The following is a 113,530-nucleotide window of genomic DNA, read 5'->3' as shown; positions in this document are numbered from 1 at the left end:
GGACCAAGTACCAGGTCATCGCCTTCCTCGTCCGCGAGGAACGCGCCAGGGTCAAGGCCGACACGACGTACAGTGACGCCACGCGGGCCGAGCTCCTGAAGCGCCTCGACGGTGTGGCGACCATCCTCGCCAAGACGGCGGCGCGCGACACCTCGCTCATCCAGCTCCTCGAGGCCGATGCGGCGACGAGCCCCGTCGCGCAGCGGCTCCGGCGCGACTGGCTCCTCGAGTCGGGCGCCGAACTCAGCGCCGACGAACTCATCATCACCGTCGAGAAGCCCGTCGTGGAGTCCGTCGTCCCGGCCGAGCTCGCCGAGAAGCAGGTCATCCCGCAGTCGGTCAAGGCACGTCAGTTGGCCAATCCGTTCCTCGCCCCGGACTTCAGCCAGGCGGCACCGCAGCCGACCGTGCGTCGACGACTCGACAGCTGGGAGCTCATGGGCCCCCTCTACAAGGCGTTCGAGCTCGGTTCCGGCGGGGGAGCGGCCTCGATGAACCTGCCAGAGGCCCCGAAGCTCGACCGGCTCTCGCCGCGCGGCCTCGAGATCATGAAGCACCAGGCGCGCTTCGTCGAGAGCGTCCGTGAAGGACACCGTTCGTTCCTGCTCGCCGACGAGCCTGGCCTCGGCAAGACCGCACAGTCGGTCCTCGCCGCCTCGGTCGCCGAGGCGTACCCGCTCCTCGTCATCGTCCCGAACGTCGTCAAGATGAACTGGGCGCGCGAGGTCGAGCGCTGGACGCCGCACCGACGCGCCACGGTCATCCACGGCGACGGCCAGGCGCTGGACGCCTTCGCCGACGTCATCATCGTGAACTACGAGGTCCTCGACCGCCACCTCGCCTGGCTCGGGACGCTCGGCTTCCGCGGCATGGTGGTCGACGAGGCGCACTTCATCAAGAACCTCCACTCCCAGCGTTCGCAGCACGTGCTGTCACTCGCGAACCGGATCCGGAAGGCGACGCCCGGCCAGGATCCGCTGCTGCTCGCGCTGACGGGTACGCCGCTGATCAACGACGTCGAGGACTTCAACGCCATCTGGCAGTTCCTCGGCTGGATCAAGGACGGCAAGCCGACCGCCGAACTCATGGAGCGGCTCGAGGACACCGGCCTGACCCCGGCCGAGCACGCCTTCTACGCCGCCGCGCGGTCCGCCGTCATCGACATGGGCATCGTGCGCCGCAAGAAGCTCGACGTCGCCAAGGACCTGCCCGCCAAGCGCGTCGCCGACCTCCCGGTCGAGCTCGACGACGAGGCGATCCGGTCCATCCGCGACGCCGAGGCCGAGCTCGGGCAACGGCTCAAGTCCCGCTACGTGCGGGTCCTGGAGTCGCGTGGTGAGCGCGTCGACGCGCTGCACGAGCCGAACACCGACCTCATGCGCATGGTCGCCCAGGCCGAGCTCGACGAGTCCAAGGCCGCCGGTGGCACGGAGAACGTGTTCACCATGATCCGCAAGATCGGTCAGGCCAAGGCCGTCCTCGCCGCCGACTACACGGCGCAGCTCGCGAGGTCCGTGGGCAAGGTCGTGTTCTTCGCGAAGCACATCGACGTCATGAACGCGGCCGAGCAGCTGTTCGCGGGTCGCGGCTTGAAGACGGTGTCGCTCCGCGGCGACCAGACCGCGCAGGCGCGTCAGACCGCGATCGACGCGTTCAACACCGATCCGGAGGTCGCGGTCGCGGTCTGTTCGCTCACCGCCGCGGGCGTCGGCGTCAACCTGCAGGCCGCGTCGAACGTCGTGCTCGCAGAGTTGTCCTGGACGGCCGCCGAGCAGACCCAGGCGATCGACCGCGTGCACCGCATCGGTCAGGAGGAGCCGGTCACCGCCTGGCGGATCATCGCCGCGCACACGATCGACGCGAAGGTCGCGGAACTCATCGACAGCAAGCAGGGCCTGGCCGCTCGCGCGCTCGACGGCAGCGACCAGGACGTCGCATCGGTCGACTCGGTGCAGCTGAACGCCCTCGTCCACCTGCTCCGCGAGGCGCTTGGGGCCTGACGACCGATACGTCCGGCCGGATGACCACGGGTCGCCCGGCCGGACGTCGTCGGCGGGTCAGACGCCGAGAGCCGCCTTCACCTGCGCGAGCGACGGGTTCGTCGCGGTCGAGCGGTCGGGGAAGATCACCGTCGGGACCGTCTGGTTGCCGCCGTTCAGCGAGGCGACGAGGTCGGCGGTGCCCGGGACCTGCTCGATGTCGACCTCGGTGAACGGGATGCCGGCTGCGGACAGCTGGTGCTTCAGTCGGGCGCAGTACCCGCACCAGGTCGTGGAGAACATCGTGATGCCGCCATCGGCGGGCAGGTAGTCGTCGGCACTCATCCCAGCAGCCTAACCCCGGTGGACGAGGCACCGACCCCCTGGGCCGGAGGACCACCGGCGCCGGATGAAGCACCGTCGGCGAGACGGTATTGTCGGGGATGACTCCCGGCACCTGAGGTGCCCCGATCCCCATGAGGACTGTTGATATGAGAATTGGTGTGCTCACGAGCGGCGGCGACTGCCCCGGCCTGAACGCGGTCATCCGAGGAGCGGTCCTCAAGGGGACGAAGATCCACAACCAGGAGTTCATCGGCATCCGCGACGGGTGGCGAGGTGTCGTCGAGGGCCTGACGATGCCGCTCGACCGCCACAGTGTGCGCGGTCTCGCCAAGCAGGGTGGCACCATCCTCGGCACGAGCCGGACCAACCCGTTCGAAGGACCCCACGGCGGCCCGGAGAACGTCCAGCACACCATGGACCGGCTCGGCATCGACGCGCTCATCGCCATCGGCGGCGAGGGCACGCTCGCCGCGGCGAAGCGTCTGACCGACGCCGGCCTCAAGATCGTCGGCGTCCCCAAGACGATCGACAACGACCTCGACGCCACCGACTACTCCTTCGGCTTCGACACCGCCGTCGAGATCGCGACCGAGGCCATCGACCGCCTTCGGACGACCGGCGAGTCGCACAAGCGGTGCATGGTCATCGAGGTCATGGGCCGGCACGTCGGCTGGATCGCTCTGCACGCCGGTATGGCGGCGGGTGCCCACGCCATCCTCATCCCGGAACAGCCGCAGTCGATCGAGCAGATCTGCGAGTGGGCGGACAGCGTCTACCAGCGCGGTCGCGCCCCGATCATCGTCGTGTCCGAGGGCTTCACGCTCGACACCATGGAGACCGCGCACTCCGAGAAGGGACTCGACGCGTTCAACCGTCCCCGTCTCGGCGGCATCGCCGACGTGCTGGCACCCGAGATCGAGCGCCGCACGGGCATCGAGTCGCGCGCGACCGTGCTCGGCCACCTGCAGCGCGGTGGCGTCCCGAGCGCCTACGACCGCGTGCTCGCCACCCGCCTCGGCATGGCCGCCATCGACTCCGTCATGGCCGGCGATTGGGGCACGATGATCGCCCTCCGAGGCACCGAACTCGTCAACTGCCGCTTCGAAGAGGCGCTCGGCAAGCTGAAGACCGTGCCGCAGGAGCGCTACGACGAAGCGGCGATCCTCTTCGGCTAGACACCCGCCGCACCGACGACGCCCCTGCTCCCGACGGAGCAGGGGCGTCGTCGCTTCGGATCAGGCCGGATCGGTGTCCGTGAGTCCGAGCACGTCGAGCAGCCAGGCGAGCTCCTCGGCGCGCTCGCGCCACGCGTTGTACCGACCGCTCACCCCACCGTGCCCGGCGCTCATCTCGATCTTCATCAGTGCCGGCGCTCCGGCGTCCCGCAGGCGGGCCACCCACTTCGCGGGTTCCACGTACAGGACGCGGGTGTCGTTGAGACTCGTCGTCGCGAGGATGCGCGGGTAGCGCTTCTCCGGGTCGACGTTCTCGTAGGGACTGTAGGCCTTCATGTACGCGTAGACCTCGGGGTCGTGGAGCGGATCGCCCCACTCGTCCCATTCGATGACCGTCAGGGGGAGCGACGGGTCGAGGATACTCGTCAGCGCGTCGACGAACGGGACGCCGGCGAGGATGCCCGCGAAGCGGTCGGGAGCACGGTTCGCCACGGCGCCCATGAGGAGGCCGCCGGCGCTGCCGCCCTCGGCGACGAGGCGGGCAGGCGTCGTCCAGCCCTCGCGGATGAGGTGGTCGGCCACGTCGACGAAGTCGCTGAAGCTGTTCTGCTTGTGGAGCTTCTTGCCGTCCTCGTACCAGTGGCGCCCGAGTTCACCGCCGCCGCGCACATGGGCGATCGCGAAGGTCACGCCGCGGTCGAGCATCGACAGTCTCGCGATCGAGAAGGACGGGTCCATGCTGGCCTCGTACGAGCCGTACCCGTAGAGGTGGAGCGGCCCGGGCCCCTCGACACCGACCCGGCGCACGATGGAGATCGGTACCCGGGTCCCGTCCACGGCCGTCGCCCACTCCCGGAACTGCTCGTAATCCGCCGGGTCGTAGTCGCCGAGGACCGGCTGCTGCTTGCGCACGAAGCGTTCGCCGGACCGGAGGTCGAGTTCGAGCACGGTGGACGGCGTCACGAGGGACCCGTATCCGAACCGGAGCATCGGTTGAGCCCATTCACCGTTGCCGTGCCAGCCGACGGTGGACAGCGGTTCGTCGAAGGCGATCTCGTCGATGTCGCCACTCGTCGGGTCGAGCAGGCCGATGCGGGTCAGGCCGTCGCGCCGGTAGGAGACGGTGGTCACGGCCTCGAACGCCTCGACGTCCTCGAGCCGGCGCTCGCTGCTGCGCGCGACGACGACCCGCGCCGTGCCGAGCGGATCCGACAGCGGCACCTCCACGAGCTCGAAGTCCGGCGCGTCCCGGTTGTGCAGGATGAGCAACCGGTCTGCGCCGTCGGCCACCCGGTGTTCGACGCTGTACTCGACGCCGTCGGTCCGCGGCCAGACGATCCGCGCCTCCTCGGACAGTGCGTCGGCGGGGACGAGTCGGGTCTCGCTCGTGACCGAGGAGCCTGCCTCGATCAGGAGCAGCGCGCGGCTGCGGGTGAATCCGGCGCCGACCCAGAACCGCTCGTCGGGCTCGTGGAAGAGGACCGTGTCGTCGTCCTGGGATGTCCCCACCCGGTGCAGGTGCACGGTGTCGGGGCGCCAGCTCTCGTCGACCGTCGTGTAGACGATGGCGGTGCCGTCGGGGGAGAACTCCGCCCCGCCCGCGGTCCCGAGGAGCTCGTCGTCGAGGTCGACGCCACTCGCGAGGTCCCGGACACGGACGGTGTACCGCTCGTCGCCTTCGACGTCGACGCCGTAGAGCAGTCGCGTGCCGTCGTCCGACACGTCGAAGCTGCCGAGGGAGAAGAACTCGTGGCCCTCCGCCTCGACGTTGGCGTCGAGGATGATCTCCTCGCCGGGGGCCGCGCCGCCCTCGGGCAGGGTCGGCGGCGTCCAGTCCTCCGGGTCGGCGACCGGGATGCGGCACTGGATGCCGTACTGGCGGCCTTCGACACTGCGGCCGTAGTACCACCATGCACCGGACCGGGTCGGGACCGAGAGGTCGGTCTCTAGCGTGCGACGCTTGATCTCCTGGAAGATGCGCTCGCGCAGTCCGGCCAGATGCGCCGTCTCCTGTTCGGTGTAGGCGTTCTCCGCCTCCAGGTGCGCGATCACCTCAGGCGACTCCTTCTCGCGGAGCCACTCGTACGGGTCGACCACGGTGTCGCCGTGGTGGGTGCGTTCGGTCGGTCGGGTCTGGGCACGGGGGGCAGAGAGCTTCGCCATGGTCCAACGCTAGTCGAGGCGCGCCCTCCCAGCCCGCTCGGAGCCATCCGAGGGCCGCCGGGTCTAGCGTGGGGTGATGACGACCATCCCAACATTCGCGCTCAACGACGGTTCGAGCGTCCCCGCGATCGGTTTCGGCACGTACCCCCTGCGGGGCCGCGAGGGCACCGACGCCACGCTGTCCGCCATCGATGCGGGCTATCGACTGATCGACACCGCCGTCAACTACCGCAACGAGGACGCCGTCGGCGCAGCGGTCCGCGAGACCGACGTGTCCCGCGACGAACTCGTCGTCGCGACGAAGCTGCCCGGCCGCGACCACGGTTTCGAGGAGACCATCACCTCGTGCCGCGGATCCCTGGCCTCGCTCGGCCTCGACCACATCGACCTGTACCTCATCCACTGGCCGAACCCCTCCGTCGGCCGCTTCGTCGAGTCGTGGAAGGCCATGATCCAGCTGCAGCGCGAGGGCCTCGTCCGCAGCATCGGCGTCTCGAACTTCACCGAGGAGTTCCTGACCCGCCTCGCCGACGAGACGGGTGTGCTGCCGGCCGTCAACCAGGTCGAGTTGCACCCGTACTTCCCCCAGGAGGAACTCCTCGCGTTCCACCGCGAACACGGTGTCCTGACCGAGGCCTGGAGCCCGCTCGGCAAGGCGCAGGCACCGTTCGCCGAGGAGCCCGTCGCAGCGGCCGCCGCGGCGCACGACGTCTCGCCGGCGCAGGTCGTCCTCCGCTGGCACCACCAGCGCGGCGTGCTCCCCATCCCGAAGTCCGCGTCCCCGGAACGCCAGCGCACGAACATCGACGTCTTCGACTTCGCACTCAGCGACACCGAGGTGCAGGCGATCACCGCACTCGGGCGGACCGACGGCAGGCTCTTCGACGGAGACCCCAACACCCACGAGGAGATGTGAGTCCCGGCGGGCGCGTCCGCGCGCCCGCCGGCACCCCTCCTAGACTTGGCCGGGTGAAGCCCAGACGTCGTCGCCTGTCCCCGGTCCGTGCCCACGCGTCGCGGGTGCTCCTCGTCGCCCTCGCCCTGGCGGTGGGTGCACCGCTCGTCGCGACCCTCGCGAGCACGCCGCCCGCCGCGGCCGACGCTCGGACCGACGTGTCCGACTTCACCTTCTCGTCCTTCGACGGCGACTACACCCTGAGCCGTGGCGGCGACGGTCAGGCCGAGCTGCGCGCGGTCGAGACCTTCGTCGCGGAGTTCCCCGAGTCCGACCAGAACAAGGGCATCATCCGAGCGATCCCCGACGAGTTCGACCGGGCACCACTGCACACGGAGATCGTCTCGGTGACCGACGCCGACGGTGCGCCCGTGGAGTGGGAGACCGACCGCGACGGCGACTTCCTCGAGCTGTCGCTCGGAACGGACGACTACGTGCGCGGCACGCAGAGCTACGTGATCACCTACACGCAGCGCGGCGTCGTCGGCGCCTATCGCGACACACGCTCCGACGAGTTCTACTGGGACGCGCCAGGGACCGGTTGGGACCAGCCGTTCGCCGACGCCAGCATGACGGTGCGGGTCGCCCCCGACATCGCTGACGCGCTCACCGGTGACGGCGCCTGCTACCGCGGGGATCCGGACGACAGCTCGCCGTGCGACCTCTCCCAGGCGGAGGACGCCGATGGCGACGTCTTCACGACCGCCTCCGTCCCGCTGCAGGCCCGCCAGACGCTGACGGTCGCGATCGGGTTCGAACCGGGCACCTTCGTCCAACCGCCCCGCCCCGGCGAGGCACCGGTCTTCTCCATCGTCCCGATCGTCCTCGGCGCGCTGTCGGCCGCGGGGCTCGGAGCACTCCTGTGGATCCGACTGCGCTTCTGGCGTGACCACCCCGGTCGTGGCGTCATCGTGCCGCAGTACTCCGTCCCGAAGCAGATGAACCTCCTGCTGGCGGGCGACCTCGCCGGACGCGCCTCCTCGTCGATGGCAGCCGAGATCGTCAGCCTCGCCGTCCGCGGCAAGCTCCGGATCGTGGACGGACCGGGCAAGAAGGACTACTCCCTGCAGTACCTCGACGACAGCGCGACGGATGAGCAGGAGCGGCGCGTGCTCGCCGCGCTCTTCCCCGACCGGAACCGACCGCGGGAGATGAAGCAGGTCGACCCGGCGCTCGGCAAGGCGGTCACCGCGGAACTCGCGGCCGCCAAGCGGAACGCCCTCGACCTCGGCCTCCGACGCTCGGTCTCCTCCGGGCGGGCGTGGATCATCGTGGGGGCGCTCGCCGTCCTCGGCGTCGCCGGGATCGTCTTCTTCGGGGTCGCCTACTCCCAGCGAGCGGACAACGGCTGGTCGGTCACCGCGCTCTTCGTGACCGGGATCGCGCTGCTCGCCGGGATCGTGTTGGCCATCGCGCCGAAACCGCTCACCGCCACCGGTGCCGATGCGCGGGACGAGTTGCTCGGCCTCCGCGACTACCTCGCGCTGGCGGAGCAGGACCGCTTCCGCATGTTGCAGAGCCCCGACGGTGCCGAACGGGTGGACCTCGGCGACCCCGGCCAGCTCGTCCGGGTCACCGAACGGCTCCTGCCCTTCGCCGTGCTCTGGGGCGTGGAGCGCGAGTGGGCGAAGGAGCTGGGCATCCGCTACGAGCAGGCCGGGAGCGCGCCGTCGTGGTACGCCTCGAACACCCCGTTCCAGGCGGCGATGTTCGCGAACGCGTTCTCCGGCTTCTCCGGATCGGCCTCGAGTACGTCGGCGTCCTGGTCCACCAGCGGGGGAGCGAGCTCGTCCGGCGGCTCGACGGGCGGCGGCTTCGCGGGCGGCGGCGGAGGCGGCGGAGGCGGCGGCGGGCGCTGATCGGCGTCGAGTTGACCTCGACCGGGCAGGGTGTAAGGATCGTGTACGGCGGGTGAACCGCCCGTATCCAGCACGTGAATTCCCCCCAAACACCTCGTCGGGGAGCACTGTGTCCGTATTCGCTCCGCCTCGAGAAAGACACCAGTGGAACTCGTTACCCTGACTGTCGTGCTGGTCATCGCACTGGCCCTGTTCTTCGACTTCACGAACGGGTTCCACGACACGGCGAACGCCATGGCGACCCCGATCGCCACGGGCGCCCTCAAGCCGAAGACCGCCGTCCTGCTCGCCGCGATCCTCAACCTCGTCGGTGCGTTCCTGTCCACGGAGGTCGCGAAGACCATCTCGGGCGGGCTCATCCGGGAGGGCGAGGGCGGCATCCGGATCGGACCGGAGCTGATCTTCGCCGGACTCATCGGCGCGATCGTCTGGAACATGCTGACCTGGCTCCTCGGTCTGCCGTCGTCCTCCAGCCACGCCCTGTTCGGCGGCCTCATCGGCGCGGCGATCGTCGGCGCCGGCTTCGGCTCGATCGACTTCGGTGTGGTCCTCTCCAAGGTCATCCTCCCGGCGTTGATCGCCCCCGTCACGGCGGGCGTGGTCGCCTATTCGGCGACGAAGCTCGCCTACCGGATCACGCGGCGCTACGACGGTAAACCCGACGGCCGCGACGGGTTCCGGTACGCGCAGATCTTCTCCTCGTCCCTCGTCGCCCTCGCGCACGGTACGAACGACGCACAGAAGACCATGGGCGTCATCACCCTCACCTTCATCGCGGTCGGCGTGCAGGCGGTCGGCACCGGCCCCGAGCTCTGGGTCATCGTCGTCTGCGCCCTCGCCATCGCGCTCGGCACCTACATGGGCGGCTGGCGGATCATCAAGACCATCGGCACCGGGCTCACCGACGTCAAGCCGGCACAGGGCTTCGCGGCCGAGACGAGCACCGCCGCCACGATCCTCGCGTCGAGCCACCTCGGCTTCGCCCTCTCCACCACGCAGGTCGCCTCCGGGTCCGTCATCGGCTCCGGCCTCGGGCGACGCGGATCGAAGGTCCGCTGGGGGACCGCCGGGCGGATCGCCCTCGGTTGGTTGATGACCCTTCCCGCGGCCGGCATCGTCGGAGCACTCGCCGCCGCCGTCGCCCACCTCGGTCTCGTCGGCATCATCATCGACGCCGTGGTGGGGGTCGGCGTCATCCTCACCATCTTCCTCATCTCGCGCCGGAACCAGGTCGACCACAGCAACGTCGTCAGTGAGGTCGCCGACTCCGGTCGCGCGGTCAAGATCAAGCGCAACCCCAAGCCCAAGAAGGTGAAGAAGTGATCGACTGGGCAGCATTCCTGATCGTCTTCGCGACGTCGCTCGTCGGCGCGACCGCGATCGTCAGCCTGTACTCCCTCGGGCTCCGGCTCCTGACCACCGCCGGGCGCGTGCCCGTGGTGGCGCCGGCCGAGTTCACCGACGCGATCACGGTCATCACGCCGGAGGAGGCCGCGAAGGCCGCGAAGCGCGCTGCGAAGGCCGCTCGGAAGAACCCGTTGACCCCAGCCCAGCAGAACCTGGCCCGCGCCGGTGCCTACGCCTGCTTCGCCCTGTGTGCGGGGGCGGTCCTCTTCGGCATCTACCTGATCGTGCCCTTCTTCCACCAGGGCTGACCCCGCGGATTCGCCAGCGCACCGCGCTGACGCGAGCGCGGGCCACCGGTCCGGGCCCGATGCGTGTGGGTGCGCCGGCGCGGTGCGCTGGCGTGAAACGCATCTACCCGGCGTGACCGCTGGTCACACACGTGAGCGCGGGGCTCCAGAGACCCGCGCTCACGCGTACGACCCGCGCTGGCGCCAGCGCACCGCGCTGACGCCCCGCACCGGACGGGTCAGGCGGTCTTCCGCCAGCGACCGATGGTCGTCATCACGTGGTAGATGACGATCGCGGCGATCGTGCCGAGCGCGATCCCGTTGAAGCTGACGTCACCACCCGCCACCCAGGTGAAGTCGGCGATGCCGATGATGAGGGCCGTCGCCGCGGTGAACTGGTTGACGGGCTTCGAGAAGTCGACCTTGTTGTCGAGCCAGATCTTCACGCCGATGATGCCGATGAGTCCGTACAGGGCCGTCGTGACGCCGCCGAGGACGCCCGCCGGGATGGTGTTGATGACCGCACCGACCTTGGGGGAGAGGCCGAGGAGGACCGCGAACAGACCGGCGACCCAGTAGGCCGCCGTGGAGTAGACCCGTGTCGCCGCCATGACGCCGATGTTCTCGCCGTAGGTCGTCGTGCCCGAACCGCCGCCGAAGCCGGCCAGCATCGTCGCCAGGCCGTCGGACAGGAGTGCGCGACCGGTCTGCTTGTTCACGGAGGCGTCGGTCATCTGTGCGACACCCCGGATGTGGCCGACGTTCTCGGCGATGAGGACGAGCACGACGGGGAGGAACGCCGGGAGGACCGCCCAGACCGCCGGGTTCGAGATCGGGTTGTCCGCGAGGTGGAACTCGGGGAGGCCGACCCATGCGGCGTCCGCGATCTTCGAGAAGTCGATCTCCTGGCGGATCGCCGCGACGATGTACCCGACCACGACACCGATGACGATCGACAGACGGCCGAGGATCCCTCGGAACACCACGGTCGACAGGATGACGGCCGCGAGCGTCACGAGGGCGGTGATCGGAGCCGCCACGAAGTTGTTCTTCGCGGCGGGGGCGAGGTTGAACCCGATGAGCGCGACGATGGCACCGGCGACGACCGGCGGCATGAGCGCATCGATCCACCCGGTTCCCGTGACCTGCACGACGACGCCGACGAGCGCCAGGAGGAGGCCCACCGCGAGGATGCCGAAGAGGGCGCTGCCCATGCCCTGGCTTGCGACCGCGGCGGAGATGGGGGCGATGAAGGCGAACGACGAGCCCAGGTAGCTCGGCACGCGGTTCTTGGTGATGACGAGGAACAGGAGGGTGCCGACGCCCGAGAAGAACAGCGTCGTGGTGGGCGGGAACCCGGTCAGCACCGGGACGAGGAACGTGGCACCGAACATCGCGACGACGTGCTGCATGCCGAGGCCGATGGTCCGCGGCCAGGTGAGCCGTTCACCGGGGCCGACGATCGCGTGGGTCGGGACGTGCTTGCCGTCGCCGTGCAGAGTCCAGGGCAGCGCCATGTGAGCTCGATTCCGTGAGGAGGGTGCTGGTTAAGGGGTCCAGCCGATCGTAGCGGCACCCTCGCATCCCGGTCGTCGCGGGGCGGTCCGCCGTGCCGGTACGCTGGTTGCTTCGATGCAGACCCAGGAGGTCCAGTGACCACGACGCCCACCGCTCCGCGCTCGTTCCGAGAGCGTCTCGACGGTTTCTTCGAGATCAGCAAGCGCGGCTCGACCGTCGGAGGCGAGGTGCGCGGCGGGCTCGTGACCTTCGTCGCGATGGCCTACATCGTCATCCTCAACCCGATCATCCTGAGCGGCTCGGCCGACGTCACCGGTGGCGAACTCGGCTTCGCCCAGGTCGCGGCCGTGACCGCGCTGACCGCCGGTGTCATGACGATCCTCTTCGGACTCGTCGCACGCCTGCCGTTCGCCTTCGCGGCGGGTCTCGGCATCAACTCCTTCCTCGCCGTGAGCGTCGTCGGTCAGGTCACCTGGGCCGAGGCGATGGGGCTCGTCGTCATCAACGGTCTGATCATCGTCCTCCTCGCGGCGACCGGCCTCCGCGCCATGATCTTCAACGCGGTGCCCATCCAGCTGAAGATCGCGATCACCGTGGGCATCGGTCTCTTCATCGCGTTCATCGGCTTCGTCGACGCCGGTTTCGTCCGGTCGACGGGCGCCGGTTCGCCGCCGGTCGGGCTCGGGATCGAGGGCTCGGTCGCCACGGTGCCGACCGCCGTCTTCGTGATCTCCCTGCTGCTCACGGGCGTGCTCGTCGCGCGCAAGATCAAGGGTGCCCTGCTCATCGGCATCGTCGCCTCCACGATCATCGCCATCATCGCCGAGGCGATCTTCAAGGTCGGTGCCTCGAACGGCGGGGAGAACGCCGGTGGCTGGAACCTGAGCGTCCCGACCCTGCCCACCCAGGTCGTCGGGGTCCCGGACCTCAGCCTGCTCGGCCAGGTGAGCTTCGGCGGCTTCGAGCGCATCGGCGTCCTCGCCGCGCTCATGCTCGTGTTCACCCTCGTGTTCACGAACTTCTTCGACGCCATGGGCACGATGACCGGGCTCTCGAAGGAGGCAGGTGTGGCGGACGCCAAGGGCGACTTCCCGCGACTCCGCTCGGCGCTCATCGTCGAGGGTGTCGGCGCGGTCGCCGGTGGCGCGACCTCGTCCTCTTCCTCGACCGTCTTCATCGAATCCGGCGCGGGCATCGGCGAAGGGGCACGGACCGGCCTCGCGAACCTCGTGACCGGCGCGCTGTTCCTGCTCGCCATGTTCTTCACGCCGCTCACGCAGATCGTGCCCTCCGAGGTCGCGGCCGCCGCGCTCGTCATCGTCGGGACGCTCATGATGTCGCAGATCAAGGACATCGTCTGGACCGAGTTCTCGGTCGCGCTCCCGGTGTTCCTGACGGTCGTCGTCATGCCGCTGACGTACTCGATCGCCAACGGCATCGGCGCCGGCTTCATCGCCTGGGTCGTGCTCCGCTCCCTGTCCGGGAAGGCGCGCGAGATCAGCCCGCTGCTGTGGGTCGTCGCAGCCGGGTTCCTCGTCTTCTTCGCCCGCGGACCCATCGAGCAGCTCCTCGGCGTCGCGTCCTGACCGGACCGTCGGCCGTCCGCGGACGGCCGACGGCTCCGTCGGGGGTGCGTCCTAGACTCGTGCCATGACTTCCGACGTCCGATTCGGTCAGTACCCGGCACCCGGCCGGGTCATCGTCCACCTCAGCGATCCGCACCTCCTGGCCGACGGCCGACGCCTCTACGACGCGGTCGACGTGCAGGCCAACCTGGAGCAGGCCCTCCGCCAGATCGAGCGCATGCAGCTCCGGCCCGACGCGATGGTGTTCACGGGCGACCTGGCCGACCTCGGCGAGGCCGACGCGTACCGTCGCCTGCGCGAGCGCGTCGAGCCCGTCGCCGAGCGCCTCGGTACCACGATCGTCTGGCTCATGGGCAATCACGACGAGCGCTCGGTCATGCGGACGGAGCTGCTCGACCTCCCGGCGGGGGAGCAGCCGCTCGACGCCGTCTGGGACTTCGGCGGACTGCGCGTCATCGGTCTCGACTCGACCGTCCCGGGCTGGCATCACGGCGAGCTGGAGGACAGCCAGCTGGAGTGGCTGCAGACGGTCCTGGCCACCCCGGCGCCCCTCGGCAGCATCCTGGCCATGCACCACCCGCCGGTGCCCTCGAGCATCCCGTTCTTCGACATCCTCGAACTCCGCGATCAGCACCGGCTCGAGGCCGTGCTGCGGGGGAGCGACGTGCGCGCCATCCTGGGCGGCCACTTGCACTACTCCACCTCGAGCACCTTCGCGGGCATCCCCGTCCAGGTCGCGAGCGCGAGCTGCTACTCGATGAACCTCTCGCTGCCGTCCGTGGAGGTGAACGGGATGTTCGGCGGTCAGTCGTTCAACCTCGTCCACGTGTACGACGACCGCATCACCCACTCCACGGTGCCGCTCGGTGACTACACCACCGCGGGCACCTTCAGCGCGGCGTTCGTCGACCGCATGGCCGCCCTGAGCCCGGCCGAGCGGCTCGAGGCGTTCTCGCGCAAGCGGTGACCCACGGGAGCTGAACCGCAGGCACGGAACCGTCTCGTGTCCGAGACACCGCAGCGGCATCGGGGATCGCGCCCGGCTACGCTGGAGGGGACATCCACCCACCAGGCAACGGAGCCACGAGTGACGATCAGCACCACCAGCAGCAGCATCCCCACCACCCTTGGAGCAGACGACGACATGGCGGACAGGACGAACAGCGACGAGACTCGGACGGAGTCGGATTCCCTCGGTTCGATGGAGATCCCGGCCGACGCGTACTGGGGCATCCACACGGCACGCGCGCTCGAGAACTTCCCCATCACGAAGCGTCCGATCTCCGTCTACCCCGACCTCGTCGTCGCCATCGCGAGCGTCAAGCAGGCCGCCGCCCGCGCGAACGCCGAGATCGGGGTCCTCGACCCGGCGAAGGCGAACCTCATCGACCGCGCGTGCCAGATCATCATCGACGGTGACTTCCACGAGGAGTTCCTCGTCGGCGTGATCCAAGGCGGTGCGGGCACGTCGACGAACATGAACGCGAACGAGGTGATCACGAACATCGCGCTCGAGCTCGCCGGCCACGCCAAGGGCGAATACCAGTACCTGCACCCGCTCGACGACACCAACCGGTCGCAGTCCACCAACGACGTCTACCCGACCTCGATCAAGATCGCGCTCGCGTTCTCGCTGCAGTTCCTCCTGACGGAGCTCGGCCTGCTGCGCGACTCGTGCAGCGCCAAGTCCGCCGAGTTTTCCCACGTCCTCAAGGTCGGACGCACGCAGCTCCAGGACGCCGTCCCGATGACCCTCGGACAGGAGTTCCACGGCTTCGCGACGACGCTCACCGAGGACTACGACCGTCTGCACGAGACCCTCTGGCTGCTCGCCGAGGTCAACCTCGGCGCCACCGCGATCGGGACGGGGATTACCGCCGACCCGCGCTACGCGGAAGCCGTCGTCCGTCACCTCAACCAGATCACGGGCCTCACGCTCACGACGGCTCCCGACCTCATCGAATCGACGAGCGACGCCGGCGGGTTCATGTCGTTCAGCGGCATCCTGAAGCGGAGCGCCATCAAGCTCTCCAAGATCTGCAACGACCTCCGTCTGCTGTCGAGCGGTCCGCAGGCCGGGCTCGGCGAGATCAACCTGCCGCCACGGCAGGCCGGATCGAGCATCATGCCGGGCAAGGTCAACCCGGTCATCCCGGAGGTCGTGAACCAGGTGGCGTTCAGCGTCGTCGGCGCAGACATGACGGTCACGATGGCGGCCGAGGCCGGGCAGTTGCAGCTCAACGCCTTCGAGCCGGTCATCGCCCACTCGCTGCTGCAGAGCATCGTCTGGATGGCGCAGGCGTGCAAGACGCTGCGGGTGAACTGCATCGACGGCATCACGGCGAACGAGGAACGACTCGAGGTGATGGTCGGCGCGTCCGTCGGTGTCATCACCGCCCTGACCCCGTTCATCGGGTACCAGTCGGCTGCGGCGCTCGCGAAGACTGCGCTGCTCACGGGCCGCAATGTCGCGGACCTCGTGGTCGAGGCCAACCTCATGACGCGCGACGAGGTGACGAAGCAGCTCTCGCCTGCGCGACTCTCGGGGATCGAGGCCGTCACCTCCGCCATCCCGATCATCGACCTGCCGATCCCGGGCGCGGACTCCGACCCGAGTCGCTGACCGACGCGGTGGCAGACAGCGAAGCCGTCCGGACCAGGGTCCGGACGGCTTCGTCGTGTGCTGTGAGGGACTGACTACCCGGCGGTGACCGCGCAGTGCGTCGTGAGCGATCCGACGCCTTCGACGGACACGGTCACCGTCGCGCCGTCGGTCAGGAAGACCTGCGGGTCGCGCGAGTATCCCGCGCCGCCCGGGCTGCCCGTCGAGATGAGTGTTCCGGGCAGGAGGGTCGCGGAGCCCGACAAGTGTTCGATGAGCGTCGCGACACTGCGGACCATGTGGCTGGTGGAGGAGTCCTGGAGCGTCACGCCGTCGAGGACGGTCGAGATGTGGAGGTCCTGCGGGTCGGGGATCTCGTCCGCGGTCACGACCACCGGGCCGGTCGGGGTGAACCCGTCGAAGGACTTGCAGCGCGACCACTGCGCCTCGGAGTACTGGATGTTGCGGGCGGTGATGTCGTTGACGACGGTGTACCCGAACACGTAGCCGAGCGCATCGGCCGCATCGACGTCGCGAGCGGCCCGGCCGATGACGACACCGAGCTCCGCCTCGTAGTCCACCTGCTCGCTGATCGCCGCGGGCCAGCTCGTGGTGCCCTCGTGCCCGGTGAGCGAGTTCGCCCATAAGCCGAAGATGGTGGGGGCGTTGTCGGTCTTGAGGTTGAGCTCCTGCGAGTGCGCCGAGTAGTTGAGCCCGACCGCGAGGATCGTCGGCGGACGGAGGACCGCGGACGCGTGGACGAGCCCGTCGAGGGGTTCTCCGCTGACACCGTGGGCGAGCGACGTCTCGACGAAGCTCCGTACACGGTCCAGCTCGGCCGGGCCGCGCTCGATGAGTTCCTGGAGGTCGCGCGGGGCGTCCTCGAGGATCTCGTCGAGGAACACCGCCCCGGTGTCGCTGATGACGGCGAGTCGGACCCGCGGCTCTGCGGGGGTACTCGGCTGGTGGTCTGTGGCGACGAAATGGGCGAACTTCACCCGTCTACGGTATCGCAGGCGCGTCGGGCGCGGGCGTTGTGGACATACCGGTCCGAGCTGCGGGTGCCCGGACACGACGGAACGGGATGCGAGGCGGATCCTCGGGCGACCGCCCCGGACAGACTCATCGCCCGGTGCTGCGGCACTGCCTGCGAGTCGCCCGGGCGATGAGTTGGTCTGTCCCTCCAGCATGCACCCGGGTGCCACGGCCCGCAACCCCCAAGTACCGGGTGTGACGCGACGACCACACCACCCGGTGTCGGCCCGGGGCGTCACGCGCTCAGCGAAATCCGCGTGAACCGATCGGGCGGAACTGCTTGGATGGAGTCATGACCGATTCAGCACGCACCAAGCCCGAGGTCGACGCCCCCACGGGCCCGGCCCCCACCGAACTCGTCATCGAGGACATCTTCCTCGGCGAGGGCGACGAGGCCCAGGCCTCCTCGACCGTCGACGTCCACTACCTCGGCGTCGGCTACGACTCCGGCGAGGAGTTCGACTCCTCCTGGAGCCGCGGGCAGTCCATCAACTTCCCGCTGCGCAACCTCATCCAGGGCTGGCAGCACGGCATCCCCGGCATGAAGGTCGGCGGCCGTCGCAAGCTCACGGTCCCACCGGAGCTCGCCTACGGCCCGGCCGGCAGTGGCCACCAGCTCTCGGGCCAGACGCTCGTCTTCGTGATCGACCTCCTGGGCGTCAAGTAATCATCCGCAGGTCACCCCTCGTCTCCCTCGACCGACGCGTCGCGGAGGCGAGGGGTGTCGCATGTCTCCCAGACCGAACGAGGACCGCATGACCACCGCAACCCAGTACGTCGACCGCTTGACGGCGACCATTCCAGATTTCCCGACGCCCGGCATCCTGTTCCGCGACCTCACGCCGGTCTTCGCCGACGCCGACGCCTTCCGCGCGATCATCGACGAGCTGGCGTCGCGCTTCGAGGGGCGCTTCGACGCCGTCGCCGGTGTCGAAGCCCGTGGGTTCCTGCTGGCCGCGGCGGTCGCGTACGCGACCCACACGCGACTCGTCCCCATCCGTAAGGCGGGCAAGCTGCCCGGTGAGGTGCTCCGCGAGGACTACGGCCTGGAGTACGGCGCCGCCGCCCTGGAGCTGCGCACCGAGCAGCTGCCGGCCGGGACGCGCGTGCTCATCCTCGACGACGTGCTCGCGACGGGCGGCAGCTGCGGTGCGGCGATCAACCTCATCGAGCGCGCCGGGTACGAGGTGGCAGGGCTCGGACTGGTGCTCGAGCTCGAGGGACTGCCCGGCCGAGCCTCGCTCAGCGGTCGCGACGTCTTCTCGATCGCCACGGCCCCCGCCTAGGCGCTACGGGGTCGGCGTCCGCGCGTCGTAGCGGCGGAAGGCCCCCTGGACGCGGACGAGGGTCCAGACGAGCACGACGACCAGGAGTCCGCCGGCGAGCGCCGGTACCCAGAGCGCGAAGGCCGAAGCCGCGAGACCGATGTAGAGGTCGCCGACGCGGGGTCCGCCGGTCACGACGACGGTGAAGACGCCCTGCAACCGGCCTCGGACGGCATCGGGCACGGCCGCCTGGAGGATCGTCATCCGGAAGATCGAGCTGATGTTGTCGGCTGCTCCGGCGACGGCGAGTGCGATCGCCGCGATCACGATGGCGGGCAGGTTCGCGTCGGCGGCATCGTGCGTCGCCGTTCCGGAGAACGTGACCCACGCGAGGACCGCGCCGAAGGAGGCGATGGCGAGCCCGTAGACGATGATGGCCCGCTCGATGGCGCGGCCCTGACGGTCGATCCGGCCGAGTCGTCCGGAGACGAGGCTCGACAGCAGGGTGCCGACCGCGCCGGCCGCGGTCAGGACCCCGACGGTGATCGCCCCGCCGCCGAGCAACAGGGTGCCGACGGCAGGGTAGAGCACCCGCGGGTTGCCGAACGTCATCGCGACGATGTCGACGATGAACGTCATCCGGACGTTGGGGGCCGTCCGGAGGAAGGTCCAGCCGTCGACCAGGCTCGCGAGGCCCGGAAGTCGACTGACGCCGCCTTCGGGCAGGATCTTCGGCAGCGACGCGATTCCGAGGAAGGCGGCGACGAACAGCACGACGTCGATCGTGTAGGTCCAGCGGAATCCGACGCCGGCCACGAGGACGCCTGCGAGTGCTGGTCCGACCGTCACCATGACCCCCGCGGCGATGCCGGACAACGCCGCGGCGGACGGTAGGAGGCGGGCCGGCAGCAGCCGGGGGAGGATCGCCTGCCGCGTCGTCCCGACGATGGTCGTCGACACGGCGTTGATCGTCGTGAGGAGGTACAGCGGCCAGACCACCTCAGAGCCGCTCCAGGCGAGCACCGCGATGATCGCCGTGGACACCCACGTGACCACGGCGGCCGTCAGGGCGACCGTGCGTCGGTCGAACGCGTCTGCGAGCATGCCGCCGTAGAGCCCGAAGCAGATCATCGGGATGAGGGCGATGACGCCCACGAGCGAGACGGCGAACGTCGACGCGGTGAGGTCGTAGACCTGGAGGCCGACGGCGACGATGGTCATCTGGCCGCCGATCCCGGTGATCGCCCCGCCGATCCACAGGCGGGCGAAGGCGGGACTCTCCCGGAGCGGACTCAGATCGACGAGGAGCCCGCGACGGCCGGATCCGGGTGCAGCGCTCACCGGGGCATCGGGCGACGGGATGTGGCGCGCTCAGACATGCACCTCAGCCTACGCGCGTCGCGGCAGGGCTCCACGGCGAGGGTCATGCGCTCCGGCGAGGGGCAGGGGCTGCCCGGAGTCGGTTGTCAGCGACCTCGGGCAGGATGGAGACATGCGTCTCTGGTCGATCCATCCCCGGTACTTCGACGCCCAGGCGCTGACGTCGTCCTGGCGTGAAGGGCTGATCGCCCAGCGGGTCCTGCAGGAGCCAGGATCGAGCCTCCGTGCACACCCGCAGCTCCAGCGCTTCCTCGAGGGCGACGAACCGTTGGAGGCGATCGCGGCCTATCTCAACGGTGTCGCCGACGAGGCGCAGGAGCGCGACATCGTCTTCGACCGCGCGCGGGTCGTCGCCTCCGGCGTCCTCCGGGACCCCCTCGTCGTGACCGACGGTCAGCTCGACTACGAATGGGGCAACCTGCGGCGGCACCTGCTCGGACGCAGCCCGGACGTCGCGTCCCGGTGGGCGAAGGTCTGGCGACCGCAGCCGCACCCGGTGTTCGTCGTCGTCGGCGGTGGCGTCGCCTCGTGGGAACTCGCCTGATCGCCTGAAGGCTCAGGGGCCGGCCGAGATCGGTCAGGACCGAGCTGCTCGACGGCTGCCGCCCGACCCACTACCGTTGCCGCATGGGCAGACACGCTGATGTGGGAGCCGCGCCGCTCTCGGCGACCGGCACGGTGGTGCGGCTGCGGCCGGACCTCGAGGAGGCGATCGACGACGCCGGTCGATTGTCGTTCTTCCGCGGCCTGCCGAACAGCGCACAGCGGGAACTCGCGACGTGGGTGGAGCGAGCCGACGACGCGCACCGGGATGCACGGATCGAAGCGGTCATCGAGTTGCTCGCCCAGCGGGCCGTGGAGCTCCGGACGGCCGCTCCGGCGCGAACCGCGGGTGGTCAGCGGCGCTGACGGACGCATGGTGCCGCGACCGGGCGTCGGCAGGGCTCAGAACCCGAAGTCGCCGCCGCCACCGAAGTCGCCGCCGCCTCCGAAGTCCCCGAATCCACCGTCACCCCAGCCACCGCCGTCGGCGGACGTGTCGGCTGCGGAGGCGTCGGTCGTCCCGCCGTCTCCTGCCCCGGCCTCGGCACCACCCTGATCGGCGCCGGCATCGGCTGCTGCATCGGTTCCGACGGTGTCCGGAATGAACGCCTGCGCGATGGCCGAACCGACCACGACCCCGGCGATGGTGCCGAGCATCGAGCTGGCCAGCATCCCCCCGAAGCCCATCCCGCCGCCCTGCGGACCGAGGTTCCGCTCGAGGGTCCCGGGCTGCCGCACTTCGGCCCGGGTGGCCGAACGCGCGAGGGCCTTGGGGGAGTCGTCGGCCGGTGCCTCACCGGTCGGAGCGCCCTCCGACAGCTGTCGGTACAGGATGCCTCGCTGCTCGGGGGTGAGCTTCGTGAAGGCCTCTTCGTGGACCTGTTCGATGGTCTCCGGCGGCGCGGTCCGCAGGAGGTAGCGGTACCGTTCGACGGCGATCTCGTCCTCCGTCCGCGCACTGGTCGGGGCCGGGCTCCCACCACCCGTCGCCTGGACAGGTCCATCGGACTCGGGGCGTCCGAGCAGTCGATCGAGGAATCCCATGCTGTGCTCCTTCAGGGTCGCGGGCATCCAGCGTACGCGTCAGGTGTGGCATCCGGCTTGGATCGCCCTGGGAATCCACTGCGGTGGCCGAGGCGGAATATGTCGGGCCGTCCGAGCGCTGCACCCTGATGCGTCTGTCGCCGTTCGGCAGCGCGACGAAAGGTGACCATGCGACTCTCGATACTGGATCTCATCCCCGTCCGCACCGACCAGGACACTGCGGCTGCCCTCGCAGCGACGATCGCCCTGGCGAAGCGCGCCGACGAGCTGGGGTACCACCGGTATTGGGTGGCCGAGCACCACAACATGCCGTCCGTCGCATCGACGAACCCCGCGGTCGTCATCGGCATCCTGGCCGCCGCCACGCAGCGGATCCGCGTCGGCTCCGGCGGTGTGATGCTCCCGAACCACGCTCCGCTCGTCGTCGCCGAGCAGTTCGCGCTCCTCGAGGCCTCCGCGCCCGGCCGCATCGACCTCGGCCTCGGCCGGGCACCGGGCAGCGACCCGGTCATCTCCGCCGTGCTCCGCCAGTCTGGCAACACGAGCGACGTCGACCGGTTCCCGAACAACGTGCAGGACATCGTCGCCCTCCTCGGCGTCGACGGTGCGAGCGTGCGGATGACCTCCGGCGAGGAGTACGCCCTGCGGGGGACGCCGAAGGCCGGCAGCGTGCCGGACGTGTGGTTGCTCGGATCGAGCGACTACTCGGCGGCGCTCGCCGCGGCACTCGGGTTGCCCTACGTCTTCGCGCACCACTTCTCCGGCCAGGGGACGGCGCGGGCCCTCGAGCTCTACCGGTCCAGTTTCCAGCCGTCCGCACATCTCGACGCGCCGCGCACCTTCCTGACCGCGAACGCCGTGGTCGCCGACACGGCCGCCGAGGCGGAAGCGTTGGCGCTCCCCAACCTGCAGCAGATGGCGAGACTGCGCTCCGGCAAGCCGCTCGGACCCATCGCGACCGTCGAAGAGGCTGCCGCCACCGAGCAGAGCGATCTCGAGCTCGGCTTCGTCGAGCAGATGCGCGCTGCCTGGATCATCGGCGACGCCGACCAGGCTGCGGCGGAGCTGCAGGGTCTCGCCGACCGCTTCGGTGTCGACGAGGTCATGGTGTCGCCCGTCGGGTCGGCACGGGAGGGCACGCCGTCGAACTCGGCGCCCGCGCGTGAGCGGACGATCGAACTGCTGGCGGAGCGCTTCCCGCAGCACTGACGCCGTCGGGGCCATGCGACCGGCGAGGAATCGTCAGTCCCGTGGTGGCTGGACGGCGCGCACCCGTTCGACGAGTTCCTGCCAGGGACCGGTGAGCTGCTGCTCGCCGAGGGTGGCCTCCTTGGGGGCGCATCTGATGCGGTAGACGTACCGATCCGGGACCGGTGGTCCTTGTGGGGTGTCGTCCCACGGGAGGCGGTCGAGCAGGACAATCCATCGGTCGACGTCGGGCTGCTCGTCGACGACGACCTCCCACCGTCGGGTGAGACCGGCTACACCGCCGCTCCTCGTCACCGTGACCTTCATGCCGCGATGCTACTCCGCGAGCCCGGGCGCTGCCACGACGCTCAGGCGGACGGCTCGATACCGACGAGTGCCCACGCCTGCCCGACCGCGATGTGCTCCTCCGAGTCCACACCGAACCTGGCGGAGGCCGCCGCGATCGTCGCCGCGGCGAAGGTCGCGAAGTCGGCGCGCTCCGACAGACCGCCGACGAGGGTGTCGTACCAGATGAGCCCCGCGCGCTCCCAGGCATTGCCGCCGAGGGCGACGGCGAGCGTTGCGAACGCCCGGTTGGGGATGCCGGAGTTGAGGTGGACGCCTCCGTTGTCGTCGGTCGTCTCGATGTAGTCGTCGAAGTGCGCCGGCTGCGGGTCCTTGCCGAGGACGTCGTCGTCGTAGGCCGTGCCCGGGGCGAGCATGGAACGCAGAGCGTTGCCCTCGACCTCGTCCGTGAAGAGGCCTTCGCCGATGAGCCAGGACGCCGATGCCGCGTCCTCGCCACGCGCGTGTTGTTCGACGAGGGCGCCGAAGACGTCGGACACGTGTTCATTGAGCGCTCCGGGCTGCCCCTCGTAGACGAGGTTCGCCGTGTACTGCGTCACCCCGTGGGCCAGCTCGTGGCCGATGACGCTGAGGGAGCTCGTGAAGCTGCGGAAGACCTCCCCGTCGCCATCGCCGAAGACCATCTGCTCGCCGTTCCAGAACGCGTTGTCGTAGTCGTCGCCGTAGTGCACCGTGGCGAGCAGGGGCAGCCCGCGGCCGTCGATGGAGTCGCGTGCGAAGGCTTCGGCGAAGAGGGCGTGGGTGTCGCCGAGGCCGTCGTAGGCGGCGGAGACCGCAGTGTCGGCGGTGGCGGGCTCGCCTTCCGAGCGGACGAGCGTGCCCGGGAGGGTCTCGGTGCCCTCGGCGTCGTGGATGCTGCGCTCCGGGGTGCCGACCGGACGCTTGCCGGCCGTCGCGCCGCGCACGGAATCGGCGGCCCGCTCCGACCCGGGCTCGGGGAAGCGGTATGGTCGCGTGGCGAGCAGCGAGTACCGCGCGGCACTGGCGGCGCGAGCGAGCTGCGGAGCGTCGAGTCCGGCGATGCGCTCGAGCAACCAGGGCGGGACGATGCCGCACACGTGTCGAGAGGCGGGTGTCGGCGTGCTGGACGAAGGGTTCGGTGAGCCGTTCATGCGGTGATCCTGCCATAGCCCGCCGACACGGCGTCCGGCTCGCGCGGCGCGCTGTGGACAGGATGCCGAACGGGCCGGGAATAGCGCGGGTGTGAACGCCGTTGTCCTTGATATCCATGCAAATGCATGAAAGAACGAGTGGGAGCGCATGATGCAATTCGGAATCTTCACGGTGGGGGATGTCACCACCGACCCGACCACCGGGATCACGCCCACCGAGCACGAGCGCATCGAGGCGATGGTCGCGATCGCCGTGAAGGCGGAGGAGGTCGGTCTCGACGTCTTCGCGACCGGCGAGCACCACAACCCGCCCTTCGTCCCGTCGAGTCCCACGACCATGCTCGGCTACATCGCTGCGAAGACCACGGACCTCATCCTCTCGACGAGCACGACGCTCATCACCACGAACGACCCGGTGAAGATCGCCGAGGACTACGCCATGCTGCAGCACCTGGCCGGCGGCCGGGTCGACCTCATCATGGGCCGTGGCAACACGGGGCCCGTCTACCCCTGGTTCGGCAAGGACATCCGCGAGGGCATCAACCTCGCCATCGAGAACTACGCGTTGCTCCACCGCCTGTGGCGAGAGGACTACGTCGACTGGCAGGGCCAGTTCCGCACTCCGCTGCAGGGCTTCCAGTCCACGCCGCGACCGCTCGACGGTGTGCCGCCCTTCGTGTGGCACGGCTCCATCCGGAGCCCCGAGATCGCCGAGCAGGCGGCCTACTACGGCGACGGCTTCTTCGCGAACAACATCTTCTGGCCGAAGGAGCACTACATGCGCCTCATCCAGCTGTACCGTCAGCGGTTCGAGCACTACGGACACGGCACGGCCGCGCAGGCGATCGTCGGACTCGGCGGCCAGGCGTTCATGGCGAAGAACTCGCAGGACGCCGTCGCCCAGTTCCGGCCGTACTTCGACAACGCCCCCGTGTACGGTCACGGGCCGACGCTCGAGGACTTCACCGAGCAGACGCCGCTCACCGTCGGCAGCCCGCAGCAGGTCATCGACCGGTACGCCGGGATGCGCGAGACCTTCGGCGACTACCAGCGTCAGCTGTTCCTCATGGATCACGCCGGGCTCCCGCTCGCGACGGTGCTCGACCAGCTCGAGATCCTCGGCGGCGAGGTCGTGCCGGTGCTCCGCAAGGAGTTCGCGAAGGACCGTCCGGCCGACGTGCCGGAGGCGCCGACGCACGCGTCGATGGTCGCGGCCGCTGACGCGGAACTCGCTTCGCGCTCCGGTGCGGTCGAGACGAGCCGGGTCGCATCCGGTTCGGCGTTCGGCGCGGCGGCGGTCGGGGCGACCCGATGACCGCCAAGCGCACGCTCGCCGTCGTGTCGGCCGGCCTCAGCCAACCGTCGTCTACACGTCTCCTCGCCGACCGCCTCCGCGACGCCACCGTGGCGCGCCTCGAGCAGGACGGGTACCAGGTCGAGACGACGTCGATCGAGCTGCGCGACCTCGCGCAGGACATCACGAACAACCTGCTGACCGGGTTCCCCAGTCCACGGTTGTCCGAGGCGATCGAAGCCATGACCGCCGCCGACGGCGTGATCGCGGTGACGCCGATCTTCTCCTCCAGCTACTCCGGTTTGTTCAAGTCGTTCTTCGACGTGGTGGAGCCGACCTCCTTGACCGGGGTGCCCGTCGTCCTCGGTGCGACGGGTGGGTCGGCCAGGCATTCGCTCGCCCTCGAATACGCCGTGCGTCCCTTGTTCGCCTACCTGCGGGCGGTGACCGTGCCGACCGCCGTGTTCGCGGCCTCCGAGGACTGGGGGTCGGGCGACGTGCAGGTCGGTGCCCTGCCGGCGCGGATCGACCGTGCGGCCGGCGAGTTGAGCGCACTCGTGGCGGCCTCGGACCGTTCCGGGCGCCTGGACGACCCGTTCGCCCTCGATCGCCCGTTCTCCGAGCTGCTCGGCGGTCTCGGGGCCTGATCGGACGGCTCCGTCCGACCTCCCCGATGCGGGCGGGGACCGCCCGGTGCGGTCCCCGCCTCCGTCGTTCCCAGGCTCGGCGCCCCGGTCTTTGGGATACTGGTGGCGTGCGTCGCCGTCCGGCGTCGCCGGAGGGAGTGGTGGCCAGGTGATCCCCGGAGCGCGTCGACTCGGTTCGCTGCTGCAGCGTGCCGCTCGTACCGCGGCGCTCGCCGTGGTGGCGGTGTCGATCGGTGCAGGATCCGTCGTCCTGCCGCTCGCCGCATCCGCTCCCGCGTCGGCCGCCGGCACTGGGACGATCGAGAGCCCGACCGACGGCGACACCGTCTACCGCGTCGACTACACCCTGGACGGCGAGCAGGTCAGCGGATTCGACGTCACCGGCACCGCCGACCCGGGTGCCGACGTCGTGCTGTCCTACTGGCGCTCGATCGACCTCTACGACTCGGCGAAGGCCTGCTTCAGCAGCTCCACGGCCGATGATGCGTCGTGCGACCTGCAGTCCACCGGCGGGACGGGGGCGACCGAGTTCCGCTTCGACGGGCAGCCGATCGAGATCGGGAGCGACGGCGGATGGTCCACCAGGATCAACATGACCCAGTGGCTTCGCGGAGCGGACGCGGGGGAGTACGACATCACCCTCGCCCTCGTGTCGACGAACGCCGACGGCGGGGCCACGCTCGGCGACCCGGTCCGGCTCGTCTACGACTCCACGACGACCGCCGAGGCGGCGGAGGCGGCCGCTGAACCTGCGCCGAACGCCGGTGCCGGACCGCCGCTCTGGGTCTGGCTGCTCCTCGCCTTCCTGATCCTGGACCTCATCGCGCTCGCCCTCATCCTCGTGCTGCGTCGCCGACGCCGGGTTGCAGCCAGCGAAGCGGAGGAACGGGCGAACGCGAAGCGGCGCTCGACGCACCGCGAACCTCCCACGCTCTGAACCTGCTAGAATCACAAGGTTGCCGTCGAACGGCCGCGGATCAAGAGAGCCCACGCATCAGGCGACGGGCACCGCGCAACGAACAGAGAGGGGATCACCACTATGGCGCTTGAAGGAGACCGTAAGAAGGCGATCATCGAAGAGTACGCAACCCACCCAGGTGACACCGGATCCCCCGAGGTCCAGGTGGCGGTCATGACCCGCCGCATCAAGGACCTCACCGAGCACCTCAAGGAGCACAAGCACGACCACCACTCGCGTCGTGGCCTGCTGCTCCTGGTCGGACAGCGTCGCCGCCTCCTCGGCTACCTCCAGGCCGTCGACATCGAGCGCTACCGCTCGCTGATCGAGCGCCTCGGACTCCGCCGCTAGGCAGCACTCTGAACCCTCCGCCAGCTCACGAGACCCACGGTCCCTGAGCCTGTCGAAGGGCGCTGACACCGCGAGCTTCTTCGTGACGGGCCGTCATCCTCCGGGATGGCGGCCCGTTCGTGTTCGATCAGGAACGCTGCAGCTGGAGAACATCCCGTCTGCGACTCGACCTCGGCCTGCTCATCTGGCAAGGTCGAGAGTCGGCTTCGAGCGAGGCCACGAGGTACCGCACCACGGCAAGGAGCACCATGAGCATCTGGCGGACGAAGAGCATCGAGGACTCCCTCGCGGATTCCAGCGTCGAAGGGCGCAGTCTGAAGCGCACCCTCGGCACCTGGGACCTCATGATCATGGGTGTCGCGGTCGCGGTCGGCGCCGGCATCTTCTCCGTCGGAGCCAAGGCTGCGGGCAACTACGCGGGCCCGTCCGTGTCGCTCGCGTTCATCCTCGCGGCCGTCACCTGTGCCCTCGCCATCATGTGCTACGCGGAGTTCGCCTCCACGGTGCCCGTCGCCGGCTCCGCCTACACCTTCACCTACGCCACCCTCGGTGAGCTCCTCGCGTGGATCATCGGATGGGACCTCATCCTGGAGATGCTCACGGCGGCCGCCGTCATCGCCAAGTACTGGGGCATCTACCTCAGCAACGTCTTCCTGCTCTGGGGCTGGGACGTGCCGAGCGAGCTCGACGTCTTCGGGCTCAAGGTCAGCTGGGGCGCGTTCGTCATCGTCGCGATCTTCACCACCCTGCTCGTCCTCGGGACGAAGCTGTCCTCGCGTGTCGCGAGCGTCTTCACGATCATCAAGGTCGCGATCGTCATCTTCGTCATCGTCGTCGGCGCCTTCTTCGTCAAGGCCGCGAACTACACGCCGTTCATCCCCGACGAGGTCCCGACGAAGGGCGGGGCGTCCGACGCCTGGTCGCAGTCGCTGTTCTCCTTCATGACGGGGGCAGCGCCCGCGCAGTACGGCGTCTTCGGTCTGCTCGCCGGTGCCTCACTCGTCTTCTTCGCCTTCATCGGGTTCGACGTCGTCGCCACGAGCGCGGAAGAGGTCAAGAACCCGCAGCGCAACCTGCCACGCGGCATCTTCGGTGGCCTCGCCATCGTGACCGTCCTCTACGTCGGGGTGAGCCTCGTCCTCACCGGCATGGTGCCGTACACGACGCTCGCCGAGGCTGAGGACCCCTCACTCGCGACGGCGTTCATCGCGGTGGGCGCGGACTGGGCGGCGCAGGTGATCTCGATCGGCATCCTCGCCGGCCTGACGACCGTCATTATGGTGCTCCTGCTCGGCCTCGCCCGCGTGGTCTTCGCCATGAGCCGCGATGGCCTGCTCCCGCGCTCGCTCAGCGTCACCTCCGAGAAGCGCAAGACACCCGTGCGGGTGCAGCTCATCGTCGGCGCGCTCGTCGCGCTGATCGCCGGCCTGACCGACGTGGGCATCCTCGAGGAGATGATCAACATCGGGACGCTCTCCGCGTTCGTGCTCGTCAGCATCGCCGTGATCGTACTGCGGAAGAAGTATCCAAAGCTGCCGCGCGCATTCCGTGTACCGTGGTCGCCGTTCCTCCCGATCCTCTCAGCGGTGCTCTGCGTCTGGCTCATGCTCAACCTGACGACGCTCACCTGGGTGCGGTTCCTCGTCTGGCTGGCGCTCGGCTTCATCATCTACTTCGCCTACAGCCGCCGGCACTCCATCGTCGGCAAGAAGGCGCGGGGCGAGCTCGTCGAGTGAGGCCAGTGGTCGTCGCCGTCGTGCGGCCAGGGCTGCGCTGATGCGGTCGACGGCCACGCCCAGGCCGACGGCGACGACGATCGAGACCGCGGTCGCGAGTACCGGCTGATCCGGGAGGAACCGGCCGACGACGGCTCCGACGCCCACGTTCCACAGTGCCCAGGCGAGCCCTGCGAGGACGGTGATCGGAAGGTACCGACGGGCGCGGAGCCCACTCGCCCCGGCGACGAGGTTGACCGCGATGCGCGCGAACGGGATGTAGCGCGCGGTGAGGATGGCTGCAGCGGCACGGCGCTCGAGGGCGACGCCCGCACGTCCGATCGCGCCCGCGACCCGCGGACGCCGCATCCAGGCGAACCGTGTGGTCCCGATCCTTCGTCCGAGGAGGTAGCAGGACACGTCGCCGGTCACGGCGCCCGCCCAGGCCACGCCGATGAGGAGGGCGAGGCCCGGCGAGCCGCTCGACGCCGAGATCGCTCCGAGCGCCGTCACTGCGGTCTCGCTCGGAAGGACGACCAGGAAGGCGTCGGCGACCGTCAGCAGGTACAGCGCCGGGAACACCCAGCCGGACGCGGCGATCTCGAGCAACCACGCCGTGATCGCCGTCTGCAGCTCATCGACCCATGCCATGCCCGTGATTCTCGCTCGGCCGGGTGAACGGCGCGTGACGTCCCCTGCGGCCGGGGTGGTCCTCGCCTGGGAAGCGTGTGAGCATGGAGGTCGGCGGAAGCCGGCGGAGGAGGCATCATGGCGAGGTTCGTGCGGTTCGACCGGTTCGGTGGCCCCGAGGTGTTCCACCTCGTCGAGGGCGACATCCCGGTGCCCGGCCACGACGAGGTCCGCGTCCGTGTCCTCGTCGCAGGCCTCAACCCCGTCGACCACAAGCTCGCGGCATCACCCGAAGCGCTCGCCTCCTTCGGCCGGGACGTCCCGAGCGGGAACGGCAACGACTTCGCCGGGGTGGTGGACGGCGTGGGGAGCGGCGTCCAGGGATTCGCGACGGGCGACCACGTCTACGGCGGACACCGGTTCCACGCCCAGGCGGACTTCCTCATCGCTCCGGCCGGCATCCTCCATCATGTGCCGGACGGTCTCACCATCGAGCAGGCCGGCGCCCTCGACATCGCGGGACGTGCGGCGATCGCATCGGTGGCCGCCGTCGGCGTCCAGCAGTCGGACACGGTGCTCGTGAGTGCTGCGGCCGGCGGGGTCGGCGTGCTCGCGGCGCAGCTCGCCAGGCGGACGGGCGCGGTCGTGCTCGGCACCGCCGGTGCGGCCAACCAGGAGTTCCTCCGCGGTCTCGGCATCATCCCCGTCCAGTACGGCGACGGCCTGCGCGAGCGTGTCCTCGAGGCGGCCCCCGGCGGGATCACCGCCGTCATCGACACGCACGGCCGGCCGACCCTCGAGCTGGCGCGCGATCTCGGCGTCGCGCCGGAGCGGGTCAACACGATCGCGGACCGCCCGTTCGCCGCCGAGCACGGCTTCCGCGGCGTCGGCGGACAGGACGCGACGCTCGACGAGCTGGCAGCGCTCGGCGAGTCGATCGCGCGGGGTGAGATCGTCCTCCCGATCGACAGCGTGTGGCCCATCGAGCGGGTCGTCGACGCCTACCGCCACCTCATCGACGGTCACGTCCGCGGGAAGGTCGTCCTCGTCACCTCGTGACGTCGCGGCGCGATCCGGTCGGGTCGCTCCGAGGGGGCTCCGGGTCGAAGGCCCGCTTGCGACTGAAGATGAACGCCGCGCGGGGTTCGATGAGCGGTCTCGTGATGCGGCGCACGGGTCCGCTGGAGAGCACGATGACGATCAGGACCGACAGCACCAGCAGGCCGACGAGCACGAGGTCCGGGTTGCCCGTGTCGGTGAGGACGCCCGATTCTCGCAGGGGGTAGAGCACGAAGGAGTGCAGCAGGTAGACGTACATCGTCGACTGTCCGTACCGGGTGATCCAGGACTGGCCGCGGGGGACGAGCACGAAGAACGCCGCGGTGAGGACGACGGCCAGCAGGATGGCCGCGAGTCGCACCAGGCCGCCCGTCCCGTCCTCGTTCCCGAGCGCGGTGTACCCCCGGTCGTAGAAGAACCAGTAGCGCAGGTCGATGCGGCGCCACAGGTCGATCCCGAGGACGAGGACGACCGCCCACGCGATGAGGACGACGGCGGCGGCGATCCGGATCCACCAGGCCCTCGTACGGACGAGACGCCAGCGGTCCACGAGCCGCCACCGGTTGATCTGCCACCCGAGCACGAAGAACGGCAGGATCCCGAGCGCGCGCGAGAGCGAGAACGTGCTGTCGACGTTGTCGAGGTAGCCGACGCCGATCGAGATCACCACGCTCCAGAGCAATGGCCAGCGCAGGAGGGCGAGATAGGGCAGGACGAGGCGGAAGATGCCGAGCGCGAGGAGGAACCAGAGGGTCCACGACGGTTGGGTCGGGTTGAACGCGCGTTTGCCCTCGACGAGGAACTGCACGAGGGACCAGATCCCCTCCATGATCAGGTAGGGCACGAGGATGTCCGTGATCACCCGACGCATCTGTCGTCGTCCGGGAGGGGCCGACTTCGAGAAGTACCCGCTGATGATCGCGAACGCCGGCATGTGGAAGGCGTAGAGGAACAGGTACACGACGAGCGCGGGGTCGGACTCGGAGGTCAGACGCTGGATCGCGTGGCCCATGACCACGAGCGTGATGCACGCGAAACGGGCGTTGTCCCAGAACGGGACGCGCTGCTTCGGGCGAGCGGCTGCCGGCGCGGGATGCGTCAACGTCACCTCCTGGGGTCCGCACCAGCGTAGCCCGGGGCGGCCCGCGCGACGACGGGGCCCGGGCACCCGGCTCAGGATGGCGTAGCGTTGGATGGTTGCACGAGAGCGGAGGACCGGATGGCTGAACGCGGTCTGAAGACCTCGCTGATCAGCTTCGCGCCATCGCCCAAGCGCTGGCCGGCCGCCCTCACTGCCGCGATAGCGATGGCCGTGCCGGTCGCGGTCGCGACGTTCTTCGGACTCACGCCGCTCGGCCTGCTCACCGGCCTCGGGGCGTTCACCGCGCTCTACTGCGCGCCGCTCAGCCGCCGGGACCGTCTGCGGGTGCTGCCGCTCATCGGAGCAGGGCTCGTCACGGCCGCGGCGCTGGGTGTCACGATGTCGGGTTCTCGGCCGCTGACCGCGGCCGGTCTCATCGTCGTCGGGTCGGTGGTGATCTGGCTGGTGCAGGGCATCGTCCTCGGCCCTCCGGGCGCGCTGTTCTTCATCCTCGTGTTCGGCATCGCCGGCCACCTGACCGCGCCCGTCCCGATCGGCGGCGCCGGGCTCGACGGCGGACTGGTCATCCTGCTCGTGGCGGCCGGTTCCGCCTTCGCCTTCCTGGTGGTCGTCGCGCCGTTGCTCGTACCGGCGGTCCGCCGCGGCGCGGGGAAGCCGACGCCGATGCGCGTGCTGTTCCCCGAGTACCGGCTGAGCGCGACCGACCGCCGGATCGCGACACGCCTCACCGTCGCGCTCGCGATCAGCGCGGTCCTCGGAGCGGTCCTCGGCCTCGGTCACGGGTACTGGATCGCCGGGTCCGGCGTCGCGATCCTCAGCGTCGGGCACTCGCGCACCCTGAGCGCGACACGCGGCGTGCACCGCGTGCTCGGGACGGTCGTCGGCGCCGGGATCTTCCTCGCCGTGGCCTCGCTCCAGCCGCACGGCTACGTCCTCGCCCTCGTGCTGGCCGCCCTGCAGTTCACGATCGAGCTCGTCGTCATCCGGCACTACGCGTTGGCGCTCGTCTTCATCACGCCGCTCGTGCTCATCATCAGCACGTCCTCGTCGAAGCAGCCGGTGCTCGCGATCGTGGGGGAGCGTGTGCTCGACACCATCCTCGGAGCGGCCGTCGCGATGCTCCTCCTGCTCGTGTCCTGGGGACGCGATCGCCGCCGCGCGGCGTCTCCGGCCTCTCCCGGCACCCCGCCCATCACCTGAGGATCCGTGTCGTTCCGGGGATCGCCGAACCCCCCTCTGCTAGGCTGGCCGACGGCGGACCGTGATGGTCCGCTCCGCGCACAGCCAGCCGACAGGAAGCTGGTCCTCGGTGGTGTATCCCTCGCGATCCGCGGGTGGTGTTCTACTGGTGGCCAGCCAAGTCCCGGAAGACCGGGCGGCTTGAGCAAGTACTGCGGCTGTGTTGCGCGCTGCATCATGCACGACCGCGCTCGACGGCGCGTCCATTCGGGACGCGCGGCCCGTCACTCGACGGGAGCGCACACGTACGAAGGAGAGACCTGTGGAAGGTCCAGAAATCAAGTTCGCCGAGGCCGTTCTCGACAACGGCAAGTTCGGCAAGCGCACGGTCCGGTTCGAAGCCGGCCGCCTCGCGCAGCAGGCCCAGGGCGCGATCGCCGCGTACCTCGACGAGGAGACCATGCTCCTCTCGGCCACCTCGGCCGGAAAGCACCCGAAAGACAACTTCGACTTCTTCCCCCTCACGGTGGACGTCGAGGAGCGCTCCTACGCCGCCGGCAAGATCCCCGGTTCGTTCTTCCGTCGTGAGGGCCGCCCCTCGACCGAGGCGATCCTCGTCTGCCGCCTCATCGACCGGCCGCTGCGCCCGTCGTTCGTCACCGGCCTCCGCAACGAGGTCCAGATCGTCATCACCGTCCTCTCGATCGCTCCGGGTGAGTTCTACGACGCCCTCGCGATCAACGCGGCGTCGATGTCCACCCAGATCTCGGGTCTGCCGTTCTCCGGTCCGATCGGCGCCGTCCGTCTCGCGCTGATCCCCGGCCAGGCCGGCGAGGCCGACCAGTGGGTCGTCTTCCCGAAGGTCGATCAGCTCGAGGAGGCCGTCTTCGACATCATCGTCGCCGGTCGCATCGTGACCGACGCCAACGGCAACGAAGACGTCGCGATCATGATGGTCGAGGCCGAGGCCACCGAGAACAGCTGGAACCTCATCAAGGGCGGCGCCACGAAGCCCGACGAGGCGGTCGTCGCGGCCGGTCTCGAGGCCTCCAAGCCGTTCCTCAAGCAGCTCGTCAAGGCGCAGAGCGAACTCGCCGCTCAGGCGGCCAAGGAGATCGCGGCCTACCCCGTGTTCCTCCCGTACACGCAGGAGAGCTACGACACCGTCGCCGGTCTCGCGCACGACGAACTGGTGAACGTTTACCAGATCGCCGACAAGATCGAGCGCCAGAACGCCGACGACGCCCTCAAGGACCGCGTCAAGGCGGAGATCACTGAGCGCGTCGAGGCCGGTTCGCTCGACGCCGAGGTGCTCACGCAGTTCTCGGCGGCGTACAAGTCCGTCTCGAAGGTCGTCATGCGCGGCCGTGTCCTCCGCGAGGGCATCCGCATCGACGGCCGTGGCCTGACCGACATCCGTCCGCTCGACGCCGAGGTGCAGGTCATCCCGCGCGTCCACGGTTCCGCGATCTTCCAGCGCGGCGAGACCCAGATCCTGGGTGTCACCACGCTGAACATGCTCAAGATGGAGCAGCAGATCGACTCGCTGTCGCCCGTCACGAAGAAGCGCTACCTGCACCACTACAACTTCCCGCCCTACTCGACCGGCGAGACCGGCCGGGTCGGTTCGCCGAAGCGTCGCGAGATCGGGCACGGCTTCCTCGCCGAGCGCGCCCTCGTGCCGGTGCTGCCGAGCCGTGAGGAGTTCCCCTACGCGATCCGTCAGGTCTCCGAGGCCCTCGGGTCCAACGGTTCGACCTCGATGGGTTCCGTCTGTGCCTCGACCCTGTCGCTGCTGAACGCCGGTGTGCCGCTCCGCGCACCCGTCGCCGGTATCGCCATGGGCCTCATCTCCGACGTCGTCGACGGTGAGACCCGCTACGCGGCGCTCACCGACATCCTCGGCGCCGAAGACGCCCTGGGCGACATGGACTTCAAGGTCGCCGGTACCTCCGAGTTCGTCACGGCAATCCAGCTCGACACGAAGCTCGACGGCATCCCGACCTCGGTCCTGACCGGTGCGCTCCAGCAGGCCAAGGACGCCCGCACGACGATCCTCTCCGTGCTGAACGCGGCGATCGACGCTCCCGACGAGATGGCGCCGACCGCGCCTCGCGTCATCAGCGTCCAGATCCCCGTCGACAAGATCGGCGAGCTGATCGGCCCGAAGGGCAAGACGATCAACTCGATCCAGGACGAGACCGGCGCCGACATCTCCATCGAGGAGGACGGCACCGTCTACATCGGCGCCGTCGACGGCCCGTCGGCCGAGGCCGCTCGTGCCCAGGTCAACGCGATCGCGAACCCCACCAACCCGGAGGTCGGCGAGCAGTTCCTCGGAACCGTCGTCAAGATCGCCGCGTTCGGCGCGTTCGTCTCGCTGCTCCCGGGCAAGGACGGCCTGCTGCACATCTCCGAGGTCCGCAAGCTCGCCGGTGGCAAGCGTGTGGAGAACGTCGAAGACGTGCTCGGCGTCGGCCAGAAGATCCTCGTCGAGATCACGAAGATCGACGACCGCGGCAAGCTCTCGCTCGCTCCGGTCGTCGCCGATGAGGCTGACACGCACGGCAGCGACGCTGCCAGCGAGGGCCCTGAGGCCCCGGCCGAAGGCTAGATCTCGGTCGAACGGTCGTTTGCTCGGGAGGGGACTCCAGAGCAGGCCCCGGCCGAGGGCTAAGCCGCAGGCTGCACCCGAACGCCCGTCCCGCTTCCGCGGGGCGGGCGTTCGCCGTTGCGCGGAGTGTCGACGGTTGAGCGCCAGGGTGATCCGGCGTAGCCTCGGACCACCTCGCGACGACGCGAGGGCACGGCATCGCTCACGAGGCACCGCCGTGAGGTCACCGAACTCAAGGCGGCGTGCATCGTGTCGATGGAGACTCACACCCAATTCCCGCAGGATTCCGACGAGCGGGGCGGTGATGCACGCGAACCGGTCCCGGTCGACCACGGGTGCGTCCAGCTCCTCGATCCGGACGGCGTCCGCCAGGAGGACGCCCTGTACGACCTCTTCGTCGCCGACCTCGGTCACGCCGAGCTGCTCGCGCTCTACGAGGACATGGTCGTCACGCGACGCATCGACACGGAGGCGACCGCCTTGCAACGGCAGGGCGAGATCGGTCTGTGGCCGCCGTCGCTCGGGCAGGAGGCCGCCCAGGTGGGGTCGGCGCGGGTCCTGCGGCGCGGGGACTTCGTCTTCACGAGCTACCGCGAACAGGCCGTGGCGTACTGCCGTGGCGTCGAACTCGACCAGTTGATGGCGATGTGGCGGGGGACCGCGCTGTCGGGCTGGGACCCGTTCGCGGTCGGCATGGCGACGCCGGCGGTCATCATCGGTGCCCAGACGCTCCATGCGACGGGCTACGCGATGGGCTGTCAGCGCGACGGGTCCGACGCGGTGGCCGTGGCCTACTTCGGCGACGGCGCGACGAGTCAGGGCGACGTGAACGAGGCGCTGGTGCTGGCCGCCAGCTTCCAGGCACCCGTGGTCTTCTTCTGCCAGAACAACCAGTACGCGATCTCCGAGCCCGTCGGGCTGCAGGCCCAGCGCCCCATCGCGGACCGGGCGCCGGGCTTCGGGGTGCCGAGCATGCGGGTCGACGGCAACGACGTGCTCGCCGTGACGGCGGCGATGCGGATCGCCGTCGACCGCGCACGTTCCGGTGGTGGGCCGACCTTCATCGAGGCCGTCACCTACCGCATGGGGCCGCACACCACCTCGGACGATCCGACGCGGTACCGGGACGAGAGCGAGGTCGCGTCGTGGCGTGCGAAGGATCCGATCGCCCGGCTCGAGCGTCTGCTGGAGTCCGAGGGGGCCCTCGATGAGACGGCCCGAGCCCACGTCGCGTCCGTCGCCGACGCCGCGGCCGCCCGGGTCCGTGCGGGGTGCCTCGCCTTGCCTGCCCCTGACCCGCTCTCGCTCTTCGACGAGGTCTACGCCACCGCCCACCCCGGGCTCGAACGGCAACGCGAGGAGTACCGCTCGTACCTCGCGATGTTCGACGGTGGTGCCCGATGACCACGCTCACCCTCAGCAAGGCGATCAACGCCGGACTGCACCACGCCCTCGCCGATGACGACCGGGTCCTGTTGCTCGGCGAGGACATCGGCCGACTCGGCGGGGTGTTCAGGGTGACCGACGGTCTGCAGGCGGAGTTCGGTGCCGATCGCGTCGTCGACATGCCGCTGGCGGAGTCCGCGATCATCGGAGCGGCGATCGGTCTGGCGTTCCGAGGCTTCCGCCCGGTGTGTGAGATCCAGTTCGACGGGTTCATCTATCCGGGCTTCGACCAGATCGTCGCGCAGTTGGCAAAGCTGCACTACCGGACGAAGGGTGCCGTGCGGATGCCGGTCACCATCCGCGTGCCGTACGGCGGGGGCATCGGCGCCGTCGAGCACCACTCCGAGTCTCCGGAGGCGTACTTCGCGCACACGGCGGGACTGCGCGTGGTGACGTGCTCCGACCCCCAGGACGCGCACACGATGATCCGTCAGGCGATCGCGTGCGACGACCCGGTGCTGTTCTTCGAACCGAAGCGGCGGTACTGGACGAAGGGCGAGGTCCTCGACGACCTGCCCGCCGATCCGCTCGCGTTCACCCGCGCGCGGACCGTTCGCGCCGGCACGGACGCGACGTTGGTCGCCTACGGTCCGCTCGTCCAGACGGCGCTCGAGGCTGCGGAGGCTGCGGCCGACGAGGGGGTCGACCTGGAGGTGATCGATCTCCGATCCCTCGCACCTCTCGACGTCGACGCGGTCGCCGCCTCGGTCGAGAAGACCGGGCGACTCGTCATCACGCACGAGGCGCAGCGTTCCGGCGGCATCGGCGCCGAGTTGGCGGCCTCGATCACCGAACGCTGCTTCGACCTCCTCGAAGAGGCTCCGGTGCGGGTGACGGGGTTCGACACGCCCTATCCCACGTCGGCGCTCGAGGACCATTTCCTGCCGGACCTCGACCGGATCCTGGACGGGGTGGATAGCGCACTGGGGCGTCGGTCCTCCGCCTCGGCCGCGGGCAGGGCCGAGGCCCGGCCTGTGACCGGTGGGGAGGGACGGCGATGAAGCGGTTCTCCCTACCCGATCTCGGTGAAGGTCTGACCGAGAGCGAACTCGTGTCCTGGCGCGTCGCCGTCGGCGACCACGTCGAGCTCAACCAGGTGATCGCCGAGGTCGAGACCGCGAAGGCGCTCGTCGAACTGCCCGCGCCGACCGCCGGCGTGGTCACGAGGCTCCACGTCGAACCGGGGACGACGGTCCTCGTCGGCGAGGCGCTCGTCGATTTCGCGCCCGATGGTGAGACCGCTCCGCCCCCGTCGGTCCCCGAGGCCGACAGGGCGGAGGTCGACCTCCCGAGTGGGGCGGCGGACCGCGAGCCGGTCCTCGTCGGCTACGGCCCTCGCACGGCGAGCGGTGAACGGCCACGGCGCCGTGCGCGGTCCGTCGACGATGACACACCTGCCCCGGTGCACACCGTACCGGTGCACACCGCCCCGGTGCCGGAGCGTTCCCGGCCTCGCGCGACACCACCGGTCCGGCGACTCGCCCGCGATCTGGGTGTCGACCTCGGAACGCTCGTCGGCACCGGCGTCGGTGGTCGGATCGCGCGTGAGGAGGTCGAGCGCGCTGCGACCGGCCCGAGTGGGCAGCTGCCGGAGCGTGCTCGCGGAGCGGGAGCGGCACCGGCCGGGACCCCAGCGACGCCGGCCTCGGCGGCCGACGGGTCGGTGCGGCGGCCGATCACGGGGGTCAGGCGCCGCACCGCCGAGGCGATGGTGAGCAGCGCGTTCACGGCTCCCCACGTGACGGAGTTCTTGACGGTCGACGTGACGCCGACGATGTCGCTGCTCGATGCACTCGCCCGCTCGCCTCGGACCGGGGACCACCGGGTCAACATCCTGACCGTCCTCGCCAAGGCGGTGTGCATCGCCGTGAGACGCACCCCGGCGGTCAACGCGAGCTGGGACGAGGCTGCCGGGGAGATCGTCGAGTACGGCCATGTCGGACTCGGGATCGCCGCAGCGACGCCGCGGGGACTCCTCGTCCCGAACATCGCTCGGGCGGAGGAGCTCAGCCTGTTCGAACTCGCGGACGCTGTGTCGGACCTCGTCCGCACGGCCCGCGAGGGACGCACCGCTCCGGCGGAACTGCGAGGGGGGACGATCACGATCTCCAACGTCGGCGTCTTCGGCGTCGACGCGGGGACGCCCATCCTCAATCCCGGTGAGGCGGCGATCATCGCGCTCGGTGCCGTCCGTCGCCGGCCGTGGGAGTTCGAGGGGCAGGTCGCGCTGCGACACGTCGTGACGCTGTCGCTGTCGTTCGACCATCGACTCATCGACGGGGAGCAGGGGTCCCGGTTCCTCGTCGACCTCGGGACGATGCTGTCCGATCCGGCGATGGTCCTGACGATGGTGTGATCGTCGAGTCCAGGCCCTCGCGCTCACCCGCCCCGGCGGCCGTTCGGGCCTGGACGCGACGACCGCGACGTGGCATCGTGCATCGTGTACGCATCGGGAATCAGCGAAGGAGCGGCTCATGGTCACGTACACGGATGTCTTCAGCGGGTTCTCGGTCGACGACATCGACGCGGCGAGGACGTTCTACCGGGACGTCCTCGGTCTCACGGTCACCGACAACGCCATGGGATTCCTGGACGTGGCGCTGCCCGCCGGCGGGTCGGTGCTCGTCTACGGCAAGCCGGACCACACGCCGGCCTCGTTCACGGTGCTGAACCTCGTGGTCGACGACATCGACACGGCGGTCGACGAGCTGCAGGCGCGCGGTGTGGTGACGAAGCTCTACCCCGACGACGTCCTGCCGACGGACGCGAAGGGGATCATGCGCGGGAACGGCCCGGACATCGCCTGGTTCACCGATCCAGCGGGGAACGTCCTGTCCGTGCTCGTCGACTGAACCCGTCCCGCGTCCTCACTCGGCGAGCAGGGCGGCCAGTGCCATCCGCTCGAGCGTCGAGCGCACCGCCTCGCGGTCGGGTGTCCCGGCCTCGTTCCTGCCGCGGGAGGTGCTGTGGGACGTGGAGTTGATCAGTCCGAAACCCGCGAGCGCGCGGACCCGCAGTTCCGCCGTGGGGATCGTGGGATGCAGCGTCGTGAGGACGTCCACCCACCGCTCGACGTACCGCCGCTGGAGGGTGCGGACCGCGCGGCGGTCGTCCGGTGCCAGGCTGTCGAGGTCGTGGTCTTGGATGCGGATCACGTCGGGGTCGTCGAGGGCGAAGGCCACGTGGAAGCTGACCAGCGAACGCAGCGCCCGATCGCTGTCCGGAGCCTGCTCGACCTCGCGGGTCCCGCCGTCCAGCAGATCCTGACTGACGCCGACGAGGAGTGCTGCGAGGACGGCCTGCTTGCTCGGGAAGTGGCGGTAGACGGCGGGCCCGCTCATGCCGACGGCCGTTCCGAGGTCCTCCATCGACACCCCGGCGAAGCCGCGCTCGGCGAACAGTCCGGCCGCTGACCGCAGGAGGGCCGAGCGACGTGCCGCTTTCGCCTCCGAGCGCCCGAGGTGCGGTGGGTTCGGGGACGGTGTGTCACGACCGGTCATCGGATCTCCTCGGGGTGGACTTTTTCAGTTAATGAACTGTAACCTTTCTTTCAGTGAGTGGTGAGTAACTGAATGCACTCACGGTCGACGACGACAGGAGCCCGAGTGCCCACCCTCACGAGCGGTGCCGATCCCACCTCAGCCCGATTCCGCGAGCAGGAGGCGGCGCAGCGGGAGCTCGTGACGGTGCTCGAGCAGACGATGGCGACCGCGGCCCTGGGCGGACCGAAGGCGTCGCGGGCGCGGCATGTCGCCCGGGGGAAGCTGCTGCCGCGCGATCGGGTCGACCGTCTGCTGGACGAGGGGAGCCCCTTCCTCGAGATCGCGCCCTTGGCTGCGCACGGCATGTACGACGACGCGACTCCCGGCGCCGGGGTCATCGCTGGGATCGGCCTCGTCCACGGACGACACGTGCTCGTCGTGTCGAACGACGCGACCGCGAAGGGTGGCTCGTACTTCCCGATGACGGTGAAGAAGCACCTCCGGGCCCAGGAGATCGCGGCCGCGAACCGGCTGCCCTGCCTGTACCTCGTCGACTCCGGGGGAGCGAACCTCCCGACGCAGGACGAGGTCTTCCCGGATCGGGACCACTTCGGTCGGATCTTCTTCAATCAGGCCAGGATGTCGGCGGCCGGCATCCCGCAACTCGCCGCCGTACTCGGGTCCTGCACCGCCGGAGGCGCGTACGTCCCCGCCATGAGCGACGAGAACGTGATCGTGCGTGGCCAGGGCACGATCTTCCTGGGTGGTCCACCCCTCGTGAAGGCCGCGATCGGCGAGGTCGTGACGCCGGAGCAACTCGGCGGCGGCGATCTCCACGCCCGGGTGTCGGGGGTCACGGACCACCTCGCCGACGACGACGCGCACGCGCTCGACATCCTCCGGGATGCGGTCGCGACGCTGCCGGCGCCCCACCAGCGCGCGTGGGAGGTGCGTCCGAGCGTGCCGCCGGTCGTCCCGGAGGCGGAACTGTACGGCGTCGTGCCGGCGGAGCTGCAGACGGCCTACGACGTCCGTGAGGTGATCGCGCGGCTCGTCGACGGCAGCGACTTCTCGGAGTTCAAGCGCGAGTACGGCGACACCCTCGTGACCGGGTTCGCGAGGCTGCACGGGCACCCCGTCGGCATCATCGCGAACAACGGCGTCCTCTTCAGCGAGTCGGCCCTGAAGGGCGCCCATTTCATCGAGCTCGCCGACCAGCGCGGCATCCCGTTGCTGTTCCTCCAGAACATCTCGGGCTTCATGGTCGGCAGTGACGCCGAGGCCGGAGGCATCGCCAAGCACGGCGCGAAGATGGTCACCGCGGTCGCGACCACCCGGGTGCCGAAGCTGACGGTCGTGATCGGCGGTTCGTTCGGCGCCGGCAACTACTCCATGTGCGGCCGGGCCTACGATCCCCGGTTCCTCTGGATGTGGCCGGGCGCGCGCATCTCCGTCATGGGGGGACAACAGGCGGCGAGTGTCCTCGCGACCGTCAAGCGCGACCAACTCGAGGCTCGCGGTGAGGCGTGGACCGCCCAGGCGGAGGAGGACTTCCGGGCGCCGATCCTCGCCGACTTCGAGGAGCAGGGCAACCCGTACTACTCGACCGCACGGCTCTGGGACGACGGCATCATCGATCCCGCCCAGACCCGAACGGTCCTCGGACTCGCGCTCGAGGTGTGCTCCCGCGCGCCCCTGCCAGAACCCGGCTTCGGCCTCTTCAGGATGTGACGGCATGACGATCCAGACACCGAACCGGCCGGGCCAGGCATCTACGCGTCCCTTCCGCTCCGTCCTCGTCGCGAACCGCGGCGAGATCGCCTGTCGCGTGATCCGCACGCTCACCGCGATGGACATCGAGAGCATCGCGGTCTTCAGTGACGCTGACCGCGACGCCCCACACGTCCGGCTCGCGGACCGCGCCGTCCGCCTGGGACCCGCGCCCGCCGCGGACAGCTATCTCGACGTCGACGCCGTCGTCCGAGCCGCCGTCACGACCGGGGCCGAGGCGGTGCACCCGGGCTACGGCTTCCTGTCCGAACAACCCGCGCTCGCGAGGGCGGTCGCCGCTGCCGGGATCGTGTTCATCGGACCGGACGAGCGCTCCCTGGTCCTCATGGGCGACAAGATCCGGGCGAAGGACCACGTCGCGGCTCGAGGCGTCCCGATCATCGAGGGCGTCGCCGACGCCTCGCTCGACGACGACGCGCTCGTCCGTGCCGGCGTCGCCATCGGCTTCCCGCTCATCGTCAAGCCGGCGGGCGGTGGCGGCGGCAAGGGGATGCAGGTGGTGGAGCGCGCCGAGGAGCTCCCATCGGCCATCGCCTCCGCGCACCGGGTGGCCGAGGCGGCCTTCGGCGACGCCACGCTCCTCCTCGAGCGGTTCGTCTCGAGACCCCGGCACATCGAGGTACAGGTGCTCGCGGACGCCCACGGTGCGGTCGTGCACCTCGGCGAGCGCGAGTGCTCGCTCCAGCGTCGGCACCAGAAGGTGGTGGAGGAGTCCCCGTCGCCGCTCATCGACGACCGCCAGCGCGCGCGACTCGGCGAGGCGGCCTGCACGGTCGCCCGGAGCGTCGGCTACCGAGGAGTGGGAACCGTCGAGTTCCTCGTCGCCGACGACCGACCCGACGAGTTCGCCTTCCTCGAGATGAACACGCGGTTGCAGGTGGAGCATCCGGTCACCGAGCTCGTCACGGGGCTGGACCTCGTGGAGTGGCAGGTGCGCGTCGCCGCCGGTGAACCGCTGACGATGACGCAGGACGACGTCGTCCTGCGTGGTCACGCGGTGGAAGCACGGCTGTACGCGGAGGACCCGTCGAGCGGCTTCCTGCCCCAGACCGGGGTGCTCGAGCGGGTGCGTCTGCCGCACGGGCCGGGCGTCCGCGTCGACGGCGGCATCGTCGCCGGGCAGTTCGTCGGCCCCTGGTACGACCCCATGCTCGCGAAGATCGTGTGCTGGGCCGAGGATCGCGGGACCGCGCTCCGGCGACTCGACGCCGCGCTCGCGGCGACGGTGGTCTTCGGTGTCCGCACGAACCTCGGCTTCCTCCGGCGGCTCCTCGCCGACGAGGACGTCGTCGCGGGACGACTGCACACCGGTCTCATCGCCGACCTGCTCGACGACAGCCCGTCCGCCGCGACGTCCGAGCGGGTCCTGACCGCAGGGGCGCTCGCCGAAACGGACGACCGGCGATCCGAGGCCGCAGAGCGGACCGCCGGACTCGGGACGCCGTGGTCGGATCCGGGTGGGTGGCGCCTCGGCGCGGCAGCACCGACGCGACAGCATCTGCGTCCTGAGGACGGACGCATCGTCCGCATCGAGGTGCGTGGGTCGAGCGACGATGCGAGCGTCTCCGTCGATGACGCGGCACCGGCCCGGGCCGCGGTCCGCAGCCGGTCGGACGGCACCCTGCGGTTCGAGCACGACGGTGTCAGCACCCCGTTGGAGACCGTCCGCGTGGGGGACGAACGATGGATCGCGCTCGACGGTGCCATCAGTGTGGTCGAGGTGGTCCCGCGTGAGGCGCTCCCAGCCGGCGGGGATCCGACTGCGGCCGGTGCGGTCGATCCGGAGGTGCGGACGCCGATGCCCGGCACCGTCACGGCCGTGCACGTCACGAGCGGCGACGCCGTCACCGCCGGTCAGCCGCTGGTCACCGTCGAAGCGATGAAGATGGAGCACCTCCTCACCGCCACGACCGACGGCACGGTCACCCTCCACGTCGCCACGGGTGGCACGGTCGCCACCCGTCAGTCGGTCGCGACGATCGCCGCAGACCCCGACGCAGCACATCTGAACGCAGCCCCAACCGATGCAGCACCCACGAACGGAGCATCAGCATGAACACCGAGCTCAGCCCCGAGCACCAGCGGATCGTCGACACGGTCAAGGCGTTCGCCGACGAGGTCGTCGCGCCCGCCGCCTATCAGTACGACACGGAACGGCGTCTGCCGTACGACATCATCGCGCAGATGGGGGAGCTGGGACTCTTCGGGCTGCCGTTTGCGAAGGAACTTGGCGGCGGGGGAATGGACTACTTCGCGCTCTGCCTCGCCGTCGAGCAGCTCGGACGCGTCGACCAGAGCATCGGCGTCACCCTCGAGGCCGGCGTCGGCCTCGGAGCCATGCCGATCTACCTGTACGGCACCGACGCCCAGCGCGAGGAATGGATCCCGCAGCTCGCGAGCGGGCAGGCGCTCGCCGCGTTCGGCCTCACCGAGGCGCGTGCCGGCAGTGATGCAGGCGCGACGGAGACCACCGCCGAACTCGTCGACGGTGAGTGGGTGATCAACGGCACGAAGCAGTTCATCACCAACTCCGGGAGTGAGATCACCCGTCTCGTGACGGTCACGGCCGTCACGGGGGAGCGGGTCCGATCCGACGGCCGGGTGACGAAGGAGCTGTCGTCGATCCTCGTGCCGGTCCCGACGCCGGGCTTCACCGCGCTACCGCCCTACGACAAGGTCGGGTGGCACACCTCCGACACCCACCCGCTGCGGTTCGAGGACGTCCGCGTGCCTGAGGGCAACCTGCTCGGCGAACGCGGGCGCGGATACGCCAACTTCCTCACGGCGCTCGACGGTGGACGGATCGCCGTGGCCGCGCTCGCCGTCGGAGCTGCCCAGGGCTGCCTCGAGGAGGCGATCCGCTACGCCAAGGAGCGGGTCGTGTTCGGTCGGGCGATCGGTGACAACCAGTGGATCGCCTTCCGGATCGCGAAGATGCAGGCGCGGGTCCACACCGCCAGGCAGGCCTACTACGACGCCGCGTCGCGCATGCTCCGGGGAGCGCCCTACAAGATGGAGGCCTCCATCGCGAAGATGGTCGCCGGGGAGGCCGCGATGGACAACGCCCGCGACGCGACCCAGATCTTCGGCGGCTACGGGTTCCTCAACGAGAACCCGGTGGCGCGGCACTACCGGGACTCGAAGATCCTCGAGATCGGTGAGGGCACCACCGAGGTGCAGCTCATGATCATCGCCCGCGAACTCGGCTTCGCGTCGTGAGGTCATGATGACCGACTCGTCCGAGACGTCGTCCGGCCCCGTGATCGAGCAGCGAGGTCTGTACTTCGAGGAGTTCGTGGTGGGTGCGACCTACCGCCATCGCCCCGGGCGCACCCTCACGGAAGCCGACAACGTCCTGTTCTCGACCCTCACGATGAACGGGCAATCACTGCACGTGGATGCCGCGTGGTCTGCGACCGGGCCCTTCGGGGAACGGCTCGTGAACTCGATGCTGACCCTCTCGACGCTCGTGGGGCTGTCGGTCGCGCAGCTCACCGAGCAGACGATCGTCGCGAACCTGGGCTTCACCGACATCGCCTTCCCGAACCCGATGCGCCACGGCGACACGCTGTACGCCGAGACGCTCGTGACGGCAAAACGGTTGTCGTCGTCAAGGCCGGGCGAGGGTGTCGTCACCCTGCTCCACACGGGTCGGAACCAGGACGGCGTCGTCGTCGCGACCGCGACCAGGAGCACGCTCGTCCAGTGCTCGGGTGCATCGTGACCGGCGCCGCGGCGTTCGACCTGGGGCCGGCGATCCTCTTCGTCCCAGCGGACCGTCCGGACCGCTTCGCGAAAGCGGCCGAGCGCGCGGATGCCGTCATCCTCGATCTCGAGGACGCCGTGGCCCCGGCCGACAAGCCGGCCGCCCGCCGGGCGATCGTCGACCATCCGCTCGATCCCTCGCACACGGTCGTCCGGGTCGACCCGGCTGGGACCGTCGACTTCGACGACGATGTCGCGGCGCTCGCGGACACCGCCTATCGCACGGTCGTGCTGGCGAAGTCGGAGACGACCGCGGCGCTCGACCGGCTCGTGGACGCGATCCCGGACGTCCGGATCATCGCGCTGTGCGAGACCGCTGCCGGTGTCGTGCAGGCACCCGCGTTGGCCGCTCATCCTGCGGTCGTCGCGCTCATGTGGGGCTCTGAAGACCTCATCGCGTCCCTGGGCGGCACAAGCAGTCGACGGGCCGACGGGCGATACCGGGACGTCGTCAGACAGGCGCGCTCGTCGGTGCTGCTCGCCGCGGGAGCCGCCGGGGTGGCCGCGATCGACGCGGTCCACCTCGACATCGACGATCTCGACGGGCTCGCGCACGAGGCGGCGGACGCGGCCGCCGTCGGCTGCATCGCCTCCGCGTGCATCCACCCGGGACAGGTCCCGACCGTTCGCGCCGCCTACCGCCCGGACCCAAGATCGGTGTCAGCGGCTCGTGCGCTGCTCGACGCCGCAGCGGGAGCCGCAGGCGTGTTCCGGCACGAGGGACGCATGGTCGACGAGCCCCTCCTGCGACACGCGCGACTCGTGCTCGCCCGTGCCGAGGTGTCCGTCGGTCCGAGGTGATCGACCGACTCCCGCAATCGTTACGAATCAGTTGCCACCCGGTCGTGATGTCGTCCGGCCGAAGTCGCCGGTCTCCTCTAGCCTGGTGAGCAAGCACCGGCCCGTCGCTCCACGCACGGATCCCGACGGTGCAGCGCGTCACCGGTCGGCGGACCGAGAGAGGGGCAGGGGATGCCACACCTCTGGCGCTCGTCGAGCACCCGTGGCAGTTCTCTCGTCGGCGGAGCAGCGGACGGCGTCGACGACGACGCCAGTTCGCGTCCCGAGCAGCTCGTCCCGCACCCGTCCTTCCCGACGCCCGTCCAGGACCCCGAGCCCTCTGAGGCACCGAGGCGCACGATCGGCGACTCCGAGTTGTCGGTCTTCCCGGTCGTGCTCGGCGGCAGCGTGTTCGGGTGGACGGTCGACCCCGACACGACGTCGGACATCCTCGACCGGTTCCACGACTCCGGCGGCAACATGGTGGACACCGCCGACAGCTACGCGGGCGGACGCAGCGAGATCCTCATCGGCAACTGGATGCGGAAGCGCCGCAACCGGGACGACATGGTCGTCGCGACGAAGATCGGCCGGCACCCCGACTACCCGGGTCTCGGCTCGGTGAGCATCATCCGCGCGGTCGAGGCGGCGCTCGAACGGTTGCAGACCGACCACATCGACCTGCTGTCCTTCCACGACGACGACCCGAGCATCCCGTTGGCCGACAGCCTCGGGACGGTCGACTGGCTGATCGAGACCGGCAAGGTCCGCTACCTCGGCACCTCGAACACGACCCCCGAGCGGCTGATGGAGGCGCGGATCCTCTCGGCGAGCGGCTTCACCCAGTTCGTCGCGCTCGAGACCCACTACAGCCTCATGCACCGGGAGCCGTACGAGAGCACCCTCGCGCTCGTCGCGACGGCCCAGCACCTCGGTGTCCTGCCCTACTTCGCCCTCGCGAACGGCTTCCTGACGGGCCGCTACCGCACCCGCTCCGACCTCGACCCGAGCACCCGCGGTAGTCGCGCCGCGACCCATCTCCACCGCCGTGGGCTGCGGGTCCTGCATGTCCTCGACGAGATCGCGGAGGAGAACCGTTGCACGGTCGCCTCGGCCGCGCTCGCCTGGGCCATGTCACGTCCCGGCGTCGTCGCGCCCATCGCGAGCGCGTCCCAGCCGGCTCACGTCGACTCGCTCATCGCGGCCGCTGACGTGCGGCTGAGCCGCGGGCAGATCCTCGAGCTCGACCGCGTCTCCGGTCGCTTGCGCTGAGTCGACCGGCGGTCGCCTGCGCACGGTCGCTCGCGCGCGACGCCCGGGAACCTGACGTATGGTTGGGGTGATGAACGCCGCCGTCGACTTTCCGCTCACTCGTCCCGAGCTCGCGTTCACCGCATCCGGGGACGCGCTCGTCCGCCGGACGGTCCTGCCCAACGGGCTGCGCATCCTGAGCGAACACATGCCGGGCAGCCGTAGCGCGACGATCGGCTACTGGGTGGCCGTCGGTTCCCGCGACGAACAACCGGAGACCGCCGATCGACCGGCGACCTTCGGCTCGACGCACTTCCTGGAGCACCTCCTGTTCAAGGGCACGCCGTCGCGTTCCGCCCTCGATATCGCGGTCGCCTTCGACGCCGTCGGCGGCGAGCACAACGCGCTCACGGCCAAGGAGCACACCTGCTACTACGCCAAGGTGCGCGATCGCGACCTGCCGATGGCGGTCGACGTTATCACCGACATGCTCACCTCCTCGCTGCTCGACCCGGAAGAGTTCGAGAACGAACGCGGCGTCATCCTCGAAGAGCTCGCGATGATGGACGACGATCCGGGGGACGTCGCCAACGAACGGTTCTTCGAGCGCGTGCTCGGCGAGCACCCCCTCGGGCGTCCCATCGGCGGTCACCCGCAGTCGATCATCGAGGTCGGCCGGGACGCAGTCGTGGCGCACTACCGAGCCAACTACCGCGCGAACGACGTCATCGTGACGGCGGCCGGCGCGGTCGACCACGACGCCCTCGTCGTCCAGGTGTCCGAGGCGCTCGTGCATGCGGGCTGGCCGGCGGACGCGGTGGCCGCACCGGTCGCGCGTCGGACGCTCGCTCCTGCTGCCATCGTCGGCGGCTCGCCGCTCTCGGTCGTACACCGGCCCACCGAGCAGGTCCACCTGCAGATCGGCGGAGCGGGTCTCATCGCGGGCGATGAGCGACGATTCGCCATGAGCATGCTCAACTCCATCCTCGGCGGCGGCATGTCCAGCCGCCTGTTCCAGGAGATCCGCGAACGGCGCGGGCTCGCCTACTCGGTGTACTCGTTCGCCGGCAGCTACTCGGACGCCGGCGTCTTCGGCCTCGCTGCCGCCTGCTCCACGGCGAAGGCGGCGACCGTGGCCGAGCTCATGCTCGCCGAACTCCACCGGCTCGCCGAGCACGGCGTGACGGACGAGGAGTTGTCGCGGGCGCTCGGCCAGCTGAGCGGCGCATCGGCGCTGGCCCTGGAGGATTCGGACTCCCGGATGAGCCGACTCGGTCGAGCGGAGCTGACCCTCGGCGAGTTCATCGACCTCGACGAGAGCATCCGTCGCCTGCAGTCCGTCGGTCAGGACGACGTCCAGCAGCTCGCGCAGCACCTCGCCGCGCAGCCCATCACGGTGTCGGCGGTCGGAGCCGTCGACGAGGACACCTTCGCTCCGATCATCGCGGGGGTGCGTTGAATGTCCCATTACCTGTATCTCGTCAGACACGGCGAGCAGCAGCACGCTGAGCACGGCTTGCCCGACGGACCACTGTCGGCACGCGGTCGGCGTCAGGCACAGCTGCTCGCGGAGCGCCTCGGCGGTGTGCCCATGACCGCGGCATGGCACTCGCCGTTGCAGCGTGCCGCGGAGACCGCCCAGATCATCGCGGAGCGGATGCCGGCCGTCACACCGGAGCCGTCGTCACTGCTCTTCGACTGCGTCCCGAGCGGACGCACACCGGAGACGCCGTCGGCGTTCGACCCCTTCTTCGGTTCGATCACCGAGGCGGAGATCGAGGCGGGCGAAGCGCAGATGGCCGACGCCGCCGCCGAGTTCCTCTCGCCGAAGCGCGGTGACCATCACGAGCTGCTCATCACGCACAACTTCGTCATCGGGTGGCTCGTCCGCGAGGCGCTCCAGGCGCCCGGATGGCGCTGGGTGAGCATCAACCAGGCCAACGGCGGACTGACGGTGCTGCACCAGCGCGCCGGGCGTCCGTGGAGCCTCATCACCCACAACGACCTCGCGCACCTCCCCATGGAGCTCCGCACGGGTCTTCCCGAGCCGCACATCGTCTAGCCGGGCGGCCCGCCTCCTCCCGGACGGGCAGCACGTAAGCTGAGGGCATGACGACACGAGTGGCGCTGGCCGGCGCGAGCGGCAAGATGGGCCGACTGTTCACCAGCATCATCGGTTCACTCGACGACTTCGAGCTGGTCGCGTCGCTCGGTTCGTCGAGCGAGCTGAGCGAGATGGACGGGGCGGACCTCGTGGTCGACGTCACGGTCCCGGGTGTCAGCCAGCGGATCGTCGACCACGCCGTCGCTCAGGGCATCAACGTGCTCGTCGGGACGAGCGGTTGGTCGGCCGAGCGTATCCAGCGACTCGACCGCCGGCTCGCCGAGCTGCCCGAGCAGGGCGTCGTCATCATCCCCAACTTCTCGCTGGGGTCCGTCCTGTCGACGAGTCTCGCGACCGTAGCTGCGCGCTTCTTCGACTCGATCGAGATCATCGAGTCCCACCGAGACACGAAGGTGGACTCGCCCTCCGGCACCGCCGTGCGCACCGCCGAGCTGATGATGGCCGCTCGTGGCGACCGTGGGCCCGTCGCCGCTCCGCACACCGACCAGCGGGCGAGGGGACAGCAGGTCTCGAGCATCCCGATCCACAGCCTGCGGCTCCAGGGCGTCGTCGCCCGCCAGGAGGTCGTGTTCGGTGGCGTCGACGAACTCGTCACGATCACGCACGACACGATCTCGCCAGCATCCTACGAGCGGGGCATCCGGCTCGCCCTCGTCGCCGCCCGCGACGCCCGGGGGGTCACCGTCGGTCTCGACAGTCTGCTCGACCTCGGACTCGATCGCCCAGGGCCGGCGGGTCGGCGGCCCGCCCAGGGGGCGCCCGAGCACGTCTCCGGCCAGGCCGCGGCGGCCAGCGCCCTGTGAAGACCCGCGTCATGGTCGCGGTCATCGCGGCCCTGCTCGTCCTCTACATCGTCCTCGTCGGGTACCGTGCCGTCGTCCTCCTCGGCACGGGTGAACCTGTCGGCATCGCCATGGGTGCGGCGCTCATCGTCCTGCCGATCCTCGGCGTCTGGGCGCTCTGGCGCGAGATCGCCTTCGGGCTGGGCGCCGAGCGGCTCGGAGTCCGCCTCGAGGCCGAGGGCGGCCTTCCGCCCGAGCAGGTCGAGACCCGCGAGAGCGGCCGGCCGATGCGTGATGCCGCAGACGAGTTGTTCCCGAAGTACCGCGACGCGGCCGAGGCCGCTCCCGATGACTGGCGATCCTGGTACCGCCTCGGACTCGTCTACGACGGTGCCGGAGACCGCCGTCGCGCACGGCAGGCCATCCGACAGGCGATCCGGCTCTCGCGGAGCTGACCGGAGCGGCGGCGTCCCGTCGTTCAGTCGCGGGCGAGTGCTTCGGCCAACGCCTGCTCGACGGTCGGCGTGCTGAACGTGAAGCCGTCGTCCAAGAGCCGACGAGGTTCGACGCGCTGATCGCTCAGCAGCAGTCCGTCGGCGGCGTCGCCGAGGAGCGCCTTCAGGGCGAACGTCGGGACGCGCAGCAGATAGGGCCGGTTCATCCGTTTGGCGAGCTCGAACATGAGGTCGTCGGCGCGGGCGGCCTGCGGACCGCACAGGTTCACCGGTCCGGAGAGCGTCGAGGTCAGCAGGTGGGTGATCGCCCGGACCTCGTCCTGCAGCCCGATCCACGGCCAGAACTGGCGGCCCGAACCGAGCGGACCGGCGACCCCGAACCTGGTGAGCGGTGCCAGCGGCTTGAGCACGCCTGCCAGGTCGACGACGATGCCGTTGCGGAGCAGCACGGTGCGGACGGCGTCGGGCGCCGCGAGCGCCGAGTCCTCCCAGGCGACGACGACGTCGGCGAGGAATCCGGCCCCTCTGGAGGAGTCCTCCGTGAGGGTCTCTCCGGGACGGTCGCCGTAGTACCCGACCGCCGAACCACTGAGGAAGGCGGCCGGTGGCTGCTCCGCCCGGTTCATGGCGTCGACGAGGGTACGGGTGGCGCTGAGTCGTGACCAGAGGATCGTGGATCGGTAGGCCGCCGTCCACGGCAGCTTGCCGAGGGAGGCGCCGGAGAGGTTGATGATCGCGTCGGCGCCGCTCAGGACTCGCGGGTCCAGCGTTCCTGCCAGCGGATCCCACTCCGCTTCTCCGGCACCGCGCGCCGGACGTCGTACGAGCCGGACGACCTCATGGCCGTCGGTCTCGAGGGAGCGCCCGAGCGCCGTTCCGATGAGCCCGGAGGCCCCGCCGATCACGATGCGCATGCGCGTCGCCTTCCTGGTCGTGCTGCTGGACGGTGGTGGTTACGCGAGGCTGGCTTCGAGGGTGATCGGGATGCCGGCGAGCGCCTGCGAGACCGGGCAGCCGTCCTTCGCCGCCGTGGCGATGCGCTCGAAGTCGGCCTCGGAGATGCCGGGCACGACCGCGCTGACGAGCAGGTGGCTGCCGGTGATGCCGGTGCCGGGGGTGAAGGAGACCGCTGCGGTCGCCTGGATGCGCTCCGGCGGGAATCCGGCGCTCGTGAGTTCGTTGGCGAACGCCATCGAGTAGCAGGAGGCGTGCGCAGCCCCGAGCAGTTCCTCCGGGGTCGTCGTCGTGTTGGATCCCTCGGAGCGTGCCTTCCAGTCGACCGCGAACTCGGCCGCCTCGGAGGTGTCGAGGCTCGTGTGCCCCGATCCCTCGAAGAGCGTGCCGTTCCAGACCGTCGTGGCTTCGCTTGTTACCGCCATGGTGCAACCTCCATCGTCGGGCCGTGCAGGAGCGCATCGGCGCTGGTGTTCGTGGGGTCAGCCTAACCGGATCGACCTGGACGGTCACCCCGTCGACAAACGGTGTCGTCAGGTGCTTCGGGCCGCCGTCACGCCTGTCGCCCGATGACACGGGCGCGGAGGAGGAGCACATACACGCGGCAACCGAGGCAGAACCCGAACGCCGCGTTGAGGAAGGCGGCGACGAACGCGGCACCGGCGGAGACGGCGAGCGATCCCGGCACCCCGATGAGGTGCAGCACGAGTCCGATCGCGACCACCACCAGGCCGACGCCCTGGGCGAAGGTCGGTGGTTCAGGTGCCTCGAGTTCGGTGGGCGGGCCGAGCCTCGGGCGGATGAGGCGTCGGAAGACGACGCCGTACGGGTGGCGTCGGATCCCGGCGAACGCGCCCCACGCGAACAGGGCTGCGATGACGACGAGGAGGACGAAGGCCGGTTGGCCGGCCCGCGCGGGCGGCGTGTCGGCGAGCGGCGCCGTCAGCGCGAGGAAGACGGCGACGAGGAGGAGCACGGCGGTCACGGTCGCGCCGAACCGCGGGCTGCGCGGGTCGATGCCGGTCGGCTGTGCTGCTGGAGGGTTCGAGGTCATGCCGGTCTCCCGAGGACGGATCGCAGCTCGCCGGCGAGCACCGCACGGCGTGCGGCCCCGGAGAACCGACCGCGCACGATCCCGGCGCGGTCGAGGAGGAGGACGGTGGGCGTCTGCAGGACGGCGAAGCGGTCCGCGAGGTCGGGACGGTGGGTCAGGTCGACGTCGAGGACGCCCACGCCGGCCTCCCCATCGGCCAGCTCGTGCAGCAGTCGTCTGGTGCCGGGGCACAGGGCACAGAACTCGGTGCTGAACTGCACCAGGGTGGCCGATCGGCCGAGCGGAGTGGTCGTCCCGAGTGCCGCCGGCGAGAGGCGGTCGCCGTCGGTGCGGTGCGTCGCACGCCCGCTCCGTGCACGCACGATCAGACCCACCGCCGTCGTGGACAGGACGAGGACGAGGATCAGCGAGAGGGCGGCCGTCGGGTGCATGGTGTCCGTCAGCATAGGGTCCGGGTACCGGTCCCTGAGCCTCTGTGACGCGAGGTGACGCCTGTGCGGATGGTGACCCGCACGAGGGAAACCCGATAGCCTGAGAGCGTGTCGCGTGCAGAGAACCCCTTCGGTCAAGTCCTCGTCGCGCTGGTGACGCCGTTCACCGCCGACGGCGAGGTCGACTGGAAGGCCGTCGAGCGACACATCGACGACGTCGTGACCGCGGGGGCCGACGGCATCGTCGTCACCGGCACCACGGGTGAGACGTCGACGCTGACGGACCCGGAGAAGGTGAAGCTCGTCGAGGTCGGCAAGGCCGTCGCGGGCGGGCGCGCGAAGATCATCACCGGTGGTGGCTCCAACGAGACGGCCCACGCGATTGAGCTCGCGAAGAAGAGCGAGCAGGCGGGCGCCGACGGCAACATGATCGTCACCCCGTACTACAACAAGCCCACCCAGGCCGGCGTGCTCACCCACTTCCGCATGATCGCCGACTCCACGGATCTGCCCGTCATCCTCTACGACATCCCGGGGCGGACCGGCATCCCCATCACCTACGAGACGATCCTGCGTGCGGCCAAGCACCCGAACATCCTCGCGGTGAAGGACGCCAAGGGCGACCTCAGTGAGGTGAGCCGGGTCATGAACCAGACGGACCTCATGTACTTCGCCGGCGACGACGCCAACGCACTGCCGACGCTCGCCATCGGCGGCACCGGCCTCATCGGCGTCACGGCCAACATCGCGCCGACGCCCTACCGACACATGGTCGACGCGGTGAACTCCGGCGACCTCGTCGCGGCGACCGCCGCGCACCGGCAGCTCGAGCCGCTCGTGCGCGCGGTCATGACCCACGTCCCCGGCACCGTCGCCGCCAAATACATCTTGCACGGCCTCGGCCGGATCCAGAGCCCGCGGGTACGTCTTCCGCTGGTCGGTCCGGAGGAGTGGGAGGCCGCGCAGATCGAGGATGAGATCGACCTGGTGAAGGACATCCCAGGCGTCGACTTCCGCAACTTCCGGCCAGACCGCAACGCCGCCGCCGGTGGCGCGCTGCCCAAGGTCGCCGGTACGACTCGCTAGACAAACCAGAGGGGGGCTACATGCCCAATACCATCATCGATCCGCCAGTCCTCGAACCGGGGACGCTCCGCGTCATCCCCATCGGAGGACTCGGCGAGATCGGCAGGAACATGACCTGCTTCGAGATCGACGGCAAGATCCTGATCGTCGACTGCGGCGTGCTCTTCCCCGAAGAACACCAGCCGGGCGTCGACCTGATCCTTCCCGATTTCACCTCCATCAAGGACCGGCTCGACGACATCGTCGGGGTCGTGCTCACGCACGGTCACGAGGACCACATCGGCGCCGTGCCCTACCTCCTGAAGCTCCGCAAGGACATCCCGCTGATCGGTTCCGGCCTGACGCTCGCGCTCATCGAGGCGAAGCTCAAGGAACACCGCATCGTCCCTTACACCCTGCCGGTGAAGGAGGGTCAGATCGAGGCGCTGGGGCCGTTCGACCTCGAGTTCGTCGCGGTCAACCACTCGATCCCGGACGCGCTCGCGGTGTTCATCGACACCGACGCCGGCACGGTCCTCGTGACCGGTGACTTCAAGATGGACCAGTTGCCGCTGGACGGCCGCCTGACGGACCTCCGCGCCTTCGCCCGCCTCGGTGAAGAAGGCGTCGACCTCTTCCTCGTCGACTCGACGAACGCCGACGTTCCGGGATTCACGCCGCTCGAGCGGTCCATCGGGCCGGTCCTCGACCAGGTCATCGCGAAGTCCGAGCGCCGCGTCATCGTCGCGAGCTTCTCGAGTCACGTGCACCGCGTCCAGCAGGTCCTCGACGCGGCTCACGCCCATGGCCGGCGGGTCGCGTTCCTCGGTCGGTCCATGGTGCGCAACATGGGTATCGCAGCCGACCTCGGGTACCTGAACGTCCCCGAGGGCCTGCTCATCGACTACAAGAAGGCGAAGGACCTCCCCGAGGACAAGATCGTCTACATGTCGACCGGGTCACAGGGCGAGCCGATGGCCGTCCTCAGCCGGATGGCGAACCTCGACCACGCGATCGAACCGGGCCCGGGCGACACCGTCATCCTCGCCTCGAGCCTCATCCCGGGCAACGAGAACGCGGTCTACCGGGTCATCGACGGCCTGACAAAGCTCGGTGCCACCGTCGTCCACAAGGGCAACGCGAAGGTCCACGTCTCCGGTCACGCGGCCGCCGGTGAGCTGCTGTACTGCTACAACATCCTTCAGCCGAAGAACGTGCTCCCGGTCCACGGTGAGTACCGTCACCTCGTCGCGAACCAGAAGCTCGCGATCGACAGCGGAGTCCCGGCGCAGAACACCTTCATCGGCGAGGATGGCATCGTCATCGACTTGAAGGACGGCGTCGCGAAGGTCGTCGGGCAGCTCGACGTCGGGCTCGTCTACGTCGACGGCTCGACCGTCGGCGAGATCACCGACGCCGATCTCAAGGACCGTCGCATCCTGGCGGAGGAGGGCTTCATCTCGGTCATCGTCGTCGTCGACTCGAAGACCGGGCACATCATCTCCGGCCCGGAGGTGCACGCGAAGGGCTTCGCCGAGGACGACAAGGTCTTCGCCGACATCAAGCCGAAGGTCGCCAAGGCACTCGCCGAGGCGGCGGAGAATGGCGTCCGCGACACGCACGCGCTGTCGCAGGTGATCCGTCGGACCGTGGGCCGCTGGGTCAACACGTCCTTCCGTCGCCGCCCGATGATCGTCCCGCTCGTCATCGAGGCCTGATCACCGGACGGGTCAGCTCGGTCCCACCCGCCAGGAGGCGGTCGGACATCATCCGCGAGGGTGATGTCCGACCGCCTTCCGCGTTGCTACCTTGGAAGCTCCTATGGCCGCTCGTCACTCCGACTGCGGTGGATTCCGGAGGTCGGCGTGGGCGTTGTCCGCACCTGGGTGTTCCCCATTCTGAAACTGCTCGTCTTCACCGCGATCGCGGTGGCCCTCGTGAAGGTCGCGTTCTTCCCGGACGCACCGCAGGAGGAGGGGCCGACGCAGCCGACCGGGAGCCTCGTGGAACCACAGGTCCAGGCGGCGCTCGGCACCGTGGTCAACACCGTCTCGGTGGAGGGCCAGGTCGTCGCCGACCCGGCCAGCACGGCGAAGTCGACCGTCGCCGGCACCGTCGACGAGGTGTTCGCCGCCAAGGGGGCCGTCCTCGCGGAGGGTGATCCCATCCTCGACGTCAAGACCATCGACGAGGAGGGCAAGGAGCGGTACGTGCAGGTGACCGCGCCGGTCGCGGGCACTCTCGGCAACGTCAAGCTCATCCACGGGCAGTCGGTCCAGATCGGCGACGCGGTTGCGCAGGTGTCGCCGGCCACGTTCTCCATCACCGGGGCGTTGAGCGCCGACAAGCAGTACCGTCTGCTCACCATCCCCGGCGAGGCGACGGTCACCATCAACGGCGGCCCGGCCCCGTTCGTCTGTCCGGCCGTTCGCGTCACGACGCCGTCGAGCGGCGGCGACGAGGAGGAGCCGACGACGGGCGGTGGATCCGGGCAGACACCCGGTGGCAGCGGAACCTCCGTCACCTGCGCGGTGCCCGGTGATGTCCGGGTGTTCGCCGGACTCGCCGCGACGATCGAACTCGCGGGCGGTGTCGCCGAGAACGTCCTCGTGCTCCCGACGACCGCGGTCAAGGGTTCGGCAGGAACCGGGACCGTCTGGGTCGTCGGCGCCGACGGTGCCCAGGAGGAACGGTCGGTCACGCTGGGACTGAACGACGGGCAGCAGGTGCAGATCGTCGACGGCGTCGCCGAAGGTGACTCGGTGCTCCAGTTCGTCCCCGGAGCCGTCGCGCCCGCGCCCGAGGGATGCACGACGCTTCCGGACGGCAGCATGGCTTGCGACGGGTCGGTCGGGTGACGCTCCTCGAACTCCGCGGCGTCACCAGGGTCGTCCAGATCCCCGATGCGCCGCCGCTGACGATCCTCGACGGCGTCGACCTCGAGGTGCACGAGGGCGATCGCGTCTCCATCGTCGGCCGATCGGGTTCGGGCAAGTCGACGCTCCTGAACCTCCTCGGCCTGCTCGACAAGCCGACCTCCGGGTCGCTCGTCTTCGACGGTCGACCTGCGGAACGCCTCGGCTCCGGTGCGCGCGACCGACTGCGCGGCGCCCAGATCGGATTCGTCTTCCAACAGTTCAACCTCCTGCCCGGCCGGACCGCGCTCGAGAACGTGACGACGCCGCTCCTGTATGCCGGCGGACGCTCGTTCTGGCGCCGTCGGGAGATCGCCGCCGCGATGCTCGAACGCGTCGGACTCGGCGACCGCCTCGACGCGATGCCCACGAAACTGTCCGGCGGCGAACAGCAGCGCGTCGCCATCGCACGGTCACTGGTCCGTGGGCCACGGCTCATCCTCGCGGACGAGCCGACCGGCGCACTCGACGTCGAGACCGGCACCTCCGTCATGTCCCTGCTCGATGAGGTGGCGTCCTCCACGGGGGCCGCCCTCGTGACGATCACCCACGACCGGGCCATCGCCCGACTCGCGACGACCCACCACCGTCTCGATCACGGGGTGCTCACCCCCGATCACGAACTGGAGGCCACGGATGTCTAGGATCCTGACCTCGATCGTCGGAGCGGTCGTCGAGGCCGCCCAGGAGCTGCGGATCCATCGTGGCCGGGTCATCCTCTCGCTCATCGGCGTCGGTGTCGCGGTGTGCGCCCTCACGAGCATGGTCGGCATGTCGTCGCTCGCGGCGCAGGCCCAGACCGAGTCGCAGGAACGCTACGGCGGCCGACCCGCCACGCTCATGGCGTCGGTCTACGGCACGGGAGCGGAGCAGCCCGACCCGGAGCTGTACATCACGGCGGTGCACGACCTCGCCGAGCGGTACGGCATCGGGTACGTCTCGCAATCCGGTAGCACACAGTTGAACGTGCAGTTCGCCGACGGGACCGTGCCGGTACCCGCGACCGTCGTCGACGTCCCCTACGGCGAGATGCACCGCATCAGACTCGACAAGGGCACCTGGTTCCAGGAGGACGACGGCGACCGCCTCGCACCCGCGATCGTCGTGAACCCGGCGTTCTGGCAGCGCCTCGGGTCGCCGCCCATCGAGACGCACCCGACGGTCACCGTCCACGGTGAACATCCGGTCACGGCCGTGGTCGTCGGGGTGTACGCGAGCAACGAGTGGGACACCGAACCGCAGCTGTCGATCCTGCCCGCGGGGACGGCGCTCATCGGTCCGGCGGCCGGCGCCGAGGAGGGCATGGGCCAGCCCGGTCAGCTGCCGCAGTTCGAGTTCTGGGTCCCGAACGCGGACGCCGAGGCCTTCATCCAGCGGATCCAGTCCGACCTGCGTGCCGAACTCGGCGACGCGTACGGCGTCGAGGTGTTCCGCAACGACTTCGGCCAGACGGGAGAGGACCCGCTCCTGTCGTTGAAGCTCGTGGTCGGTGCCGTCGCCGGACTCATCCTCCTGCTCGGAGCCCTCGGGCTGATCAACCTCTCGCTCGTCACCGTCCGCCAGCGCATCCGCGAGATCGGGATCCGACGCAGTTTCGGGGCGACCGCGCCGCGCGTGTTCTTCGCCGTGATGATGGAGAGTGTCGTCGCCACCTTCGTCGCCGGGGTGATCGGTGTCATGCTCGCCGTCGCCGTCGTGAAGAGTCCGATCGTCGAGCAGTTCATCGGTCAAGGGCTCGTGACGGACTTCCCGCCGTTCCCCATCGAGGCGGCGGTCCTCGGGCTGGTCAGCGCGACGGCCGTCGGCGCGATCGCCGGGCTCCTCCCGGCGCTCGTCGCCGTCCGCGTGAAGGTGATCGACGCCATCCGGTACTGAGCGCCGGCGACCCCTCACGCGTCATCTGCTCGAAACACCGTTGGCGTACCATCCGTCCATGGCGGTCTACTCGATCCGCGAAGCCGCGGTGGCTGATGTGCGCGTCCTCACCGACATGATGGTCGAGGCGGCCAACTGGAACGCCGTCGCGCCCCGTCCCCGGTCCGCCGTCCTCGCCGATGCGCAGCACACCCGGTACGTGCACGGGTGGCGTCGCCCCGGCGACGCCGGGGTCGTCGCCGTCGGGCAGGACGGTGCGCCGGTCGGGGCGTGCTGGTATCGACTCTTCCCGTCCGACGCACCCGGGTTCGGGTACGTGGCGGGCGGCGTCCCCGAACTCATCCTGGGGGTGAGTCCGATCCACCGCGCACAGGGCGTCGGACGGCAGTTGCTCCGCGCGACCGTGCAGCTCGCCAGAGCGGCCGGGTACCAGCGCATCAGCCTGAGCGTGGAGCGGGCGAACCACGCCGTCTCGCTGTACCGCACCGAGGGGTTCGCGACCGTGGACCGGCGGGGGAGCCGCGACACGATGGTCCTGAATCTGCGCTGACCGCCCGGCGGATCGCGGATCGTGGACACCCCGCCAGCTTGCCGGGCTGCGTCGGTGGCGACGAGTACCGTGAACGCATGGCCGCACGTTCCAACTCGACCAGCCGTTCGCGCAGCGCTTCCTCGCCGAGCGGCGCTTCGTCGCGCACCACGAGCACGAAGACGAACACCAAAGCCGGCCCCAAGGCGGGCGCGTCGACGACGAAGCAGCAGAAGACCGTCGCCTATCCGGCCGCCGAGGAGCAGCGCAGTGTGCTGACCTCGATGTGGCTCGGTCTCGCGCACGGCGTCGGTGGAGCGGTCCGCGCCCTCGGTCCCGAGCGCATCGCCAAGGAGGACCGTCGCGACGGCTTCCCCTTCCTGCTCTTCCTGCTCGCCGTCGTCGGTGCCGTCGTCGAGTGGTTCGGCGCGGCCGACCCGGTCGCCCAGACCTTCGACGCCTGGTCGTTCGGAGGCCTCTTCGGCCGACTCGCCTTCGTGCTCCCGGTCATCATGATCGTCTTCGCGGTCTGGCTGTTCCGGCACCCGGCCTCGGTCGACGACAACGGCCGCATCAGCATCGGCCTCGGTCTGCTCCTGATCAGCATCTCGGCGCTCTGCCACATCCACGGTGGCCAGCCGAACCCGAGTCAAGGCCTGCCCGCGTTGGCGCAGGCCGGCGGTCTCCTCGGGTGGATCCTCGGCGCTCCGCTCGCCGCGATCATCACCCCGATCGGCGCGACCGTCCTCATCTCGCTCCTGATCCTCCTCAGTCTCTTCATCGTGACGAAGACGCCCCCGAACCGCGTCGGTGCCCGCGTGCGGCAGTTCTCCACCTGGATGTTCGGCGAGCAGCCGGAGGCACCTGAGGGAGAGCCCGCAGAGCCGAAGCGTGCGCGGACGAAGCGACTCGACGACCTCGACGAGGAACCCGACGAGCCGGCGGCCCTGCCGTGGTGGCGTCGCAACACGAGCCGCCGCGAGGACGACCCGACGTTCGAGGACCCGCTCATGGGCGACAACATGACCGAGCTCCTCGGTCTCGAGAAGCCGTCCGGCGGATTCGACTCGCCGCTCGAACCGGTGGCCGCGCCTGCCGCGTCGCCGAAAGCCGCGCCGGTGCACGACGCCTTCGGCTCCGAGCTCCTCGGCGACCTCGAAGCGGCGGAGAGCGCCGTCAAGCGGTTCAACACGGGCGAGATCAAGCCGCAGACGGGTCTGCACGACGACAGCATCCCCGGCGCGACGGAGGTCATCGAAGACCTCGACCCCGCGCTCCTCGGTGCACCCGACCAGATCGACTTCTCGGCGCGCCCGATGGCGCAGCAGGGCCAGGACGACACGCCCTACCGTCTCCCGTCCGCAGGGACGCTGGCTGCGGGGGAGCCCGCGAAGACCCACAGCGCGGCCAACGACGAAGCGGTCGCCGCGATCACGAGCGTCCTCGACCAGTTCGGCGTCGACGCGAAGGTCACCGGCTTCTCCCGCGGCCCGACCGTGACGCAGTACGAGATCGAGCTCGGCCCGGGCGTCAAGGTCGAGCGCGTGACGGCGCTCAGCAAGAACCTCTCCTACGCCGTGGCGTCCAACGAGGTCCGCATCCTCTCGCCCATCCCGGGGAAGAGCGCCATCGGTATCGAGATCCCGAACACCGACCGCGAGATCGTCACCCTCGGCGACATCCTGCGGTCGACGGCGGCCACGAACAGCAACCACCCGATGACGATCGGCGTCGGCAAGGACGTCGGCGGCGGCTACGTCGTCGCGAACCTCGCGAAGATGCCGCACCTCCTGGTCGCCGGGTCGACCGGCTCCGGCAAGTCGGTCTTCGTCAACTCGATGATCACCTCGTTGCTCATGCGCGCCAAGCCGAGTGAGGTGCGCATGGTCCTCATCGACCCCAAGCGCGTCGAGCTCGCGCCGTACGCGGGCGTCCCTCACCTCATCACGCCCATCATCACGAACCCGAAGAAGGCGGCGGAAGCGCTGCAGTGGGTCGTGAAGGAGATGGACATGCGGTACGACGACCTCGCGAGCTTCGGCTACCGGCACATCGACGACTTCAACAAGGCCGTCGTGGCAGGCGAGATCGTCCTCCCCGCGGGAAGCGAACGCGTGCTGAAGCCCTACCCGTACCTGCTGGTCGTCGTCGACGAGCTCGCCGACCTGATGATGGTCGCGCCCCGCGACGTCGAGGACTCGATCGTCCGCATCACGCAGCTGGCCCGTGCGTCCGGTATCCACCTCGTCCTCGCGACGCAGCGTCCGTCGGTCGACGTCGTCACCGGCCTCATCAAGGCGAACGTCCCCTCCCGCCTCGCCTTCGCCGTCACGAGCGTCACCGACTCGCGGGTCATCCTCGACCAGCCGGGCGCCGACAAGCTCATCGGCCAGGGTGACGCCCTGTTCCTGCCGATGGGCGCGAACAAGTCCATCCGCGTGCAGGGTGCCTGGGTCGGCGAGAACGAGATCCAGCGGGTCGTCGAGCATGTCACCAACCAGGCGCGGCCGGAGTACCGAAAGGACGTCCAGGCCGTCGCGGAGCGCAAGGAGATCGACGCGGACATCGGCGACGACCTCGAACTGCTGCTCGCAGCAGCGGAGCTCGTGGTGTCGACGCAGTTCGGATCGACCTCGATGCTGCAGCGGAAGCTCCGGGTCGGTTTCGCGAAGGCCGGCCGGCTCATGGACCTCATGGAGTCCCGCGAGATCGTCGGCCCCTCCGAGGGTTCTAAGGCCCGAGACGTCCTCGTCACCGCCGAGCAGCTGCCGGGGGTCCTGGCCCGTCTGCGCGGCGAGGACGACGGCTCGGGCGCTCCGGCCCCCGCGGCGGCGGCATCGACAGCAGCTGCGGCCGCTCCGGTCGTCGGCGCTGTCGGCGGCGTCGAGCCCGACCCCTACGGCGCGGACCCGGTCGAGGCCCAGTTCCAGGACTATCCTGAGGTCGAGGGCGGTTCTGACGAAGACGCCTGGAGTCTCACCGGTCGGGAGTAGACATGACGGCATCGAACGCGTCGGCTGCTGAGCCGCGCATCTCGAACTGGAACCTCCCGAACGCGATCACCGTGGCGAGGATCGTGCTCGCGCCCGTGTTCATGTGGATGCTACTGGCGGACGACGGTTCCGACGGCGCACTGCGGTGGTGGGCGGCACTGCTCTTCGTCGTCGCGATCGCGAGCGACGGCATCGACGGACACATCGCCCGCAGTCGCAACCTCGTGACGGACCTCGGCAAGATCCTCGATCCGATCGCCGACAAGGTGCTGACGGGTGGAGCGCTCGTCGCGTTGTCGATCCTCGGCGAACTGCCGTGGTGGGTCACGATCGTCGTGCTCGTGCGCGAGATCGGCATCACCGTCCACCGCTTCATCGTGATCTCCGACCATGTCGTCGCCGCCGCGTGGATGGGGAAGCTCAAGACCCTGGCGCAGGCCGTCGCGATCTCGCTCGCCCTCGCGCCGTTCTGGGTGCTCCTCGGTGACTGGGTGCTCTGGGTGAACGCGGTGTTCATGACCATCGCCGTGCTCCTGACCATCGCGAGCGGCATCGACTACGTCGTCACCGCCGTCCGCGGGTCGCGCGCCGACCGGCAGGTCGAGCGATGACGTCCGATGCCGTCGAGTCGGCCGACGCCGGTGCAGCCTCGGCGGTCCACGCCCTCATCGACGCCCGGTTGACGATCGGTGTCGCGGAGTCCCTGACCGGCGGGCTGCTGGCCGCGGCGCTCATCAGCGTCCCCGGCGCGTCCGCGACGGTCCGAGGCGGTGTGGTCGCTTACGACACCCGCCTGAAGCACTCGTTGCTCGGAGTCGACGCCGGCCTCCTCGCGCTCCACGGTGCCGTGCACCCGGAGGTGGCCCTGCAGATGGCCGATGGCGCGCGCCGTGCCCTGGCGATCGACGGGCTTCCAGCCGACGTCGGTATCGCGACGACCGGCGTCGCCGGACCGGACCCGCAGGACGGCCAGGCCGTCGGGACGGTCTTCGTGGGCATCGTGACGCGAGCGGGTGGACGGGTGGTGCCGCTCACCCTCGACGGAGGCCGTCAGGAGATCCGACACCGGACCGTCGAGCTCGCGTTGGAGGCGCTCGTTCGCGAACTCGGCGCACTCGAGTGAACGCCGACTCGGTTCGGCGGAATACCGTCCGTTTCCATCGCGTTACAGATGACGTATTCACAAGAAAAGCCCAGTGATCCTGGTTACTGTTCGGCATACGGTGGTTGTAATGTTGGCCATCCACGAACGAGACGGCGATCAGCTGGGACGACGTGAATCCGCGTTGCAGAAGCAGAGCGCTGTACGACACGAGGTCGTAGAGCACAGAGGGAGGGTCACGTGGTTCTAGTCCGTCAAGAGATCGGCGACGTGCTGAGGGACTTCCGGTTGCAGAAGGGTCGCACGCTGCGCCAGGTGGCGAGTAAGGCGAGCGTCGCACTCGGATACCTGAGCGAGGTCGAACGAGGCCAGAAGGAGGCATCGAGCGAGATCCTCGCCTCGGTGGCCGACGCCCTCGACACCCCCATCTCCGTCATCATGCGAGAGGTCGGCGACCGCCTCGCGGTCATCGAGGGTCTCTCCCCGAACATCCCGGACACCGTTCCGGACGAACTGGTCAACGAGCTGGACGAACTCGTCTCCCGCTGATCGAGCGAGCACGGCAGCAGAACGCCCCGGGATCCCTCTCCCGGGGCGTTTCCGCGTCCGGACGGACGACGGAGGAAGGGACAGGAGCAGGAATGAAGCTGAGTGAGTTCAGGACGGCCGTCGCCGACGAGTTCGGTGTGGCGTACGGAGCGGTGCTCACCGGTGACCTCGGACTCACCGAGTTCGGCTCGAAGACCGCCGAGGAGGCGTTGCGCGCGGGTGTCCCGCCCCGCGACGTCTGGATCGCGCTGTGTACCGCGACCGACGTGCCGGACGAGCGACGCCACGGTGTCGGACGGCTGCAGCCGGGCGCGTGACGCGTCCCGCCTCACGGGCGAAGCGGTCTTCGACACGCCGCCAGATCGGTATCGAACATCCGTTCTAGTGGTGCTAGTGTCCTCCACAGGATCATTCGTGAGTGCGTTCTGCACGGATCGGGTCGTCCACCGGCGCATGTCGGTGGTGGCGCGTACCGTCGGAGACACCAGGAACGACCGACGCCTTGTCGCCCTCGGGCCCCGATCTTCAGCAGAAGCGGGTCCCGGAACACGCGGCGACAGCCTATAGGCACCCGACACCGAGCAGAGAGAAGCACACCATGCCAAGTCCAGCTGAACGCGAGAAGTCCCTCGAAACCGCACTCGCCCAGATCGACCGTCAGTTCGGCAAGGGCTCGGTGATGCGCCTCGGCAGTGACGAGCGTGCACCGGTCGAGGTCGTCTCCACCGGCTCGATCGCCCTCGACGTCGCGCTCGGCATCGGAGGGCTCCCGCGAGGCCGCATCGTCGAGATCTACGGGCCTGAGTCCTCGGGTAAGACGACGCTCACGCTGCACGCCATCGCGAACGCCCAGCGTGCCGGCGGCATCGCCGCCTTCATCGACGCCGAGCACGCGCTCGACCCCGAGTACGCCAAGAAGCTCGGCGTCGACATCGACTCGCTGCTCGTCTCCCAGCCCGACACGGGTGAGCAGGCGCTCGAGATCGCCGACATGCTCGTGCGCTCGGGTTCCATCGACCTCATCGTGATCGACTCCGTCGCCGCGCTCGTACCCCGCGCCGAGATCGAGGGCGACATGGGTGACTCGCACGTCGGTCTGCAGGCCCGCCTCATGTCGCAGGCACTGCGCAAGCTGACCGGTGGCCTGAACCAGACGAACACGACGATGATCTTCATCAACCAGCTGCGCGAGAAGATCGGTGTGATGTTCGGCAGCCCCGAGACGACCGCCGGTGGTAAGGCCCTGAAGTTCTACGCCTCGGTCCGCCTCGACATCCGTCGCATCGAGACGCTGAAGGACGGCACGGAGGCCGTGGGTAACCGTACGCGCGTGAAGGTCGTCAAGAACAAGATGGCTCCGCCCTTCCGGCAGGCCGAGTTCGACATCCTGTACGGCGTGGGCATCTCGCGCGAGGGGTCGTTGATCGACTTCGGTGTCGAGCACGCCATCGTCAAGAAGGCCGGCGCCTGGTACACCTACGAGGGCGATCAGCTCGGTCAGGGCAAGGAGAACGCCCGGAACTTCCTGCTGAAGAACCCGGACATCGCCGCTGAGATCGAGCGCCGGATCCTCGGCAAGCTCGGTGTCGGCGCCGAGGGTGCCGCCACCAAGAAGGCTGCGGATGCCGCCGCAGCCGAGGTCGCTGCTGCCGAGGCCGCCGCGCTCGAGGCGGCGACCGGTGGAGCCCCGCAGCTCGCAGCCGCCGGCGCATCGAAGTCCGCCGCGAAGCGCAGCGCGTAGCGCGCGCCCCGAACAGCGAGGTCACCATGGTCGTCTCCTTCCCTCCCGCCGGTCCGGCCGACGAGTCGTCGGAGCGCTTGGCCCCCGTGACCTCGCTGTTCGGCGGTCGGCGTCAGGCGCCCGATGCAACGGCAGAACCCGACGGCTGGTTCGTCGGGCAGACCGACGAGGCTCCGCTCGTGGCCGCGCCCGTCGCGCGTCCCGTCGCTCCGTTGCGACGGACGTCCACCGAGCGCGTCGAGAGGGAGACCACCCCGCCGGGCGACATGTCGAGCGATGCCCCGGCGGCGACCAGCCCGACGACACCACCCGAGCCCGACCCGCGGACGCTCGCCTGGACCTCGGTCGTCGAGGCGCCGGACGACGCAGACGACCGCGCCGAAGCCGATGAGGTCGAGGCTCCGGTCGATCCGGAGGTTCGGCTGGCCGAACTCGACCTGCTCGCGGTGCGACGACTCGCCCGCCGCGGGTGTTCCGAGTGGGAGATCGCGGAGCTCCTCCGCGGCCACGACGCCGCACCCGACGAGGTCGAGCACGTCCTCGCCGAGCTCCGCCGACGCGGCTATCTCGACGATGCCGAACTCGCACGCCAACTCGTCGAGAGCCTGCACACCCGCAAGGGGCAGTCCCGTGCGGTGATCGGCCGCGAACTCTCCTCGCGACGCATCGACGCCTCGATCGTCTCCGAGGCCCTCGAGGCCATCGACGACGACGACGAGCTCCGACGAGCGCTGGTGGTCGCCGAGAAGCGTGCCGGTCAACTGCGCTCCCTCGATCAGGCGACGGCCGAGCGACGTCTGTCGGCCTATCTCGCGAGACGCGGATACGGCTCGGCGATCATCCGTGAGGCGTGCTCGCGTGCCCTGTCGGGGTCGAAGCGTTCCGGCGTGAGTTTCCGCTGACCGGAGGCGTCTCGGGCCGCGCGTAGACTGCCGGTATGAGCAGCATCGTCGAGACGCCCACGGTCATCAGCGCCTCACCCGCCGCGATCGACGAGTCAGGTCGGCAGCGGAGTTATGAGGTCCGCACCTACGGGTGCCAGATGAACGTGCACGACTCAGAGCGGCTCAGCGGGTCGCTCGAGGCCGCCGGTTACGTCAAGGCGGACGGCGAGCAGGCCGACATCGTGGTCATCAACACCTGCGCGGTCCGCGAGAACGCCGACAACAAGCTGTACGGCAACCTCGGCCACCTGGCATCGATCAAGAAGCAGCGCAGCGGGATGCAGATCGCCGTCGGCGGTTGTCTGGCGCAGAAGGACAAGGAGGTCATCCTCCAGAAGGCCCCGTGGGTGGACGTCGTCTTCGGGACGCACAACATGGGCTCACTGCCGTCGTTGCTGGAGCGGGCCCGGCACAACGACGAGGCCCAGTTGGAGATCCTGGAGGCGCTCGACACCTTCCCCTCCACCCTCCCGACCAAACGCGATTCCAGCTACAGCGGTTGGGTCTCGATCTCCGTCGGGTGCAACAACACGTGCACCTTCTGCATCGTGCCGTCGCTCCGTGGCAAGGAGAAGGACCGTCGCCCGGGCGAGATCCTCGGTGAGCTGCGCGCGCTCGTCGAGGACGGCGCTATCGAGGTGACGCTGCTCGGGCAGAACGTGAACTCCTACGGCGTCGAGTTCGGGGATCGTCAGGCGTTCGGCAAGCTCCTGCGGGCGGCGGGCACGATCGAGGGCTTGGAACGCGTCCGGTTCACCAGCCCGCACCCTGCTGCCTTCACCGACGACGTCATCGACGCGATGGCCGAGACGCCGAATGTGATGCCGCAACTGCACATGCCGCTGCAATCGGGTTCCGACCGCATCCTCAAGGCGATGCGTCGCTCGTACCGGTCCGAGCGCTTCCTCGGGATCCTCGACCGGGTCCGTGCGCGGATTCCCCACGCGGCCATCTCGACCGACATCATCGTCGGGTTCCCCGGCGAGACGGAGGAGGACTTCCAGGAGACCCTCCGCGTGGTCGAGGCCGCACGGTTCGCCAGCGCCTTCACCTTCCAGTACTCGATCCGAGCGGGCACGCCGGCGGCCACGATGCCCGATCAGATTCCGAAGGCCGTCGTGCAGGAGCGGTACGCGCGCCTCATCGCATTGCAGGACCGCATCAGTCTCGAGGAGAACCAGCGTCAGGTGGGCCGGCAGGTCGAGTTGCTCGTCGCGGTCGGGGAGGGGCGCAAGAACGACGCCACGCATCGACTGAGCGGGCGGGCCGAGGACTCGCGTCTTGTCCACTTCGAGGTGCCGGCGGGCTCCGAGGTGCCGCGACCGGGTGACGTCGTGACCGTGACGATCACCGAGGCCGCGTCGTTCCACCTCATCGCCGACACACCCGGCGGTGAACCCCTGCGGGTCCGTCGGACGCGTGCCGGAGACGCCTGGGATCGAGCTCAGGCCGATTCCTGCGGTGTGCCGACGACGGCCGCCGCGGCGGAGCCAGGCCGCGTCTCGCTCGGCTTGCCTGGCCTGCGCATCGGGGCACCGACCGTCGGCGTGACCACCTCTCCCATCTACGACCCGAGCGACGGCGAACGCCGGTGACCGGCTTCCTCGCGGTCGTCGGAGCGACCGGGACGGGGAAGTCCGCACTGTCGCTCGAGCTGGCGACCGCTCTCCGCGAGGCGGGCCGTCCAGCCGAGATCGTCAACGCCGACGCCATGCAGTTCTATCGCGGCATGGACGTCGGGACCGCGAAGCTGCCCATGGAGGAGCGGCGCGGGATCCCGCACCACCTCTTCGACGTCCTGGACGTCACGGAGGAGGCGTCCGTCGCCTGGTACCAGCCGACGGCTCGTGCGGTGATCGACGAGCTCACCGCGCGTGGGGTGACGCCGATCCTCGTCGGCGGTTCCGGGCTGTACGTCTCGAGCGTCATCCATGACTTCCGCTTCCCGCCGAGAGACCGCGCCCTGCGCGAGCGCCTGGAACGGGAACTCGAGGAGGAAGGGCTCCCGTCGCTCATCGAGCGGCTCCGCCTGGCCGATCCCGCGACCGCCGAGCGCATCGATGCGGCGAACGCCCGCCGGGTCGTGCGCGCACTCGAAGTCCACGAGTTGGCCGAGCGCGGCCACGGTGCAGCGCTTCCGGAACGCCCCGTCCCCTGGCGGCCGGTCGAAGTCATCGGGGTCACGACGCCGCGAGAGGTCCTCGTCGAGCGCCTCGACCGGCGCGTCGAGATGATGTGGGACGCAGGACTCGTCGCGGAGACTGCCGAGCTGCTCGAGCACGGCCTCGAGCAGGGTGTCACCGCCGGCCGTGCGATCGGGTACGCCCAAGCGGTGGCGCAACTGCGGTCGGAGCTCACCGAAGCGGAGGCGATCGCCGAGACCCAGCGTCTGACGAGGCGGTACGCGCGCCGTCAGGTCAGCTGGTTCAAGCGCTATCCGGCGATCACCTGGGTGGAGGGCGGCAGCGCCGAGGCGAGTGAGCTGGCCCGCCGGGTGCGCCCGTAGACTGGTCGGATGGCGTCGACACTCTCCTTCACGAAGGGCCACGGCACGGGCAACGACTTCGTGCTCTTCTCCGATCCTGACGGCAAGGAGGCCCTCGATCCGAGCCAGATCGCGGCGCTCTGCGACCGGCATTTCGGGATCGGGGCCGACGGCGTCATCCGCGCCGTCCGGTCCGCGCACCTCGAAGCCGGGGCTGCCGTGCTCGCTGAAGACCCTGCCGCGGAGTGGTTCATGGACTACCACAACGCCGACGGTTCGGTCGCGGAGATGTGCGGCAACGGCATCCGGGTGTTCCTCCACTACCTGCTCGAGAGCGGGCTCGTGGAGCTGGCCCCCGGTGAACAGCTCGCCATCGGAACCCGCGCCGGCGTCCGGATGGTCGGCTCCGACCCGCTCGGCTACGTCGTCGACCTCGGCCGATGGAGCCTCGACGAGCGGGAGACGCTCGTCCGGGTGAAGGGGCTGCCCGTGGCCCGCCCGGGGATCGGGATCGACGTCGGCAACCCGCACATCGTCGTTGCGGTCGCCGACGCCGCCGAACTCGACGGAGCGGAACTGGACTACGTCCCACAGCTCGACCCCGTACCGCCGCATGGTGCCAACGTCGAGTTGGTCGTCCCGGGTGAGCCGCTCATCGCCGACGGTGTGGCCCGGATCCGCATGCGCGTCCACGAGCGCGGGAGCGGCGAGACCCTGAGCTGTGGCACCGGGACGGCTGCCGCGGCGCTCGCGTTCCGCCACTGGGCGGGCGCGGCGGCTCCGAACGACTGGCGCGTCGAGGTGCCCGGCGGGGTGCTCGGGGTGCGCATGGTTCCCGGCGCAGACGGCGAGCACGTGGTGCTGGCCGGTCCGGCGACGCTCGTCTACTCCGGGACGATCACCCTGGCCTGAGCCGGTCAGGCCGAACGGATCTCCCGGCGCCGGGCGTGCAGGACGCGGAAGCCCTTGGCCATGGCCGCACGTCCGACGTGGAACGACGTCGGCAGCTGCTCCTGCAACCACTTCTGCAGCGAGTCCGAGCCGAGGTTCTTCTGTACGACGAGCCAGGCGTCACCCTCGTCCTCGAGCCGCGGCAACCAGTGCATCAGCATGCGGTGCAGTTCGTCCTTGCCGACGCGGATCGGCGGATTCGACCAGATGGTCGCGAAGCGGACCGTGTCGGGGACGTGGTCGGGGAGGACAGCACGGATGTTGACGAGTCCGAGGCGTTCCGCGTTGATCCGGGTCAGGTCGAGCGCGCGTTCGTTGACGTCGACCGCCCAGACGGTCGCGTCCGGCGACGCGAGCCCGAGCGACAGGGCGATCGGGCCCCAGCCGCAGCCGATGTCGAGGAGGTCGCCCGTCGGCGGGGGAGGAGGGGTGTTCGCGAGCAGCACCTGGGTGCCCTGATCGAGGTGACCCGGACTGAAGACGCCGCCCGCTGAGACGAGCGAACGGTCGACGCCGCCGAGGCGTGCGGTGATCGGTTTGAGCTGCAACTCGCTCGCGGGTTCGGCGGTGAAGTAGTGCTCGTTCGACATACAGGAACGGTACCGGACCAGGAGGAAGTAGGGTTAACGCGATGCCTAGACCACCGATGGACGCACCCCAGGACCACGCAGACGACACCGATGTCGATGTCGAGGCGGTGGTGGACGACGCCTCGGTCACCGATCCCGACGACGTCGTCGCACGCGTGCTCACGAGCGCCGCGTCCCGATCGAGCGGGTACACCCTGTTCGGCAGCGGTGCAGCGGCCCTGCAGACGGGCGATGCCTCAGGAGGCAGCTCCGACGACGGCGAGCAGTACGACCGCGAGGACCGACAAGCCCTCCGTCGCGTCGCCGGGCTCTCGACCGAACTCGAGGACGTCACCGAGGTCGAGTACCGGCAGCTCCGGCTCGAGAACGTCGTCATCATCGGCGTCTACCCGCAGGGTGCGCTCCACGACGCGGAGAACTCCCTGCGCGAACTCGCAGCGCTCGCGGAGACCGCCGGCGCCGTCGTCCTCGACGGGCTCCTGCAGCGCAAACCGCACCCCGACCCGAGCACCTATCTCGGTCGAGGCAAGGCCCAGGAACTGAAGTCCATCGTCCAGGCGCTCGGCGCCGACACGGTGATCGCCGACACGGAACTCGCACCCAGCCAGCGTCGCGCGCTCGAGGACGCGGTCGGCGTGAAGGTGATCGACCGCACGGCGGTCATCCTCGACATCTTCAGCCAGCACGCGAAGAGCCGAGAGGGCAAGGCACAGGTCGAGCTCGCCCAACTCGAGTACCTCCTGCCCCGCCTCCGCGGCTGGGGTGAGTCCATGAGCCGTCAGGCCGGTGGTCAGGTCGGTGGTGCCGGGGCCGGCATGGGGTCGAGGGGCCCCGGTGAGACGAAGATCGAACTCGACCGACGCCGCATCCACACCCGGATGGCGAAACTGCGTAAGTCGATCACGGCGATGAAGCCGGCGCGCGAGGCCAAGCGGGCGAACCGTCGCCGCAACACGGTGCCGTCGGTCGCGATCGCGGGGTACACGAACGCCGGCAAGTCGAGCCTGCTGAACCGCATCACGAAGGCCGGCGTCCTGGTCGAGAACTCGCTCTTCGCGACGCTCGACGCGACGGTCCGCCGCAACGTGACCTCCGACGGACGCGAGTACACCCTGGCCGACACGGTCGGTTTCGTGCGCAACCTGCCGCACCAGCTGGTCGAGGCCTTCCGCTCGACGCTCGAGGAGGTCGCCGACAGCGACGTCATCGTGCACGTCGTCGACGCCGCGCACCCCGACCCGGCCGGCCAGATCGCCACCGTGCGAGATGTCATCGGTGAGGTCGGAGCTCGGCACATCCCCGAGCTGGTCGTGTTCAACAAGGCCGACCTCGTGGACGACGGCCAGCTGCTCGTGCTCCGCGGTCTCGTCCCGGACGCCGTCTTCGTATCGGCCCGCACCGGTCTCGGGATCGATGAGCTCATGGAGCGCATCGAGACGCTGATCCCGTCGCCGAGCAACGAGGTCCACGTCATCGTGCCCTTCGACCGCGGAGACCTGGTCACGCTGCTGCACGAACGCGGCAAGGTGCTGTCGACGGACTACGACGAGCGTGGCACGATCGTGCACGCCCTGGTCGGTGCCGAGCTCGCCGCCGCCCTCGCGCCGTTCGCCGAGGTCGTCCCGGCACCCGCCGTGGCCGGCTGACCCGACTCCTCACGCGCAGCGCGCGCGGACGGCATCCTTGAGCGCCTCCGCCGTGTCGGCGTCGAGCGGCAGGGTCATGAGGGCCTCCGGGCCGTCGTCGATCCGCACGACGAGTGGGAACAGGGTCCCCACTTTGTCCTCCGCCAGGGCATGCGGGTCGCACCGCGTCGGCACGATCCGCAGTTCGAAGGACTGCGGGCCGTCGGCGGCGTTGACGGTCAGGCTGAGCGGCCAGTCCTGGGGTGGGTCACCGCCGCCGTCCGTCGGCGCCGGTCGCAGCAGGACGGTCGAGCGCAGCGCGACGAGCTCCAGCCGACCCGGGGCGCCGGTCGGCACGGCAGTGATCGTCAGGACGGCGACCGTCGTGGCTCCGGCACCCTCGAGGCGGATCCCGGGAGCTGCTGCCACCTCGGCGATGCGCTGCACGGCCGCCACCGTGCACGTCGAGGCACGGATACGCTGCAGCGCGTTCGTCGGATCGGGGAGGTCGGCGGCGGACAGGATCGAGTCGTCGTCGAGTCGGAGCAGGAGATCGACCTGCACGTCCCCGTCGCGTGCGTCGCAGTCGATCGGTGGCAGCTCGACGGCGAGGTCCGTGGTCTGTCCAGCGCGGACCGTCGAGGATCGGTCCCGGACGGTCGGCGCGGTGAACGCCGACCCCGCCAGCTCGAGTCCGACGATCGTGATGTCGTGGTCGCCGCCGTTACCGACCCGGACGATCGCGCCGTCGCTCGCGTACTGGTCCCGGTTCTGACGGAATTCGACCACGATGTCCTCGGCTGAGGCTGCGCGTGTCGCCCGCGGCACGGGCGAACCGGCGGTCGTGCACCCGGACAGGGCGATCACCACCGCCACGCAGGACGCGATGACGCGCGAACCGGGTACTCGGCGCTCGGCGCCCCGGTGCCTGGTGCCCATGGTCATGGCATCAGCGTAGGACCGGAGCGCCGCCGAGGGAATGTGTCGCAGGATGACGCTGTCGGGCGGATGTCCGTCGCGCGGATCGTCGGGCGTTGCTATCGTCGTGCGCATCGTACCCGCCCTCACCGGCGGATTCGGAGCGACAGCCGAGCCCGGCACCCGCCCACGACACACCAGCGGAACCGCTGCGTGCTGCGTGGTCGCCGGCTCTCGATCCGCTGCCACCGAGACGAGACCTCATGACCACGACGGAGCCGGCCTGTCCCAGGCGCACCCCCTTCTCGTTCGAGCTGTACCCGCCGAAGACGCTCGACGGCGGCGTCGCGCTCGCACGGACGGTCGAGCACCTGGCCGCCGCCGGTCCGGAGTTCATCTCGGTCACCTTCGGCGCCGGTGGTTCCTCGCGAACGGCGAGCCTGGACGTGCTGCGGAGCATCCGGACGTCGACCTCGGTGGACCCGATGGCCCATCTCACCTGCGTCGGTTCGACGCACGCGCAGGCCAGCCGACTCATCAAGGACTTCCTCGATGCCGGGGTGCACAGTTTCCTCGCGCTCCGCGGCGACCCGCCCGCCGGAGCCGTCGAGGGGGACGCCTTCCTCGGTGATCTGGGGAGTGCCGCAGAACTCGTGCAGCTCATCGGCCGGGTCAGTGCCGAGCACGAGCCGTACGCCGAGGGGTCGCTGGCCGGACTCCCGGGCGCGGTGCAGCTCGGTCGACGCCGTCGGCCTCGGATCGCGGTCGCCGCGTTCCCCAACGGTCACCCGCGCTCCCGGTCGACGACGCAGGACCTCGACACCCTGTTGGCCAAGCAGGCGGCGGGGGCGACGCTCGCCATCACCCAGCTCTTCTTCCATGCCGACGACTACCTCGCCTTCGCCGAACGTGCGAGACGTCACGGCGTCACCATGCCCATCCTGCCGGGCGTGATGCCCATCACGAGTCCGGCGCGGCTGCGTCGGGTGCTCGAGCTCAGCGGCGAGGCGCTCCCGAGCGACCTGGCCATCGCACTCGAGGTCGAGCCGGACGAAGCGGGACGGATCGACATCGGCACGGAGTATTCCGCCCGACTCATCCGCGACGTCGTCGCGGGCGGTGCGCCGGGCGTCCACCTCTACGCCTTCAACCAGGATCGGACGGTGCTCGACGTGTTGCACCGTGCCGGCATCCCCATGCAAGGCGACCGACCGGTCCGCCATCCCATCCCCGATCCACTCACCAGCAAGGACGCACGATGATCCCCACCTCCGCATTCCCCGTCGGCACCATCCTCGGCTACCCGCGCATCGGGCCGAACCGGGAGTTGAAGCGCGCCGTCGAGTCCTTCTGGGCCGGCCGGATCGACGCCGACGCGCTCGAGCGGACGGCGTTCGAGCTGCGCGCCGCCACGCGTGCCCGCCTCGCGGGGCTCGGCCTCGATCCGACGAACGCCGCGATCCCCGAGAGCTTCTCGTTCTACGACCAGGTCCTGGACGCCGCGCTCACCGTCGGCGCCGTCCCGGACCGCTTCTCGACGCTCGTCGGGGCCGACGGTCGGGTCGACCTCGCCGGGGCGTTCACGATCGCTCGTGGCGCCGGCGACCTCGCCCCGCTCGAGATGACGAAGTGGTTCGACTCGAACTACCACTACCTCGTCCCGGAGATCGGTGAGTCGACGCCGTTCGCGCTCTCCGACGACCGGGTGGTCGAGCAGTTCCGCGAGGGCCTCGCCGAGGGGTACGTGACGCGGCCGGTGATCGTGGGCCCGGTGACGTTCCTGCTGCTGTCCAAGGCGGCCGAGGGGGCCTCAGCGGGATTCGCCCCGATCGATCGACTGGAGGCGTTGCTGCCCGTCTACGCGGAACTCCTCCAGCGCCTCGCCGCTGCCGGCGCGCCCTGGGTGCAGCTGGACGAACCCGCACTGGTGTCGGAGACGTTCGACGTGCCGAGGTCGACGGTCCTCGCGGCGCTCGAACGATCGATGGCCGTCCTGTCCGCCGTGTCGGACCGACCGGCGATCTTCGTCGCGGCTCCCTACGGCGCCTTGGGCGACGCCCTCCCGGTGCTGGCCGCCTCGGGCGTCGAGGCTGTCGGTGTCGACCTCGTCCGAGGCGGCCTGCCGGAGTCGTCGGCCGGACTCGCGTCGAAGACCGTCGTCGCTGGGGTGATCGACGGCCACAACGTGTGGCGTGGCGACCTGGCGGCCGCGGCCGATCTCCTGGCGCGCGCGGCGGAGCGCTTCCCGCAGCTCGCGGTGTCCACCTCGACGTCCCTCCTGCACGTCCCGCACGACGTGTCGGTGGAAACGAAGCTCGACCCCCGTCTCCGGAGCTGGCTCGCCTTCGCCGACCAGAAGGTGGATCAGATCGCGGTCCTCGCACGCGGCCTCACCCGGGGGCGTGCGTCCGTCGCGGCCGAGCTCACCGCAGCGTCGGCCGCGCTCGACGATCGGCTGGCCGCGCCCGGCGTCGTCGATGCCGCCATCCGCGCACGGACGGCAGCGCTCGCACCAGCCGACTTCACCCGAGGCGACTACCAGGAGCGCGCCGCGGCGCAGGAGCAGGCGCTCGGCCTGCCGTTCCTCCCGACGACGACGATCGGTTCCTTCCCGCAGACCGGCGACATCCGTCGCGCCCGCGCGCAGCGGGTCGCCGGGACGCTCGACGAGGAGGCCTACGTCGAGACGATGTGCGCGGAGATCGGGCGCGTCGTGGCGCTGCAGGAGGACCTCGGCATCGACGTCGTCGTCCACGGTGAGCCCGAGCGCAACGACATGGTCCAGTACTTCGCCGAGCACCTCGACGGGTTCGCCGTGACGGAGCACGGGTGGGTGCAGTCCTACGGTTCGCGATGCACCCGTCCATCGATCCTGTGGGGTGACGTCTCGCGGCCGGCGCCGATCACGGTCGAGTGGTCGGCCTACACACAGTCGTTGACCACCAAGCCGGTGAAGGGCATGCTCACGGGCCCGGTGACGATCCTCGCCTGGTCGTTCGTGCGCGACGACCAACCGCTCGCCGAGACGGCGAACCAGGTCGCCCTCGCCCTGCGTGACGAGATCGCCGACCTGGAGCGGGCCGGCATCCGCATCATCCAGGTCGACGAACCCGCACTCCGCGAACTGCTCCCGCTCCGGCGGGCCGACCAGGGGAGGTACCTCGACTGGTCGGTGGGCTCCTTCCGGCTGGCGACCGCGGGCGTGCGCGCCGAGACGCAGATCCACACCCACCTCTGCTACTCCGAGTTCGGTGTGGTGATCGACGCGATCCGACGACTGGACGCCGACGTGACGAGCATCGAGGCGGCACGGTCTCGGATGGAGGTCGTGTCCGACATCCGGGCGAGTGGTTTCGACCACGGCATCGGCCCGGGCGTCTACGACATCCACTCGCCTCGGGTGCCGAGCGTCGCGGAGGTGACCGCGTTGCTCGAGATCGCGCTGGAGGGGATCCCGCAGCGACAGGTCTGGGTGAACCCGGACTGCGGACTCAAGACGCGAGGGTACGAGGAGACGGTCGCCTCCCTCGCCAACATCGTCGAGGCCACGCGTGCGGTCCGAGCACGGGTCGGTGCGACCGACTGACGTCGAGGGGCCTGCACGGACGAGGGCCGGGACGATCCACGGATCGTCCCGGCCCTGGTCGGTGTCGCGGAGTGGTCCGGTCGGTCAGACCGTCCGGAGCACGGCGACGACCTTGCCGAGGACCTCGGCGTGGTCGCCGAGGATCGGTTCGAAGGCCGAGTTCCGGGGGAGCAGCCAGGTGTGACCGTCGCGCTGGCGGAACACCTTCACGGTAGCCTCCTCGTCGAGCATCGCCGCGACGATCTCGCCGTTCTCGGCGGTCTTCTGCTCGCGGATGACGACCCAGTCGCCGTCGCAGATCGCGGCGTCGACCATCGAGTCGCCGACGACCTTCAGCATGAACAGACTGCCCTTGCCGACCAGCTGGCGGGGCAGGGGGAAGATCTCCTCGACCTGCTGCTCGGCCGTGATCGGGATGCCGGCGGCGATGCGACCGACGAGCGGGACCATGGCGGCGTCGCCGACCGGGGGAGCGGAGTCGGGATCGCTGCCCTCGACGGCGCTCGGCAGGTCGATGAGCACCTCGATGGCGCGGGGACGGTTGGGATCGCGTCGGAGGTATCCGCTGAGTTCGAGCTGTCCGAGTTGGTGCGTGACACTCGACAGGGAGGCGAGCCCGACGGCGTCGCCGATCTCGCGCATGCTCGGCGGATATCCGCGCTGTGAGACCGAACGCTGGATGACGTCGAGGATCGCCAGCTGCTTGTCGCTCAGGCTCTTCCGTCGCCGGGTGCCGCCGATCTGGCGCTCCCGGGCTCCGTCGCCCGCCGTGTTCGCTGCCATCTTCGCTCCTGCCCTGATCGGCTGTCGGTGACCGATGTCGGTGGGTGGTGGTGTACTGCTTCCAACACTCGAAACTGTATCCGCACCAGCTCGTCCAGACAAACATCTGTTCGAGCGTGTCGCCGATCCCGCGCGTCGCAGGTACGAAGACAGGGTTGAGTATTCGAACAATCGAAGATATATTCGGAACACAGGTTCGTATCCGGCACTCCTGGCCGAGTGTCGGGTACGAGTCCTCATCACATGATGAGCACACTCTTGGAGGGTTGACATGAGCGCAGCACTGATCGGGTCCCACCGGGCGCTTCCCGCACGGACGGCGCAGGTACCGACGTCAGACGCACCGTCCACACGCCGACTCCGCCTGACGAAGCGCGGTCGCGTCGTCTTCACCACGCTCGCCGCCATCCCGCTGGTCATCGGCGTCGCGGTCGTCGGACTCTCCGCAGGCGGTGCCGCGGCCAACACGGCGGCGGCGGGTGCCACGTTCACGTACATCACGGTCGACCCGGGCGAGTCGCTCTGGCAGCTGGCCGAGTCCATCGCACCCGACGCCGACCCGCGCGACGTCATCGCCGAGATCATGAACCTCAACCAGCTCAGCACCGCCGGTGTCGAGCCGGGGCAGCGCCTGGCGATCCCGCAGCGGTACGCGGCCGAGTAGGCCGACAATCGGCGGGTCACCCCGCGCTGGTTCTCAGCTATCGTCGATGACGCGGTGCAACGACGCCCGCAGCATCGTCGGAGGCAAGCATGAGTACAGACGATCGGAGCCGCTCGCTGCTCCGGAAGAAGCCGATCGCGGAGATCGAGGATGAGACCTCCGGCTCGAAGCTGTTCAAGAGTCTCGGTCTCTGGCAACTCACGGCCATCGGGGTCGGTGGCATCATCGGGGTGGGGATCTTCTCCCTCGCCGGACTCGTCGCTCATGGGAGCGAGACCTCGCCCGCTGTCGGGCCGGCGGTCCTCTTCTCCTTCCTGATCGCCGGTCTCGCCTCCGCGGCCGCGGCGTTGTCGTACGCGGAGTTCGCCGGAATGATCCCGAGAGCGGGGTCCGCCTACACCTACGGGTATGTGGCGCTCGGCGAGATCATCGGCTGGTTCATCGGCTGGGACCTGTTGCTCGAGTACATCGCGATCGTCGCGGTGGTCGCGATCGGGATCTCCGGCTACTTCGACGCCTTCCTGTCCGGCATCGGCATCCACATGCCGGACTGGATGACCTCGACCGCCGACGAGGGGAAGGGCGGCCTCGTCAATCTCCCAGCCATCTTCGTCTGTCTCCTCGTGACCTTCATCCTGAGCCGCGGGACGAAGGCCTTCGGTCGATTCGAGCTCGTCGCGGTCGGGATCAAGGTCCTGCTCATCCTGTTCATCATCGGCCTCGGTGTCTTCTACATCGACGGAGAGAACTACGATCCGTTCCTCCCCAGCGGTTTCGGGCCGGTGTTCGCCGGTGCCGCGACGGTCTTCTTCGCGGTCTTCGGATACGACGCGATGAGTACGGCTGCCGAGGAGGCGAAGGACGGCAAGAAGCACATGCCGAAGGCGATCATCCTCTCCCTCATCATCGCGATGCTCCTGTACGTCGCGGCTACCCTCGTCCTGACCGGCATGCAGAACTACACCGACATCGACCCCACGGCCGGGTTCGCATCGGCGTTCCAGAGCGTCGGTCTGCCCGTGGTCGCGACGATCATCTCCGTCTTCGCCGTCCTGTCGATCCTCACCGTGATGCTGACGTTCCTGTTGGGCGTCACCCGCGTGTGGTTCTCGATGAGTCGCGACGGTCTCCTGCCGCGATGGTTCTCGCGCACGGACCGGCGAGGCGTGCCGCAGCGGGTGACCTGGATCGCCGGCGGCGCGGCAGCCGTCTTCGCCGGTGTGTTCCCGATCAAGCAGGTCGCCGACCTCACGAACATCGGCATCCTGGCCGCCTTCATCGTGGTCTGCGTGTCGGTGATCGTGTTCCGGTACACGAAGCCGGATGAGCCCCGCTCCTTCCGGTTGCCGTTGATGCCGTTCGTCCCGGCGTTCGGCGTCCTGGCGTCCGGCTTCCTGATCCTGCAGCTGCACTGGGAGACCTGGCTACGGTTCGGGGTCTGGCTCGTGATCGGTCTCATCGTCTACTTCGCCTACGGGCGACGCCACTCGCTGTTGAACCCGGCGAGCCCCCGCCACGAGGTCCTTCGTCGGGAGCGCCAGGCGGAGTGAGCGCGCCGGTCGGAGTGGCTAGCATTGTGGGGTGACCGCTCTCGACGACCTCCCCATCCGCGACGACCTCCGAGGACAGCGCCCGTACGGCGCTCCCCAGGCCCTGGTGCCGGTGGCGCTCAACGTCAACGAGAACACGCACCCCATCCCTGAAGCGGTCGCGCACGACATCGTCGCCTCGCTCGCGTCGGCGGTCCTCACAGTGAACCGGTACCCCGATCGCGAGTTCACGGAACTCCGGGAGGCGCTGGCGGGATACCTGGGCCACGGGGTGACCCCGGAGCAGATCTGGGCGGGGAACGGCTCGAACGAAGTGCTGCAGCACATCCTGCAGGCCTTCGGCGGTCCCGGGCGATCGCTCCTCGGGTTCACGCCGACGTACTCGATGTATCCGCTCCTGGCCGCCGGCGTCGGCACCAGGTGGATCCCCGCGACGCGTGACGCCGAGTTCGAGCTCTCGCCCGAGACCGCCGCGCGTCAGGTGGCCGAGGCGGATCCCGACCTCGTGTTCCTCTGCTCGCCGAACAACCCCACCGGGACACCGTTGTCGCTCGAGACCGTCACCGCGGTGTACGAGGCGTCGCGGGGCATGGTGATCGTCGACGAAGCGTACGCGGAGTTCGCACCCGACGACGAGGCGAGCGCGCTCACCCTGCTGGAGGGGCGTCCGCGCCTGATCGTCTCCAGGACGATGAGCAAGGCCTTCGCCTTCGCCGGGGTCCGCCTCGGGTACCTCGCCGCCGACCCCGCGGTCGTCGACGCGCTGAGACTCGTCCGGCTCCCGTATCACCTGAGCGCCCTGACGCAGGCGGCCGCGACCGCCGCACTGCGGCACGCCGACGAGATGCTGGCGATGGTCGACGACATCCGGACCCAGCGCGATCGTCTCGTCGTCGAGCTCGCGCGTCTCGGCTACGACCCGAAGCGGAGCGGATCCAACTTCGTCCTGTTCGGCGGCGTCGCCGATCCGCACGCGGCGTTCGAGGCGCTCTTCGCGCGGGGGATCCTCATCCGCGACGTTGGCATCCCGAACCACCTCCGGGTCACCGCGGGCACCGAAGCGGAGACGACCGCGTTCCTCGAAGCCCTGGCGGCGATCAGCCCCGCCTGACCACGCCATCGGCGGGCGGAGGTGGCGCGCCGCTCACGGCAGGCGGGAGATGGCCTCCTCGGCCGCGACCCACGGCAGCATGGCGCACTTGACACGCGCGATGTAGCGCGAGACGCCACTGAACGCCGCGGCGTCTCCGAACCGTTCCTCGTCGAACTCGAGCGTGCCCCGCGAACGGATCACCGTGCGGAACTCGTCGATCAGAGCCTCGAGCTCGGCCGGGGTGAGGCCTGCCGCGAGGTCGCTCAAGCAGGAACTCGACGCCTGCGAGATCGAGCAGCCGTGTCCCTCCCAGGCGATCGGTGCGAGACGACCGTCGGGCCCGGGATGGAGCTGCAGGGTGACCTCGTCGCCGCAGGTGGGGTTGAGCTGATGCGACTCGGCGGCGGGCGCCTCCCGCAACCCGAAGCCGTGGCGCTGGCGGGCGTGGTCGAGGATGAGCTCCTGGTAGAGGCTCTCCAAGCCGCTCACCGGGACACCCCGAAGAACGGACCGACGAGGGTGGCCGCCTCGAGGAAGGCGTCGATCTCGGCCTCCGTCGTGTAGAGGTAGCTGCTGGCGCGGGTGGACGCGGTGAGCCCCAATCGGCGGTGGAGTGGTTGTGCGCAATGGTGACCGACGCGGACCGCGATGCCGCGATCGTCGAAGAACTGACCGACGTCGTGAGCGTGCACACCGGCGAGGTCGAAGCTCGCCAGCCCGGCGCGAGGTGTCCCGGGCGGCGGGCCGATGAGCGTGACGCCGGGGGTGGCGGCGAGTCCGGCCGCGAGACGCTGTCCGTAGGCCGCCTCGGTGGCGTGGACACGGTCCATGCCGACCGCTTGCAGGAACCGCACGGCGCTCGCGAGGGCGATCGCCTGCGACACCGGCTGGGTCCCCGCCTCGAACCGCTGCGGCGCGGGAAGGAACTCCGCGCCCTCGAGTGTGACGGTCGTGATCATCGACCCGCCGGTGAGGAAGGGCGGAAGGGCGTCGAGCAGCTGACGGCGACCCCACAGTGCCCCGATGCCGTTGGGACCGAGCATCTTGTGACCGGAGAACACGAGGAAGTCGACGCCGAGGGACGCGACGTCGACGGGCAGGTGCGGCACGGACTGGCAGGCGTCGAGCACGGTCAGCGCGCCGACGCGCTCGGCGAGGGCGACGAGCTCGGAGACCGGCGCGATCGCCCCGGTGACGTTGGACACGTGCGCGAAGGCGATGATGCGCGTGCGTTCGCCGATGATGTCGTCCACGGCGTCCAAGCGCAGCACGCCGTGGTCGTCGACCGGGAGGTGACGAAGGGTCGCACCGGTGCGCGCGGCGAGTTGCTGCCAGGGGATGAGGTTCGCGTGGTGTTCGAGTTCCGTGACGACGATCTCGTCGCCTGGACCGAGTCGGAACCGCTCGGCGGCAGCACCACCGAGACCGGCGCTCGCGTTCCCGATGGCCCCGGCGATGAGGTTGAGGGCCGCGGTCGCGCCGGAGGTCCAGACGAGTTCACGCTCGTCGGCACCGATGAACGCGGCGACGGTCGCGCGAGCGTCCTCGAAGAGCTCCGTCGCCTCGGCGGCCAGGAGGTGGGCGCCACGGTGGACGGCGGCGTTCCGGTGCGTCGCGTAGTCGTGCTCCGCGTCGATGACCTCGATCGGGCGTTGCGAAGTGGCTCCGGAGTCCAGATAGACGAGCGGGTGTCCGTTCATCTCCCGGGCGAGGATCGGGAACCGTTCACGGAGAGCGGCGATCTCCGCCTGGTCCAGTGGGACGGCCGGGGCGATGCTGGGTGTGGAAGTCATGACCTCTCAACGATAGGCGTCGGCAGAGCCTGGTGCAGCCGGATGACGCGACGATCCACACCCGTCGACACACGGCGTGCAGCTTCGGTGCGCTCGATACACTGGATCCCATGACCACCCAGCAGCGCACGGCCCGGATCCAGCGCGCGACGAGCGAATCCAGCATCGAGCTGGAACTGGACCTCGACGGCACCGGCACGAGCAGCATCGAGACCACCGTCCCGTTCTACGACCACCTGCTCACGGCCTTCGCGAAGCACTCGCTGACCGACCTGACCGTCCGGGCGACGGGCGATGTCGACATCGACGTCCACCACACGGTCGAGGACGTCGGGATCGTCCTGGGCCAGGCGATCCGTCAGGCGCTCGGCGACAAGGCCGGCATCTCCCGGTACGGCGACGCACTGGTCCCGCTCGACGAGGCCCTCGTGCAGGCCGTCGTCGACATCTCCGGTCGTCCGTACCTCGTGCACGGCGGGGAACCGGCCGGATTCGAGTTCCACCTGATCGGTGGGCACTTCACGGGTTCGATGGTGCGTCACGTCTTCGAGGCGATCACCTTCAACGCGGGCCTCACCGTGCACGTGAACGTCCTCGGCGGACGCGATCCGCACCACATCGCCGAAGCGGAGTTCAAGGCGTTCGCGCGGGCCTTCCGGCAGGCGAAGGCGTTCGACCCGCTGGTCCAGGGCATCCCGTCGACGAAGGGCGCGTTGTGAGTGCACGCCCGTCGGTGGTCGTCCTCGACTACGGCTCCGGCAACGTGCACTCCGCCGTCAAGGCCCTCGAGCTCGCCGGCGCAGACGTCGTGCTGACGGGCGACCGTCAGGCGGCCCAGGCCGCCGACGGTCTCGTCGTGCCAGGGGTCGGTGCCTTCGACGCGGTGATCGGCGCACTCCGTTCCTCCCACGGCGACGAGGTCATCGACCGCCGTCTCGCGGGAGGGCGTCCGGTCCTCGGCATCTGCGTGGGGATGCAGGTCATGTTCGAGCGTGGCGTGGAGCGCGGGTCCGAGGCCGACGGTCTGGGGGAGTGGCCCGGTGCGGTCACGGAACTCGAAGCGCCCGTCCTGCCGCACATGGGCTGGAACACGGTGTCGCCGGACGCGGGGTCCGTGCTCTTCGACGGCCTCGCCGACGAGCGCTTCTACTTCGTCCACTCCTATGCCGCACAGCAGTGGACCCTCGAGGTCATGCCGCCGTTCCCCGAGCCGCGCCTCACCTGGGCGACGCACGGCGTGCCGTTCCTCGCAGCCGTCGAGAACGGTCCGCTGTCGGCGACGCAGTTCCACCCGGAGAAGTCCGGCGACGCCGGTATCCGCCTGCTGTCCAACTGGCTCGGCACCCTGTAGCCGACTAGGATCAGGTGCTTGTGCCGCGAGGCATGCTGTGCGCCGGGAACCGAGGGGCTCGCAGCTCCCGAAGAGACGGTGGATCATGAACGAGTTCAACACGACGGCCGGACTGACGCTGCTCCCCGCGATCGACATCGTGGACGGCAAGGCCGTCCGGTTGACGCGCGGCGAGGCCGGTTCGGAGACGAACTACGGTGAGCCCGTCGACGCAGCCCTGGACTGGGCCCGTCAGGGAGCGGAGTGGATTCACCTCGTCGACCTCGACGCCGCGTTCGGTCGTGGCGACAACCGGTCGATCATCCGCAAGGTCATCTCGAAGGCGCGCGGCGTCAACATCGAGCTGTCGGGCGGCATCCGCGACGACGCCTCCCTCGAGCAGGCGCTCGAGACGGGCGTCGCACGCGTGAACCTCGGGACCGCGGCGCTCGAGAACCCCGAGTGGGCCGCGAGCGTCATCGCCCAGTACGGCGAGGCGATCGCGGTCGGCCTCGACGTCCGTGGCACGACGCTCGCCGCTCGCGGCTGGACCCAGGACGCCGGCGACCTGTGGACGGTCCTCGACCGCCTCGAGGAGGCGGGCTGTGCACGCTACGTCGTGACGGACGTCACGAAGGACGGCACGATGCAGGGGCCGAACATCGACCTGCTCCGACAGGTGCTCGAGCGCACGGAGCGGCCGGTGGTGGCCTCCGGCGGCATCTCGAGCCTCGACGACCTGGTCGCGCTGCGCGAGTTGGTCCCCCTGGGGCTCGAGGGCGCCATCATCGGGAAGGCGCTCTACAACGGCGCGTTCACCCTGGCCGAGGCGCTGGATGTCTCGGGCCGCTGACGGATCCTCGGCGCCCGACCGGCACGGTCCCTCAGGCGGGCATGCCCACCCGGCAGCAGGTGGTGCCGACTCGGCCGGCCAGCCCTGGGCGGGTCGGAGCTTCCAGCCGAACGCGAGTTCCGGTGACGACGGCAGTGCGCCCGAGCGGCTGATCGAGTCCCTGCGACGCTTCCGGGCCGGCGAGGTCGGCGAGGCCGAGGTCGTCGACGCGTTCCGGGACTCCCGCCTGCTCATCCCGCTCGTGGCCCACCTCGGTGAGGCCGGCGAGAACGAGCAGGGTCAGCTGGTCGACAAGTCGCAGGAGCTCTCCATCGTGACCGTGACGGGTCCGGACGGCCGCACCGTGCTCCCGGTCTTCAGCTCGGTGCAGGCGATGTCCGCGTGGAACCGGACGGCGAGGCCGATCCCTGCCGACGGCGTCCGGGTCGCCCTGGCGGCCGCGAGCGAGCAGACGGACGTCGTGGTCCTCGATCCGACGTCGAGCACCGAGTTCGCCGTACGCCGCCCCGCGCTGTGGGCGATCGCGCAGTCGCAGCCGTGGACGCCCAGCTTCGCGGACGCGCTGGTGCGCGACGCGTTCGAGCGGTCGATCGAGCAGGAGCTCGCCGTCGTGAGTGTGCGCCTGCGAGCCGGAGACCCGGAGGCGAAGCTCGCCGGGTCCGAGCTCGTGGTCGAGCTCGGCCTGCTGCAGGGGCTGACCCAGCAGGAGCTCGACGCGGTGCTGGCGCGGCTCGCTCAGCGCTGGGCCGCGGACGAGGTCATCGCGACGCGCGTCGACTCGCTCGCGGTGTCGCTCCGCCCCGCCGACTGATCGGCCAGGGGGAGCGCCGCGCTGCGATCAGGTGACCGGGCCGGTCCACTTCTCGCCGGGACCCTTGCCGATGGGATCCTGGATGGTGGACGCCTCCCGGAAGGCGAGCTGCAGGGATCGCAGGCCGTCGCGCAGCGAGCGGGCGTGCATGTCGCTGATCTCCGGGGCTCCCGCGGTGATGAGCCCGGCGAGGGCGTTGATGAGCTTGCGGGCCTCGTCGAGGTCCGTCTGGGCGTCGGGGGCGTCCGCAAGGCCGCACTTGACCGCTGCAGCGCTCATGAGGTGCACGGCGGCGGTGGTGATGACCTCGACGGCGGGGACGTCGGCGATGTCCCGGGTGGCCTGATCGGCCCCTCCCGACTCGTCGTCGTGGTCGTACGGGCTGGTGGTGTTGTTCACGTGGATCCTCTGTTAGACTCGTGCGGTGCTCCGAGACATGTCTCGGTACGAAAGAGGAGATTCTCCCACCCGCGCTTGACCGCTTCACAAGGTTACCGGGTTGTCACGCTCCGCCTGTCGCTTCACCGCTTCGGGTAGCAGGGCGTGGTGCCTTCCGACAGGTGTTCTGAACACCGACGGAGGGTACGGGTGTGTGGTGAACCGATTTCGTCGCGTCGCAGGTATCGGACCTGGTCGCGTGGCATCCCACCCAGTCAGAGGAGCTCCGCATCAGCGATCCCCGTACCAATGACCGTATCCGCGTCCCGGAGGTCCGACTCGTCGGTCCCGGCGGAGAACAGGTCGGCGTCGTCAAAATCGAGGTCGCCCTTCGCCTCGCGCAGGAAGCGGATCTCGACCTCGTCGAGGTCGCACCCAACTCCAAGCCGCCCGTCGCGAAGATCATGGACTACGGCAAGTTCAAGTACGAGGCTGCGCAGAAGGCCAAAGAGGCCCGGCGCAACCAGGCGAACACGATCCTCAAAGAGGTCCGGTTCCGCCTCAAGATCGACCAGCACGACTACGAGACCAAGCGCAAGCGCGCCGAGGGCTTCCTCAAGGCCGGTGACAAGGTGAAAGCCATGATCCAGTTCCGCGGCCGCGAGCAGTCCCGCCCAGAGCAGGGCGTCCGCCTGCTCCAGAAGTTCGCCGAGGACGTGTCCGAGTGGGGCACCGTCGAGTCCACCCCCATGGTCGACGGTCGCAACATGGTGATGGTCGTCGGTCCGCTCAAGAACAAGTCCGAGGCGAAAGCCGAAGCCAACGCACAACGTGCGGCATCCAAGGCACGTCCGGCTGAAGCCGACGAAGCCGACGAGGCTGCTCCGGTGGAGTCATCCACCGACGAGAACCGATAAGAAACGAGGAATCCCATGCCGAAGCAGAAGACCCACTCCGGGGCCAAGAAGCGATTCAAGGTCACCGGCAGCGGCAAGCTGATGAAGCAGCAGGCCGGTATGCGACACAACCTGGAGAGCAAGTCCAGCCGTCGCACCCGTCGCCTGAACCAGGACCAGGTGCTGGCGCCCGCCGACGCCAAGGTCATGAAGAAGCTGCTCGGTCGCTAGACCGTTTACCCGTAAGGAACTAGGAACATGGCAAGAGTCAAAAGGGCGGTCAACGCTCACAAGAAGCGTCGCGTCATCCTCGAGCGCGCCGCCGGTTACCGCGGTCAGCGTTCGCGTCTGTACCGCAAGGCCAAGGAGCAGGTCACTCACTCCCTCGTCTACTCGTACCGCGACCGTCGTGCGCGCAAGGGTGACTTCCGTCGCCTCTGGATCCAGCGCATCAACGCGGCTTCGCGTGCCAACGGCATGACGTACAACCGCTTCATCCAGGGTCTCGGCCTCGCCGGGATCGAGGTCGACCGCCGTATCCTCGCGGACCTCGCGGTGCACGAGCCCGCCACCTTCGCGGCCCTCGTCGCGTCGGCCAAGGCCGCGCTGCCCGCCGACACCTCGGCGCCCAAGGTCTCCGCCTAGTCGGAAGCCCTGCGTCCGACCGGATGACGTGTTCGAACGGCCCGATCCCACCAGGGATCGGGCCGTTTCGTCTGTCCGGAGTGCGACCCATAGGATGGGTGCGTGCTTGACAATCCGCGGTCACCGCGCGTCCGTTCCGTCGCCAAACTCGCCAAGCGTCCGGCGAGACAGGAGACCGGCCTGTTCCTCCTCGAAGGACCACAGGCGGTGTCCGAGGCCCTGCAGTTCCGGCCCGACCTGATCCTCGAGCTGTACGCGACGCCGACGGCCCTCGAGCGCTACACCGACATCGGGGCCGCGGCCACCGATGCGGGACTCGAGGTCGAGTTCGTCACCGAGCAGGTGCTCGAGTCGATGGCCGACACCGTCACCCCGCAGGGGTTCATCGCGGTCGCGCAGCAGTTCCCGACCTCCATCAAGGACATCTTCGCCGGGGAGCCGCAGCTCGTCGTCATCCTGGAGGAGGTCCGTGATCCGGGCAACCTCGGGACGATCATCCGAGCCGCCGACGCCGCCGGAGCGGACGCCGTCGTCCTGAGCGGACGGACCGTGGACCTCTACAACCCGAAGGTCGTGCGCTCCACGACCGGCTCGCTCTTCCACCTGCCCGTCGCGGTCGGTGTCGAGCTGCCCGCCGTGCTGGAACGGGCCCGTGCGGCGGGACTGCAGACGCTCGCTGCCGACATCAAGGGCGAGGACCTCCTCGTGGCCCGGTCGGAAGGCGTGCTCGCGCGGCCGACGGCATGGGTGTTCGGCAACGAGGCCAGGGGACTCACCGACGAGCACCTGGAGCTCGTCGACCGTGCGGTTACGGTACCGATCTACGGCCGTGCCGAGAGCATGAACTTGGCCACCGCGGCGTCGGTGTGCGTCTTCGAGAGCGCGTTCGCGCAGCACGCCTGAGCGTCTGAGGCGACGGCCGTCGAGGTTACGAAACGGTAACCGTAGCGCTTCCGTCATGCGCACGAAACACAGGGTCACCTAGTTTGGGTTACATGGAGCCAACAGTGTCCCCGAACTCCGGCCCGACGGAACCCGATGCAGCAGCCTCGCATGGTGCCGCCGGCGCATACGAGACCACGAGCAACCCGATCCAGGCAGGGCGCGGCGAGCCCCTCGTCGTCATGGAGAACGTCGAGAAGCACTACGGCGAGTTCCACGCCCTGAAGGACATCAACCTCACCGTCAACAAGGGCGAGGTCGTCGTCGTGATCGGACCGTCCGGGTCCGGCAAGTCGACCCTCTGCCGGACGATCAACCGGCTCGAGACGATCAGCTCAGGGGAGATCCGGATCGACGGCAAGAAGCTGCCGGAGGAGGGCAAGCAGCTCGCCGAGCTGCGCGCCGACGTCGGCATGGTGTTCCAGTCGTTCAACCTGTTCGCGCACAAGACGATCCGCGAGAACGTCACCCTCGGCCCGATCAAGGTGCGCAAGCAGAAGAAGCGCGACGCCGACGATGCGGCGAAGGTGCTGCTCGAGCGCGTCGGCATCGGCGTGCAGGCCGACAAGCTGCCGGCACAGTTGTCCGGCGGGCAGCAGCAGCGCGTGGCGATCGCCCGCGCCCTCGCGATGAAGCCGAAGGTCATGCTGTTCGACGAACCGACCTCGGCCCTCGACCCCGAGATGATCAACGAGGTCCTCGACGTCATGGTGCAGCTCGCCGGTGAGGGCATGACCATGATCGTCGTCACCCACGAGATGGGCTTCGCCAGGAAGGCCGCCGATCGTGTCGTCTTCATGGCCGATGGCGAGATCCTCGAGGACACCGACCCCGAGTCGTTCTTCACGAACCCGCAGTCCGAGCGGGCGAAGGACTTCCTGTCGAAGCTCCTCACCCACTGACCCATCCGACTCCGGATCGCGCGACCCGCGCGGCGACCCGGAACTGACCAACCGATCGGCCCGTCCCGGGCACCAAGGAAGGAAGGAAAACATGCGCAAGAGGCTCATGTTCATCACCGCGGGAGTCGCTGCAGCAGCGCTCGCGCTCAGCGGGTGCAGCGGCGGCGACGCCGGCACCGGATCGACCGACGGCGCGTCCGACGGCGGCGCACTCTTCGAGGTCGCCACCGACGTCCAGCTCGAGGGCAGCCCCACGTACGACGCGATGGTGAAGGCCGACAAGGTACGTATCGGTGTCAAGGAGGACCAGCCCGGTCTCGGTTACCTCGACGCCGCCACCGGCGAGCGTTCCGGCTTCGACGTCGAGATGGCCACCTGGATCGCCGCGTCGCTCGGCTTCGACGCCGACAAGATCGAGTTCAAGGCGATCCCGAGCGCCAACCGCGAGTCGGCCATCGTGAACGGAGACATCGACTACTACGTCGGCACCTACTCGATCACCGACAAGCGCAAGGAGCAGATCGACTTCGCCGGACCGTACTTCGAGACCGGCCAGGGCCTGCTCGTCGCCGCGGACAACGACGACATCAAGGGCGAGGACGACCTCGCCGGCAAGACCGTGTGTTCGGCGACGGGCTCCACGCCCATCCAGAACATCAAGGACAACTTCCCCGACACCAAGACGGAGGAGTTCGACACCTACTCGCAGTGTGTCGAGGCCCTGAACGACGGCAAGGTCGACGCGGTCACGACCGACCAGGCGATCCTGATCGGGTATGCAGCACAGTTCCCCGACGAGCTCAAGGTCGTGGGCGAGCCGTTCAGCACCGAGCTGTACGGCATCGGTCTGCCGAAGGGTGACGACGCCCTCCGCCACTTCATCAACACGATGTTCACCGATGGCGGCGACACCTGGACCAAGATCTACGACGCCACCCTCGGCGCCTCCGGCACCAAGGTGACCCAGCCGGCGGTCGACGACTACTAAGCAGCGCCCCGGGCGGCCGCCGACCAGCGGCCGTCCGGGGGAGCTGTCCGGTCGACTCCGCCCAGGCGCCCGCCACGGGCGTCCCCTCCCGAAAGGCGTGCGCGACATGAACGTCCTGCTCGACAACCTCGACCTCTTCGTCACGGGCTTCCGCAACACCCTGCTGCTCTTCGTGGTGTCGGGGTTCTTCGCGCTCGTCCTCGGCACCATCGTCGGTGCCATGCGGGTCTCGCCGGTCCCGGCGATGCGCCTCTTCGGCACCGTGTACGTCAACACGGTGCGCAACACCCCGCTGACCCTCATCCTCTTCTTCTTCGCGTTCGGCTACCCGAAGCTCGGGCTCCCCGAAGTGAGCTACACGACGCTCGCGATCATCGGGCTGAGCCTCTACACCGCGACCTACGTCGCGGAGGTCCTGCGGTCCGGCGTCAACACGGTGCCGATCGGGCAGGCCGAGGCCGCACGCGCGATCGGGCTGCCGTTCGGACAGACCATGACGCTCGTCATCCTGCCGCAGGCGTTCCGTGCCGTCCTGCCACCGCTGTTCAGCGTGCTGATCGCCCTGCTCAAGAACACGACGGTCGCCGCCGGCTTCTCCGTCGCCGAAGCGGGCGCGATCCGCGCGAACCTGTCCGAGCGCGGCGAGCCGCTCCTCATCGGACTGCTGTGGGTGGCCCTCATCTTCGTGGCCCTCGTGTCGCTCCTGTCCCTCGCCCAACGGGCCTTCGAGAAGAAGTGGAGGATCGCGCGATGAGCTCCGTCCTGTTCGACACCCCCGGCCCGAAGGCCATCGTCCGCTATCGCTGGATCGGTGCGGCGACGGTGCTCGTCGTCGCCGGCATCCTCGCCTTCGTCGTCTTCCGCTTCATCGAGACCGGACAGTTCACCGCCTCGAAGTGGAAGCTCTTCACCTTCCCGCGCGTCTGGGAGCAGATCCTCCAGGCGACGGGCGCGACCCTGTCCGCGTTCGCGGTCGCCGCCGTCTGCAGCGTCGTCCTCGGGCTGGTGCTGGCGATCGGCCGACTGTCCGACCACAAGGTCATCAACGTCCCCTTCACGATCTTCATCGAGTTCTTCCGGGCGGTCCCGGTCCTCATCCTGATGATGCTCATGTACTACGGGCTGCCGCCCCTCGGCTTCACCTTCGTGACGCCGTTCGTCGCCGTCGCCATCGCGCTGACGCTGTACAACGGCGCGGTGTTCTCCGAGATCTTCCGAGCGGGCATCGAGTCGCTGCCGAAGGGACAGGGCGAGGCCGCCTACGCCATCGGCCTGCGCAAGTCCGCGGTCCTGCGCCTCATCCTGTTCCCGCAGGCGATCCGTGCGATGCTGCCGGTGATCATCGCCCAGCTCGTCGTCGCGCTCAAGGACACCGCGCTCGGCTTCCTGATCACCTACCAGGAGCTCCTCTACCTCGCGAAGCAGTTCGGGTCGCAGGCGCTCTACGGCAGCCCGATCATCCCCTCGATCATCGTGATGGGTTCGATCTACATCGTGCTCTGCCTGATCCTGTCGGGCGTGGCGAAGATCGTCGAGGTGCGCACCCGACGGTCGCCGCGGACGCCGAAGGAACAGGCCGTGACCGAGGACACGACGACGAAGATCCTCGGCATCCAGGCGGGGAACCAGTCGTCCGGCGCGAGCATCTGACGTCGTCCCGACGGCGACCGGTCGACCGGTCGCCGTCGGGACGAGGACGGTCGCCCATGCGGGCCGACCGCCTGGGTAGACTTGGCTCTCGTGTCCGACGCATCCCCAATCTCCGAACCAGCGGTGAACGCCGCGGTCGACGCCGCTCTCGAAGCGATCGCCGCAGCCACCGACTCGGCCGCCCTGAAAGCGGTCCGATCAGCCCACGCCGGCGAAGCGTCACCGCTCGCCGCCCTCAACGGATCGCTCCGCAGCGTGCCGAACGACCAGAAGGCCGCGCTCGGCAAGCTGGTCGGTCAGGCTCGCGGGCGCGTCTCGAAGGCGTTGAGCGAGCGCGAGGGCGAGATCGTCGCCGCCGAGACGGAGGCACGCCTCGCCGCCGAGGCGATCGACGTCACCGCCGTTCCGCTGCGTCGCGTGCCCGGTGCCCGGCACCCGCTCACGCTCCTCCAGGACCGCGTGTCCGACATCTTCGTCGGCATGGGGTGGGAGATCGCCGAGGGCCCCGAGGTCGAGAGCGAGTGGTTCAACTTCGACGCCCTGAACTTCGACGCCGACCACCCGGCCCGTGCGATGCAGGACACCTTCTTCGTGGAGCCGCTGGAGTCGCACCTCGTCCTGCGGACGCACACCTCGCCGGTCCAGGTGCGCTCGCTGCTCGAGCGCGAGCTCCCCGTGTACGTGCTCGCCCCCGGGCGCGTGTACCGCACCGACGAGCTCGACGCGACCCACACGCCCGTCTTCATGCAGTTCGAGGGTCTCGCCGTCGACAAGGGCCTGACGATGGCGCACCTGCGCGGAACGCTCGACCACTTCGTGAAGAGCGTCTTCGGCGACGACGCGAAGGTCCGCCTGCGTCCCAGCTACTTCCCCTTCACCGAGCCGAGCGCCGAGCTCGACTTCTGGCACCCGACCTTCAAGGACGGACCGCGTTGGATCGAGTGGGGTGGGTGCGGCATGATCAACCCGAACGTGCTCCGGTCGGCCGGTATCGACCCCGAGGTCTACTCGGGCTTCGCCTTCGGGATGGGTGTCGAGCGCGGTCTGATGCTGCGCGACGGCGTGCAGGACATGCGAGAGATGGTGGAGGGCGACGTCCGCTTCTCCCAGCAGTTCGGGATGGTGGTGTAGTCGTGCGTGTTCCATTGAGCTGGCTCGGGGAGTTCGTCGAACTCGCCCCGGGGACCACCCCTGAAGACGTCCACGCTGCGCTCGTGCGCGTCGGACTCGAGGAGGAGGACGTCCACCGCTTCGAGCTGACGGGTCCCATCGTGGTCGGCGAGGTCCTCGAGTTCGTCGAGGAGCCGCAGTCCAACGGCAAGACCATCCGCTGGTGCCAGGTCCGCGTCGCCGAGGGTGACGCCGAGGGGGCCGTGCGCGGCATCGTCTGCGGCGCCGGCAACTTCTTCGTCGGCGACCAGGTGGTCGTCACCCTGCCCGGCGCCGTCCTGCCCGGTCCGTTCCCGATCGCCGCTCGCAAGACCTACGGCCACGTGTCCGACGGCATGATCGCCTCGGCTCGCGAGCTCGGTCTCGGTGAGGACCACGACGGGATCCTGCGCCTCTCGACGATCGGGGTCGAGGCGCCTGTCGGCACCGACGCGATCAGCCTGCTCGGTCTGGACGACGCTGCAGTCGAGCTCAACGTGACGCCCGATCGCGGCTACGCGTTCTCGATCCGAGGGGTCGCACGCGAGTACTCCCACGCGACCGGTGCGGCCTTCCGCGACCCGGCCGGGAGCGTCCCCGAGGCGTTCACCGGCCCACTCGACGGCTTCCCCGTCACGATCGAGGATGCAGCGCCGATCCGCGGTCGCGTCGGGTCGAGCGTCTTCGTCACGCGCGTCGTGCGTGACGTCGACCCGACGAAGCCCACCCCGCCGTGGATGGTGGCCCGGTTGAAGCTCGCGGGCATCCGCTCGCTGTCGCTCGTCGTGGACATCACGAACTACGTCATGCTCGAGCTCGGGCAGCCGATCCACGGGTACGACCTCGACAAGCTCACGGGCGGCATCGTCGTCCGGCGCGCGCGGTCCGGCGAGACCTTCGTCACGCTCGACGGCCAGGAGCGCAAGCTCCACGACGAGGATCTGCTGATCACCGACGACTCGGGCCCGATCGGGCTCGCCGGCGTGATGGGTGGCCTCGACACCGAGATCACCGATGACACGCGCAACGTCCTCATCGAGGCCGCGAACTTCGACCAGGTGTCCATCGCGCGGAGCGCGCGTCGTCACAAGCTGCCGAGCGAGGCGTCCAAGCGGTTCGAGCGTGGTGTCGATCCTCGGATCGCCGTCGCGGCCGCCGGTCGCGTCGCGCAGCTGCTCGTCGACCTGGCGGGTGGCCGGACGGACGACCTCGGCTCCACCGTCACCGCGGCGACGGATCGCGAGCCGATCCTGCTCCCCGACGACTACATCAACGGCCTCATCGGCGTCACGTTCGGAGCCGACGAGACGAGATCCGCGCTCGCTGAGATCGGCGCGGCCGTCGAGACGACCGACGGCGGCCTGCTCGTGACGCCACCGAGCTGGCGCCACGACATCACCGGCAAGGAGGACCTCGCCGAGGAGGTGGCGCGGATCCTCGGCTACGACCGCATCCCGTCGCTGCTCCCCGTCGCGCCTCCGGGACGCGGGCTCTCTCGCTCGCAGCGGCTGCGCCGCGGGGTCTCCGATGCGCTCGCCTACGGCGGCGCCACCGAGGTGTTGGCCTACCCGTTCGTCTCCGCCGAGGAGAACGCGCGGTTCGGCGCACCGCAACCAGGTGAGTTCCCGGCCGTGAAGCTCGCGAACCCGCTCGACGCGAAGGCCCCCTTCCTCCGCGCGTCGATCCTGCCCGGTCTCCTCGCGGTGGCCCACCGGAACGTCTCGCGTGGTCTGACCGACCTCTCGATCTTCGAGGTCGGCGCGGTGTTCCGTCCGTCCCGTCACGGTGCGTTCGGCCAGGCCGAACTCCCGCAGGCGGCGGTCCGTCCGAGCGAGGCCCAGCTCGAGGAGCTCGAGGCGGGTGTCCCGGCTCAGCCGCGTCATCTCGGCTTCCTCGCGGTCGGCAACGCCGTCCCGAAGCAGCCGGGCCAGCCCGCCGTCGCGGCCGGTATCGCCGACGCGCTCGAGGCCGTCCAGGCCGTCGCGGTGGCGACCGGCGTCGACATCACCGTCTCGCAGGGCAGCCACCAGGCACTGCACCCCGGACGGACCGCGGCCTTGCACGTCGGCGACGTCCTGGTGGGGTATGCGGGGGAGGTGCACCCGGCCGTCGCCGAGGAGGCGAACCTGCCGCGCGTCGTGGCGGTCGCGGAACTCGACCTGGATCGCATCATCGCGCTCGGCGACGCACTGCCCGAGGCCGTCGGCATCGGCACCCTGCCTGCGGCGACGCAGGACCTCTCGCTGCTCGTCCCCGCGACGGTCGCAGCGGGTGAGGTCCTCGACGCCGTCCGCGTCGGCGCCGGTTCGCTGCTCGAGCACATCCGCCTCGTCGACGACTACCGCGGCTCGGGTGTCCCCGAGGGCGGCAAGAGCCTGACCTTCGCCCTGCGGTTCCGGGCTCCGGACCGCACGCTCACCGCGGCGAAGGCGAGCGACGCGAAGCTCGCCGGCGCGGCAGTGGCGGCCGAGCGTTTCGGCGCGAGCATCCGGGACTGAGCCGGTCGTACCGGACGACAGCGGCCCCGCGGATCGACGATCTGCGGGGCCGCGTCCGTCTGGCGGGACGAACTCAGTCGCGGAAGGTCTCGATCGACGCACCCAGAGTGATGAGCCGCTCCTGCAGCTGCTCATACCCGCGAGCGATGATGTCGACGTTGCGGAGCACGCTCGTACCCTTCGCGGCGAGCATGGCGAGCAGGATGACGACGGCCGGTCGCAGCGCGGGAGGGCAGCTCACCTCGGCGCCGGACCAGTGCGTCGGCCCGGAGACGTCGATGCGGTGCGGGTCGCGCAGACGGACGTTGGCGCCGAGCCGCGTCAGGTCGGTGAGGTGGATCGCCCTGCCCTCGTACACCCAGTCGTGGATGAGCGTGTCGCCCTCGGCGCAGGCCGCGATGACCGCGAAGAACGGGAGGTTGTCGATGTTCAGCCCTGGGAACGGCATGGGGTGGATCTTGTCGATCGGGGCGTGCAGCTTCGAGGGGTGCACGGTGACGTCGACGAGTCGGGTCCGACCGTTCGCCGCCGCGTACTCGGGGGAGCGGGTGTAGCGCAGTCCCATCTCGCCGAGCGTCGCGAGCTCGATCTCCATGAACTCGATCGGCACGCGAGTGACGGTGATCTCCGAGTCGGTGACGATCCCCGCGGTGAGCAGACTCATCGCCTCCACCGGGTCCTCACTCGGCCAGTAGTCCACGTCCTCGTTGATGACGCTGCGGCCGGTGATCCGGAGCGTCGTGCTCCCGATGCCCTCGATGGTGATGCCGAGGAGCTCCAGGTAGAAGCACAGGTCCTGCACCATGTAGTTCGGGCTGGCGTTGCGGATGATCGTCACGCCGTCGCGCACCGCGGCGGCCATGATGGCGTTCTCGGTCACGGTGTCGCCCCGCTCGGTGAGCACGACGCTCAGCTCCTCGGGCACGTCGGGGGCGACGGTGGCCTGGTACCAGCCGGCGGTCGCCTCGATGGACAGGCCGAACGGCCGGAGCGCGATGAGGTGCGGTTCGACGGTGCGGGTCCCGAGGTCGCAACCACCGGCGTAGGGGAGGGCGAAGGTGTCGTAGCGGCCGAGCAGCGGACCGAGGAACATCAGCACACTGCGGGTCCGGCGACCGGCGTCCTCGTCGATGCTCTCGAGCGAGAGGTCGTCCGGGACGTGGATCTCGACGTCCTGGCCGTCGGGCGACCAGACCACCGAGACGCCCAGGCTGCGCAGGACGTCGATGATGCGGTCGACCTCGACGATCCGGGCGATGCCGTGCAGCGTGGTGCGGCCGCGGTTCATGAGTGCGGCGCACAGGAGCGCGACCGAGGCGTTCTTGCTCGAACGCACCGCGATCGTCCCGTGCAGCTGTCGGCCGCCCTGGACACGGAGGTGCGAGTTCTTCTTCTGTTCGCCGAAACTGACGATCTCGCTCTCGAGCGCGGTGCTGATCCGGCTCAGGAGGTCGATGCTGATGTTCTGACTACCCTGCTCGATCCGGTTGATCGCGCTCTGGCTCGTGCCGACGCGTTCCGCCAGCTGGGCCTGGGTGAGTTTGCGTCCCTGTCGGGCGCCGCGGATGAGTGCTCCGACCTGCCGGAGCGGTGCCGCAGGGTCCGTTCGTTCAAACGTTGCCGTGTCTTCCATGTCGTCACTCTATCTCAGATATGAGATAGAACGCCGTTAGGGGCGCCCCTGAGATGACTCGGCTGCATGTGAAACCCGTTCCGTGGTGTCAGGCGCGGGCGCGGAGCTCCGGAAGACGGCGGCGTACACCGGGCCTGCGACGAACCAGATGGCCGTGATCGCGACGAGCTTGATGATCATGCCCCAGATGACGTCCTCGTTCGCGAGGGCGAAGGACGCGGGGACCCTCCAGCCGATCATGGCCTGCATCGCGAGGAGCCCGGTGATCGCGATCACGACGGCGAGGACCACCCGACGCCACTCCGACCAGGCGGCACGGATGTACGCGGGACCGGACTTCGGCTTGGGCCGCGGTGCTGGACCGCCCGCGAACCGGTGTGCGAACCAGACGTCCGCCTTCGTGATGAGCGTGTGCCCGAACGCCACCGTGAAGCCCAGGTAGAGGGTCGCGAGGAGGTGCGTGACGTTCGGCTCCTCGCCGGACGCGAGGTCGATCGCGGTCAGGACGAGGAGGACGAGGTCCACGACCGGTACACCGATCAACATGATCGCGCTGAGCCGGCGCCGCCGGAGGAGGTAGCGGGCCGCGAGCCCGCCGAAGAGGAGGATCCAGAACGCGGCCTCCGCGCCGAGGATGGCCCAGATGAGCGGGCTCGTGCCGAAGAGTTCAGTGAAGCTGTCCATGTTCCGATGGTGTCGCGGGATGATGCCGTGCCACATCGACCGTGCTGCTGATCCTCCGGCGACGGGGTCAGCGGAACTGCGTACGCGGGTTCGTCCCTCCGACGCTCGCGGCGCGCGGCTCGAGCTGATGTGATGGAGGCATGGCTGCTCTCGAAGGACCGCGCGCATGGGTGGATCGACACCGGGAGCCGGTCATCACCTCGGTGTGCGCAGCCATGGGACTCCTGTTCGCCCTCCTCGGGATCCATGTCCCCTGGGGGACGACCGTGTCGGAACCGCCGCTCCTCCTGACCCTCGTCTTCCTCACGGCCATCCTGGCGGTGCACCTGCTCCGCCGCCGACGCCCGTTGACCACGCTGGCCGTCGGCATCCTGATCGCCCTCGCCGAGGCGCTCACCACCGGAGGCAGCGGCCTCGGGATGCTCATCGTCGTGTCCGACCTCGCCTACGCGGCGGCGCTCTACTCGCGGTCCCGGGTCATCGACGTCGCCGCGTTCGCCTGCACCGCGCTCGCCGTCGTGTCGGTCGGTGTCTTCGCGGTGATCTGGTTCACCGACGACGTCGAGGCCGTCACCCGTCTCGGTCGCGGAGTGGTCCTCGGCTCGCTCATCATCGTCCCGGTCATCCTGGCGAGTTCGATCTGGTACGGCAGGATGGTCCGGTACCCCCGCCTCGAGGCCGAACGCCAGCGCGAGCGCGCGGACACGATCGCCCAGGCAGCGGCTGCGCTCCGGCAGGACGCCGTGACCCGTGAACGGCTCGAGCTCAGCCGGGAGCTGCACGACGTCATCGCCGGTCACCTCTCGGCGATCGCGATGCAGTCGGCGGCGGCCCTGGAACGACGCGACGGCACCGACCCGGTGGCGCTCCGGCGCAGCCTCGCACTCGTCCGGACCAGCAGTCTCGACGCGCTCGCCGACATGCGCACGATGATCGACGTGCTCCGCGGTGACCAGTCGGCCGACGACCTGACCCAGGCTCCGGACCGACTCACGGCCGAGTCGGTCCGCCGCGCAGTCGAGGTCGCGCGTGCCAACGGGCTGGAGGTGGAGGTCCGGGCACCGGAGGACGCGGCGCTCGCCGAAGTCCCCGCGCAGACGTCGATCGTCGGCCTCCGCACGCTCGTCGAAGGCCTGACGAACACTGCGAAGCACGCACCGGGAGCAGCCGTGCGGGTCGAGGTCTCGCTTCCACCCGGCGCCCTGTCCGTCACGCTCAGCAACCCGATGCCGACGGCGGCCACGTCTTCGGTGCTCGCCGGGTCCGGTGGGGTCGGCCTCGTCGGCCTGGCCGAGCGGGCACGTCTGGTCGGAGGCGACCTCGTCGCGGGGCCGGACGGTCCCGACTGGCGGACGGCGCTCACCGTGCCGACCCTAGCGTCGCCCTCCACCGCCTCGGTCGCCCTTGCAGGAGGGGCGTCATGACCATCACCGTCCTCATCGCGGACGACCACGCGGCCGTCAGAGCGGGTCTGGGGGCGCTGCTCGACGAGCCGGACGACATCCAGGTCATCGCCGAGGCGGCGGACGGTGAGGCCGTCGTCGCGCAAGCCGTGCGACACCGACCGGACGTCGTGCTGCTCGACGTCCAGATGCCGCGTGCCTCCGGGATCGACGCGATACCGGCCATCCTCGCCGCCGTCACCCCGCCGCCGAGCATCATCATGCTCACCACCTTCGCCCTCGACCGGTACGTCGACGAGGCGCTGGCGGCGGGGGCGAACGCCTTCCTGGTGAAGACGGTCTCCGCTGCCGGTCTCGTCGATGCGATCCGACGAGTGCATGCGGGCGAGGCGGTGCTCGCGCCGGAGGTGACCCGCCGAGTCCTCGAACGTCTCGCCGCGGCCAGAACTCCGGTCGCGCCGGCACCGGCTCCGGAGCACCCCGGTCTGGCCACGCTGACACCGCGGGAGCGTGAGGTCCTCGAGCGACTGCGCGAGGGCCTGAGCAACGCGGGGATCGCGACCGTGCTGGGGCTGTCCGAGGCGACGGCCCGGACGCACGTGTCCCGGATCCTCGTGAAGCTCGACGCACGGTCGCGGGTGCAGGCGGCGCTCATCGCGGAGCGGGCTGCGCCGGGCGCGGATTCGTCGGCATCCTCGTCGTCGTAGTACGCTCTCGACATGGCACGTTTCCAGGCACAGGGTTCTTCGCGGGCGATCACGCTCCGCGCCCTCCGCCGTCCCGTGTCCGCACGCGCTACCGCAGAGCGACGATAGGCGACCCCGGTGCTCGCACGGTCCAGGTGATCGTGCCGTCGTCCAGGCGTCGCCGCCTCCGCCCCTCGAGCGTCCACTCAATAAGGTAGAGCCATGTCCTTCTCTGTAGCGGTGGCCGGAGCATCCGGCTACGCAGGAGGCGAGCTGCTTCGGCTGCTCGCCGACCACCCCGACTTCGACGTCAGGACGGTGACCGCGCACGCGAACGCCGGTCAACCGCTCGTCGATCACCAGCCACACCTCCGCTCCCTCCGGCATCTCGTCCTCGAGGCGACGACGCCGGAGGTGCTCGCGGGACACGACGTCGTCTTCCTCGCCCTGCCGCACGGCAAGTCGGGTGAGGTCACGGCATCCCTTCCACCGGAGACCCTCGTCGTCGACTGCGGAGCCGACCACCGGCTCGTCGACGAAGCCGACTGGGACGCGTTCTACGGCGGCGACTACTTCGGCGCCTGGGCCTACGGCGTGCCGGAGCTTCAGACGTCCACCGGTCGGGGGCGCGACGCTCTCGTCGGCGCCAAGCGGATCGCCGCTCCCGGATGCAACGCCAGCACGGTCGCCCTGTCCCTCGCGCCCGGCATCGCCGCGGGGGTGATCGAGCCGCTCGACCTCGTCTCCGTGCTCGCCGTCGGGCCGTCCGGTGCGGGGAAGAGCCTGAAGGTCAACCTGCTCGCGAGCGAGGTGCTCGGCACGGCCAACCCCTACGCCGTCGGCGGTACCCACCGGCACATCCCCGAGATCACGCAGAGCCTCCGGGCGGCCGGTGCCGATCGCGCCTCCATCTCGTTCACCCCGGTCATCGTCCCGATGTCGCGCGGCATCCTGGCCACCTCGACGGCACGCATCGTCCCGGGCACCACGGCGGCAGCCGTCCGCGAAGCCTGGGAGACGGCCTACGCCGACGAACCGTTCGTCCAGGTGCTGCCGGAGGGCTCGTTCCCACGGACGGCCGACGTCCTCGGCGCCAACACCGCGCTGATCGGACTGGCCGTCGACGAGACGGTGGGACGGGTCGTCGTCGTGACCGCCGTCGACAACCTCGTGAAGGGGACCGCCGGCGCGGCGATCCAATCGGCGAACATCGCGCTCGGGCTCCCCGAGACGACCGGCTTGAGTGTGAATGGAGTGGCACCGTGAGTGTGACAGCAGCAGCAGGATTCCTCGCGGCGGGCGTCGCCTGCGGCCTCAAGACCTCCGGGGGCCTCGACCTCGCGGTGGTCCACAACGTCGGTCCGCTGCAGCACGCGGCGACGGTGTTCACGAGCAACCGGTGCAAGGCCAACCCGATCCTCTGGAGCGAGCAGGTCATGCAGGACGGCATCGTCTCGGCGATCGTCCTGAACTCCGGCGGCGCGAACTGCTACACCGGGACGCGCGGTTTCCAGACGACGCACGCGACCGCGGAGGCCGTCGCCGAGCGTCTCGCGATCTCGGCCGGCGACGTCCTCGTCTGCTCCACGGGGCTCATCGGCGAACAGCTCGACCTCGACAAGCTGACCGCAGGCGTGTGGGACGCCACCCGCGCGGTCGCCGGCCAGGACGGTGCGAGCGAAGCGGCCGGGCTCGCCGCGGCGACCGCCATCATGACGACTGACACGAAGCCGAAACAGGCCGTGCGGAGCGCGGACGGATGGACCGTCGGCGGCATGGCGAAGGGCGCGGGCATGCTCGCCCCCGGGCTCGCGACGATGCTCGTCGTCATCACGACCGACGCCGTGCTCGAGCCGGCCCAGCTCGATCAGGCGCTCCGCAGCGCGACCCGCGTCACCTTCGACCGCCTCGACTCCGACGGCTGCATGTCCACGAACGACACGGTGTCGCTCCTCGCCTCCGGGTCGAGCGGCGTCACCCCGGAGCTGTCCGCCTTCACCGAGGCGCTGACGGAGGTCTGTCGCGACCTCACCCTGCAGTTGCAGGCCGATGCCGAGGGCGCGGCCCACGACGTCGCGATCGAGGTCGTCGGCGCGGTGTCCGAGGACGACGCGGTCGAGGTCGCCCGCGCGGTCTCCCGCAGCAACCTCTTCAAGGCGGCCATCTTCGGCAACGACCCGAACTGGGGCCGGGTGCTCGCGGCCGTCGGGACCACGGGCGCAGAGTTCGACCCGTATGGGATCGACGTGGCCATGAACGGCGTCCAGGTGTGCACGGCCGGCGAGCCGGATCAGTCGCGCGACCGCGTCGACCTCTCACCGCGCGCCGTGCACGTGCTCATCGACCTCCACGCCGGCGACACGGGTGCCACCATCTGGACGAACGACCTCACGCACGACTACGTGCACGAGAACAGCGCCTACGCGAGCTGATGATGACCCAGTACCGAGACAACTCTCCCGAGGAGGCGGCGATCAAGGCCGCCACCCTCATCGAGTCCCTTCCCTGGTTGAAGACCTTCCGCGACCAGACGATCGTCGTGAAATTCGGTGGCAACGCGATGGTGAGCGACGAACTCGCGCAGGCGTTCGCCGAGGACATGGTCTACCTGCGCTACGCGGGGCTGAAGCCCGTCGTCGTGCACGGTGGTGGCCCGCAGATCTCCGCGATGCTCGAGCGGCTCGACATCCACAGCGAGTTCCGCGGCGGGTACCGGGTCACGACGCCCGAGGCCATGGAGGTCGTCCGGATGGTCCTCACTGGCCAGGTCAACCCCGAGCTCGTGGGGCGGATCAACGAACACGGCCCGCTCGCCGCAGGACTGTCCGGCGAGGACGCGGGCCTGTTCGGTGGGCGTCGTCGCTCGATCGTCGTGGACGGCGAGACCGTGGACATCGGGCTCGTCGGCGACGTCGTCAGCGTCGACCCGACCTCGGTGCAGGCCTACCTCGACGCCGGCAACATCCCGGTGGTCTCCTCGATCGCCCCCGACCTCGACCAGCCCGGACAGACGCTCAACGTGAACGCCGATGCGGCCGCCGCGGCGCTCGCCGTCGCACTCGGTGCCGCCAAGCTCGTCATCCTGACCGATGTCGCCGGGCTGTACAGCGACTGGCCCAACCGCGACTCGCTCGTCTCGCAGATCACGACGAGTGAGCTCCGAGCCATGCTGCCCTCGCTCGAATCGGGCATGATCCCGAAGATGACCGCCTGCCTCGACGCCGTCGACGGCGGGGTCGCCAAGGCTGCCATCATCGACGGCCGCGTACCCCACTCCATCCTGCTCGAGGTGTTCACCCAGAACGGCTCAGGCACCGAGGTCGTCCCGGAGGACTCATGAGCGACTGGAAGAGCCGCGTCGACCGCGACATGATGCGCACGTTCAACACGCCGATCGCCATGCTGACGCGCGGTGAGGGATGCCATGTCTGGGACGCCGAGGGCAACCGCTACCTCGACTTCCTCGCGGGCATCGCGGTGAACGCACTGGGACATGCGCATCCGGCGTTCGTCGGCGCGATCACGCGCCAGGCGGGCACGCTGGCGCACGTCTCCAACTACTTCTCGAGTCCGCCGCAGCTCGAGCTCGCGGCCCGACTCAAGCGTCTCGCCGGAGCGGACGAGGGCGGTCGGGTGTACTTCGCGAACTCCGGTGCCGAGGCGAACGAGGCGGCGTTCAAGCTCGCCCGACTCAACCACGGCGACGGATCGCGGACCCGGGTGCTCACCCTGGAGAACTCCTTCCACGGGCGGACCTTCGGCGCGCTGGCACTGACCGGCAAGCCCGCCCTGCAGGAGGGGTTCCACCCGCTCCCGGGCGGCGTCGAGCACATCCCGACCACGATCGAGGCACTCGAGGCGGCGATCGACGACCGGGTCGCCGCGCTGATCCTCGAACCGATCAAGGGCGAAGCCGGCGTCATCGACCTGCCAGAGGGCTACCTCGCCCGTGCCAGGGCACTCACCGAGGCGCACGGCGTGCTGCTCATCATCGACGAGATCCAGACCGGGGCAGGTCGGACGGGGGAGTGGTTCGCGTTCCAGCGGGACGGCATCGTCCCGGACGCGATCACCGTCGCCAAGGGGATCGGCGGTGGCATGCCGATCGGCGCCCTCGTCACCTTCGGCGCCGCCTCCGGGCTGTTCGGACCCGGCCAGCACGGCAGCACCTTCGGCGGCAACCCGCTCGCCACCGCGACGGCGAACGCGGTGCTCGAGGAGATCGAGCGCGCCGGTCTCGTGCAGAACGCCGCCGCGCGCGGTGAGCAGTTGCGGGCCGTCATCACCGCCATCGGTTCCCCGCTCGTCGAGGAGGTCCGCGGACACGGGCTGCTCATCGGCATCGGCTTGAGCGCCCCGGTGGCGGCCGAGCTGTCTGCTGCTGCGTTCGACCGTGGGCTCATCATCAACGCCCCGAATGCGACGAGCATCCGGATCGCGCCGCCGCTCATCATCGGCGACGCAGAGATCGACGAGTTCACCTCCCTCTTCCGCGCGGCGCTCGACGCCGTCCAGGCCTGACCGGCCATCGACCCACACGAACAGGACCACCAGCCATGACCCGTCACTTCCTCCGCGACGACGACCTCAGCCCGGCCGAGCAGGCCGAGATCCTCGACCTCGCCACCGAACTGAAGCGCGACCGCTGGTCTCGCAAGCCGCTCGAAGGCCCGCAGACCGTCGCGGTCATCTTCGACAAGTCCTCGACGCGGACGCGCGTCTCCTTCGCCGTGGGGATCGCCGACCTCGGCGGATCACCGCTCATCATCTCGACGGCCAACAGCCAGCTCGGCGGCAAGGAGACGGCCGCCGACACCGCTCGCGTCCTCGAACGTCAGGTCGCGGCGATCGTCTGGCGGACCTACGCCCAGTCCGGTCTCGAGGAGATCTCGGCCGGGACGACCGTGCCCGTCGTCAACGCGCTGTCCGACGACTTCCACCCGTGCCAGCTCCTCGCCGACCTCCTCACGATCCGCGAACACAAGGGCGAGCTCGCCGGTCTGACGATGTCGTTCTTCGGCGACGGAGCGAGCAACATGGCCCACTCCTACCTGTTGGCCGGCGCGACGGCGGGGATGCACGTCCGTATCGCCGCCCCGGCCGAGTTCGCCCCGGCAGCGGACGTCGTCGCCGACGCGGAGCGCATCGCCGCGACGACGGGCGGCTCCGTGCTCGTGACCACCGACCCCGACACGGCGGCGGCGGATGCCGACGTGATGATCACCGACACCTGGGTCTCGATGGGCAAGGAGGACGAGAAGGCGCAACGCGTGGCCATCTTCGGCGGCTACCGGGTCGACCGCAGGCTCATGGGGCTCGCAGCGTCCGACGCCGTCTTCATGCACTGCCTGCCCGCCGACCGCGGCTTCGAGGTCGAGGCCGAGGTCATCGACGGGGCACAGAGCATCATCTGGGACGAGGCGGAGAACCGCCTCCACGCGCAGAAGGCCCTGCTCGTGTGGCTGCTCGAGCAGCAGCACGCCGGCTCTGCGGCCTGACCCTTCCCCGGCTGCGGCCGACCGACCAGTCCGGAGTGCTCCGGACGCCAGCAGTACAGGAGGCCCATCGTGGCAGATCAGCAGAATCGAGCAGGCGAATCCGGGGCCCTCTGGGGCGGACGCTTCGCGAGCGGCCCGTCACCGGAACTCGCCCGTCTGAGCAAGTCCACGCAGTTCGACTGGGTCCTCGCCGCATACGACATCGCGGGCTCCCGTGCCCACGCCAAAGCGCTCGCGTCGGCGGGGTACCTCGACGAGGACGAGCTCGGTGGGATGCTCGCAGCCCTCGACGTCCTGGACGCCGATGTGGCCGACGGGACGTTCGTCGCGGCCGACAGCGATGAGGACGTCCACTCAGCGCTGGAACGCGGGCTCGTCGAACGGGCCGGCAAGGAACTCGGTGGGAAGCTGCGTGCCGGTCGGAGCCGGAACGACCAGATCGCCACGCTCGTGCGTCTCTACCTCATCGATCACGGACGGGTGATCGCCCGCGACGTCATCCACCTGATCGACGCGATCGTCTCCCAGGCCGAAGCACACCCGGACGCGGTCATGCCCGGCCGCACGCACCTGCAGCACGCCCAACCGGTGCTGCTCGCCCACCAGCTGCTCGCGCACGCCTGGCCGCTCACCCGCGACCTGGAACGGCTCCGCGACTGGCTCGCCCGGGCGAGCGCGTCGCCCTACGGTTCCGGAGCGCTCGCCGGGAGCTCCCTCGGGCTCGACCCGGTGCTCGTCGCTCACGAGCTCGGGCTCGACCGGCCGACGGAGAACTCGATCGACGCCACCGCCAGCCGCGACGTGGTCGCCGAGTTCGCGTTCATCACCTCGCTCATCGGGATCAACCTGTCCCGGTTCGCCGAGGAGATCATCGTCTGGAACACCCGCGAGTTCGGGTTCGTGACCCTCGACGACGCCTACTCGACCGGCTCGAGCATCATGCCGCAGAAGAAGAACCCCGACATCGCCGAACTCGCCCGCGGCAAGTCCGGGCGACTCATCGGGAACCTGACCGGGTTGTTGGCGACGCTGAAGGCGCTGCCGCTCGCGTACAACCGCGACCTGCAGGAGGACAAGGAGCCGGTGTTCGACTCCGTGAACCAGCTCGAGGTGTTGCTGCCGGCGTTCACCGGGATGGTGGCGACGCTCCGCTTCGACACGGCACGGCTGCGCGAGCTCGCACCTGAGGGGTTCTCCCTCGCGACGGACGTCGCCGAGTGGCTCGTCAAGCAGGGTGTGGCCTTCCGCGACGCGCACGAGATCAGCGGCGAGCTCGTGCGGTACTGCGAGGAGCGCGGGCTGGCACTCGACGAACCCGACGACGCGGCACTGGCGGGTGTCTCGGAACATCTCACGCCGGCCGTGCGGAGCGTCCTGACCGTCGACGGCTCGATCGGTAGCCGACTCGGCGCCGGAGGGACTGCGCCGGAGCGGGTCCAGGACCAGCTCGTGACGCTCGTCGGGCGGGTGGGCGCGCTGTCGCAGGCCCTCTCGCTCTAGACGGGGCGGGGTCCGATGACGACGGCCGGTCCGCTGCGGGCGGTGACCTCGGGATCGGCCCTCGAGGTCGCGCCCGCGCTGCTCGGAGCGGTGCTGTCCCACACGACACCGGAGGGCACCGTGTCGGTCCGTCTCACCGAGGTCGAGGCCTATCTCGGGGTCGGCGAGGATCCCGGATCCCATGCGCACCGTGGTCCGACCCCGCGCACGAGTCCGATGTTCGGTCCGCCCGGGCGTCTGTACGCCTACTTCAGCTACGGCATGCACGTGTGCGTCAACGTCGTGTGCTCACCCGTCGGCACGGCGTCGGCCGTCCTCCTGCGTGCCGGCGAGGTCGTCGCGGGCCTGGAGCTCGCGCGGCTGCGACGCGGTGAACGGGTGCCGGATCGCGACCTGGCCAGAGGACCGGCGCGGCTCACCGTGGCGCTCGGGATCGCGCTCGACCAGTCGGGTGACGACCTCGCCGAGCCGCCCTTCGATCTGCGCTTGCCCGAGCGCCCGCTCGCCTCTGCGGCCGGTCCGCGGACGGGCGTCAGCGGGGTCGGTGGGGGAGCCGCCTACCCGTGGCGGTTCGTGCTGCCGGGGGAGACGACCGTCTCGCCCTACCGCCGCTCGCCCAGGGCCGTGGACTGATCCGCCGACTCAGCCTCGCGCGAGCAGCAGGATCGACGCCACCCCGGCAGCCCAGAGGAGGCTGGCGAGCGAGCCGATGATGAACCGCTCGCGCGCCTCGGCCGAGTCGAGTTCGGTGAGGCGTCCGACACCCTTCACCGCGACGATGACCGCGATCGCCTCCGGATAGCCGGAGAACAACGCGGCGACGAGGGCGAGCCGTTCGAGGATCCCGATGGCGGTCCCGCCGCGAAGCACTTCGATCGGACGTCCGACGACCTGCGAGGCGCTCGGGTTCCGGCGCTCCACGAGGATGCCGCCGTGGATTCCGGGGGCGACGCTGCCCTTCGTCGCGAGGGTGAGGACGAAGGAGGCGACCGGACCACCGCCGGCGACCGCGACGGCCAGGACGAAGACGCCGAGGAGCACGAGTGCAGGACCGGTCGGCGGGACCGAGGGGACGAGCGCGATCAGGATGGCCCCGACCACCATGAGGGCCGCCGCCACGACCATGAGACGATCCGCGAGACGCGCGCTCAGCATCCGGGCCAGCAGGAGGAAGACGAGCGCGCTTCCGAGGAGGCCGATGACGGTCGGCCAGGTGATGGGCGTGAGCGTGACGAGGTTCATCGCTCGTCCTTTCGGTCGTCGGGGTGGTGCACGGAGGCGTCCTGGTCGAGCTTCGCCAGGAGGCGGATGAGCGCGGTGGTCGCCGCGGCTTCGGCTCGGACTCCGGCGGCCGCGACCCGGCGACTGACCGAACTCTCGGTGATGCCGAGTCGTGCCGCGGCCTCGGACTGGGTCGCGCCGGCCGCGAGCAGGTCGGCGACCTCCCATCCGCCGTCGGTCCTCCGATCGCGGAGGTGGAGGAGGAGCACGATGAGCGCTTCGACATCGGCGCCGCCCTGCTGGTCGGCCGCCTCGAGCGCGAACCGGAAGGGCGCCCGTTTGGCCCGAGTGACGGCCTCTCTCGCAGCGTAGAAGGCCTGACCGGTCGCGGCTCGGGTGGAATCGGGGAGCGGACGTCGGACGTCGCCTTGTCCGATGCCCACGCTCCAGCCGCGATTCCGGAGGAGGTCGAAGGCGATGGCGAGCGCGATCTCGGCGTCATCGGTGGCGAGCTGGAACTCGTCCCCCGCCGTGCGTTCGGCCTGGAGGAGCAGGCGGTCCGCGAACCGGTCGTTGATCGAGTCGATCACATCGGCGGCGCGATCAGGGCCGGTCCGGCTCGCGATCTGATCGACGGTCAGCACGTACACGGCTCTCCTCCCGGCGGTGGCTCGGCTGAATCACCCTAGTCGCAACGTGTAGGTATTTCCACAACTCCGACGAATGAGAGGAATTCCTGCACATCACGATCGCCGCGATCGCGCCGGTGACGATGCACCCGATCCAGCCGCCGATCCTGCGCTGATAGCCTTGCAAGCGTGTCGAACCTCGCTCTTCCTGACCAGCGCAACGATCCGACCTTCGAGGACGTCTGGGACGAACTCGTCTGGCGCGGGCTCGTCCATGTGTCGACGGATCAGCAGGAGCTGAAGCGTCTGCTCGGTGGAGCGCCGATCACCTACTACTGCGGGTTCGACCCGACGGCTGCGAGCCTCCACCTGGGCAATCTGGTCCAGCTGCTCGTCATGCGTCGGCTGCAGCTGGCCGGACACCGCCCGCTCGGGCTCGTCGGCGGTTCGACCGGCCTCATCGGCGACCCACGACCGACCGCCGAGCGCACACTGAACACGCCGGACACCGTCGCCGAGTGGGTGCAGTCCCTCCGCGCGCAGATCGAACGCTTCCTCAGCTTCGAGGGCGACAACGCCGCGCGCATGGTCAACAACCTCGATTGGACCGCACCGCTCTCGGCGATCGACTTCCTGCGGGAGATCGGCAAGCACTACCGCGTCGGCACGATGCTGAAGAAGGACGCGGTCAGTGCCCGCCTCAACTCGGAGGCGGGGATCAGCTACACCGAATTCAGTTACCAGATCCTCCAGGGGATGGACTACCTCGAGTTGTACCGCGAATACGGCTGCGTCCTGCAGACCGGCGGGAGCGACCAGTGGGGCAACCTCACGAGCGGCACCGACCTCATCCACCGGGTCGAGCGGGCGACCGTCCACGCGATCGGGACCCCGCTGATCACGAACTCGGACGGCACGAAGTTCGGGAAGAGCGAAGGCAACGCGGTCTGGCTCGACCCGAGCATGACGAGCCCGTACGCGTTCTACCAGTTCTGGGTCAACACCGACGATGCGGACGTCATCGCCCGGCTGAAGGTGTTCACGTTCCTCGATCGGGTGGAGATCGAGCGACTGGCGGCCGCGACCGAGTCGGAACCGTTCAAGCGGGAGGCGCAGAAGACCCTCGCCTACGCCGTCACCGCGCTCGTCCACGGGGTCGCCGCGACGGATGCGGCCATCGCCGCGTCGGCCGCGCTCTTCGGTCAGGGCGATCTGGACGCTCTCGACGCGGACACGCTGCGGTCGGCGGTCACGGAGTTGCCGAACGCGCGGGTGACGGCGGAGACCCTCGTCATCCAGGCACTCGTCGACACGGAGCTGTGCTCGAGCCTCGGTGAGGCTCGACGCGCGGTCGCCCAGGGAGGCGTCTCGGTGAACAACCGCAAGATCGACGACGTCGACGCGACCCTGGACGACCGGTTCCTCACGGGCGGGGTGGCCGTGCTGCGCCGCGGCAAGCGCACCCTCGCCGGGCTGTTCCTCGACGGAGTGCCCGCCTGATCCGCCGGCGACGGCATCGTCGTCGTCATCGAACCTGAAGGGGATGCTCCGAGTGCAGCTCTGCGAGGCGTGCGGGACCGAGATCGTCGACCGTCGCGACGGTGTGTGCCCGAGTTGTGGGGCCATGCTGCCGCTGCGCACGGGCGAGCTGTCGACGGTGGAGACACCGGCCGAGGCCGAGGCGGCGGCCGAGCGGGAGCCGGCGGACGAATCGATGGACGAGCCCGAGTCGGAGTCCGCGGACGACCGGCCCATGACGGCCGACGACGGCGACCTCGTCGAGACCGATGCACCCCACGTCGAGACCGATGCACCCCACGTCGAGACCGATGCGCCCGCGGGTGAAGCCGATCGGCTGCCGTCGCCGGACGTCGACACCACTGAGCCCACGCCCCCCGGTACCGCGACGTCGATCCCGGCGATCGCCGTGCCGACACCGGTTCCAGATGCTGAGTCCACCAACCCGGCCCCGGCCCCGGCGTCGACTCCGGTTGCGGCGACACCCGCTGCGGCCGAACCGGCCTCGGCAACCGCGGCGGGGGAGGCGCTGGGGGAACCGAGCGCGACCGCGCCCCGAGCCCTCTGGCACCCTGATTCGTTGCCCACCACGGTCAAGCGGACCCCCTCGCGCCGACGATGGTTCCTCCTCGGCGGACTCGCACTCGCCGTGGTCGCTGCGATCGTCGCGGTCGTGCTCATCGTGGTCGCGGCCGTTCCCCACCGCGTCGAGGGGCTCGCGCTCCTCCGCGACCTCCCGACGAAGCCGACCGTCGGAACCTGGGAACTCGCGCATCCGCTGGACGACGAGGTGCCCGCGGGCGACGAGCTCTACCTGAACGGGTACACCGCGAGCCCCAACACCGCGCTGCTCGTGTGGTCGACCGACCGGCCACTGGATCAGACGACGCTCGACGACGCTCCGGGCGAGACGGTGGTCTCCCTGGTGAACACGGCGAACGGCCACACGCTCTGGGACCGTCGCGTCACCGAGCTCTCGCCGGAGTTCGACCGGTTCGACGCACCGGTGGTCGTCTCCCCACCGGATGCGGCCGCGATCGTGCTGAGTCAGGGGGACCTCATGGTCTCCGTGAGCCGTCGCGACGGGCACGTCGTCTCCACCTCGCAAGAGCACTCGAGTGTCGAGGGGATCGGCTTCGCCGACTTCGCCGCGCCGGCGGCGTTCGTCCCGGGTCTCGAGGGTGACCTGCTCATCTCGTCGACCACGGCCGACGGCACCGGGACGGTCGGCCGCTATCGGTCGACGGACCTGACCGACCCGGTCTGGGAGGTCAGTGGTGACGCCGGCGAGCGGGCGACCACCGCGGGCGACAAGCTCTTCTACGACGGTGCGGTCTACTCGCTCGACGACGGATCGACCATCGACTGGCAGGGCGACCTCTCCTGGTACTACCAGCAGGTGGGCGGCGATCTCGTCGCGATCGACTACTCCGGCAACGACACCACGATCCGCGGGGTGGACGACCGCACCGGCGCCGAGCGCTGGAAGGCGACCGGGGCACTGCCGGTGGTGCTCGACGCGAGCGGACTGTTGGTCGTCGCCGACCAGTCGGGGGAGCGGGTCCGCCGCCTCGACCCGCGATCCGGCGAGGTCGAGTGGCGCAGCGGACTGACGAGCACCTGGGACGGCGCCTACACCGTGGGCGACACGATCATGCTCGGTGACGGCGACGGCGGATACACCGGCGTCGGCGCTCGAGACGGTGAGATCCGATACGAGGAGCGGGACGCCGAGGGCAGCCTCGTCGGATACAGCGACCGGACCCTCCTGCTGACGCTCGACGACACGCTCGTCGGCATCGACGCGACCACGGGCGAGCGCAGTTGGTCGGTCGACTCCGCCGGAGACGAGTACTCGTTCACCGCCTGGGGCGGAAGCCCGCTCGCCGTCGCGACGGTCGTCGCGGCCGGTTCCGGCTCAGCGGCCGTGCTCGGCATCGGTGACGCTGATCGGGACTGAAGCGCGTGGATCCGGGCGACACGCCCGGGATGCAGCGAGGATTTGCCAGCCCCTGGCGGTCTGCGTAAAGTAATCACTCGTCACCCCAAAGGTGCGGGAAGCGGAAGAGCTTCCCGGCCTCAAGTGGGACTGATACCCAGCCAAAAGCCGAGCATCTCCACGTGAGTCAAACTCACACTTGAGATCGTCTCACTTCAAGACTAGGTTGGAACTTCCCAGCTCTCGGGTCATCGAAGCGGTGAGGATTGAGCGGACTCCGGTCCACGTAGATCAGCTCCTGGTTCGACTTGACAAGAACCGAAGAAGTGGTAAGTTAGAGAAGTTGCCCTGCAGGGCGGTCGTGATGGCCAAAGGCAGGAGCATCCGATCCTTGAGAACTCAACAGCGTGCA

107 protein-coding genes and 1 pseudogene (1 of these 108 cut by a window edge) are annotated in these 113,530 nt (G+C 69.6%); 83 read left to right on the top strand and 25 right to left on the bottom strand.

From position 1 onward, the window contains the following. Positions 1-2,000, top strand: partial view of a DEAD/DEAH box helicase gene (locus AC4PMY_RS15410; protein WP_491623134.1) — the 3' portion only. 184 nt of this gene lie to the left of the window's left edge; the window shows 2,000 of its 2,184 coding nt (coding positions 185-2,184); the start codon falls outside the window, past its left edge; its stop codon occupies positions 1,998-2,000. A gap of 57 nt (positions 2,001-2,057) precedes the next feature. On the opposite strand, the gene AC4PMY_RS15405 is transcribed toward AC4PMY_RS15410, so the two are convergent. Continuing rightward, positions 2,058-2,324, bottom strand: coding sequence for a mycoredoxin (locus tag AC4PMY_RS15405; RefSeq protein WP_064294490.1), 267 nt, complete (start codon positions 2,322-2,324; stop codon positions 2,058-2,060). 146 nt (positions 2,325-2,470) lie between these two features. On the opposite strand from AC4PMY_RS15405, the gene AC4PMY_RS15400 reads away from it, so the two are divergent. Continuing rightward, a complete protein-coding gene (locus AC4PMY_RS15400) occupies positions 2,471-3,499 on the top strand; it encodes a 6-phosphofructokinase (RefSeq protein WP_064294489.1) in 1,029 nt (342 codons plus the stop codon). Positions 3,500-3,559: 60 nt separating this feature from the next. On the opposite strand, the gene AC4PMY_RS15395 is transcribed toward AC4PMY_RS15400, so the two are convergent. Then, positions 3,560-5,662: a S9 family peptidase gene (locus AC4PMY_RS15395; protein WP_491623133.1), complete on the bottom strand. Its 2,103-nt coding sequence runs from the start codon at positions 5,660-5,662 to the stop codon at positions 3,560-3,562. A gap of 76 nt (positions 5,663-5,738) precedes the next feature. Here AC4PMY_RS15395 and AC4PMY_RS15390 point away from each other — a divergent pair, with 76 nt between their 5' ends. From AC4PMY_RS15390 to AC4PMY_RS15375, 4 genes are all read left to right on the top strand, one after another. Next, positions 5,739-6,578, top strand: a complete 840-nt coding sequence (locus tag AC4PMY_RS15390) for an aldo/keto reductase (protein WP_064294487.1) — start codon at positions 5,739-5,741, stop codon at positions 6,576-6,578. A gap of 53 nt (positions 6,579-6,631) precedes the next feature. Beyond that, positions 6,632-8,476 (top strand): DUF2207 domain-containing protein, encoded by a 1,845-nt coding sequence (locus tag AC4PMY_RS15385; protein WP_491623132.1) that lies wholly within the window; start codon positions 6,632-6,634, stop codon positions 8,474-8,476. A gap of 144 nt (positions 8,477-8,620) precedes the next feature. Next, complete coding sequence (locus AC4PMY_RS15380) at positions 8,621-9,799, top strand: inorganic phosphate transporter (RefSeq protein ID WP_064294486.1); 1,179 nt, start codon at positions 8,621-8,623, stop codon at positions 9,797-9,799. Then, on the top strand, positions 9,796-10,131 hold the full coding sequence (locus AC4PMY_RS15375) for a hypothetical protein (protein ID WP_064294485.1): 336 nt from the start codon (positions 9,796-9,798) through the stop codon (positions 10,129-10,131). Before AC4PMY_RS15380 ends, AC4PMY_RS15375 begins: the two co-directional genes overlap by 4 nt. A 218-nt stretch (positions 10,132-10,349) precedes the next feature. On the opposite strand, the gene AC4PMY_RS15370 is transcribed toward AC4PMY_RS15375, so the two are convergent. After that, positions 10,350-11,627, bottom strand: a complete 1,278-nt coding sequence (locus AC4PMY_RS15370; RefSeq protein ID WP_064294484.1) for a uracil-xanthine permease family protein — start codon at positions 11,625-11,627, stop codon at positions 10,350-10,352. 135 nt (positions 11,628-11,762) lie between these two features. Here AC4PMY_RS15370 and AC4PMY_RS15365 point away from each other — a divergent pair, with 135 nt between their 5' ends. The 3 genes from AC4PMY_RS15365 to AC4PMY_RS15355 all read left to right on the top strand — a co-directional run bounded on the left by AC4PMY_RS15365 (position 11,763) and on the right by AC4PMY_RS15355 (position 15,837). Next, positions 11,763-13,214 (top strand): NCS2 family permease, encoded by a 1,452-nt coding sequence (locus AC4PMY_RS15365; RefSeq protein ID WP_064294483.1) that lies wholly within the window; start codon positions 11,763-11,765, stop codon positions 13,212-13,214. A gap of 64 nt (positions 13,215-13,278) precedes the next feature. Next, a complete protein-coding gene (locus tag AC4PMY_RS15360; protein WP_491623131.1) occupies positions 13,279-14,181 on the top strand; it encodes a phosphodiesterase in 903 nt (300 codons plus the stop codon). A gap of 177 nt (positions 14,182-14,358) precedes the next feature. Further along, a complete protein-coding gene (locus AC4PMY_RS15355) occupies positions 14,359-15,837 on the top strand; it encodes an aspartate ammonia-lyase (protein WP_491623258.1) in 1,479 nt (492 codons plus the stop codon). A 74-nt stretch (positions 15,838-15,911) separates the two neighbouring features. Here AC4PMY_RS15355 and AC4PMY_RS15350 read toward each other — a convergent pair whose 3' ends face one another. Then, the gene (locus tag AC4PMY_RS15350) at positions 15,912-16,814 is read right to left on the bottom strand and encodes a fumarylacetoacetate hydrolase family protein (RefSeq protein WP_371743699.1); all 903 of its coding nucleotides are present in this window, start codon (positions 16,812-16,814) and stop codon (positions 15,912-15,914) included. Positions 16,815-17,143: 329 nt separating this feature from the next. Between AC4PMY_RS15350 and AC4PMY_RS15345 the strand changes: the two genes are divergently transcribed. Together AC4PMY_RS15345 and AC4PMY_RS15340 are read left to right on the top strand one after the other, a co-directional pair. Then, positions 17,144-17,518: an FKBP-type peptidyl-prolyl cis-trans isomerase gene (locus tag AC4PMY_RS15345; RefSeq protein ID WP_064294480.1), complete on the top strand. Its 375-nt coding sequence runs from the start codon at positions 17,144-17,146 to the stop codon at positions 17,516-17,518. An 88-nt stretch (positions 17,519-17,606) separates the two neighbouring features. Beyond that, positions 17,607-18,137, top strand: coding sequence for an adenine phosphoribosyltransferase (locus AC4PMY_RS15340; protein WP_064294479.1), 531 nt, complete (start codon positions 17,607-17,609; stop codon positions 18,135-18,137). Positions 18,138-18,140: 3 nt separating this feature from the next. Here AC4PMY_RS15340 and AC4PMY_RS15335 read toward each other — a convergent pair whose 3' ends face one another. Then, the gene (locus AC4PMY_RS15335; protein ID WP_354296189.1) at positions 18,141-19,457 is read right to left on the bottom strand and encodes an MFS transporter; all 1,317 of its coding nucleotides are present in this window, start codon (positions 19,455-19,457) and stop codon (positions 18,141-18,143) included. A gap of 151 nt (positions 19,458-19,608) precedes the next feature. On the opposite strand from AC4PMY_RS15335, the gene AC4PMY_RS15330 reads away from it, so the two are divergent. Both AC4PMY_RS15330 and AC4PMY_RS15325 read left to right on the top strand, forming a co-directional pair. After that, on the top strand, positions 19,609-20,040 hold the full coding sequence (locus AC4PMY_RS15330) for a pyrimidine dimer DNA glycosylase/endonuclease V (protein WP_491623130.1): 432 nt from the start codon (positions 19,609-19,611) through the stop codon (positions 20,038-20,040). Between the two features lie 83 nt (positions 20,041-20,123). Continuing rightward, positions 20,124-20,405, top strand: coding sequence for a YdeI/OmpD-associated family protein (locus AC4PMY_RS15325; protein WP_082915908.1), 282 nt, complete (start codon positions 20,124-20,126; stop codon positions 20,403-20,405). A gap of 36 nt (positions 20,406-20,441) precedes the next feature. Here AC4PMY_RS15325 and AC4PMY_RS15320 read toward each other — a convergent pair whose 3' ends face one another. Continuing rightward, entirely contained in the window at positions 20,442-21,083 is a 642-nt protein-coding gene (locus tag AC4PMY_RS15320; protein WP_064294476.1) for a hypothetical protein, read from the bottom strand. Between the two features lie 168 nt (positions 21,084-21,251). Between AC4PMY_RS15320 and AC4PMY_RS15315 the strand changes: the two genes are divergently transcribed. Continuing rightward, positions 21,252-22,292 carry an LLM class flavin-dependent oxidoreductase gene (locus tag AC4PMY_RS15315; protein WP_064294475.1) on the top strand — a complete coding sequence of 347 codons (1,041 nt, stop codon included), beginning with the start codon at positions 21,252-21,254 and terminating at the stop codon, positions 22,290-22,292. 33 nt (positions 22,293-22,325) lie between these two features. Here AC4PMY_RS15315 and AC4PMY_RS15310 read toward each other — a convergent pair whose 3' ends face one another. Both AC4PMY_RS15310 and AC4PMY_RS15305 read right to left on the bottom strand, forming a co-directional pair. Further along, a complete protein-coding gene (locus AC4PMY_RS15310; protein WP_064294474.1) occupies positions 22,326-22,598 on the bottom strand; it encodes a protealysin inhibitor emfourin in 273 nt (90 codons plus the stop codon). Positions 22,599-22,639: 41 nt separating this feature from the next. After that, positions 22,640-23,749 carry a M4 family metallopeptidase gene (locus AC4PMY_RS15305; protein ID WP_491623129.1) on the bottom strand — a complete coding sequence of 370 codons (1,110 nt, stop codon included), beginning with the start codon at positions 23,747-23,749 and terminating at the stop codon, positions 22,640-22,642. A gap of 151 nt (positions 23,750-23,900) precedes the next feature. Between AC4PMY_RS15305 and AC4PMY_RS15300 the strand changes: the two genes are divergently transcribed. The 5 genes from AC4PMY_RS15300 (at position 23,901) to AC4PMY_RS15280 (ending at position 28,735) form a co-directional block, all read left to right on the top strand. Continuing rightward, positions 23,901-25,064, top strand: coding sequence for an LLM class flavin-dependent oxidoreductase (locus AC4PMY_RS15300; RefSeq protein ID WP_491623257.1), 1,164 nt, complete (start codon positions 23,901-23,903; stop codon positions 25,062-25,064). Further along, the gene (locus tag AC4PMY_RS15295; protein WP_491623128.1) at positions 25,061-25,690 is read left to right on the top strand and encodes an FMN reductase; all 630 of its coding nucleotides are present in this window, start codon (positions 25,061-25,063) and stop codon (positions 25,688-25,690) included. Before AC4PMY_RS15300 ends, AC4PMY_RS15295 begins: the two co-directional genes overlap by 4 nt. Positions 25,691-25,838: 148 nt before the next feature. After that, positions 25,839-26,627 (top strand): hypothetical protein, encoded by a 789-nt coding sequence (locus AC4PMY_RS15290; protein ID WP_079707117.1) that lies wholly within the window; start codon positions 25,839-25,841, stop codon positions 26,625-26,627. A 102-nt stretch (positions 26,628-26,729) separates the two neighbouring features. Next, positions 26,730-26,999 (top strand): 30S ribosomal protein S15, encoded by a 270-nt coding sequence (gene rpsO / locus AC4PMY_RS15285; RefSeq protein ID WP_056012204.1) that lies wholly within the window; start codon positions 26,730-26,732, stop codon positions 26,997-26,999. Between the two features lie 248 nt (positions 27,000-27,247). Further along, on the top strand, positions 27,248-28,735 hold the full coding sequence (locus tag AC4PMY_RS15280) for an amino acid permease (protein WP_071262327.1): 1,488 nt from the start codon (positions 27,248-27,250) through the stop codon (positions 28,733-28,735). Between the two features lie 144 nt (positions 28,736-28,879). Here the strand turns inward: AC4PMY_RS15280 and AC4PMY_RS15275 are convergent. Continuing rightward, positions 28,880-29,365, bottom strand: a pseudogene (locus tag AC4PMY_RS15275) (DedA family protein); the annotation flags it as partial. Positions 29,366-29,482: 117 nt separating this feature from the next. On the opposite strand from AC4PMY_RS15275, the gene AC4PMY_RS15270 reads away from it, so the two are divergent. Next, positions 29,483-30,403 (top strand): NADP-dependent oxidoreductase, encoded by a 921-nt coding sequence (locus AC4PMY_RS15270; RefSeq protein WP_491623127.1) that lies wholly within the window; start codon positions 29,483-29,485, stop codon positions 30,401-30,403. On the opposite strand, the gene AC4PMY_RS15265 is transcribed toward AC4PMY_RS15270, so the two are convergent. Continuing rightward, positions 30,393-31,505 carry an acyltransferase family protein gene (locus AC4PMY_RS15265; RefSeq protein WP_071262385.1) on the bottom strand — a complete coding sequence of 371 codons (1,113 nt, stop codon included), beginning with the start codon at positions 31,503-31,505 and terminating at the stop codon, positions 30,393-30,395. The two genes, AC4PMY_RS15270 and AC4PMY_RS15265, sit on opposite strands and share 11 nt — an antisense overlap. Positions 31,506-31,622: 117 nt before the next feature. On the opposite strand from AC4PMY_RS15265, the gene AC4PMY_RS15260 reads away from it, so the two are divergent. The 6 genes from AC4PMY_RS15260 (at position 31,623) to AC4PMY_RS15235 (ending at position 39,596) form a co-directional block, all read left to right on the top strand. Further along, the gene (locus AC4PMY_RS15260) at positions 31,623-32,705 is read left to right on the top strand and encodes an FUSC family protein (RefSeq protein ID WP_491623126.1); all 1,083 of its coding nucleotides are present in this window, start codon (positions 31,623-31,625) and stop codon (positions 32,703-32,705) included. Positions 32,706-33,006: 301 nt separating this feature from the next. Further along, a complete protein-coding gene (locus AC4PMY_RS15255) occupies positions 33,007-35,298 on the top strand; it encodes a polyribonucleotide nucleotidyltransferase (RefSeq protein ID WP_491623125.1) in 2,292 nt (763 codons plus the stop codon). Positions 35,299-35,553: 255 nt separating this feature from the next. Further along, positions 35,554-36,702: a pyruvate dehydrogenase (acetyl-transferring) E1 component subunit alpha gene (pdhA, locus tag AC4PMY_RS15250; protein WP_121291759.1), complete on the top strand. Its 1,149-nt coding sequence runs from the start codon at positions 35,554-35,556 to the stop codon at positions 36,700-36,702. After that, positions 36,699-37,745 carry an alpha-ketoacid dehydrogenase subunit beta gene (locus AC4PMY_RS15245; RefSeq protein ID WP_491623124.1) on the top strand — a complete coding sequence of 349 codons (1,047 nt, stop codon included), beginning with the start codon at positions 36,699-36,701 and terminating at the stop codon, positions 37,743-37,745. The genes pdhA and AC4PMY_RS15245 overlap by 4 nt, the downstream gene beginning before the upstream one ends. Then, positions 37,742-39,100: a dihydrolipoamide acetyltransferase family protein gene (locus tag AC4PMY_RS15240; RefSeq protein ID WP_491623123.1), complete on the top strand. Its 1,359-nt coding sequence runs from the start codon at positions 37,742-37,744 to the stop codon at positions 39,098-39,100. The genes AC4PMY_RS15245 and AC4PMY_RS15240 overlap by 4 nt, the downstream gene beginning before the upstream one ends. 118 nt (positions 39,101-39,218) lie before the next feature. Further along, positions 39,219-39,596, top strand: a complete 378-nt coding sequence (locus tag AC4PMY_RS15235) for a VOC family protein (protein ID WP_064294462.1) — start codon at positions 39,219-39,221, stop codon at positions 39,594-39,596. A gap of 15 nt (positions 39,597-39,611) precedes the next feature. On the opposite strand, the gene AC4PMY_RS15230 is transcribed toward AC4PMY_RS15235, so the two are convergent. After that, positions 39,612-40,244, bottom strand: coding sequence for a TetR/AcrR family transcriptional regulator (locus AC4PMY_RS15230; RefSeq protein WP_491623122.1), 633 nt, complete (start codon positions 40,242-40,244; stop codon positions 39,612-39,614). Between the two features lie 105 nt (positions 40,245-40,349). On the opposite strand from AC4PMY_RS15230, the gene AC4PMY_RS15225 reads away from it, so the two are divergent. The 10 genes from AC4PMY_RS15225 to AC4PMY_RS15180 all read left to right on the top strand — a co-directional run bounded on the left by AC4PMY_RS15225 (position 40,350) and on the right by AC4PMY_RS15180 (position 51,175). Further along, complete coding sequence (locus tag AC4PMY_RS15225) at positions 40,350-41,957, top strand: carboxyl transferase domain-containing protein (RefSeq protein ID WP_491623121.1); 1,608 nt, start codon at positions 40,350-40,352, stop codon at positions 41,955-41,957. Positions 41,958-41,961: 4 nt separating this feature from the next. After that, positions 41,962-44,073 carry an acetyl/propionyl/methylcrotonyl-CoA carboxylase subunit alpha gene (locus AC4PMY_RS15220; RefSeq protein ID WP_491623120.1) on the top strand — a complete coding sequence of 704 codons (2,112 nt, stop codon included), beginning with the start codon at positions 41,962-41,964 and terminating at the stop codon, positions 44,071-44,073. Continuing rightward, the gene (locus tag AC4PMY_RS15215) at positions 44,070-45,236 is read left to right on the top strand and encodes an acyl-CoA dehydrogenase family protein (protein ID WP_491623119.1); all 1,167 of its coding nucleotides are present in this window, start codon (positions 44,070-44,072) and stop codon (positions 45,234-45,236) included. The genes AC4PMY_RS15220 and AC4PMY_RS15215 overlap by 4 nt, the downstream gene beginning before the upstream one ends. 7 nt (positions 45,237-45,243) lie before the next feature. Further along, positions 45,244-45,741: a MaoC family dehydratase gene (locus tag AC4PMY_RS15210; protein WP_137243786.1), complete on the top strand. Its 498-nt coding sequence runs from the start codon at positions 45,244-45,246 to the stop codon at positions 45,739-45,741. After that, entirely contained in the window at positions 45,738-46,583 is an 846-nt protein-coding gene (locus tag AC4PMY_RS15205) for an HpcH/HpaI aldolase/citrate lyase family protein (protein ID WP_491623118.1), read from the top strand. Before AC4PMY_RS15210 ends, AC4PMY_RS15205 begins: the two co-directional genes overlap by 4 nt. Before the next feature lie 171 nt (positions 46,584-46,754). Continuing rightward, positions 46,755-47,834 (top strand): aldo/keto reductase, encoded by a 1,080-nt coding sequence (locus AC4PMY_RS15200; protein WP_491623117.1) that lies wholly within the window; start codon positions 46,755-46,757, stop codon positions 47,832-47,834. A 70-nt stretch (positions 47,835-47,904) separates the two neighbouring features. Continuing rightward, entirely contained in the window at positions 47,905-49,272 is a 1,368-nt protein-coding gene (locus AC4PMY_RS15195) for a M16 family metallopeptidase (RefSeq protein WP_064294457.1), read from the top strand. Further along, a complete protein-coding gene (locus AC4PMY_RS15190; RefSeq protein WP_064294456.1) occupies positions 49,273-49,875 on the top strand; it encodes a histidine phosphatase family protein in 603 nt (200 codons plus the stop codon). 47 nt (positions 49,876-49,922) lie between these two features. Then, positions 49,923-50,741: a 4-hydroxy-tetrahydrodipicolinate reductase gene (gene dapB / locus AC4PMY_RS15185; protein ID WP_085513038.1), complete on the top strand. Its 819-nt coding sequence runs from the start codon at positions 49,923-49,925 to the stop codon at positions 50,739-50,741. An 11-nt stretch (positions 50,742-50,752) separates the two neighbouring features. Beyond that, a complete protein-coding gene (locus AC4PMY_RS15180; protein WP_217485360.1) occupies positions 50,753-51,175 on the top strand; it encodes a hypothetical protein in 423 nt (140 codons plus the stop codon). Positions 51,176-51,198: 23 nt separating this feature from the next. On the opposite strand, the gene AC4PMY_RS15175 is transcribed toward AC4PMY_RS15180, so the two are convergent. From AC4PMY_RS15175 to AC4PMY_RS15160, 4 genes are all read right to left on the bottom strand, one after another. Next, positions 51,199-52,089: a TIGR01777 family oxidoreductase gene (locus AC4PMY_RS15175; protein WP_491623116.1), complete on the bottom strand. Its 891-nt coding sequence runs from the start codon at positions 52,087-52,089 to the stop codon at positions 51,199-51,201. 39 nt (positions 52,090-52,128) lie between these two features. Further along, complete coding sequence (locus AC4PMY_RS15170; protein ID WP_064294452.1) at positions 52,129-52,554, bottom strand: OsmC family peroxiredoxin; 426 nt, start codon at positions 52,552-52,554, stop codon at positions 52,129-52,131. Positions 52,555-52,682: 128 nt separating this feature from the next. Then, a complete protein-coding gene (locus tag AC4PMY_RS15165) occupies positions 52,683-53,183 on the bottom strand; it encodes a DUF4395 domain-containing protein (protein WP_491623115.1) in 501 nt (166 codons plus the stop codon). Next, positions 53,180-53,629: a TlpA family protein disulfide reductase gene (locus AC4PMY_RS15160; RefSeq protein WP_231884286.1), complete on the bottom strand. Its 450-nt coding sequence runs from the start codon at positions 53,627-53,629 to the stop codon at positions 53,180-53,182. The genes AC4PMY_RS15165 and AC4PMY_RS15160 overlap by 4 nt, the downstream gene beginning before the upstream one ends. Positions 53,630-53,722: 93 nt before the next feature. Between AC4PMY_RS15160 and dapA the strand changes: the two genes are divergently transcribed. The 16 genes from dapA to dapF all read left to right on the top strand — a co-directional run bounded on the left by dapA (position 53,723) and on the right by dapF (position 70,724). Next, complete coding sequence (dapA, locus tag AC4PMY_RS15155; RefSeq protein WP_064294450.1) at positions 53,723-54,700, top strand: 4-hydroxy-tetrahydrodipicolinate synthase; 978 nt, start codon at positions 53,723-53,725, stop codon at positions 54,698-54,700. Positions 54,701-54,720: 20 nt separating this feature from the next. After that, entirely contained in the window at positions 54,721-56,397 is a 1,677-nt protein-coding gene (locus AC4PMY_RS15150; protein ID WP_064294449.1) for a ribonuclease J, read from the top strand. Between the two features lie 147 nt (positions 56,398-56,544). Beyond that, positions 56,545-57,537, top strand: coding sequence for a permuted SH3 domain-containing protein (locus tag AC4PMY_RS15145; protein ID WP_064294448.1), 993 nt, complete (start codon positions 56,545-56,547; stop codon positions 57,535-57,537). Beyond that, positions 57,534-58,238: an ABC transporter ATP-binding protein gene (locus AC4PMY_RS15140; protein ID WP_064294447.1), complete on the top strand. Its 705-nt coding sequence runs from the start codon at positions 57,534-57,536 to the stop codon at positions 58,236-58,238. Before AC4PMY_RS15145 ends, AC4PMY_RS15140 begins: the two co-directional genes overlap by 4 nt. Further along, entirely contained in the window at positions 58,231-59,469 is a 1,239-nt protein-coding gene (locus tag AC4PMY_RS15135) for an ABC transporter permease (protein ID WP_491623114.1), read from the top strand. The genes AC4PMY_RS15140 and AC4PMY_RS15135 overlap by 8 nt, the downstream gene beginning before the upstream one ends. Positions 59,470-59,527: 58 nt before the next feature. Further along, positions 59,528-60,019, top strand: a complete 492-nt coding sequence (locus AC4PMY_RS15130; RefSeq protein ID WP_064294446.1) for a GNAT family N-acetyltransferase — start codon at positions 59,528-59,530, stop codon at positions 60,017-60,019. Positions 60,020-60,096: 77 nt separating this feature from the next. Next, positions 60,097-62,991 carry an FtsK/SpoIIIE family DNA translocase gene (locus AC4PMY_RS15125; RefSeq protein ID WP_491623113.1) on the top strand — a complete coding sequence of 965 codons (2,895 nt, stop codon included), beginning with the start codon at positions 60,097-60,099 and terminating at the stop codon, positions 62,989-62,991. A 2-nt stretch (positions 62,992-62,993) separates the two neighbouring features. Next, positions 62,994-63,602, top strand: coding sequence for a CDP-diacylglycerol--glycerol-3-phosphate 3-phosphatidyltransferase (pgsA, locus tag AC4PMY_RS15120; RefSeq protein WP_071262308.1), 609 nt, complete (start codon positions 62,994-62,996; stop codon positions 63,600-63,602). Beyond that, positions 63,599-64,114, top strand: coding sequence for a CinA family protein (locus AC4PMY_RS15115; RefSeq protein WP_121291748.1), 516 nt, complete (start codon positions 63,599-63,601; stop codon positions 64,112-64,114). Before pgsA ends, AC4PMY_RS15115 begins: the two co-directional genes overlap by 4 nt. Positions 64,115-64,333: 219 nt before the next feature. Beyond that, a complete protein-coding gene (locus tag AC4PMY_RS15110) occupies positions 64,334-64,642 on the top strand; it encodes a helix-turn-helix domain-containing protein (protein ID WP_056012120.1) in 309 nt (102 codons plus the stop codon). Positions 64,643-64,734: 92 nt separating this feature from the next. Next, a complete protein-coding gene (locus AC4PMY_RS15105) occupies positions 64,735-64,959 on the top strand; it encodes a DUF3046 domain-containing protein (protein ID WP_064294442.1) in 225 nt (74 codons plus the stop codon). Positions 64,960-65,240: 281 nt separating this feature from the next. After that, positions 65,241-66,383: a recombinase RecA gene (gene recA, locus AC4PMY_RS15100; protein ID WP_079002686.1), complete on the top strand. Its 1,143-nt coding sequence runs from the start codon at positions 65,241-65,243 to the stop codon at positions 66,381-66,383. A 26-nt stretch (positions 66,384-66,409) separates the two neighbouring features. After that, positions 66,410-67,285, top strand: a complete 876-nt coding sequence (locus AC4PMY_RS15095) for a regulatory protein RecX (RefSeq protein WP_491623112.1) — start codon at positions 66,410-66,412, stop codon at positions 67,283-67,285. Positions 67,286-67,320: 35 nt separating this feature from the next. Continuing rightward, the gene (gene miaB / locus AC4PMY_RS15090; RefSeq protein ID WP_491623111.1) at positions 67,321-68,922 is read left to right on the top strand and encodes a tRNA (N6-isopentenyl adenosine(37)-C2)-methylthiotransferase MiaB; all 1,602 of its coding nucleotides are present in this window, start codon (positions 67,321-67,323) and stop codon (positions 68,920-68,922) included. After that, a complete protein-coding gene (gene miaA, locus AC4PMY_RS15085) occupies positions 68,919-69,833 on the top strand; it encodes a tRNA (adenosine(37)-N6)-dimethylallyltransferase MiaA (protein WP_491623110.1) in 915 nt (304 codons plus the stop codon). Before miaB ends, miaA begins: the two co-directional genes overlap by 4 nt. 9 nt (positions 69,834-69,842) lie before the next feature. Then, positions 69,843-70,724: a diaminopimelate epimerase gene (dapF, locus tag AC4PMY_RS15080; protein WP_491623109.1), complete on the top strand. Its 882-nt coding sequence runs from the start codon at positions 69,843-69,845 to the stop codon at positions 70,722-70,724. Positions 70,725-70,729: 5 nt separating this feature from the next. Here the strand turns inward: dapF and AC4PMY_RS15075 are convergent, their stop codons facing one another. Beyond that, on the bottom strand, positions 70,730-71,353 hold the full coding sequence (locus tag AC4PMY_RS15075) for a class I SAM-dependent methyltransferase (RefSeq protein WP_491623108.1): 624 nt from the start codon (positions 71,351-71,353) through the stop codon (positions 70,730-70,732). A 41-nt stretch (positions 71,354-71,394) separates the two neighbouring features. Between AC4PMY_RS15075 and hflX the strand changes: the two genes are divergently transcribed. After that, entirely contained in the window at positions 71,395-72,999 is a 1,605-nt protein-coding gene (gene hflX / locus AC4PMY_RS15070) for a GTPase HflX (RefSeq protein ID WP_228498742.1), read from the top strand. Positions 73,000-73,008: 9 nt separating this feature from the next. Here hflX and AC4PMY_RS15065 read toward each other — a convergent pair whose 3' ends face one another. Continuing rightward, positions 73,009-73,923, bottom strand: a complete 915-nt coding sequence (locus tag AC4PMY_RS15065) for a hypothetical protein (protein ID WP_491623107.1) — start codon at positions 73,921-73,923, stop codon at positions 73,009-73,011. Between the two features lie 236 nt (positions 73,924-74,159). Here AC4PMY_RS15065 and AC4PMY_RS15060 point away from each other — a divergent pair, with 236 nt between their 5' ends. Continuing rightward, positions 74,160-75,158: a methylenetetrahydrofolate reductase gene (locus AC4PMY_RS15060; protein ID WP_491623106.1), complete on the top strand. Its 999-nt coding sequence runs from the start codon at positions 74,160-74,162 to the stop codon at positions 75,156-75,158. Continuing rightward, positions 75,155-77,482 carry a 5-methyltetrahydropteroyltriglutamate--homocysteine S-methyltransferase gene (gene metE / locus AC4PMY_RS15055; protein ID WP_491623105.1) on the top strand — a complete coding sequence of 776 codons (2,328 nt, stop codon included), beginning with the start codon at positions 75,155-75,157 and terminating at the stop codon, positions 77,480-77,482. Before AC4PMY_RS15060 ends, metE begins: the two co-directional genes overlap by 4 nt. A gap of 84 nt (positions 77,483-77,566) precedes the next feature. On the opposite strand, the gene lexA is transcribed toward metE, so the two are convergent. Beyond that, positions 77,567-78,265 (bottom strand): transcriptional repressor LexA, encoded by a 699-nt coding sequence (gene lexA / locus AC4PMY_RS15050; RefSeq protein ID WP_071262299.1) that lies wholly within the window; start codon positions 78,263-78,265, stop codon positions 77,567-77,569. Positions 78,266-78,536: 271 nt separating this feature from the next. Here lexA and AC4PMY_RS15045 point away from each other — a divergent pair, with 271 nt between their 5' ends. The 3 genes from AC4PMY_RS15045 to AC4PMY_RS15035 all read left to right on the top strand — a co-directional run bounded on the left by AC4PMY_RS15045 (position 78,537) and on the right by AC4PMY_RS15035 (position 81,590). Continuing rightward, positions 78,537-78,929, top strand: a complete 393-nt coding sequence (locus AC4PMY_RS15045; protein ID WP_079002676.1) for a LysM peptidoglycan-binding domain-containing protein — start codon at positions 78,537-78,539, stop codon at positions 78,927-78,929. 89 nt (positions 78,930-79,018) lie between these two features. Then, complete coding sequence (locus AC4PMY_RS15040; protein WP_491623104.1) at positions 79,019-80,479, top strand: amino acid permease; 1,461 nt, start codon at positions 79,019-79,021, stop codon at positions 80,477-80,479. Between the two features lie 31 nt (positions 80,480-80,510). Continuing rightward, entirely contained in the window at positions 80,511-81,590 is a 1,080-nt protein-coding gene (locus AC4PMY_RS15035) for a histidinol-phosphate transaminase (RefSeq protein ID WP_071262297.1), read from the top strand. A 33-nt stretch (positions 81,591-81,623) separates the two neighbouring features. On the opposite strand, the gene sufU is transcribed toward AC4PMY_RS15035, so the two are convergent. Further along, a complete protein-coding gene (sufU, locus tag AC4PMY_RS15030) occupies positions 81,624-82,061 on the bottom strand; it encodes a Fe-S cluster assembly sulfur transfer protein SufU (protein ID WP_064294429.1) in 438 nt (145 codons plus the stop codon). Further along, positions 82,058-83,365: a SufS family cysteine desulfurase gene (locus AC4PMY_RS15025; RefSeq protein ID WP_491623103.1), complete on the bottom strand. Its 1,308-nt coding sequence runs from the start codon at positions 83,363-83,365 to the stop codon at positions 82,058-82,060. The genes sufU and AC4PMY_RS15025 overlap by 4 nt, the downstream gene beginning before the upstream one ends. A gap of 110 nt (positions 83,366-83,475) precedes the next feature. Between AC4PMY_RS15025 and hisB the strand changes: the two genes are divergently transcribed. The 4 genes from hisB to AC4PMY_RS15005 all read left to right on the top strand — a co-directional run bounded on the left by hisB (position 83,476) and on the right by AC4PMY_RS15005 (position 86,359). Continuing rightward, positions 83,476-84,084: an imidazoleglycerol-phosphate dehydratase HisB gene (gene hisB, locus AC4PMY_RS15020; protein WP_491623102.1), complete on the top strand. Its 609-nt coding sequence runs from the start codon at positions 83,476-83,478 to the stop codon at positions 84,082-84,084. Next, positions 84,081-84,716: an imidazole glycerol phosphate synthase subunit HisH gene (gene hisH, locus AC4PMY_RS15015; RefSeq protein ID WP_071262295.1), complete on the top strand. Its 636-nt coding sequence runs from the start codon at positions 84,081-84,083 to the stop codon at positions 84,714-84,716. The genes hisB and hisH overlap by 4 nt, the downstream gene beginning before the upstream one ends. Positions 84,717-84,801: 85 nt before the next feature. Next, the gene (priA, locus tag AC4PMY_RS15010) at positions 84,802-85,548 is read left to right on the top strand and encodes a bifunctional 1-(5-phosphoribosyl)-5-((5-phosphoribosylamino)methylideneamino)imidazole-4-carboxamide isomerase/phosphoribosylanthranilate isomerase PriA (protein ID WP_064294425.1); all 747 of its coding nucleotides are present in this window, start codon (positions 84,802-84,804) and stop codon (positions 85,546-85,548) included. After that, complete coding sequence (locus AC4PMY_RS15005; protein WP_491623101.1) at positions 85,532-86,359, top strand: SseB family protein; 828 nt, start codon at positions 85,532-85,534, stop codon at positions 86,357-86,359. The genes priA and AC4PMY_RS15005 overlap by 17 nt, the downstream gene beginning before the upstream one ends. Positions 86,360-86,386: 27 nt before the next feature. Here the strand turns inward: AC4PMY_RS15005 and AC4PMY_RS15000 are convergent, their stop codons facing one another. Further along, positions 86,387-86,758, bottom strand: coding sequence for a DUF1844 domain-containing protein (locus AC4PMY_RS15000; protein ID WP_056012072.1), 372 nt, complete (start codon positions 86,756-86,758; stop codon positions 86,387-86,389). Positions 86,759-86,988: 230 nt separating this feature from the next. On the opposite strand from AC4PMY_RS15000, the gene infC reads away from it, so the two are divergent. From infC to pheT, 10 genes are all read left to right on the top strand, one after another. Next, positions 86,989-87,654, top strand: coding sequence for a translation initiation factor IF-3 (gene infC / locus AC4PMY_RS14995; RefSeq protein WP_194719021.1), 666 nt, complete (start codon positions 86,989-86,991; stop codon positions 87,652-87,654). 15 nt (positions 87,655-87,669) lie between these two features. Continuing rightward, entirely contained in the window at positions 87,670-87,864 is a 195-nt protein-coding gene (gene rpmI / locus AC4PMY_RS14990; RefSeq protein WP_056012069.1) for a 50S ribosomal protein L35, read from the top strand. 27 nt (positions 87,865-87,891) lie between these two features. Then, positions 87,892-88,278 carry a 50S ribosomal protein L20 gene (rplT, locus tag AC4PMY_RS14985; RefSeq protein ID WP_064294422.1) on the top strand — a complete coding sequence of 129 codons (387 nt, stop codon included), beginning with the start codon at positions 87,892-87,894 and terminating at the stop codon, positions 88,276-88,278. A 102-nt stretch (positions 88,279-88,380) separates the two neighbouring features. After that, positions 88,381-89,181 carry a TrmH family RNA methyltransferase gene (locus tag AC4PMY_RS14980; RefSeq protein ID WP_071262293.1) on the top strand — a complete coding sequence of 267 codons (801 nt, stop codon included), beginning with the start codon at positions 88,381-88,383 and terminating at the stop codon, positions 89,179-89,181. A 221-nt stretch (positions 89,182-89,402) separates the two neighbouring features. After that, a complete protein-coding gene (locus AC4PMY_RS14975; protein ID WP_064294513.1) occupies positions 89,403-90,122 on the top strand; it encodes an amino acid ABC transporter ATP-binding protein in 720 nt (239 codons plus the stop codon). Between the two features lie 91 nt (positions 90,123-90,213). After that, positions 90,214-91,110, top strand: a complete 897-nt coding sequence (locus tag AC4PMY_RS14970; RefSeq protein ID WP_064294420.1) for a glutamate ABC transporter substrate-binding protein — start codon at positions 90,214-90,216, stop codon at positions 91,108-91,110. 106 nt (positions 91,111-91,216) lie between these two features. Next, positions 91,217-91,864 carry an amino acid ABC transporter permease gene (locus AC4PMY_RS14965; protein WP_056013357.1) on the top strand — a complete coding sequence of 216 codons (648 nt, stop codon included), beginning with the start codon at positions 91,217-91,219 and terminating at the stop codon, positions 91,862-91,864. Then, complete coding sequence (locus AC4PMY_RS14960; protein ID WP_071262378.1) at positions 91,861-92,760, top strand: amino acid ABC transporter permease; 900 nt, start codon at positions 91,861-91,863, stop codon at positions 92,758-92,760. The genes AC4PMY_RS14965 and AC4PMY_RS14960 overlap by 4 nt, the downstream gene beginning before the upstream one ends. Positions 92,761-92,850: 90 nt before the next feature. Beyond that, positions 92,851-93,891 carry a phenylalanine--tRNA ligase subunit alpha gene (gene pheS / locus AC4PMY_RS14955; protein ID WP_064294511.1) on the top strand — a complete coding sequence of 347 codons (1,041 nt, stop codon included), beginning with the start codon at positions 92,851-92,853 and terminating at the stop codon, positions 93,889-93,891. A gap of 2 nt (positions 93,892-93,893) precedes the next feature. Next, on the top strand, positions 93,894-96,407 hold the full coding sequence (gene pheT / locus AC4PMY_RS14950) for a phenylalanine--tRNA ligase subunit beta (RefSeq protein WP_491623100.1): 2,514 nt from the start codon (positions 93,894-93,896) through the stop codon (positions 96,405-96,407). Positions 96,408-96,480: 73 nt separating this feature from the next. On the opposite strand, the gene AC4PMY_RS14945 is transcribed toward pheT, so the two are convergent. Further along, positions 96,481-98,040 (bottom strand): helix-turn-helix domain-containing protein, encoded by a 1,560-nt coding sequence (locus tag AC4PMY_RS14945; protein WP_064294418.1) that lies wholly within the window; start codon positions 98,038-98,040, stop codon positions 96,481-96,483. Positions 98,041-98,076: 36 nt separating this feature from the next. Continuing rightward, entirely contained in the window at positions 98,077-98,724 is a 648-nt protein-coding gene (locus AC4PMY_RS14940; protein WP_491623099.1) for a hypothetical protein, read from the bottom strand. A 140-nt stretch (positions 98,725-98,864) separates the two neighbouring features. Between AC4PMY_RS14940 and AC4PMY_RS14935 the strand changes: the two genes are divergently transcribed. The 9 genes from AC4PMY_RS14935 (at position 98,865) to AC4PMY_RS14895 (ending at position 108,444) form a co-directional block, all read left to right on the top strand. Next, positions 98,865-100,148, top strand: coding sequence for a sensor histidine kinase (locus AC4PMY_RS14935; protein ID WP_139205491.1), 1,284 nt, complete (start codon positions 98,865-98,867; stop codon positions 100,146-100,148). Beyond that, positions 100,145-100,834 carry a response regulator gene (locus AC4PMY_RS14930; RefSeq protein ID WP_071262291.1) on the top strand — a complete coding sequence of 230 codons (690 nt, stop codon included), beginning with the start codon at positions 100,145-100,147 and terminating at the stop codon, positions 100,832-100,834. Before AC4PMY_RS14935 ends, AC4PMY_RS14930 begins: the two co-directional genes overlap by 4 nt. Positions 100,835-101,035: 201 nt before the next feature. Continuing rightward, entirely contained in the window at positions 101,036-102,079 is a 1,044-nt protein-coding gene (argC, locus tag AC4PMY_RS14925; protein ID WP_064294415.1) for an N-acetyl-gamma-glutamyl-phosphate reductase, read from the top strand. Continuing rightward, positions 102,076-103,245, top strand: a complete 1,170-nt coding sequence (gene argJ, locus AC4PMY_RS14920) for a bifunctional glutamate N-acetyltransferase/amino-acid acetyltransferase ArgJ (RefSeq protein WP_491623098.1) — start codon at positions 102,076-102,078, stop codon at positions 103,243-103,245. Before argC ends, argJ begins: the two co-directional genes overlap by 4 nt. A gap of 2 nt (positions 103,246-103,247) precedes the next feature. After that, complete coding sequence (gene argB, locus AC4PMY_RS14915; protein WP_426738564.1) at positions 103,248-104,153, top strand: acetylglutamate kinase; 906 nt, start codon at positions 103,248-103,250, stop codon at positions 104,151-104,153. Then, entirely contained in the window at positions 104,150-105,334 is a 1,185-nt protein-coding gene (locus AC4PMY_RS14910) for an acetylornithine transaminase (protein WP_491623097.1), read from the top strand. The genes argB and AC4PMY_RS14910 overlap by 4 nt, the downstream gene beginning before the upstream one ends. A gap of 35 nt (positions 105,335-105,369) precedes the next feature. Then, on the top strand, positions 105,370-106,311 hold the full coding sequence (argF, locus tag AC4PMY_RS14905) for an ornithine carbamoyltransferase (RefSeq protein ID WP_064294412.1): 942 nt from the start codon (positions 105,370-105,372) through the stop codon (positions 106,309-106,311). Positions 106,312-106,380: 69 nt separating this feature from the next. After that, positions 106,381-107,811, top strand: coding sequence for an argininosuccinate lyase (gene argH / locus AC4PMY_RS14900; protein ID WP_064294411.1), 1,431 nt, complete (start codon positions 106,381-106,383; stop codon positions 107,809-107,811). 15 nt (positions 107,812-107,826) lie between these two features. Further along, the gene (locus tag AC4PMY_RS14895; RefSeq protein ID WP_491623096.1) at positions 107,827-108,444 is read left to right on the top strand and encodes a DNA-3-methyladenine glycosylase; all 618 of its coding nucleotides are present in this window, start codon (positions 107,827-107,829) and stop codon (positions 108,442-108,444) included. Positions 108,445-108,453: 9 nt separating this feature from the next. On the opposite strand, the gene AC4PMY_RS14890 is transcribed toward AC4PMY_RS14895, so the two are convergent. Beyond that, a complete protein-coding gene (locus AC4PMY_RS14890) occupies positions 108,454-109,053 on the bottom strand; it encodes a hypothetical protein (protein WP_071262286.1) in 600 nt (199 codons plus the stop codon). Next, positions 109,050-109,682: a DNA-binding protein gene (locus AC4PMY_RS14885; RefSeq protein ID WP_491623095.1), complete on the bottom strand. Its 633-nt coding sequence runs from the start codon at positions 109,680-109,682 to the stop codon at positions 109,050-109,052. Before AC4PMY_RS14885 ends, AC4PMY_RS14890 begins: the two co-directional genes overlap by 4 nt. A gap of 168 nt (positions 109,683-109,850) precedes the next feature. Between AC4PMY_RS14885 and tyrS the strand changes: the two genes are divergently transcribed. Next, positions 109,851-111,161, top strand: a complete 1,311-nt coding sequence (tyrS, locus tag AC4PMY_RS14880; RefSeq protein ID WP_064294407.1) for a tyrosine--tRNA ligase — start codon at positions 109,851-109,853, stop codon at positions 111,159-111,161. Positions 111,162-111,204: 43 nt separating this feature from the next. Continuing rightward, positions 111,205-113,139, top strand: coding sequence for an outer membrane protein assembly factor BamB family protein (locus tag AC4PMY_RS14875; RefSeq protein ID WP_491623094.1), 1,935 nt, complete (start codon positions 111,205-111,207; stop codon positions 113,137-113,139). Positions 113,140-113,530 lie beyond the last annotated feature (391 nt).

It is taken from the genome of Plantibacter sp. MDV22-iso1, from assembly GCF_058408345.1.
This window is presented reverse-complemented; position numbering and strand designations above follow the sequence as displayed.

Bases quoted from the DNA above. Each gene is read 5' to 3' on its own strand.
- AC4PMY_RS15405 (WP_064294490.1), bottom strand. From the start codon at position 2,324: ATGAGTGCCGACGACTACCTGCCCGCCGATGGCGGCATCACGATGTTC.
- AC4PMY_RS15400 (WP_064294489.1), top strand. From the start codon at position 2,471: ATGAGAATTGGTGTGCTCACGAGCGGCGGCGACTGCCCCGGCCTGAAC.
- AC4PMY_RS15395 (WP_491623133.1), bottom strand. From the start codon at position 5,662: ATGGCGAAGCTCTCTGCCCCCCGTGCCCAGACCCGACCGACCGAACGC.
- AC4PMY_RS15390 (WP_064294487.1), top strand. From the start codon at position 5,739: ATGACGACCATCCCAACATTCGCGCTCAACGACGGTTCGAGCGTCCCC.
- AC4PMY_RS15370 (WP_064294484.1), bottom strand. From the start codon at position 11,627: ATGGCGCTGCCCTGGACTCTGCACGGCGACGGCAAGCACGTCCCGACC.
- AC4PMY_RS15360 (WP_491623131.1), top strand. From the start codon at position 13,279: ATGACTTCCGACGTCCGATTCGGTCAGTACCCGGCACCCGGCCGGGTC.
- AC4PMY_RS15355 (WP_491623258.1), top strand. From the start codon at position 14,359: ATGGCGGACAGGACGAACAGCGACGAGACTCGGACGGAGTCGGATTCC.
- AC4PMY_RS15345 (WP_064294480.1), top strand. From the start codon at position 17,144: ATGACCGATTCAGCACGCACCAAGCCCGAGGTCGACGCCCCCACGGGC.
- AC4PMY_RS15340 (WP_064294479.1), top strand. From the start codon at position 17,607: ATGACCACCGCAACCCAGTACGTCGACCGCTTGACGGCGACCATTCCA.
- AC4PMY_RS15330 (WP_491623130.1), top strand. From the start codon at position 19,609: ATGCGTCTCTGGTCGATCCATCCCCGGTACTTCGACGCCCAGGCGCTG.
- AC4PMY_RS15325 (WP_082915908.1), top strand. From the start codon at position 20,124: ATGGGCAGACACGCTGATGTGGGAGCCGCGCCGCTCTCGGCGACCGGC.
- AC4PMY_RS15320 (WP_064294476.1), bottom strand. From the start codon at position 21,083: ATGGGATTCCTCGATCGACTGCTCGGACGCCCCGAGTCCGATGGACCT.
- AC4PMY_RS15315 (WP_064294475.1), top strand. From the start codon at position 21,252: ATGCGACTCTCGATACTGGATCTCATCCCCGTCCGCACCGACCAGGAC.
- AC4PMY_RS15310 (WP_064294474.1), bottom strand. From the start codon at position 22,598: ATGAAGGTCACGGTGACGAGGAGCGGCGGTGTAGCCGGTCTCACCCGA.
- AC4PMY_RS15305 (WP_491623129.1), bottom strand. From the start codon at position 23,749: ATGAACGGCTCACCGAACCCTTCGTCCAGCACGCCGACACCCGCCTCT.
- AC4PMY_RS15300 (WP_491623257.1), top strand. From the start codon at position 23,901: ATGCAATTCGGAATCTTCACGGTGGGGGATGTCACCACCGACCCGACC.
- AC4PMY_RS15295 (WP_491623128.1), top strand. From the start codon at position 25,061: ATGACCGCCAAGCGCACGCTCGCCGTCGTGTCGGCCGGCCTCAGCCAA.
- rpsO (WP_056012204.1), top strand. From the start codon at position 26,730: ATGGCGCTTGAAGGAGACCGTAAGAAGGCGATCATCGAAGAGTACGCA.
- AC4PMY_RS15280 (WP_071262327.1), top strand. From the start codon at position 27,248: ATGAGCATCTGGCGGACGAAGAGCATCGAGGACTCCCTCGCGGATTCC.
- AC4PMY_RS15270 (WP_491623127.1), top strand. From the start codon at position 29,483: ATGGCGAGGTTCGTGCGGTTCGACCGGTTCGGTGGCCCCGAGGTGTTC.
- AC4PMY_RS15260 (WP_491623126.1), top strand. From the start codon at position 31,623: ATGGCTGAACGCGGTCTGAAGACCTCGCTGATCAGCTTCGCGCCATCG.
- pdhA (WP_121291759.1), top strand. From the start codon at position 35,554: ATGGAGACTCACACCCAATTCCCGCAGGATTCCGACGAGCGGGGCGGT.
- AC4PMY_RS15245 (WP_491623124.1), top strand. From the start codon at position 36,699: ATGACCACGCTCACCCTCAGCAAGGCGATCAACGCCGGACTGCACCAC.
- AC4PMY_RS15240 (WP_491623123.1), top strand. From the start codon at position 37,742: ATGAAGCGGTTCTCCCTACCCGATCTCGGTGAAGGTCTGACCGAGAGC.
- AC4PMY_RS15235 (WP_064294462.1), top strand. From the start codon at position 39,219: ATGGTCACGTACACGGATGTCTTCAGCGGGTTCTCGGTCGACGACATC.
- AC4PMY_RS15230 (WP_491623122.1), bottom strand. From the start codon at position 40,244: ATGACCGGTCGTGACACACCGTCCCCGAACCCACCGCACCTCGGGCGC.
- AC4PMY_RS15220 (WP_491623120.1), top strand. From the start codon at position 41,962: ATGACGATCCAGACACCGAACCGGCCGGGCCAGGCATCTACGCGTCCC.
- AC4PMY_RS15215 (WP_491623119.1), top strand. From the start codon at position 44,070: ATGAACACCGAGCTCAGCCCCGAGCACCAGCGGATCGTCGACACGGTC.
- AC4PMY_RS15210 (WP_137243786.1), top strand. From the start codon at position 45,244: ATGACCGACTCGTCCGAGACGTCGTCCGGCCCCGTGATCGAGCAGCGA.
- AC4PMY_RS15200 (WP_491623117.1), top strand. From the start codon at position 46,755: ATGCCACACCTCTGGCGCTCGTCGAGCACCCGTGGCAGTTCTCTCGTC.
- AC4PMY_RS15195 (WP_064294457.1), top strand. From the start codon at position 47,905: ATGAACGCCGCCGTCGACTTTCCGCTCACTCGTCCCGAGCTCGCGTTC.
- AC4PMY_RS15190 (WP_064294456.1), top strand. From the start codon at position 49,273: ATGTCCCATTACCTGTATCTCGTCAGACACGGCGAGCAGCAGCACGCT.
- dapB (WP_085513038.1), top strand. From the start codon at position 49,923: ATGACGACACGAGTGGCGCTGGCCGGCGCGAGCGGCAAGATGGGCCGA.
- AC4PMY_RS15180 (WP_217485360.1), top strand. From the start codon at position 50,753: ATGGTCGCGGTCATCGCGGCCCTGCTCGTCCTCTACATCGTCCTCGTC.
- AC4PMY_RS15175 (WP_491623116.1), bottom strand. From the start codon at position 52,089: ATGCGCATCGTGATCGGCGGGGCCTCCGGGCTCATCGGAACGGCGCTC.
- AC4PMY_RS15170 (WP_064294452.1), bottom strand. From the start codon at position 52,554: ATGGCGGTAACAAGCGAAGCCACGACGGTCTGGAACGGCACGCTCTTC.
- AC4PMY_RS15165 (WP_491623115.1), bottom strand. From the start codon at position 53,183: ATGACCTCGAACCCTCCAGCAGCACAGCCGACCGGCATCGACCCGCGC.
- AC4PMY_RS15160 (WP_231884286.1), bottom strand. From the start codon at position 53,629: ATGCTGACGGACACCATGCACCCGACGGCCGCCCTCTCGCTGATCCTC.
- AC4PMY_RS15150 (WP_064294449.1), top strand. From the start codon at position 54,721: ATGCCCAATACCATCATCGATCCGCCAGTCCTCGAACCGGGGACGCTC.
- AC4PMY_RS15135 (WP_491623114.1), top strand. From the start codon at position 58,231: ATGTCTAGGATCCTGACCTCGATCGTCGGAGCGGTCGTCGAGGCCGCC.
- AC4PMY_RS15130 (WP_064294446.1), top strand. From the start codon at position 59,528: ATGGCGGTCTACTCGATCCGCGAAGCCGCGGTGGCTGATGTGCGCGTC.
- AC4PMY_RS15125 (WP_491623113.1), top strand. From the start codon at position 60,097: ATGGCCGCACGTTCCAACTCGACCAGCCGTTCGCGCAGCGCTTCCTCG.
- pgsA (WP_071262308.1), top strand. From the start codon at position 62,994: ATGACGGCATCGAACGCGTCGGCTGCTGAGCCGCGCATCTCGAACTGG.
- AC4PMY_RS15115 (WP_121291748.1), top strand. From the start codon at position 63,599: ATGACGTCCGATGCCGTCGAGTCGGCCGACGCCGGTGCAGCCTCGGCG.
- AC4PMY_RS15105 (WP_064294442.1), top strand. From the start codon at position 64,735: ATGAAGCTGAGTGAGTTCAGGACGGCCGTCGCCGACGAGTTCGGTGTG.
- recA (WP_079002686.1), top strand. From the start codon at position 65,241: ATGCCAAGTCCAGCTGAACGCGAGAAGTCCCTCGAAACCGCACTCGCC.
- AC4PMY_RS15095 (WP_491623112.1), top strand. From the start codon at position 66,410: ATGGTCGTCTCCTTCCCTCCCGCCGGTCCGGCCGACGAGTCGTCGGAG.
- miaB (WP_491623111.1), top strand. From the start codon at position 67,321: ATGAGCAGCATCGTCGAGACGCCCACGGTCATCAGCGCCTCACCCGCC.
- dapF (WP_491623109.1), top strand. From the start codon at position 69,843: ATGGCGTCGACACTCTCCTTCACGAAGGGCCACGGCACGGGCAACGAC.
- AC4PMY_RS15075 (WP_491623108.1), bottom strand. From the start codon at position 71,353: ATGTCGAACGAGCACTACTTCACCGCCGAACCCGCGAGCGAGTTGCAG.
- hflX (WP_228498742.1), top strand. From the start codon at position 71,395: ATGCCTAGACCACCGATGGACGCACCCCAGGACCACGCAGACGACACC.
- AC4PMY_RS15065 (WP_491623107.1), bottom strand. From the start codon at position 73,923: ATGACCATGGGCACCAGGCACCGGGGCGCCGAGCGCCGAGTACCCGGT.
- AC4PMY_RS15060 (WP_491623106.1), top strand. From the start codon at position 74,160: ATGACCACGACGGAGCCGGCCTGTCCCAGGCGCACCCCCTTCTCGTTC.
- metE (WP_491623105.1), top strand. From the start codon at position 75,155: ATGATCCCCACCTCCGCATTCCCCGTCGGCACCATCCTCGGCTACCCG.
- lexA (WP_071262299.1), bottom strand. From the start codon at position 78,265: ATGGCAGCGAACACGGCGGGCGACGGAGCCCGGGAGCGCCAGATCGGC.
- AC4PMY_RS15045 (WP_079002676.1), top strand. From the start codon at position 78,537: ATGAGCGCAGCACTGATCGGGTCCCACCGGGCGCTTCCCGCACGGACG.
- AC4PMY_RS15040 (WP_491623104.1), top strand. From the start codon at position 79,019: ATGAGTACAGACGATCGGAGCCGCTCGCTGCTCCGGAAGAAGCCGATC.
- AC4PMY_RS15025 (WP_491623103.1), bottom strand. From the start codon at position 83,365: ATGACTTCCACACCCAGCATCGCCCCGGCCGTCCCACTGGACCAGGCG.
- hisB (WP_491623102.1), top strand. From the start codon at position 83,476: ATGACCACCCAGCAGCGCACGGCCCGGATCCAGCGCGCGACGAGCGAA.
- priA (WP_064294425.1), top strand. From the start codon at position 84,802: ATGAACGAGTTCAACACGACGGCCGGACTGACGCTGCTCCCCGCGATC.
- AC4PMY_RS15005 (WP_491623101.1), top strand. From the start codon at position 85,532: ATGTCTCGGGCCGCTGACGGATCCTCGGCGCCCGACCGGCACGGTCCC.
- rpmI (WP_056012069.1), top strand. From the start codon at position 87,670: ATGCCGAAGCAGAAGACCCACTCCGGGGCCAAGAAGCGATTCAAGGTC.
- rplT (WP_064294422.1), top strand. From the start codon at position 87,892: ATGGCAAGAGTCAAAAGGGCGGTCAACGCTCACAAGAAGCGTCGCGTC.
- AC4PMY_RS14975 (WP_064294513.1), top strand. From the start codon at position 89,403: ATGGAGAACGTCGAGAAGCACTACGGCGAGTTCCACGCCCTGAAGGAC.
- AC4PMY_RS14970 (WP_064294420.1), top strand. From the start codon at position 90,214: ATGCGCAAGAGGCTCATGTTCATCACCGCGGGAGTCGCTGCAGCAGCG.
- AC4PMY_RS14965 (WP_056013357.1), top strand. From the start codon at position 91,217: ATGAACGTCCTGCTCGACAACCTCGACCTCTTCGTCACGGGCTTCCGC.
- AC4PMY_RS14960 (WP_071262378.1), top strand. From the start codon at position 91,861: ATGAGCTCCGTCCTGTTCGACACCCCCGGCCCGAAGGCCATCGTCCGC.
- AC4PMY_RS14945 (WP_064294418.1), bottom strand. From the start codon at position 98,040: ATGGAAGACACGGCAACGTTTGAACGAACGGACCCTGCGGCACCGCTC.
- AC4PMY_RS14940 (WP_491623099.1), bottom strand. From the start codon at position 98,724: ATGGACAGCTTCACTGAACTCTTCGGCACGAGCCCGCTCATCTGGGCC.
- AC4PMY_RS14935 (WP_139205491.1), top strand. From the start codon at position 98,865: ATGGCTGCTCTCGAAGGACCGCGCGCATGGGTGGATCGACACCGGGAG.
- AC4PMY_RS14930 (WP_071262291.1), top strand. From the start codon at position 100,145: ATGACCATCACCGTCCTCATCGCGGACGACCACGCGGCCGTCAGAGCG.
- argC (WP_064294415.1), top strand. From the start codon at position 101,036: ATGTCCTTCTCTGTAGCGGTGGCCGGAGCATCCGGCTACGCAGGAGGC.
- argB (WP_426738564.1), top strand. From the start codon at position 103,248: ATGACCCAGTACCGAGACAACTCTCCCGAGGAGGCGGCGATCAAGGCC.
- AC4PMY_RS14910 (WP_491623097.1), top strand. From the start codon at position 104,150: ATGAGCGACTGGAAGAGCCGCGTCGACCGCGACATGATGCGCACGTTC.
- argF (WP_064294412.1), top strand. From the start codon at position 105,370: ATGACCCGTCACTTCCTCCGCGACGACGACCTCAGCCCGGCCGAGCAG.
- AC4PMY_RS14895 (WP_491623096.1), top strand. From the start codon at position 107,827: ATGACGACGGCCGGTCCGCTGCGGGCGGTGACCTCGGGATCGGCCCTC.
- AC4PMY_RS14890 (WP_071262286.1), bottom strand. From the start codon at position 109,053: ATGAACCTCGTCACGCTCACGCCCATCACCTGGCCGACCGTCATCGGC.
- AC4PMY_RS14875 (WP_491623094.1), top strand. From the start codon at position 111,205: ATGCTCCGAGTGCAGCTCTGCGAGGCGTGCGGGACCGAGATCGTCGAC.